The following is an 88,865-nucleotide window of genomic DNA, read 5'->3' on the forward strand; positions in this document are numbered from 1 at the left end:
CCGTTACGAGAAGCGCGCCTACATCTACGGTGGCACTGTCACCCTCGCAGCCCTCATGATCTGGCTCCGAACATGATCCGAGAAACAGCGCCTAGGTCGGGTGGTCAGTTGATCGGACATGTCTGTCCGATTGGTACTCCAGCCGGAGTTTCGTGACCTGTCATAGGGTCAGGCGGTGAGCGCGGGCGGGTTGACGGGGGGCGTTTACGGCTGGAAGTACTCCGACATCAGGCGGCTGACCCATTCCGGCTGCTTGATGTTCACCGCGCGGAACTCCGCCATCGTCGGCTTCAGGTCAATGACCGGGGTGCCCGAGACCGCGTCGAGGCCCACCACCGTCAGTTCGCGGCCGTGGACGGATTCGATGGCGCAGCACGTTACCCCGATGCGGTTCGGTCTGCGGGGGCCGCGGCCGGCAAAGACACCAACGGGCGGGAGGTCGGAGCGGCCACGGTAGGGGCGGGGTTCGCGGTAGTCGTCGTGTTCCGGAAACTGGTCGAAGATGAAGAGGACCTCCACGTGGGAGAAGCCCTCCAGACCCTGGAGGCACGCCTCGCCGAAGCGCTCGTCGATGGTGATCGTGCTGCGGACGGCACCCCAGTTGTCCGTGTGCTGGACGTCCGTCCGGTTGTTCCGGACTGTACCTATCGGTGTGACCTCGTAGCTTGGCATGGCAAGGTTCTATCTCTTTGGTCAGCGTCGTGCCCAGATGAGGATGGCCGCGAGGTGGAGTGCGGCCTGGTAGGCGATGGCGAGTTTGTCGCACCGTGTGGCCAGGCCGCGCCACTGCTTGAGGCGGTTGATGCAGCGCTCGACGGTGTTGCGCTGCTTGTACCGACCACCTGCCGTTCCTTGCAGACGCGCGCCGAGCTGTTCGGCGAGGGCGAGAACCGCCTGGCGGTGGCGAGCGGGGTCGAGTCGGTCACGGAGGCCGACGCTCCTGGCCCCCTTCACGGCACGGTCGCCCTCGCCGCAATCCGGCTGTGGATCCATGAGCGATCCGCCGGACAGTCCTCAGTCGCGCCCCTGGAGGGCGTGGCGGAGACGTTCGTCGAGGGCGCGCGAGGCGGACGCCCACTTCTGCTGCTCCCTCAGCGCGTCGGCGACACCCAGGCCCTCCGGTTCGCTGGGCAAAGCCGTCGTAGTCCACGAACTCTCGTACGGGCCGATGTCGACGCCGCTCGCCTCCAGCGTGTCACGTCTCTCACGCTCCCAGCGCAGACGGCTCTGCTCCGCGGCGCGGTCCATCCAGATCAGCCCCTCGAAGTACCGGCGGGCGAGCGCGAGCTCCTCGTCGTCGAGCACCGCCCGGTGCGTGATGAGAAAAGCGTTCAGCTCAGGCTCCCGAGCCCTCGTGTCGAGCCCGCCCCCGTTCCAACGCGACTCCAGCTCCATCTCCTTGAGTAACTGCGTCAGCCCCCGCAGCGCCGAGATGCGCTCATCCCGGTAGGCAGCCCCCGAAACGCGTAACCGCTCGTACTCGGCCAGCCTGAGACTCGCCGACTCGTGCCCCGCCTGCCGCCTCTCGGTCCGCCTCCACTGGGCGTAGCCGAGTACGGCCACGCAGAGCGCCACGAACCCCGAACACATCACAGCCACCAACTCCATGCATGCAGTGTGCTGCCGCGGGCCCGCGCGGAGTAGATGACGGTCAGCGGATCACGAGCCCGGGCCGCATGCGCTGCCGCACCGAGAATGTGTTTCAGTCGCGGCCGCCCTGGAGGTAGTTGCCGGGTCAGTGCAGGCCGGACCAGTCGGTCCTCCTCCCCAGACGAATGGGGGGGCGCCGACTCCACATCGCATCCCTACCGGACACCACGCCCGCCGTCTTTGCGGGTCGGGGCCGAAGCTGCGGCTGCTGGAGACGGTGCTGGACTCGTCCGAGGCTACAGAGACTCCCGGAAGGGCGTTGGGTGGTGCGGGACCGCGTGGCAGCTGCCGCATTGCGTGAAGGCCGTCACCGGAGCCCAGGCTCTGCAGGGCAGCTGATGAGTCTCCGACGCGACTGGGACATCACTATCCGACCGGGGGGAAATGACAATTTATAGTGGCCCAATGCAACATGTTCCCAGATGGGCCTTGCTCTCGTCGGGATGTGCGCCTGTCTTGCTCATCGGAGGCTGGACGATCGCGGCGCTATTTGAGGGGCCCACCTACGACCCTGCCACTCAGACGATCAGCGTCCTGGCCGCCTACGGAGCTGCGGGATTCTGGGTGATGACCGCAGCTCTGATCGCCCTGGGTGTCTGCCACCTGCTGACCGCCTGGGGCCTGCGCACAGCCGCGCTCGCCGGACGTGTGGCGCTGGGCGGCGGTGGAGTGTCGGCGTTGGTCGTGGCTCTGCTCCCGCCGCCGAGCAGCGGGGGTTCCCTGCACCACGGTTCGGTTGCCGCGGTCGGCTTCACTCTCCTGGCGCTGTGGCCGGTCCTGGCCGCCAATCGCAAACGAGCCGCACCCTGGGGACTGCGGCCCGTACCCTCCATCGCCGCGACCGCTCTGATAAGCGTCGGGGCGGCCTGGTTCCTGATCGAAATCCAACATCACGGTGCCGCTGGTATCGCTGAACGCCTCGTGACATCCATTCAGGCCTTCTGGCCCCTCGTGGTCGTCGCCTCCTGCCTCCTCCGCCCCGACAACGATGGACCCTCGAACTGACCAGGGGCCGGCAGTTGGATACGGCCGGGAACGGATGCGAATTCCCGGTGCTGTATGACCTTCGCGCCAAGGTCGCGGAACTAGCGGCTTGATCCGGCGCCGCGACAAAGGAAGTGTCACTAAAGGGCCCGGGCCGAGCGGGCGCGCCGGATGTACGCCGAGACCCAGTGAGGACGGCCGCCGCCGGAACACCGTGCAGCAGGCCGCCGGCGAACTCGGCGTCAAACGTGTCACCGCCAACGGTGCCCGGGGTGACGCGGCGCATTGCGGCGGCGATGGCGAGCCGGTCCAGCAGCACTTCGTCGAGCGGGCCGGGCGCGCCGGGGCGTTCCAGCCACACCGTGCCGATCTCCTCCTCATCGAGTGTGACCGGCGTCGTGATGGACGCGGGCAGCGGCGGGGCGGGCGCTTGCCTGCCATCGGGCGACATACGGATCGCCCGGCCCGTGCCGTGGAGCCGGATCCCGGCCACGCACTCGGCCAGACCCGCCGAGGCTCGGGCGAGCGCCGGGAGATCCACCCGTCGGCGCATCAGGGTGTCGTAGAACATGACGACGCGGATCGCGCCTTCGACGTGCGCATCCAGGTGCGACAACCGTAGGGCAGCCAGTGCCTCCATGACAGGAGGATAGGCGCCGATCGGTGCGTGATGCGGGCGAGATGCCCGACGGATGGCGGATGATCCCAGGCGGTGGCGACCGTGAGGATGGTCGTCATGGATCCCGAACTCGAAGCATTCCTCGCATTGTTCCCCCCGGCCGACCTGACCGACCCGATCAACGCGCGTAAGGACCTGGCCGAGTTGGCCGCCGCGGTGCCGCAACCGGACACCGCGGACATGGAGATCGAGGACCGCACGGTGCCCGCCGATCTGGACGTGGCGGTTCGGATCTATCGCCCGCACGGGGCGCAGGGCGCCATCGTCTGGCTGCACGGCGGCGGATGGGTCATGGGTGACGTGGACACCGAACACCCGTGGGCCGCCCGGCTCGCGGACGGCTCCGGCGCGGTGGTGATCTCGGTGGGCTACCGTCTTGCCCCCGAGCATCCGTTCCCGGCCGCCCTGGACGACGCCTACGCGGTGCTGACCTGGACGGCCGAGCACGCAGCCGAGCTCGGTATCGACCCGGGGCGGATCGCGGTCGGAGGTCACAGCGCCGGCGCGGGGCTCGCGGCCGGGGTGGCGTTGCGGGCGCGTGACCAGCAGGGGCCGCCGATCCGCTTTCAGCTGCTCAACCAGCCCGGGCTCGACGACAGGCAGGAGACGTGGTCGGCGCGGCAGTTCACCGACACGCCCTGGTTCAATCGCGACAAGGTCACCGCAGCATGGCGGCACTACCTGGGCACCACGCCCGCCACACCGTACGCCGCACCTGCGCGGGCCGCCGACCTGACCGGTCTGCCACCCGCCTACATCGCCACCGCGGAACTCGGCCCGAACCGCGACGAAGACATCGACTACGCGCTGCGCCTGCTCCAGGCGGGCGTGTCCGTCGAACTGCACCAGTGGCCCGGCACCTTCCACGGGTCGCAGGCGATCCTGTCCGCCGAGGTGTCACAGAGGCAGAACGCCGAACTCGGCGCAGCCCTGCGCCGCGCCCGTGGCCGAGTGAGGTGGTAGCCGCCGACCACGCCGACCGCTGGGAAGTCCACCCCGAGGCGGACGAGGTCGTGTCCTGCCGCATAGGCGGGACACGCCTCTACGTCCGTCCGGAGCAGCCCAGGAGAAGAGGAAGTCCCCGCTCTCATCACCAAGCAGCAGCGGGCCACCCGCGCCGAGCCAAGCCTCACGTTCCGCGGGTGCCGGAGGGAGAGTCCGTCACCCCGCCTGCCGGCATTGCCGCGCCGTCGTGGCGCCGCCGCTCAGCTGTGTGGGCCAAGCACTCCACTTGGCGCACTCGGAATGAGCATGGTTCTGCGCGCCGTCGGACAGCTGCGCCGCGAACTGACCCGACGGCATCTGACGGGGCGCCCGATGAGCGGAGACGCTACGAGCAGTTAGGCAGCCTGGAAGGAATCGGGCCGGGCACCGGGCCTTTGACGGGCCGGGTACGCTTCGCTCAGCTCAGCCAAAGACCCACATTCTGGTGACAATGCCCTGCAACAGAGACTGCACCGCCGCCGCGCCGATCCCCGTTGACCGATCACTGAACACCCAAACGCCCGCATTGAATGTGTAACCACGGCCTGGCTGTATCGTGAACTCGAGTTCGGGCCCGGTAATCAGGTGCCACCCCTCACCTCCGGACGCGGATTCGCCCGCACCAATCCGCGTGCGCCACAGTTTGCGGCTGGCGGCAGCCAACAGTCGCCCATCCTCGAATACGGTGAGCTCAAAACCGCCTTCGGACGTGGCGTTACTGCCGATACCGACCGTTTTCAGCACGTTACTCCACCGACCAGGGTTGAGGACTGCGTGAGGGAACCTTTGCCCCGGGGTATCGGATCTGAGGAACACTCCAAAGCCTGCGTGCGCATTGACGAACCCGGATGCACCGCCAGGCAGTGCCCCTGACCGGGCGTCCAGACCGAGGTTTCCGCTGGGTCGGTCGATGAGAATGCTGAACGGCGCGTTGCCATTCCCGTCGTGCCACGCCCAGCTGAAGTCATACGGCGGGACAAACCCCAGGGATCGCAGGTTCGCAGCCCGTTGCGGTACGGGAGGCATGGCGTCGTACGTCAGGTTGGGCAGCGCGTCCCGCCGAAGTGTCTCCATTGCGTCAGGGCGCATGAGTTCGTGGGTGCGTAGCTTGTCGAGCGCCTTGACGGCGAGGGGGTCTTCTTCGATCAGCTTCAAGAACGGCCCGTTGACTGAGTCGGTCATCTCCGCCAAGTCGGCTTCCTCAGCACGGTCCTGTGCGACTGATGCCACAGAACGGGCTACGAGCGCCGCGACCGAAAGCTCCGCGTTCTTCCGGTCAGCTTCAGTCGCATCATCTCGAAACGAGATCTCAAATTCCGTCGACGATGCGTCCGGCGCTGAATACTTTGTCGCATCGGTCATCGTGATTCTCCTTGTCTGGCATGGAGTTTCGAACGCTCTTTCCGGGTCTACGCAGCCAAGCGTGACAGTCGGCAGTCGGCAGTCGGCAGTCACGAACCGTAACGGGCTGCGAGACTCACCTGGGTGTCGGCCCCAGCACCGTTCAGCGTCCACTGAATGTAGTGGTCGCCCCCCGTGACATTCATCGACAGCCAGTGCCCCGGCAGAACGAAGCCCTCCCAGAATTCAATCCAGACGCACGTTGGACCGCCTATACAGAAAGGCGTGGTGCACGCACATTTCCAGTAGTACGACGTGAACTTCGCGTTGGCAGTTCCTTCCCTGCCCACCATGGCGATCCCGGTGCCGCTGCCCAGCTTCCACTTGGAGGTTACAATCGCCCAGTCCCAGCCTTGAACACAGTTTTGAGCGCCATTGCAGAACGTCTCCTTGAACCAGGCTTGTTCGCCGGCATCTCTGGTCACGACCTGGCGGCCTTCTCCCGTGCGATCCTCCCCCAGTTCGTACGGTTTGCCCCCGTTCTCTCGCGCTACCGGGACATCTTCGATCGCGCGGCCGGATTCGATGACCCCGGTCATGCCTGGCTCGAACTCCACGAACTGAATTCCGCGGCCCTCGCCCAACGACAGTGTGGAATGGACCTTCGTGGGCGCGATCTGAGGAAGCCTTTCGGCCGGAGAATAGTTCTCGGTCTCTTCCATGGCTGATGCCCTTCTCTTTGTCACCGAAAATGGGGGCCGCGTGATCTCGGGCATATCCGTTTCACGGCGGAGGTTCGCAGAATTGACATCGCGCGGGACGGCCGGCCGCTTTTCTGTCACGGCAGGGTCGAGCCGTCGTGTCGGTTCGCCGGGCGAGTTCCGCCGTCTCGAATACCCTCGAATCGGTTGATCTCCTATCCGGCCCCTTGGGCCTCAGCCGCGCATAACCTGCGCGCTTCGGAGCCCAACAATTCAGGACTCTAAGGAGGGTGACTCGCATGCGCTCGCTGATTACTCCGTACGAGTGACCGGGTGCGCCCCTGGCCTGCACCGCAGCGACGTCGACGAGCCGACCCCGGCCATGCGACGTAGCGTGGAAGGCGCCTGCTCGGCTCGGTCCTGCTCTCCAACGCACGCTGAGAGAGGGCAGATGTCCACCTCCGTCTATCCCCCCCAGCTGCGGCTGCTCGGCCAATTCCAACTGGAATTCGGTGCCGAACCCGTAGAACTGGGCAGGAACACGCAACGACTGCTGGCCTTCGTCGGACTACGCAAACGCGTCAGCCGTACCGTCCTCGCCGGCACCCTCTGGCCGGATGCCACGGAGGAACACGCGCGCGGCAGCCTGCGCACCACCCTGTGGAAGCTACCGCGAGGCGGTCAGTCGCTCATCCAGTGCACCCGGGAGTCGATGGCGATCACCGACACCGTGAGCGTGGACGCCCACGCACTGGCAGAGACCGCGCTCAGCGTGGTGCGTGCCTGCGGGTCTCTCGGCGACAACACGACGCCGCTGGAGCTGCTCAACGGCGGAGACCTCCTTCCCGGCTGGGACGAGGACTGGGTGCTGCTCGAACGGGAACGGCTGCGCCAGCTGCGGCTGCACGCGCTGGACGCGCTGGCGGAGGGCCTTGCACGGCAGGGCAGACCTGCCCTGGCCCTGGAGGCCGCGCTGACGAGCGTACGAATCGAGCCGCTGCGGGAGAGCGCGCACCGGGCGGTCGTATCGGCGCACTTGGCGGAGGGCAACCTGATCGAGGCCGTACGCCACTACCACGCCTTCCGGCGACTGCTGCGCGAGGAACTGGGCGTGGAACCGTCAGCGCGGTTCGCCAGGATGATTCCGCCCGCGCACCGATAACGCCCAAGCGGCTTTGACGGCGGGATGACGACTCGATGACGGGTCCTGCCTAGCATCGGACGAGGGGAAGCGTACGGAAGGGGACTATTCATGACGTCGCTCGTCGACTACCGAAGCAACAGGATCGTCGAATTGATGGACGAGCCTGACGAACGCCGCGGCGCCGACTGGCTCAAGGAGTCGTTGCAGCAGGCCATCATGCTGGAACTCGCCACGCTTCCCCCCTACTTGTGCGGCCTGTGGTCGATCGAGGATCCCAGCCAGGACGAAGCCGTATCCACCGCCATACGGGAGATCGTCTTCGACGAGATGTCGCACCTGGGCCTCGCGGGCAATCTGCTCACCACCGTCGGTGGGGTACCCCGCCTTGCAGACGAAATGACGGTGCCGAAGTATCCGGGACCGCTGCCAGGAGGTGTACGGCCCGGACTGACCGTCTCGCTGAGCGGGCTGACGAAGGAGTCCCTGGACCTGTACTCCCGGATCGAGGAACCCGACGACCCGATCGCGGAAGCCAGGACCCACACCTCGATCGGCGCCTTCTACACCGCGATCCTCGACGCGTTCAGGCGCCACACCGATCTGATCACCGGCGCCCGTCAACTGGTCAGGCCCATGGCGCACCACGGGACAGGCAACGACCTCGTGGCGATCACCTCATTCGGCAAGGTTGAGGCAGCCATCGGTGTCATCAAGGAGCAGGGCGAGGGCACTTCAGCGTCACCGGAGAACCCTCACCCAGGAGAACCCGGTGAGCTGGCCCACTACTACGTTTTCCGGGAGATCTACCAAGGCCGCAAGCTGATCAAGACCTCCGAGGACCCGCCCCGGTGGGAGTTCGCCGGAGACGAGATCCCTATGCCCCGCGCTTTCCCCATGGGCACCGTGCCGCCGGGCGGCTGGGGAACAGCCGGTCCCTCGGCGCCCGATCCGGAAACGAGGACACTTCTCGACGCTGTCAACCACTCCTACAGCGAGATGCTGCGGTTCCTGGAACAGGCCTGGCAGACGGATGTGTCGGCCACGGCAAAGGCGCTGCTCAACAAGGCCGTCGGCCAGATGTTCGCCCTCCAGAATCCAGCCCGGTCACTGATGCAGCGCGAACTGCCCGACGGCAGCGGCAAAACCTACGGACCGGAATTCAGGTACGTCGACGGATAGGTGCCCAACAGCCCGTGACACGAAGACCGTCAGACGACGGTGACGGGCGCGATCATTCCCTTGACGGACTCCGCCGGAACGGGCGTGGCCTGCGTACTGATCAGATCGCCCGCTTCCACGGTTCCTGTCCCGGAGAGGTCGACGTGGACGCGGAGTCCGTAGGAGGCCGTGGGGTCGAGATCGGGCACCTCAACAGTGAAGGGGACACGGCCGCCCGGAGCCAACTCGATGTCCGACTGGACCTGTGCGCCGACCACCGTGGAGGGTGCGTCGGCCCGGGAAACGTCGCGGACCTCCACAAGGAAGCGGGTGGCCGGGCCTGTCGGCGCGTCGGGCGGCAGGGACACGAAGCCTGTGACGGTACGCGTCATGCCGCCCTGCCCGCCGGCGACCGTACTGTCGTCGTGCGCTCCGGCTCCCGTCCGTCGAGCCGTGACAGGAGCGCTGCGACCTCCGCGGTGATCGGCAGACCCGTCCGTTCCTCAACGAACAGCCACTGTCCTGCGGGGTTGACCTCGAAGAACACATACTCCCCGTCGGGACGCCGACGCAGGTCGACGGCCCCGTACACCAGGCCGAGGCTGCGCATGAAGCGCAGGAGTTGGGCGGTGAGGGCAGGGGGAAGAGTCACCGGCCGTACGGGTGCTTCGTGGACCACCATCCGCATGTCCACCGGGTAGCTGGTCGACGAGGCGTCGATCTCGGCCGCGAAGACACGATCGCCCACGATGGTCACACGGAGATCGGCCCCCGGCACGAACTCCTGGAAGATCACAGGGGCGTAGCGTACGGCGTCCAGAGCAGCCAGGTCTTCCGTCCGGACGAGCCGGGTCTCGCGCCAGGCGTCGGCGGAGGCGATGAAGGCCTTGAAGACGGTGCCGCCGACGCCCCCTTCCTGGATGAACCGGCGGGCCTTCTCCGGCTGATTGGTGACCAGGGTGCGCGGAAGTGTGAGCCCCATGCGGCGCGCCACTTCCCATTGGTAGGGCTTGTGGTGGGCGATTCCGTCCAGCGCGGGCGGATTGACCCAGGTGCAGTCGAGCGAGTGGAACAGACCGTTCAGTGCCTGGCCGGTCTCGCTGATCGCGAAGCTCTGGTCCCGGGCGGTGCCCAACGCCCTGTCGACGGTGAAGGGACGCACGCGCCGCCACCAGCCGACGCGGCACCGCTCAAGGCGGGCATGGGCCGTCGGCGTCGTGAGCGTATGGACCGGCCCCCCGGCCGCGGCGTAATCGAGAGTGATCTCGCCGCGGGCGGGGAAGTCGGCCAGGTCGACGCGGACCACCTCCCGGCCGTCGGCCTCCAGTCGGCGTACGACCGCGAGGGCGTGGTCCTCGTCGTAGGAGACGACCAAGATCATCGCTGCTGCCCGGCGCTACCGGCGCCGGCACCGAGCTGGGCCAGAAGGCCGTTGTGGCTCGTCATGACCGCAGAAAGTCCCTGCTGCAATGCGCCGACCAGCTGGCTCAGCTGGCGCACCTGCTCGGCCAGCCCGTCGGACTGGCCGACCAGAGCCGGAGACTGATGCGGCGTTGCCAGCACGAAGGGGCTGCCGACCGGCTGGCCGATGGGCTGGCCGATGGGCTGGCCGATCGGAATGTCCAGGGCGGGAAGCTTGTTGGGCACGTCCAGGAACGGGTCCTTGGGGATCTCCTTGAGAGTCCCGTCGATGATGGGGTCTTTGGGGACCTCCTTGAACGTGGGCGGGTGAACGGCCGGGTACATCATGTGCACTCCGTCGATGTCGCCCTGCGACAGCCCCGTGCGCTGGCCCATCACCACGCCCGGAGGCAGCGGGTTCCGCGGAACGATCGTCGGCTGGTTCGGGTCGATCGCGAACGCCGTGGCCGGGTAGTGCATGATCGAGCCGAAGTCGTACGGTCCCAGGTCGTCGCCGTCGGCGATGTGCTGAAGGAAGTTGTGCTGCATGTCCGGGTCGATGTTCGCGAACACGATCATGACGTGCTGATCGCGGTCTTCGCGGCTCTGCTCGTGCCACAGGCCCACCGTGTGGCCGATCTCGTGGATGGCGTTACCGGTGTTGCAGTTGGGGCCGAGCGTGATCGTCTGCCTGCCGCCTCTTCGGCCGACGTTCGAAGAACACCCGTCGCCCGGAACGAAGCGCACAAAATCCGGGAACTGTGCAGCGTCGGCAGCTGTCCGCTGCACGAACCGGATGCGGGTCCGCGATTGCCAGTGAGCGATGGCGTCCGTGACGCGCTGCTGGTTGGGAAGGGCGGGATCGATCTCGAAGGGCACGGTCGCGTTCGGCCAGCGACGCCGCTGCCCTCCCTCGATGGCCGGAATCCCGACCGACTCGAGCACCGGCCCCTGGGCGGCCAGATCCTCCACCTCCTGCACGGTGCCGAGCACGATGTCCCCTTCGAACATCGCCATCCCGTCCACCTCGGCGTACTGGAGGCCCTTGGCGCGGAAAGTAGCGCCCTCCACCAGGGCGGTGCCTGCGACCGGTCCCGAACGGAGCTCACCGCTGCCGTTCACCTTGCGGGAGGACGTCGCCTTGCGGGCGGCGGATTGCTTGCGGGGAGGGGTCGTCTTCTTGGCCGCGGTCTTGCGAGCGGTGGTCTTCTTGGTTCGGCGGGCGGGATCCGACGGGCCGGCGTTCATGCGTCACCTTCACTGCAGGGGGACAGAAAGTGCTGAGACGAAGACTTCGTCGCCCTCATGCATTCCACCGCCTGCCAGTCGGCTCGTACGCCATACGGGTAGGTTGCCGACCGCCGCCGACCAGGTCCGGGTGGGGCGGTCACGCGCGCTCCCCCGGTTGGCGGATCAACGGCGGCTGTTGTGACTTCAAGCAACCACAGACCGGAGACGGGCCCAGGACGAGCCGGCGGGCATCAGGATGTGCCGAGGCTGCTGATGGCTCCCCCGCAGCCGCCGGACGGGAGACTGCACGCCCTGGAGCGCGGTCCGCAGCTGGCGGCCGGGTCATTCGGCTGTGGCGAGGATGTCGGCCAGCGCCATGACGGCCTGTTCTGCGTCGGGGCCCTCGGCGCGGACGATCACGGTGCTTCCGGCTGTGGCGCCCAGCCCCATCAACAGGCGTCGTGTCCGAGTGATGGCTACGTAGTAAACCCGGCAGCCCCTATCGCGCACCACGTCGTCAGTCGAGGGCGAACGGGTCCTTGGACGGCGGCCACGTGTTTCGCTCGAACAGCCCTTCCGGCACCGGATCGAGCGGCAGCGGCTCGTCGCTCTGGTGGCCGTCGGTGCAGCGGGCGAACGGCCCTGTGACAGGGTCCAACAGGGCATGCAGATGCGGGTCGAAGTGGTGGATCCACCAGCTCGACATTCCCAAACCGGCGTCCCAGCGCAACGCCTCCCAGGCACGCCACAGGGAGTCCAGCCGGGAGAGCGCCACAGGGTGACGAAACCACTGCGGGCACCAGACTCGGCCGGAGTTGACGGTGGGACTGGGGACGAAATAGGCCAATCGGTCGGAGACAAATTCGGCAACGTTCGGGTACCACAGCTCTGCTGGGCGGGCGGCGCTCTCCTCGTCCCGCCGGATGTCCTGTGCCGACTCGTTCCGCTCCTCGTCGGGGAGTGGTGATGTCATGGCGTCATGCTCCTCTTCGCAGCTGTACGTCAGTGGCCTCGGCGTGGCGGCCGAGGCGTTCCAGAACCGTCGCGAGCCTGGTGACGGCCCATCTCAAGTCGGCCTGCCTGCTCGGGTCCTGGTCCACCAAGCCCCGGTAGAGGCGGACGGCCCGCCGCGCCGGTTCTACCGCACGGACGGCCCTGCGCCCGTCGTGCCGGCCACACAGACTCAGCGTCCCGGCCAGTCGGGAGAGGAGCCACGCGTTCTGGGACAGCGGTTCATCGGTGCGACCGGCCAGCGCCTGGCAGGCCTCCTCCGCCTGAAGGGCGGTGCGCCAGGCCGCGGCCTCGTCACCCGCCATCGCCCGCCCGTCGGCCAGCCGCAGGAGAGCGAGGCAGAGGGGCCGCTCCTGACCGGCCGGGTCCGTGACGATCAGTCGGCGCCGAAGGCGCACCTCATGCTCCGAGACACCGACGGCGTCGCGGAAGCGGCTCGTCATCAGCAGCGCACTGCCCAGCTCCGCGCAGGTGTTGGCAAGGTCCACCTCATGTCTCCCGTCGCCGGCCGACAGCTCCACACGCAGTTCATACGCCTCCCCCAGGGCGGGAACCGCCCGGTCTGCTGTCGCCCAGGACGTCGCGTAGCTGGCGCCGAGGTCATGCAGGCAGAAGGCCAGCCCCTGGCGCCCCTCCTCGTCGACGTTGGACAGCCGGCGGTAGAGCGGTAGCGCCTGACGCAGCAGGATGCGCACCGCGACGTGCCGGTCGTGCTTCCAGTACAGGTCGGAGCCATCGTGGAGGGTGGTGGCGTACCCCTCCGTATAGAGACTGGGGGCGTACTCGCTGAGGCGGCGCCGGATGGCAATGGCCTGGTTCAGGGCGGCGAGCATGTCCGTCGGGCGGCCCAGGATGTCGCAGGAGCGGGCGAGTTTGAGAGCGGTTCCGGAGTGAGCTTGCAGGGCGCTTGCGCTGAGCGGCAGTTTGGCGCGCGCGTAGATCTCGAGGGCCTCCTGGAAACGCTCCACCGCCGCCTCGTGGTCGCCGGCACCCGCGTGGAAGGTGGCGAGCATGCTTACCGAATGGGCCAGGCCGGGCTCGGTGATCCCGTACGGATTGCGCGCCAGGGCCCGGCGATGCTTGATGGTCTCTCCCATGGACTCCCGCGCCGCAGCGTGGTCCCCCGCGTCGAACTGCTCACAGGCAAGGTTGTGCAGCAGCTGCGCCAGGGTGGAGCGGTGGACTTCAGGAACGTCCTCGGCCACCGGGCGCAGCAGTTCGATTGCCTCCCGTGCCGGCGCCATTGACTCGCCGGGTGGTCGTGAGGCGGAGTTGTAGTCGACCGCCAGGGCCATCAGAGCGTGCGCGAGGTCGGCGGCATAGGCGTCCGGGTTCTCTCTCGCCAGCCGGCGAGAAGTCTCGACTGCCTCCTCGCTGAGCGACAACGCCTCTGGATGCCGCTGGAGGCGCCAGAGGTTCGTGCCTCGCTCCTCCAGCGCCGTGGGGAGCAGGAGCGGGTCCAGATCGGGGTGTTGAGCCACCAGCTCGCGGGCGCGCCGGACGGCCTCGTCCGTGTGGTCGTCGGACCTGGCGATCTGGTCGAAGGGAATCGCGCTCGGGTCGAGCTGCCAGACCACCCGTGACTGGTTGATGAGTGCCCGCACCAGGCCGCTCTCGCGTTTCTCCCCCTCCTCGCCGCCCTCCGCCGCCAGCGCACGGAAAAGGCTCAGCGCCTGATCGCCGACACGGTGTGCCTCCATCAGGCGCCCGGTCATGCGCAAGGCCGGCGACAGCACCAGCAGCGAGTCGGCCCACTCCGTGCGGTGCGTCGTCGCCCCGTCGGCCGCCAGCCCCTCGCGAATCGCCGCCGCGTCGTCGGCCGCCTCCCGGGCGTCCTCCCAGTCGCCGACCGCCAGGTGCCGCTCGGCCAGGTTGTGCAGCGCCCACGCGCGGTCGCGGAGCGCCTGCGGGCCGTCGCCCGTGGCGCGGCACAGCCGGCTCAGTTCGCGGGCGACGTCGAGCGCGTACTCGCGCAGCACATGGGACTGTTCCGGCAGCGTGTCGGAGTGTGCGCGCAGCACGGTGACAGTCAGCGGCGCGTCGGTGGGTACGGAGCGCAGTACCTCGCGCAGCCGGTCGATGACGCTGTGCGCCTCGTTCGTGCGGCCCTCGTTGGCGTGGGCCACGGCGGACCGGGCCAGCACGGTGAGGGTCTGCACCCGCTGGTGGTCCGGGGCCGGGGCAAAGAGTCTCTTGAGCAGCCCCGCGTCGCGGATGATCTGGTCGGAGGCGTGGTACTCCGCCAGCCGGTCCGGCTCCAGCTGGCCCCAGTAGCGGTCCTCGGACGGCGGATACAGGTCGCGCAGCCAGTCGGCGATGTCCGGGACCGGCCATTGCGGTTCATCAGGCAGCAGCCGGGCGATGATTCTCCGAGCCTCCCCCTCCTCCTGCGCGGGACACAGCACGGCCGCCGCCACCGCTTTTGCGAGCAGGTTCTTTTCCCGCCGCCCCATGCCCCGCTCGTCGGCGGTGTCCAGCCAGTACCTCTTCTCGTGCCCCAGGAGTTCGGCCTCAAGCGGGCCGTCGTCCCGCTGGGGGGTCCGAACGCGGCGCAGCAGCATGGCCAGGGCCGCCATCTGCACGGTCAGCGCCGTCTCAGCCCCCGGGCCCGCTCCGGGGCGGGCGGCCGGGATGGTGTCCGCGAGCCCGGGCCAGTCGAGGTCCGTCTCGCCAGTCGCCTCCGCCAAGCGGCGGGAGAGGTCCCGGGCCGCCGTCCGGAACGCGAGCTCACGGTCCGAGACGCCGGGGCTGAGCGCGTGCAGCCGAATCTCGCGGAGGCCGCCAGTCACCCTGTCCTGCCAGGAGCCGAGCGAGCGGGCGAGCAGCAGCAGGCGCACCGGATGCCCGGCCATCGCCGTCTGCTCCCGCAGCTTCCTGACCAACTCGGGCCGGGTCTCGGCGTAGTCGACGACCAGCAGCAGGGGGTGCTGGACGGTGCGCAGCACGTGCAGGTCGCCCGGCTCGCGGACCACCTGACCCGCCACCCAGCCGCGGTCCCGCAGCCGCGTCATCAGCTGCCGCGCCAGGCGGGTCTTGCCCTGCCCGCCTGGGGCGGTGAGCACGCGGACGGCGGGGAGACCGTCCGAATCCGTCAGACACCACCGCTCCAGGTCGTCGAGCGTGTCCTCCCTGCCGTGGAACGACACCACTTCGGTGTCGGCCCGCAGCAGCATGATGGGGGAGGCCACCTCCCGTTTGGGTGGCGCCTGCTCCAACAGGCGGGCGAGCTCGGCCGGTTCGGGGTGCGGTTCGACGGAGGTCACCTCGCGGACCACCGCGCGGAACTCCTCACAGGCCAGCAGGTCCTCGCTGCGGGTGTACCTCAGCCTCGTGCCCTGCCTCGGCCGGCGGTCCACTCGCACCACGCCGAGCAATAGCGTCTCGCCGCTGGGAAAGACAGCCGCGCCCGACATCCCGGACCATGGGGTGGTCTTCGCGGCGGTTTCGTAGTCGAGCCCCGCGGTGTCGGTCTCCAGCAGGCCGGCGTCGTCGAGGATCTCGAAGGTCGTGCCACCGTGCGGCCTGACCTGGCCGATCAGCAACTCTCGGTGCCGGCTGATCAGCAACTCCCCGTCCCGGCCGGTCACGGTCCGCTGCTGCCGTGGGAATCCCAGGGCGGCGACCTGAATTTGGGACCCGCCCGTCACGCACCTGCCCCAGCGCTGCGGGCGGCGGCCGAGTGCGCCGCTCAGCGTGTCGGGCGGCGACCACTCCGGGTCGTCGGCCGGGACCTCCAGCAGGGCGGCGTCCACGGTGTCGTCACACCGTCGCCACCGCACCCTCGCAGGGGACCTTACGGCCGAGTCCGGGAGGGATACGGTGATCCCGCCTTGCACGTCCTGCGGCGGCAGCAGATGCGCGGCGGTCAGGACGAGCCGCGGCGCGATCAGATAGCCGCTGCCGAAGCTCGCGCTGCGGACCTGGACGACCTGCTTCTCTTGCATCAGCCCGCCCCCGGATCACTCGGCTTACTCGACATCGCCCACTGCGACGTCCCCGCCACCGCGGTGCTCCGGGTTGAGGCGCAGGGTCACGCGCTGGGTGGACCGTGCCGAGCGCTCCCGGCGGGCGTCGGCCTCCACGACGCCGAACCGAAGCGCCCCGCCGCCATTCCTCGTCCGGACCAGCTCGATCTCGAACTCCGCGGTGATCTCGCCCAGCACAAAGCGCAGTTGGGAGCCTTGACCGCGACGCTGTGCCTCCGACAGCTGGCGTCGCAGCACCTCAATGGCGTCAGCCAGGTCCAACCAGTCCTCGTCGTGCTCACCGCGCTCCATGCCACACCCTCCGTCACCACGTCATCATGCGCACACATCCTAGTGATCCTGAGTCAGAGATTCGTCGTTGGTGACCGATGCGCAGCGAAAGAAGTTCGAAGGTGCTCCGGTGCCTGATCAACCTCTGCCTACGTGAAGGGAGTTCACGTGGAGGATGCCATCGGCTAGCGTGACGCGGCGTCACCCGCCGGACGACGCCCGCCGCAGAGCAGTGATGCTCATGCGTGTCCGGCTCCCCCGCGCCCATACGAGGGCCTGTCCGGGAGGAACGTACGGCCTCATGTTGAAACGATTCGAACTCCCTGTCCGAACTGGGACGATGAGGAGACGGCGGCCGGTGGGGACTCGCCTGCTGCTCGCACTGTCCGCCGCCCTTGCGGTGGTCGCCGCAGTCCTGGGCCTGCCGCAGACGTCGCAGGCCGCCCCTGCCGCGGTGCAGGTGTATCCGGTGCCCTCGATCTACGAGGCTTCCGCCGACTACCGGCTCACCGCGAACGGGCAGAGCGTGCCCGTCACCCGCTACCCGGGCTACGACATCGCCCAGTTCGCCATCGGTAGCGGCAGCGCCGAACTCGCTCTCACAAAAGTCAACAACACCAATATCGGAGCCTATTCGATAAGCCCCGCCAAGCTGAATCTCACGGGCACGGTCAGCGGCCCCATCCTGAAGTTCACCGTGCAGAACCACGAGTACCTCATCGTGAAGCTGGACGGCCGCCCCAAACTCGTGATCGCCATCGATCCCGCCGAGACCAACCGGCCACCGTCCTCGGGCGCCGGCGTCTTCAACGTACGTAGCGCGCCCTACAACGCACAGCCAGGACCCGGCTACTCGACGACGGCCTTCCAGGCCGCGCTCAACGACGCCGCGGCGTGGGGCTCGGCAAACGGCAGGCAAGGAACCGTATACGTGCCGGCCGGGGTGTACACGCTCGGAAACCTGTACCTGCGCAGCGACCTCGCCCTCTATCTCGAACCCGGCGCCGTGCTCCGCTACACGGGAGAGCGCGAACACTACGACGTCCACTGGCACAAGGACTCGCAGCAGCGCGACATCACCTGGTTCCTGTCCACCCGTTACTCGTCCAAGAACATCTCGATCTACGGACGAGGCGTCATCGACGGAAACGGGAAGGCGTCGCTGGCGCCCGACAACCTCGGCGTGAACCTTCTGACCCCGATCTACACGACGAACTTCAGCGTGGACGGGATCACGTTCCGGGAGTCCAGCAGTTGGGCGATCATGCCGACGCGTTCCTCCGGCATGAACTTCCGCAACATCAAGATGTTCAACCGGTTCGACATGGGCGAGAACGACGGCATCGACGTCATGGAGTCCACCGGGGTCCGCGTCACACACGCCATCGGCATCGGCCTCGACGATCCGTTCAGCACCAAGACCTGGAACAGCGACGTGGACCTCTTCCGCAAGGTGCCGGGCAACCCGAGGCCCTTGGAGGACGTCGTCTTCGACGACCTCGTCTCCTGGACGTACTGCTACGGCGTCAAGGTGGGGCAGGGAGTGATCCAGCCTCAGTCCGGCGTCACGTTCAGGAACGTCGTCGTGCACGACGCTGCTGTGGGCATCGGAATCCACCACAAGTACGGCTCGGCGCGCGCCACCGGTGTCCGGTTCGAGAACATCGACATCGAGAACCTGAGCTTCACCAACGACCACAACCGCACCTGGCTCGCGCTCTGGACCGGCAACACGCTGGGCGTCGGACCGGTCAGGGACGTCACGCTTTCGAACATCAAGGTACGCAACGCCGGCGTCACAACCGCCCGGATCAACGGCCAGCCGGGTGCGCCCATCAGCGACGTCGTGCTGCGCCACGTGCTGATGCCCGGCAACTCGGCGCCGGCCACGACTCTGGAGCAGATGAAACTGACCAACCTGTCCGATCACGGGACGATCACCATCGAGCCCTAGGCAGCTGATGTGCCCTGAGGTCCATCGGCCCAGGGCCATCGGCGCATCGGCACACGCAGAGGACGTTCGCCCGCGTCCCGGTACGGAAGGGCAGGCCGAGCAGGTTCGCCGTGGCATGCAGCCGCACTGTCAGACGTCTGGTGATGCCTGTTCGGGTGTGGGCGGGCCGCCGAAACCGTGCGCGGACAGGTCGAACCAATTTCCTTCCGGGTCCATGGCGCGGTACTCGGCGAAGGGGCGGGTGGTGTGCCGTTCCGCCGGTTTGAGAGCGCCGGCCGATTCCAGCCTCTCGGAAGTTTCGGCCGTGTCCTCGACGTGGAATCCGAAGTGGTTCATGCCCACGGGCGTATCGCCGTCAAGTTGATGACTGAGCAGTGCGAGCGAGAAGTAACCGTCGCTGAGGAAGCAACTACCGTCCGGGTCCCGGTGGAACACTGTCATGTCGAAGACGTCGGAGTAGAAAGTGGCGAGCGCTTCGGGGTTGCGGACCACGATGGCCAGATGACGTAGCGCGGGCTTGCCCATGATTGTGCCCTTCTTCGTGGCTGGGGTGCGAGGACCTATGCCCCAGGTGTGTCGGTGGTGGACAGCGGCACCATGTTGTGGAATGCCGTGATGCTCCATTGGCCTGCGCCGGCATCGAGTTCCACCACCGCAAGGGCATGTGTCCTGGCCAGGACCGTCCCGTCGGCACCGGTAATTTCGGACTCGGCGTTCACTGTGGCGATGTCATCGCGAAGGTAACGGATGTCGCGGACGCGGGCCACGAGAGTCGAGCCTCGGTAAACGGTCCGGAAGAGAGCCTCATGTCCTGCCGCTATACCGACGCGACCTGATGGTTTGTCTCCTCTGACCGTGGTGAAGTCGCAGTCCTCCGCGAAGTTGGCGGCGAATCGGCCGGCATCACCTTTGGCCCAGTGCTCGGCCATGGAGGCCCACAGTGTTCTGATGCGGTCGTCGTTCGTCGGAATGGTCAAGCCGTTGCCTCCATCTCACGGGCCATGGTCCGTACACGCAGGGGAAGTTCACGGCAGCCGGACTCGAATTGGCCGAGCGGCGGCGGCGCCCAGGCACCGAGCGCGTGGTACAGCACCCCGCCCCGCCGTTCGAGATAGCAGATGATGTTGAGTGGCCAGGCAGTCGATGTGAAGACGTACTGATCCATGGCTGTGGGGTGCTCGCTCAGGGCCGTGGTGCGCTCGAGTGGAGGCCCAATGCGATGCCAGTCGGGATGCATGTGTATGGATCCCAGCAGCTCCAGGCCGGCCGCTTCCGCCTCCTGTGAGGCGCGCAGAAGGTCGCGGGAGTCGACCCACCACCCGCGGGTCTCGTTCTCATAGGCGGGCCCGTACTTGGGCACGATCGACTCGGCGAACTCCTGCCGTGCCGCCGGGTCATGGGTCCGCGCGTTGGCGGCGAACACGACGTGCTGAGCGTGTATCACGGTCTCCTCCGCAGTGCCCACGAGGAGTGCGAAGCAGGGCAGCGGCGACTGGGGGGTGATCTGGTTGTACTTGTCGACAGCGGCGATCAGAAATGCGGCGAGCGCTCGATCGTCGACCAGGACGGTGGGGGGCGCACATGCGTGCTCGTCCGTTAAGTGCATGACAAGGAGACTCCACTGGGGGGCGGCTCGGCCGAGCCGGCAGGTTGTGCTCCTGTCCGGCCTGGTCGCGAAGTCTCGGCATGCTATGCGAGAAGTTCTTGAGAGTTCAAGAGTATGGAGGTTTCCGGCCTGTGCGGGGCGGGCGGCTTAGGGCCTGTTGTTTGGATCAGGCCGGATCAGTGAGCGGGGTCTGGTGCGTGCGAGCCCGGCAAGATCCGAACGACAGGCCCTAGGGGGTACCGGAGCCGGCCCGCTCCAGGGCGGCGGAGTCTTGCCGCACACGCGAATCTCGTCAACCTACGGGATTGCAGGGGACGCCCGCACTGCCTGCCGCTTTGCGGGCGCACCCCGGCAACTCGTGAGATCCACGCCTGCTCGGACATCCGTTCTGACGGCGGGTGGCGCTCAGGTAGGGTCCGCGTGCGCGCGGCTACTGTGGCCGCGGCGTATGCAGCCCGGGCGACGGTGTCTCAACTACGGGGGAATCTGGTGGGTTTCATCTTTCATGTGCTCTTTCCGCTGATCATCATCATGTTGATCTGGGCTGCGTACGCGCTCATACGCAGGACCAAGGAGCGGCGTGCGGCCTGGGAGAGCGGGCTGACCGCCCGGGCGCGCGTCGTGCGCGCCTATGTCAGGGTCCAGATGGTCAACAACGTGGCCCGGCGCATCCAGTATCACGAGTACGACTTCGTCACGGCGGACGGGCGGCCGGTCCGCTTCGAGGAAGCCGGCGGGCCGTCGAGCCGGGGCGAGGGCGACGAGACGGTCGTGTACTACACGAGCGAGCAGCCCGAGACTGCCACCGCGTCGGAGCCTGTGCCCGGCAAGGACATGGCGGGGGCCGTACTCGGTGTTGGCATCATCGGTGTGGGTGTCGTCATCCTCCTCAACGTGATGATCAAATACGGCTGAACGCGATCGGCCCCGACACCCTCGTCCCGCGGCCGCCGAATTTGGACAGCAGGGGGTTGGCGGAGAATGCCGGTATGCCATCCACCTCTCCCGCGTCCCGCCTGGTGGCTGCGGCTCCCTGGGCTCGGCTCCGTCTCTCGGACTTCGCCAGCGCGGCCCGTCTCGTCCATGAAGTCCCTCAGCCTTTCATCGTCCTGCAGCCGGCCACGCGTCCCATGGCCGTCGAGTCGGAATGCGTGGCGGGTCGGCGGGCTGGGCGCCGCCGCAGTTTCGGACGCCGGTCGGGTGCTCTGCTCAGACGACCGGCTGGCCGATGCCCAGCATGTTTCCCTCGCTGTCACGGAACCAGGCAGCGCGTTCACCTCGTGCGCCCTTGCTCGGGTAGCTCCCCTCGATCTCGGCGATCCCGTCCCTCGTTCGAAACCCAGGTACGTCGACCTCTTCGAACACCAGTAAGCCCTGAGCCCATGAGGGTCATTGCACCCTAGGACTCCCCGGCGCGGAAGCCGGTGACCCGAGAGCCGGCAACACATTGCCCAGGTTCTGCTAAAGGTTGTCTCGTACGGCCGTGGTCGCTGCCGTTGGCGGACCGGGTGCTGCTGGACGTCCGTCAGGGCCCGACGGCGCTCGCGATCGTCGATCCGGACAGGGAACTGGAGAAATCACATGCGCGCCAACCGCATCATGGCGAACCTTCGGGTGGCCGACGTCGACGCGGCGAAGAGCTTCTACACCGACTACCTCGGGCTGAGCACCGAGGAGTTCAACATGGGGTGGGTGGCTCGCTACACCTCCCCCGAAACCGGGGCGAACATCCAGCTCGTCACGCGTGACGCCACCGCATCCGAGGACTCGGTCGTCTCCGTGCACACGGACGACGTTGACTCCGCCTACGCGGAGGCGCAGGAACTGGGCTTCGAAATCGTACGCCCGCTGACGACGGAAGCCTGGGGCGTGCGCCGGTTCCTCGTCCGGGCACCGGACGGCAACGTCGTCAACATCGTGCACCACCGGGACTGAGCCCTTGCCAGAGGCGCTGGCCGGCCACCCGCTACGACGAACTCGCCTGACCGTCCGTGGCGGCGTCGTACTGAAGGAGTGGTGCGGGACCCGGAGCCTGCCCGGTCCCGCACCGTGCGGGCCGCTACAGCGCTCGGGCGAGCGCGATCGCGCCCTGGAGGCGTTCCCCCGCCTCGTAGACCATGTACTGCACCCCGTCCTGTGTGCCGAACGAGGGTGCCGCGACGCGTCCGTTGTCCGGCGCGCCATTCATGGAATTGTGGAAGACGCCCAAGTGGCTGCGTCGGGAGAAGTCGTTGCCGACCTCGGTGATCATGAGGTCGCCGCCGCTGCCCTTGTCCTTGTTGTAGACGACGTACGCGCTGCCGTTTCTGGTCAGCAGATGCGGGCCGCCGATGTTGACCGCGCCGACGTCGGAGTGGCGGACCAGCGGTTGCCGGTCGAATGTGAAGGTGCGGCCGTCGGGCGACCAACCCCAGCAGATGTCACGGTGGTTGGTCGTGTTGTTGAGCATGAACAGCATCACGTAGCGGGCGCCCTTGGACGGCAGGTCGTGCCGGAAGACGCGGGCGTAGGAGGTCTCGGTGGTGCCCGAGGGCATCATCGATGTGCTGAGCACGACCTTGTCGTACGTGAAGTGGATGCCGTCCTTGGAGCGGGCGAGACGCGTCGTGGTGTTCTCGCCGTGGAAGTACAGCCACATCTCCTTGGCGTCCTCGTTCCACAGGACGTGCGGGGACGACACATGGCTGACCCGGTAGTGGGGCTGCCAGTCGTTGGAGACGATCGGGTTGGCCGGGTACTCCGTGTACGGGCCCTCCAGCGCGTTGCTGTAGGCGAGGCAGATGCCGCCGGGGGCGTCGTGGGGCGCGTAGTAGAGGTAGTAGCGGCCCAGCGAAGCCGGGACGCGGCCCGAAGTTCCCCTGATACAGGGGAAGATGATCTCGCCGGTGGGGTTGTACCGCAGCTGAGAGGGCGTCAGCAGCGTCTTGAGATAGCGGTAGTCGGGGAATCCGCCGGGGGCGGCGGCCGCGGTTCCCCCGGTCGTGCCGCCGATGGCGAGGACCGTGACGGTGGCGGCCGCACCGCGCAGAATGTGGCGGCGGCTGGGCTGTTGGGGCTCGTGCATGTCGTGACTCCGTCCCGGGAGCTGATGCCGGCAATGGGGGTGTGTCAGAGATAGGTGGCGGCGGTGACGCAGAACCCGCCGAGCGCGACGGCCCACACGTACGGAAGGGTGCGCAGCATGACCTGTTGCGGTGTCACCCCCGAGTACTGGGCGCTCCACACCGTCTGCGTACTGGTGGGGTCGGCGACGCCGAAGACCTGGTTGTAGGAGGTGGCGAGACCGAGCACGGCGGTGGCCGGGTAGATGCCGGCGGCGATGAGGACGCCGGCGATGCCCGCGCCGAGGCCGAAGACGTTGAGTGGGCCGCGGTAGAGGCAGAGCGGCACCAGCACGGTGAAGACGAGGACGAACAGCACCGCGTTCTGCGGGCTGACGGCCTTGACCAGCGGCTCGAGCGCCTCGACCGCGCCCGGCAGCTTCACCGCGGCGAGCAGGATGCCAATCGCGATGAACAGGGCGATCGGCGGGGCCGCGATCTCGAAACCGCCGTACAGCGTTCGCAGGAGCCGCTTGTTCATCTCGCGTGGCCGGGTCGTGGTCACCAGGGCGTAGAGCACACCCGCCAGCAGGGACGGGATGATGGCCACCTCGAGGCCGAGGGCGAGAACCAGCGGCACGACCGGTGTCAGCAGCGCGTACCAGGGCGCGTCCCCGAGGTGTTCCCGGCGCGAACGCGGCTTGGCGGCCGGGGACTTGATCGACCAGGCATGCTCGACGCCCCGGCGGCGCGACTCGACGAGGACGAAGGCGACGGCAGCGACCAGGGCGAACGGGAACAGCTTCACCATGAAGCCGCGAACGGTCGGGACCGGCAGTTCGAGCGCTGTGGAGAAGAACTGCCAGATCGGCAGCTCGAAGGGAATGCCCACGGCGATGCCCATCAGGATGGTGCCGGCCGCGGTGACCTTGGGGATGCCCACGGCGATCATGGCGGGAATGCCGATGATGCCGGCCAGCATCGCCGCCGGCGCGGAACCGGTCACGGTGCCGACCAGGGCGGAGACCGCGAGGACGCCGAGCGCGACCACGGTCGGCCGGTCACCGCCGAATTCGACGATCTTCCGTACGAGTGTGCCGGCGATACCGGTCTCGTCGAGCAGCTTGCCGAGCCAGGACCCCAGCAGCACCGCGATCATCGTCGCGGCGAGGGCCGGGGCGCCCTCCTGAAGGACCGTGTCGAGGATGCTTTCCCTGCCGGTGAGCGGGGCGCCGGAGACGAAGGCGATGACGACGGCCAGCAGAACGAGGGCGAAGGCCGTGGGGAGCTTGCGGGCGAGCATCGCGGCGACACCGGCCGCCATGACGATCAGGATGACGATGCCCATGGCGGTCAGTTCTCTCTTCCGTTCGAGGCGAGGGCGGCGGTCAGCAGGAGCGGGCTGCGGCCGAGTCCGCAGACGGTGCGGGCGTGCGCGTGGGCGGCGATCTCCTCGGCACCGGCGACATGGCCGAGGAGACGGTGGCGGCCGATCCGCAGCACGACATGCCCCAGGGACCTCTTCAGCGCGGCCTTGGCCGGTCCGTGGTGGAGCTGTTCGTGCACGGCTTCGTGGGCGAGGGCGGCTGCGCGCACCGAGCCTTGCGGGTACCAGTGGCGCCAGCCCCGCTGTTCGATCAGCGCTTCGGCGAGGGCGAGGGTGTCGGTGTAGAGCTCGACGGTCGGGACGGGCCGTGAGGTGTAGCGGGCCAGCAGGCCGAGTTTCAGGCCGCCGTCACAGTCCACGACTCGGGCGCGGGCCGGAGTGGCGGGTATCGCGGCCCCGAATTTTTCGGCGGCGCATGCCCAGGCGCGCAGCAGCGCCCGGTCGCGCCCCTCGTGCGTAGGCGTCGCGGCGAGGAAGTCGGCGGCGAGGTCGATGTCGTCGGCTGCTTCCAGCCGGGAGATCGCATCCGGTGCGGCCAGGCCCGCCGCGCTCGCGCCGGGCGTGGTCGTCTCCGTCGCTGTCCTGTGGCGCGCGGTCATGTCCGCACCTCCAGGACGGCGACGACGGGCTCGTCCGCGGGCCGGTCACGCAGCTCGCTGCGGGCGAGGGCGAGCAGCGGTTCGGGGTCGAGTACGCCGGAGAGATCGGCGATCCTCGAGCCGAGCAGCAGCCGGACCGCCGGAGCGCGTACTCCGCCGTCTCCGTACGAGGTGGTCTCCCGCACCAGTGCGGCCAGCACGTCACCCGCCCGGCCCACGGTGGTGGACTCCACCTGTGCGTCCGCCACATGGAGCCTGACGACACCGTCGGCGTCGACGACCCGTACGGGACGGCGCGTGGCGCGGAACCGGCGGCGCGACTCGGCGCCGTACACCGTATGAGCGGGGGTCCCGGCCAGTTTCCGGACCGCGGACGGGTCGGTCCTGAGACTGGCCGCCGCCGTGCGCAACCGCTCTGCCTCGTCGGCCCGGTGCGCCCGGTCCTGCGTGCGCAACTCGGTCGCGCCGGTGGCGACGGCCCGCACGGTACTGGTCTGCGGATCGACGGTGACCTCGACCTCGACCCCGTCCGCGGCGGCGCCCTGGGCGATGACGGCTGCCTCCGCCTCGGCCCGTACGGCGAGTATCTGCTCCTGGCCGGCGCCCGGGATGATCCGCTCGACCTGCTCGCGGACGAGCGCGAGGGCGACGCCGATGGGGCTGATGACCTCGTTGTGGCGTGCGATTCTGCCCTCCATTGCGCCGGCGGCGGCCAGATGCGGGGTCACGCTGGCCGCGCCCCCTCCCCCGCCCACGAGAACCGCGGTGTCCTTGTCGAGCCGGTACTCGCGGATCATCGCGTCGACAACGGCGCGGACCTGTGCCGTACCCGCGTCGAGGATGCGGGCGGCAGCCGTCGCGACGTCGAGGCCGAGCCGGGCGGCGAGCGGAACGAGCGCCGCCTTGGCGACCTCCTGGTCGCAGCGGGCGAAGTCGCCTTCGGGGACCCGGCCGAGCGCATTGGCGGCGCAGGTCATGGTGACCGCGTAGCGCCCGCCGGCCGCGTCGAGCACGGCGTAGTCCGCGGGGTCGCCGTCCATCGGCCGGACTGTGGTGACGCTTGCGTCGCGCAGGTCGTCGAGCGTGGCGTAACAGGCATACGACAGACCGGCGATGTGCGCGCTGCGTGGCCCGACCCCGGTGATGCTCCCCTCGCTGATACGCACCATCGATCCGCCGCCGACGCCGACGGTCCGTACGTCCAGGGCGTTCAGGTACGACTTCTTGCCGAGGACGGTGGCGTGCCGGACGGCGACCTTTCCGCGCCGTACGACGCTGATGTCGGTGGAAGTGCCCCCGGTCTCCAGGAACACGCCCTCGCTGATCCGTTCCTGCATCAGTGCACCCGCGACGCCCGCCGCAGGTCCCGACAGCACGGTCAGCAGGGGTCTGCGCCGCATCTCGTCGAGCGACATCACTCCGCCGTCGCAGCGCATCACCATCAGCGGGGCACCGACACCGGCCTTGGTGACGGAGGCGTCTACGAGGTCGGCGGTGGCCAGCATCCGCGGCAGGATCGCCGCGTTGACGACGGCGGTCCGGGTGCGCTTGTGCAGCCCGTACAGCGAGGTGATCTCGTGCGCGGCGGTCATCGGCAGGCCGTGGGCGCGTGCGCTCTCCAGCACGGCCGTCTCCCCCTCGGGCCGGTCGACGCTGAACGGCTCGCTGGCGACGAGGACATGGGCCCCCTCCTGCACGACCGCGTCGACGGCGGCCCGGACCGCGCCGGTGTCTTCGGGGTCGGCGACGTGGGCATAGGCGAGCGGAAGTCTTTTGCCGGGGGTGAGTTCGAGCTTGCGCAGTGCGGAGAGCCGGCGGGTCAGGAGAGCGCCGGGGCCGGTCCCGATGCCGATCAGGCCGACGGTGGCGACATCACCCTCCAGCAGGGCGTTGGTAGCCTGGGTCGTGCCGTGGGCCAGGAAGGCGATGTCCTGCGGGGCGTGTCCGGTCTGCTGGAGCAGCCGGTCGAGCGCTTCGACGATGCCGTGCGCGACGCCGTCCTCGTGATGGTGGCTGGTGGGGACCTTCACCTGTCCCAGAAGTTCCAGGGTCGCGGCGTCGACGGCCACGGCGTCGGTGAAGGTTCCGCCCACGTCGATGCCGACGCGGATGCGGTGGGTGGTCATGGTTGTGCACCTCCTTGTGCCGGTCGGCGCGATGCGCGGGCGGGCCGGGTGGGACAGGTGGAGCTGTCCCGCCAGGCGGTCCGCCGCGCACGCCCCGTCGGATGTTCAGTAGCCGCGTACGTCGGGCCAGTGACGCTGGACCCCGTCGCGGTCGAGCAGCCTTGCGAACTCCTCGAACCTCTTCTCCTCGGACTGGACCTGGTGCGGTTCGACTCCCTCGGCCAGACAGTGGGCGGCGAGGGCGCCCGCGACCTCGCCGGCGTTCCACTCCACCGGGTGAAGCCGGTAGCAGCCGTTGGTGATGTGGGTGGTGCCGATGTTCTTGCCGGCGGGCAGGAGATTGCGGACACGGCGCGGGAGCAGCGCGCCGAGCGGGATCTCGAAGGGCACGGAACCGATGTCGATGTAGTTGTCGCCCCCGGTGGAGGGGTGCAGATCGATGCGGTAGCTCCCGACGCCCACCGAGTCGCGGTGCCGCGTGCCGCCGTACGGCCCAACGAGGTCGGTGGCGACGTCGTGTTCGGTGACGGTGGTGACGGCCTTGATGCGGCGGGACTCGCGCAGATACGGGGACTTCGCGAGGCCGTCGGCGGTGCCGGTGACGTCCGGACGGATCCGCAGCCCCGGGAAGCCGGTTCCGCCGTCCTGGCGCGGGGCCTCGGTCTGCAGCCAGTACACGAGGGACAGCGACAACTGCCGTGCCTCGTGCAGCGCTTCGGCCTCCTGGCCGATGAAGGGCTTGAGCCAGTAGTCGTTCAGCGGCCAGTTGACGAGGGTGATGTCCGAGTCGAAGGCACCGGGGCGGTGCAGTTTGCGGGCGAGGATCCGGCGGAAGCCCCACAGCTCTTTGTCGCCCGCGTCCGCACTCTGGTCGGCGGTGACGTCGAGCGGATCGAGGGCCGGGTTCGGCACGAACGTGCGCGGAACCGGCTCCAGGGCGCGCGGATCGGGGGCCTCGAAACCGAGCAGGGGTCCCGGCCAGAAGCCGGGCCGGTAGGAGCGCCAGAAGTCGTAGTCGGCGGGGCGGTCGATCGTGTGGTCCTGGCCCTCGTGGTGCGAAAGCGCGAAGCAGACCGTGATGCCCTGCTGATTGAGGGGATCGGCGTCGTCGGGAGCGTGCGGTTCGTCGAACTCGGCACGAGACTCGGCGCCCACCGCGTGTTCCACTCCGGCGAGTTCGAGCAGTTCGCCCGTTTCGGTGGCGTCGATGACATACCGGGCAGAGACCGTACGACGGCCGCCCTCACGCAGGTCGTCGAGTGTCACGGAGCGTACGACATCGTTGTCAGCCACGGCGGCGACGGGCACGTGCTCGGTGAGAAGAGTGAGCCGGCCCGACGCCCGGTGGGGCGCGAGCATCGACTCCAGCACGGCCAGGGCCGCTCGCGGCTCATGGCAGAGCTTGCTCACCCGCCCGGCGCCCGGGTTGAGCCTCGTCAGCGCGAGCGCCTCGGACCGCAGGGGATACCACCGGCGGTAGTACTCGCGGATCCCCTCGCGCAGGGCGCGATAGCTCGCCGTGGTGCCGAACTGCTCGACCCAGGGGTGCTCGTCCGGCGGCACGGCCTGGGAGGTGAGCTGTCCGCCGATCCAGTCGGTCTCCTCCGTGAGGACGACGGTGCGGCCGGCCCGGCAGGCGGCGAGTGCCGCTGCCACACCTCCGAGTCCGCCGCCCACGACGAGGATGTCCGGTTCGGGTATCACGTATCTCCTTGTACGGGTTCGGCGCTGCGTGCGGTTCAGTTCCGTTGTCGGTGCGGTTCGTTGTCGGTTCGGTTCGTTGTCGGTTGAGTCCGGTTGCTGGTTCAGGTGGTGACGGGTGGCGGGCCCGCGGTGGCGCCCGGCCGGAAGAGGCAGGTCACCAAGGGTTCCTCGGCGTCCTCCCCCGCCACGAGGGCGGCGAGCGTACGGACGGCCGCCGCGCCCAACTCCGGGCGCGGTATGTCGAATCCCGTGGGCTGCGGCCCATCTGCCAGATCGGCCGGCGGGCTGCCCAACAGCGCAAGGGAGACGTCACGCGGGCTGTCGAGCCCGGCCTCACGGACGGCGTTGCACAGCGCTCGCCAGGCCGCTCCCGTGTCGGTCTCCTCGGCGACGAAAGCGGTGACGCCGTCCCTGAGCCACTCGCGCAGCCGCCCGGCGGTCAGCTCACGCTCCGGGTCCGCCGAGCGGAAAACGGCCGCGGGGCCCGCGGGCAGCCCGGCGGCTTCCATGCCCTTGAGGAAGCCGTGCTCGCGGTCGGTCGAGGCCGGCGCGTCATCGTCCTCGCGCACAAGGACAATCCGCCGGTGTCCCGCCCGTGCGAGGTGGTCCACGACCTCACGGCTGGCGCTGACGTAGTCGGCGCCGACCCAGGCGAGGCCCTCCAGTTCGTCCCTGCGGCCCAGGTGGACCACGGGATATCCGTCGGCCACCAGCCGCCGCAGTTCGTCGGCGGGTGCGTGGCGGCCGAGGAAGAGACATCCGTCGGCGAGCCTGACGCGGCTCAGCGCGTCCGGTCCTCCCGCCCCCGCGCCGCCGCTGCTGGACCCGGTGAAGAGCACCAGGTCGTAGCCACACGCCGCGGCCTCCTGCTCGACACCGACCAGGAAGGGGTAGTACGAGTGCTGCACATCGGTGGGAAAGGTGGCGGTGAAGCTGAAAACGCCGAGCAGGTTGTTGCGCGCCGCCGCGAGCCTGCGGGCCGCAGGGTCGGGTACGTACCCCAACTCGCGGGCGGCGTCGAGCACCTTCTGCCGGGTCTCCTCCGAAATCGTCGCGCCCTGCTTCTTGTCCGCCAGTACCAGCGACACCGTGGCCTGCGAGACACCGGCCAGCCGTGCGACCTCGGCCTGCCGCGGCCGTGACGTACGGCCCGTGGGTGCGGGCGCACGGCCGGGCCTGGAACGCTTCCGGGGTTCCTCCACCCTTGCTCCTCCTCGTCGTTAATGCGTATTACTAATGCGCATTAACGAGTACTGTGAGGGCCCTCCAGTCCTCGGTCAAGGGGTAGGACACGACTTCCCCGGGCCCTTCCCCTTCGCCCATCCGATCGCGTTCCCGGACCAAAGGCGGTGCTGCATGGCCCAGTTCGACGTTCCCCTCGACGAACTCCGCACCTGGCGCAGCCGATCCGTCGAGCCCTCGGACTTCGACCGGTTCTGGGCACAAACACTGACGCAGGCGCGAACACACGAACTCGACGCCCGCTTCCACCCCGTGGACACGGGCCTGATGACCGTCGATGTGTACGACACGACCTTCGCCGGCTTCGGCGGCCACCCCGTCAAAGGCTGGCTGGTCCTCCCCGCCGGGACGAGTGAAACGCTGCCCGTGGTCGTCGAGTTCGTCGGCTACGGGGGAGGCCGCGGCCTCCCCCACACGCATCTGCTGTGGGCATCAGCGGGCTTCGCCCACTTCGTGATGGACACACGCGGCCAGGGCAGCGGCTGGGCCGCCGGGTCGACAGCGGACCCGGTGGGCAGCGCACCGGCCTATCCCGGTTTTATGACCAGGGGCATCGAGGATCCCTACGCCTACTACTACCGGCGGGTGTTCACCGACGCGGTACGGGCCGTGGAGGCAGCCCGGTCCCACCCGCGCACGGACGCGACACGCACGGCGGCGGTGGGGGTGAGCCAGGGCGGCGGGATCACACTGGCGGTGGGCGCGCTCGTGCCGGACCTGGTGGCGATCGCGCCGGACGTCCCGTTCCTGTGCGACTTCCCACGGGCCACCACGATCACGGACCGCGCACCGTACCGGGAGGTGGGCCACTATCTCAACACGCACCGGGGCAGTGTGGAACGGGTCCGGAGCACGCTGGCCTACTTCGACGGTGTGCACTTCGCGGCCCGGGGGCGAGCGCCGGCGCTGTTCTCGGCGGCCCTCGAGGATCTGACGTGCCCGCCGTCGACGGTGTTCGCGGCCTTCAACGCCTATGCAGGCCCGCACAAGGCGATCGAGGTCTACGACTTCAACGGCCACGAAGGCGGCGGTCCGCATCAGCAGGCGGTTCAACTGCGGTGGCTGGCAGGGCGCGTGGCGGCGGACTCCAGAGGGTCTCCTGGATACGACAGACCCACTTGAAAGCCGACCGCTTCCTCGCCTGCACCAGCATCGCCTGCACCTTCATCTGCTACGGCGTGGCACCGCACACCACCAGGACGGGACCCATACCGGCCCGCCAACCCGCGGCCCGGCCTCCTCAACACCGCAGACCAGACCTGCTGGAACACCGTGCGCCCGCTCCTGCTGCCCTGACCCGTCCGATCCCTCTGGGGCAGCCCGGCCGACAGCGGCTCCCGAAACTCATCAACATCGACCTTCCGCCGAGCATGCAGCACGGTCGGTGCTCGGGGTGCCCGGTGGAACCACCCGCAAGCGCCTTCCACCAGTCTCGTGGGAAGCACGGAGCTGCGGCACATCGTCGTGGTACCTGTCCACGAGCGAAAGGCACTGCACTACCTGAGGCCCGTCGACCGGCCGGACATACCCACCGGCGAACCAAGAACCTCGTCCACCCCGGTCGCTTGGGCCCTTCGGCCCAAGGGCGTCAAACTGTCAGTAGGCCCGCCGGCACCGAGCGAAGGACGACATTATGAGCGAGAAGGCCCGGAAACTGTTCGATGCACTCGATCTCAACCAGGACGGCACGCTGACACTCTTCGAGGTCGTCGCGGCCATGCGCACGAAGGGCCCTACCCTCGCCGCCAGAGGAGATCTGCCGTTCTGGGGCGTAGGGGACGCGGACGCTTCCGCGGCCCTCTTCGACGCCGCCGACCAGAACGGAGACAAGGTGCTCACGTACGAGGAGTTCGCCACGGTGGTCGACCGCCGCTTCGGCTGGTAGCCACGACGCGTCGCGCCCGTGTGAAGGCTCGATACATCACGTAGGCGGCCCGCAACGGTGGCCGAGCAGCTGGCTTCGACGCGGAATCAGGCGTCGCGGAGGCCATCGGTGCCAACCCGGAGGCCCTCAAGACTGCTGCTGGCTTCGGCCGGCGGGAACCGCGTGCCCGTGATCGCCAAGCTGGTGGCGGCCGGCGAGGACACCGTGCGCGACATTCATTCACCCCTTCAACGAGATCGTTCAGGCCTTGTCTGGACCCTCAGTGGACGGGAGGCCGTCCCCACCTGCTCAGTCCTGACGACGAGGGTGCCCATCTCGTCTCTTGCCCTGGCTGGTTCGGGCTCGCGCCGCACTCCACGGCCTGGCTCCGTCCTCAGCCGGCGATGAGGTCGAACTCATTGCCTTCAGGGTCGGCGAACGTCGTCTAGCGGGCGGAGCCCCTCCGACGAGCCACGAACGGTGCCAGGTGCGTAACAACTGTCGCCCCTGGTGGCCCTTGGGGCGTAAGTGGCTGGTGGGGCGGGTCATCATGTTGGCGGTTGACTCGCGCGGACCTCCGCGGGATGGACGCCGACCAGTCGATTCTCACGGGGGAGACTTCTCGATGCCCACACGCCCTGCTGCTCTTGCCGCCGCCGTCGGCTGCCTCATCATGGCCACTGCCTGCGGAGGCGGCGGGACGTCCTCGGCGACGCAAACGACCTCGCCGTCCCAGTCGAGCGCATCGCCGACCGCCGTCGTATCGCCGCCCGTCGCCCCTCCGTCCCATGTCGACAACGGCACGACGCTGCGATCGCCGGCCGCGGGGAAGAGCGCGGTGGTCGAGATACCGCACCCCACGGGGAGCGGTTACCTCAAAGCCACGCTCGTCGGTGTCACCAAGGGCTCGTGGAAGGACATCCCCGGCCACGATCCGGACAACCCGGACAACGACAAGCTGACTCCCTACTACGTGACGTTCGAGTTCACGAATGTCGGTGGCACAGGCATTCGCCGGGGGCGAGTCAACGCTGCGACGCAGCTCCAAGTCGTCAGTCGTCATGAGGGCTTGATGCTGGCCACCTCCGACAAGTTGATGTCGGACAAGCAGATGGAGCATTTCGGCCCGTGCACCCGACCGGCAGGGGACTCCGAGATCAAGATCGAGCCGGGTCAGACCCTCCGCGAATGCCGCGCGTTCGCGACGGAGAACTACGAACCTCCCCTCGCCGCCGTGATACTCCCGACCTTGGACATCAACGCCGCCAACATCAACGTCACATGGATGCTGCGGAAGCAATGACCTGACTGGTGCGCCGCGTTCGGGATCAACCGTCACTCAGTACAGCCGTGCGTACGCGCCCCAGCCCGTACCGATCGTCACCGTCGCCCCGAACCCGCCCGCGGCGTTGCCCTCGTTCCGCAGCAGCCTGCCGTCCGCGTGCCGCGACACCAGGTCCGGGTAGCCGTCCCGGGTCACATCACCGACCACCATCATCTCCCGGCGCCCGGCACCCCAGTCCCGGAGGAGCAGCTTGCGGGGAAGGAACTTCCCGCCCCCGAGGCCGTCGTAGCGCCAGACCTCGCCGCCGCTGTCCCTGGCCACCAGATCGCCGATACCGTCACCGGTCAGATCGGCCGCGCCCATGATGGTGTAGCCGTTCCAGCCGGATCCGATCAGCACCGGCCTGCCGTAGCCGGTCACCCCCGCATTGCCGGGGTACAGATAGAGACGACCGGTCGACGCCTGCCGCGCGATCAGATCGGGCGTCCGGAACACATCGTTGTCGGCCGCCGGGACGATCGCATCGAAACCACCCCAGCCCGCGCCCACCAAGGTGCGCGGAGTGGTCGGGGTGACACGGTTGCCGCAGCCCGGGGCGTACCGCCAGAGGTTGCCGTCCGGGGTACGGGCCACCACGTCGCCGCAGCCGTCACCGGTCAGGTCCCCCGCGGAGACGAAGCGGGTGAGCGGGTCCCAGCCGGTGGAGGTCCACGAACCGCTGTCCCTGGAGAGATGGTGGATGGCGAGCTTGCCGCCGGTCGTCATGGAGAACATCTCGCCGTAGCCGTCGGCATCGGTGTCCCGGAACGCGCTGCGTCCGCCACCGTCCCTGGTCAGCGACAGCGAACCGCTCGTCAGGTCCCGTTCCCCGGTGCCGTCGCCCGCGTCGACGCTGAGCGTCCAGGTGTACGCGCCGCCGGGCACCGGGGAGCCGTTGGAGTCCGATCCGTTCCAACCGGCCCGCACCGAGGCGCCCTCCCGGTCCCGGCCACGGATCTCCTTCACCACGTTGCCGTACGGATCCTTGATGGTGACGGTCCAGGACGCCGCGGGACGGCTGAGCCGCCAGTCGCCCTGCCAGGGGCCGAACCCGGCCTCGGGCGCCAGGTCGGTCACCACGACCGGCTGGCGCGGCACGGTCACCGGCCTGATGTGGATCCTTCCTTCGGTGTCGGTGAACGCCACATGACCGCCGAACCGGTCGACGTCCCAGGCTCCCGCCGACACATCGGAGGCGAAGGTCTGCTCCACATACGGGAACCCGCCGCCCTTGTGGAAGTCAACCAGCTCCATTCGGCGCGCCAACGGCTCGTGCCAGACCAGGAAGCCGTCACCCAGCCGGACGCCGTCCTGCGAAGGCACCGCGATGTTCTTCCGGGTCCTGAAGTCCCACACCCCTGCCTTGGTGACCCCCGCGCAGCGCCAGTACAGCCACCGCCCCACCACTTGCAGCTCGTCCGCCGTACATCCCATCCCGAGGTCGATGTCCGCGGACTCCGTGCGGGTCTTCAGCTCGAACGACCTGACCGTGCCGGGCCGTTCCCCCCGGGCCCACACGGTGGTACCCCACACGGACGCCGGACGGCCATCGGCTATGTACTGCGCGCCGGGGTCCCCGTCGAAGTCGCCCACACGGGTGTCGAAGCCGTCGTAGACGGCGATGTACCGCCCGGCCGCCGAGGTCACCCGGTCCTGCCGCCGCTCGGGCTGCAGCGTGACCTGCTTCGGTTTCCGCGTGCCGCCCACCGACTGGTCGACGCCCCACGGATCCTGATAGCCGATCCGGCCGTCGCCGAGCCCCCACAGCCGGGAGTCGAAGTCCGAGCAGAACTGCCCGGGCTCCTCGGGACACGGATAGTTGTTCCAGAAGTTGTCCACGACCAGGCGGCGCGGCCCGGCGGTCGGCGAACCGGTGACGGCGAGGTCGTACTCGTACAGGCTGCGCATGGGCTCGGATTCGGCCCAGCCGGTGACATGCAGCCGCCCACCGGCCAGCGCCAGGCCCTCGGGAGGGACGACACGGCCGCCCCTGATGCCCAGGGTGATGACCACGTCCTCGGCCGTCCCGGTGTCGGCCGTCCCGGCAACCGCCGTCCTGGCAACCGCCGGGATGGCCGACACCAGGGAGGCGCCCATGGCCAGCGCGGAGGCGATCACAAGAGTGGTGCGGGTTCTGCGTCCGGAGCTCTTCATCCCGATCCCCCATCGAGCGGTTCCGTCGTTTCGGTACGTACGACAGAGCGAACCGCCGATTGGTTGTACAGCGCCTGGAACTGAATCGGCACGTACGGCATGGGACGGCGACGGGACGCCCAGCGTGGCCCGCAAGCCATGGCAGGTTGGCGGCGCTGCCTGCGACCACGTCCCCGAACCCGACCGACAGCGGCCCGATGCGCAAGCTCTGAACCGCTGTCTACTCGGCGAGCAACGCCGCAAGACGGGCGGCCGTCCGCTCGCCCGCCCGCTGCTTGATCAAGCCTTCCTTGGCAGCCGCACGAAGCCTGACCTCCGAGCGGTTCTCCCCGCCCTTCGTCACCAGCGCAGTGACCACGACAGGGTTCATGCCGCCAAACCCACCGTCGGCAACCACACGGATCGTCTGTTGCTCCCCGCCAGGTTCAACAGGCACAGGATCGACTGTCCGTCCCGCCTGTTCGAGCAGTCTGGCGACGCGCTCGACGGCACCTTCGAATGGCAAGGGGACGACGAGGTCGATCTCGTGCACGTTCTTCTTCATCCTCTTGGCCACGAACCGGGTCAAGCGACCGCCGCCCCCAGCAAGAGCAGCCAGCCCATCGGCCAGAAGCTCGTCCTCACTCTGGTGCACTCGCCCTCCATCCCCCGCCTCAATCACTCCGATCCCCATGCAATCAGAAAGTTGAGCGTGAGGACGCCTTGTGCGGGGCGGTGGAGGCACCTTGGACCGGATCGCCCGGGCGGCGGCGAATACCTGGCAGGGCGCGCCTGGCGGGCGTACGGTCCGCTGCCGAGGAGCGAGCCCGATAGGGGCGCGCACCCTCGGCCGTGCGAGACAGCGCGATCGTGCTTGGGTCACTGAACTCGCCGGGGCTGAATCCTTGTTGCCGCTGCTCTTGGCTCCCTCATATCCTGGGTTTCAACGCGTCGAAGGAGACGAGTAGCGGCGGGATCACGCGAGCCGAGAGAGCTGCCGGTAGGTGTGAAGGCAGTCTCGCGCCCCTGGCGAAGACACTCCTGAGCGCGGGGAGGAACGGCCCTGCGGCCTAATGCCCCGCCGGCCGGCCCCCGTCATCGGGCACGAATGAGGCCGCCGCTGTCTGGCGGCGGCGAAGGCGTGGTGGCACCGCGAGTACCCTTCTCGCCCACGCTCCCAAGGGATCATGACGACGCCCCTGGGAGGGCTGCGATGATCCACACCACTAGCCGCGTATTGGTCTCTGACCTGCGAGAACACGTCGGCGAAACCGTTTCGATCTCCGGCTGGGTGAACACTCTCCGCCTCCAGCGCAAGATGCAGTTCGTCCTTGTACGGGACCACACCGGCATCGCCCAGGTGACCCACAAGCGCGACGACGGCGAGCTGGAAGAGCAGTTGGAGCACCTGACCACCGAGTCCGCTGTCCGGCTCGTCGGCCGCGTGGTCGACAACCCGATCGTGAAGCTCGGCGGCCTCGAGATCATCCCTGAATCGGTCGAGGTCCTGAACCGGGCCGAGACACCGCTGCCGATCGACGAGCACACAGGGATGGAGCAGCGCCTGGACTGGCGCTTCCTCGACATCCGCCGTCGCCCGGCGGCGCAGCTGATGTTCGCCGTGCAGACGACGTTCGAGCAGGGTATGCGCGAGTACGCGTACGCGCAGGGCTGCACGGAGATGCACACCCCGAAGCTGATGGGCACTGCCTCGGAGTCGGGTGCGGAGGTCTTCAAGCTCGGCTATTTCGACAGCTCGGCCTATCTGGCGCAGTCGCCGCAGTTCTTCAAGCAGATGGCGATCTCTGCGGGCATCGACCGGGTCTTCGAGATCGGTCCTGTCTTCCGTGCCGAGCCTTCGTTCACGTCCCGGCATGCCACCGAGTTCACCGGTGTGGATGCAGAGCTGGCGTGGATCTCGGACGTCGAGGACGTGATGGTGTTCGAGGAGGAGATGCTCGCTCACGCCCTCACCAAGGTCGCCGACGTGCATGGCGAGGCGGTCCGGGAACTGTTCGGCGTCGAGGTCGTGGTGCCGCAGACGCCGTTCCCGCGAATCACCATGGCCGAGGCCCAGCAGATCCTGCGGACCAAGGGCTGGGACACCGACGGTGTGAAGGAAGACCTCGACCCGGAGGGCGAGCGCGGTATTGCCGCGCACATCCGGGAGCGGACGGGGCATGAGTTCGTGTTCGTCACCCACTACCCGACGAGCATCCGGCCCTTCTATCACATGCGTCCCGCGGACCGGCCGGACCTCACCCTCAGCTTCGACCTGCTGTGGAAGGGCCTGGAGGTCACCACCGGCGCGCAGCGCGAGCACCGCTACGACGTGCTCCTCAAGCAGGCCGCGGAGAAGGGCATGAACACCGAGCCGCTGCAGGACTACTTGAACGCGTTCCGGTTCGGGTGCCCACCGCACGGCGGTCTCGGCATGGGGCTGGGCCGGGTGCTGATGGTGATGCTCGGCCTCAATTCGATCCGCGAAGCGACGTTCTTGTTCCGTGGCCCGAACCGGCTCACTCCATAGGGAGGTTCGTGGACTGCTGACGTTGCAAGGAGCAGCACATGACCAAGAAGTCCACCCTGGCGGCGCTCACAGCCGCCGCCTGCCTCGGCCTCACTCTCGCCGCACCGGCAGCCCAGGCGGCACCCCGGAACGCCTGGCAGATGCAGTGCACGGACAGCGCCAACAGCGTCCTGGTCACCGCCCAGACAGTCGGCAGCGGTGCGTCCACTGCGAAGTACGACGTCAGCCTGTCCACCTTCGACAAGAAGAACGACGGCCACGCCCCGTACGTGCGGCTCAAGTCCCTGAACAACCGGAGCCCCATCCCGCGATGCCGGGCGGCCAATTGCGCAAGCCCGCTCCTAGGAACGCGAACACGTTCGGTCCGGATCGGTTAACACCGCCGCCAAAGCGCACGGCCCCCGTTCTCCCGGCACCACCCGACAGACACAGGCGGCGCGGACCACACGCCGCTGTGCGCGGCCGACGCGGTTGAAGGACCCCCGGGACCGAATCCGGAGGCGGATTCCGCCAGATCGGCTCCGAGCCTGCTCTCTGGCCACGCGCACGGCGAGACCGCGGGGCCTCCGCACGTCGAGGCGCATGAAGCCGGAGAAGCCCTGCGGTGATCCCGCCGACCGTCCGCAGGCCGTCTCGCCGGCCGGATGCGACGGCCGGTCTCGTCACTGGCCCGGTGACGGTTGGGTTGCAGGGCCTCAGGTCGCCGTACCGCGTGGCCGAGTTGCCTCGTTGGGTGGGTATGGACACCGTCGGCGAGGATCTGATTCCGGTTCCCGATGACCGGCCAGCCGGTGACTGCTGGGTTGCTCCCCGGGTGCGTGACGAGGACAGCGGCTTGCCAAGCGGGCAACTACGGGAGGCTGATGCCCGGGCTCGGTGCGCAGCTGCGTTGAGTGAACGTTCCTCTGCGGTTTGGGTGGTCCCTCCGGGACTCCCTCCCCGTCCGGCAGGGCCCGCCGGGTAACCACATGGTCGGCCCCGCAACCTCGGCCGTAGGCCCCGTATACAACGTCAGTGGCTGGTCAGCACCATCCGGAAGCGGGCGGCGCCGGACATCATCTTTTGGTACGCCTCATCGGCCTGGTCCAGCGGCACGATCTCGGTCATCGGACGGATCCCGTGCAGGGCGCTGAACGCCATGGTGTCCTGCACGTCCTGCGCGGTGCCGGACGGGTGGCCGCGGATGATCCTGCCGCTCATGAGCAGCTGGTTCGGGCTGATTCCCAGCGGCTCGGCGTCCGCGCCGATGACCACCAGCTCGCCGCGGGGGCGGAGGCCTTCCAGAGTCGCCGTGGTGGCGTCGGAGTTGGCGGCGGTGGCCAGGACTACCCTGGCGCCGCCGAGGGACTGCAGCGCGTCTGCGACGGTGGTGTCCGCCGTGCTGTCGATGTAGTGGTGCGCGCCGAGTTGCTTGGCGAAGTCGGCCTTGTGGGATCCGCGGGCGATGGCCACGGTCTCGAAGCCCATGGCGGCCGCATACTTCACCCCCAGGTGGCCGAGGCCGCCGATGCCCAGTACGGCGACCAGATCGCCCGGCCGTGCGGAGCTGCGCCGCAGCCCGTTGTACGTGGTCACCCCGGCGCAGCCCAACGGCGCTGCATCGGTCGGCGCCAGCGCGTCGGGTATACGGGCCAGGGCATCGGCCGGTGCGATCACCGCCTCGGCGTAACCCCCGTCGTAAGCCCAGCCGGGGACCTTCAGGCTCTCGCACACGACGAAGTCGCCCTGTCTGCAGGGCGTGCAGTGGCCGCAGCTGCCGCCGAACCAGCCCACCGCCACCCGGTCGCCCACCTGCCAGCCGCCGTACGTTCCCTCGCCGAGCTCCTCGATGCGCCCGGCAATCTCGTGCCCGGGGACCAGCGGAAACCGGACGCCCGGCACCATGGCGTTCACGAAGACGGCGTCGCTGTGGCAGATGCCGCAGGCGTCCACGGCGATCCGTACGTGGCCGGGGCCCGGTTGCGGTACCTCACGCTCGACGACCTCGAACGGAGTGCCGACGGCGGCCACCTGCGCGACTCGATAGGTGCTCATCTGGATCTCTCCCGCTCAGCACGACGGGCCTCCCACAGCCAGCACACCAGCTCGGGCCCGATCACGCGGGCCGAGTCACATGAGCACCCGGCTGTCTCTCGCGAACCTTCGCCGACCACCCGAGTGGGTCAAGGACATCTAGTAGGCCTTCGCCACCGAGCCGGGCTGCCGGATGTCCCCCACACCCGGCAGCCCCCCTCTCCTAGGAGCCCTTGTAGGAACCGATCGGGGTCGCGGTTCCGCAGGACGAAGAGCCCAGTTTCTGCACGGCCGAGATCTTGTCGTGGAGGCCGAACCAGTCACCGAGCTTCGACACCGAATACCCCGGCCGTACGCAGTACCTGGCTCCCCGGTTGTAAGCGTCGACGTACACGTACCAGGAGACGCTGTTGCGGTTCCACAGCGAGTCGAACCGGTCGTTGTCGCCGCCGAGGGCCGGTGCGGAGGCCGTGTAGGCGGTGAAAATGCCGGCGTAGTTGTCGTCGGACCATGCGCACAGGCGGTTGTCGGCACACTGGCCGGCACTCGCCGACGCGGGCGCCTGAGCCGTGGCGAAGGCGATCCCTGCGGCGCCCAGGAGGACCGCCGCACGTTCCAGTGCGCGGCGCGGGCGGGACTTCCCACTCGGTGACGTCGTCGAAGCAGTCATGCACGTACTCCTCTTCTTCGGCCCAGTGCCGGAAACGTCACGAATGCTGCGGGCGACCGGGCGTCGTTGGCCACGCCCTTAAGTCACGGCTTAAGGGGCGGCCGGCCACCGGCGCGCTCTCAGGCCCCGCCCAGAAGTTCCCGGCCCAGTGCGGACGTCACATGCAGCACGGATCCACCGCGCCGGATGGTCGTGATGAGACCCGCGCCGCGCAGCGCCTTCGCGTGCTGGCTGGCCGCTGCCGGCGTGACGCCGAGCCGCCCGGCGAGCTCGGTGGTGCCGCAGCCCTCTGCGACGATGCGCAGCGCGGCGGCCCGGGTGCGCCCCAGCAGGGCGCCCAGAGCCTCGTCGGCGGCGGGTCCCTGGCCGCGCCACAGCGCGGAGCCGGACGCCGGATCGGTCACCGCCGGTACGGTCAGCCGGGGCACCGCCTCGTCGTCGTACGGGTCGTACAGCAGGCTGAGCTCGCGCCATGAGAACACGGTCGGCACGAGGACCAGGCCTCGCCCGCCCAGGTGGACTTCGACGGGGCGGGGGTGTCGCACCTCCAGCACAGGCGGGCGCCAGCGCACCAGCGGTGGGCACAGGGAGGCCAGCATGCCTTCGACGCCTTCTTCCAGGAACGTACGGGCGTAGTGCGCGCGTACCGCGTCGAGTCGCGACCGGGAGGCGGACCAGTACGGCCCGACGGTCACCCGATGACAGGCCACGAGGGCCGCCGCCAGCTGCCGTCGGGCCTCGGCATCCCCATCGGCGACGCTCCGCGCCCAGGAGGAGTGGACGGAGGCGAAGGCGACTGCCTCCAGCTCGCGGCGTACGCGAGTGCGCGGTGCCCTCAGCAGCCCGTCGACGGCGTGGTCGATGTCGGGCGAGTCCCCGGCCAGCGCCAGCAGGTCGAGCCCGGGGCCGTAAGCCGGCAACAACGTGGTGAGCGGCTTGGCGTCCGCCGCCAATTGCCCGGCCACCGTCGCGCGCCATCTTTGGAAGGGAACCGCGCAGGAGCGCCTGCTCAGCATCTCCAGGCTGTAATAGGTCTCCGCCGCGGCCCCGATCGTGGTGGCCACTCGGGTGCGGGCGAGATCGTCGGCGGTGAAATGAATACGCAACACCACTGACCCCCGTCACGGTGCGGCGACACAGGCGGATTCGGCGTCACTCGCGGCGGCCGCTTCTACGGCGACGAGAGAATTGTCAGGTGTTCCCAGCGGTCCTTCAACGGCGTTTCCGGACCTTCCACGCGTCGGTGGGCGGCCAGTTCGCATGCTGTGCCGGCGGTGCGCGTCACGTGGGCGCGCCCATGAACATCCCGGGGGCCTCGTGGCCACCACCGGCAGGTCGCGACGCTGCAAGGAGTCCCGTCAGGAGCTGATGTCGTATGCCTTGGAGCAGGCTGCCTGGGCGCCGTTGCTGACGCACAGCTTCATGACGAACGTGTGGTCCTCGGGCAGGTCGCCACCCTTGCACGTGCGGGAGGGTGCGGGCTTCCCGCTGCTGCTGACGATCCGGTTGGCGCTGATCCCTGCCTTGGCGTAGTAGCCGTCGCTGCGGTCGTCGGTGACGCACAGGCGGTCGCCCGGTCCTCCGGAGGCGGGCGGGTCCTGGATCCACTCGGCGGTGGCGGCGTACTCACCGTTGATGTAGGCGGTGATCTGACGGCCGTTGCCGTAGTAGAACGAATCGAAGGTGATGCTGGCGGCGCTCGCGGGAGTGGCTCCTCCGATCAGAAGCGTTCCGACGAGCATGGATCCAGCAGTGGCCAGGGTCCCCATACGGGCAGCCAAACGCATGTGTAACGACTCCTTCCAGGCGGCTCGAACCCTTGCTCGAACCGTGTGGAGTCAATGATCTCGACAAGGGAGGCGGGAGTCGTTAGCACAGGGTCCACAGTCCACTGAGCAATGCGTCAACTTCCCTGGCGGGGGCTTCCCGTAGTCCGGGGGGTGCCCCCATGCGCTGCCGGCGTGTGGTCATCGGGGGTCGGCGGCCGCCCCGGGTCACGAACGGGACGGCCGATGTCGGATGACCAATGAGGCCGCACGCGTTCGACGAAGCCCGTGAAGTCACTCCGCAGATACCGAGAATCGGACGGCTTCAGCCTGATCTGCCGACGGCTGTCAACCCACCAGATCTCGAACTCGGCAACCGTGCCTTCCGCCGGCCAGTCTTCACTCTGTTCTGGCAACAACAGGCAGTCGACAAAGCCTCCGACGCTCAAGCCGATGTCCACGAAGATCCCGATCGCACCGGGCGAGGGAACCTTCACAACGGTGCCCTCGAAAACCTGCCCGAAGCGCAAGTCTCGACGAATCCGAGCCCACTCGGCGTCTCCCACCACGGAATGCATCATCCCACCAGGTTCCGACCGTGAGTAGCGGAACTCAGCGTGGAGCTCTGCGCGTCATGACGGGGAGGGGCCGGCGTTCCAGTGCTGGTCGCCGGCCGCGCCGGTCGGGGCGAAGCCGAGCGGGCTGCCTTCGGAGCCTGCCAGGGGTTCAAGGGCGAAGTCCGGTGCGATCTGGGGGTGTATGGCTCCTGCGCCGTCGACGGTGAAGAGCAGGTTCAGGCCGTTCTTGCCGTTGACGGAGGCGCAGGACCAGATGCCGGCGCCGCGGTCGGTGTCGCCGCGTGAGTCGAGGCAGAAGGCGGGGTCGGCGTTGCTGTGCAGGAGGCCGGTGGAGTCCAGAGTCCACTGCTGGGTTTCGGCGCCGTTGCAGGTGGCGGTGATGACGTCCGTACGGTTGGCCATCACGCCGTCTGCGATGTCCAGGCACAGCCCGGACGCCGCGTTGACGACCTGGGTGTAGCCGCCTCCGGGGGCGAACGGCGCCGGCCGGGGCGGGAGGCTCTTCGACGGGGCGGCTGCCGGGGGCTTGGGGGCGGGCGGGGTGGTGGGGTTCGGCGTGGGTGAGGGCTTCTTCGACGCCTCCGGGGTGGGGCTCGGCGACGGAGCGGCGGGGGCGGGCAGGGCGGCGGTGGGCCAGGCCTGCTCGGGCGGGGGCTTCTGGGCGCTGCCGCGGGCCGGGTCGGTGTCCTCGGAGGCGGTCGCCATCAACGTGCCGGCGGCGACGGCGACCACGGCCGCCACGGCTATGAGGACGAGGGTCCGTGAGGGCCGTCTCGCGCCCGGTGCAGCACCGATCGTGCCGCTGCGCGCCGTCACGCTGGTGTGCGGCGGCTGCGGGGGGAACGCCGGCAGGCCGGCCGTGGCCTGGAACCGGTCGGGCTGGGCCGCTACGGCATCGAGGAGGCCGCGTGCCGGACCGTGGGAGGCATAGGCCGCTCCGCCCCATCCGAGCAGACCCTCGGCAAAAACGGTCCGGGGGTCCTCGTCCATCCGCGTCAGCTGGGCCATCAGCCTGGTGCAGCTGGGGCATTGGGTGAGGTGGAGCGTCAGGTCCTCGCTGCGCCGCCGGTCCCCCGGCCGGGCCGCCGCCTCGATGATGCGGCGGAATCCGAGGCATTTGGGGTCCGCGCCGCGTTCCAAGTAGGCCCGCAGATACGCCTCGCGCATGGCGTCCTGTGCTTTGCTCCGCAGCTCGGGAACGAGTTCGGGGCGGACGCTGAGGAAGGTGGCGACCGTGGCGTCCGGCTCCTGGTCCACCACCGCGTACCAGAGCATGCCCCGTGTCAGCTCGGGCAGCCGGTAGAAGCCGGTGAGCATGGCGGAGGCGCCTTCGAAGCGCACGCTGGCAGGCTCGGGCAGGCCCGGGACGGTGACCGCGGCCGTGACGTCGGCCGTCTCGTCGGTCCATGCGGCGAATTCGGGTGCGAGCCGGTCGCGGCGGCTGCTGAGGGCCCAGCCTGTACCGACCCGCTGAACAAGCGTCAGCACATGGTGGCGCCAGTTGCCGCGGGGCTCGATGCCCCGGCAGGCCTCCTGGGCGGCGAGGCCGAAGGCCTGGACGGCCAGTTGAAGGCCGGCGGCCCGATGGCGTGCGCAGAGCCGGGCGTAGGTCAGGACGGCAGGCAGGTGGCGGCGCTTGAGTTCCTGGACGGCCGGATGGGCGGCGGGGGCACCCGAGCGGATACGTTCGGTGAGCTTCGCGTCCGACAGGGCGGCGTAGAGCGATTGTTCGTCCGCGGGATCCGGACCTGCCTGGCGGAGCTGTGACACCCTTTTGACTCCTCGTTCACGGCGCGACCGACCCGCCAGCCCAGACGGAACACGCCGGTGTTACCAGCGGGAAACAAGAGCCCCATAGTGATGCAGCCGGATCCGCAGCGAAAGGTGTTTCCGCGGGTAAGTCGTCGCGGAGGCCACCCCCGCAGTACCGGTACGCCGCTGCGAGCTTGTGCGCTTGCGTCCTCCTTCGGTTGCAGCCACCGCTGCGGACTCCCCCTCATCCGGATGTCTCCCGGCGCCGGCTGGGCACGGCCGGTCAGTGGCCGACTCTGCGCAAGGTCAGTACGGCCAGGGCCTCGGGATCGCCGGGCCGGTCACTTACTCCGGGAAGCAGAGCCCGGCCCCGGACCGGGACGGTCCGGGGCCGTCGCTTCTGGGCCGCGGGCTGCCCACTCGTGTGCGACCGTGGGTGTCAGCTCTCCAGGACGAGCAGTTGCGCCTCGTCCGCGGACCAGCCGACACTCACCTCGCCGCGCAGGTCGCGGGCCGCTCCCGATCCCGTACCGAGCTCGCGCATGACCACGTCCTGGCCGGCGACCTGCAGCCGATGGCGGACGGTGGCGCCGAGCACCGTGGAGGACACGATCCGGCCGGTGCCTCCGTTCTCGGTCCGCCCGGCGTCGACGAAGCGCAGATGCTCGGGGCGGACGGACACCGCGTAGGCGTCGCCGTCCACTCCGCGGTCGCGGACGCGGCCCACGCCCCAGGCGCCGAGATCGACGACCGCCATACCGTCCTTGCGCTCGAGCACCGTGCACGGCAACAGGTTCGTGTCGCCGAGGAAGTTGGCGACCCAGTCGGTGCGGGGGTGGGCGTAGACGTCCTCGGGGGCGCCTTCCTGCACGATCTTCCCGTCCCGCATGACGACGATCCGGTCGGACATGGACATGGCCTCGTCCTGGTCGTGGGTCACGAACACGACGGAGATGCCGAGGGACTTCTGCAGCGTCTTGACCTCGTCCTGCATCTGCTCCCGCAGCCGCTTGTCCAGCGCGGCCATCGGCTCGTCCAGCAGGAGCGCGGCAGGGTTGAAGACCAGGGCGCGGGCCAGTGCCACGCGCTGCTGCTGGCCGCCGGACATCTGGCGCGGGCGCCGGTCACCCAGCCCAGCCAGGCCGACGCGGGCCAGGGCTTCCTCGGCGCGCCTGCGCCGCTCGGCGCGCGGCACTGACCGCATCCGCAGCGGGAACTCGACGTTCTCGGCGGCGCTCATGTGCGGGAAGAGGGCGTAGCTCTGGAACACGATGCCCAGATCGCGGTCCTTGGGCGGCAGCCGGTCCACCGGTTTGCCGTCGATGAGGACGGTGCCGGAGGTGAGTTCCTCGAAACCGGCGATCATCATCATGGTGGTGGTCTTGCCCGAGCCGCTGGGCCCGAGCAGGGTGACGAACTCGCCGGGGCGGACCGTCAGATCGAGATCGTCGACGGCGGCGACGTTCCCGTACAGCTTGCGTACGCCGCGCAGTTCGATGGAGCCGCGCTGCCCGTCGCCGGTTGCCGCCGGGACGGGAGCGGGAAGTGCGGTCGTGGTGGTCATCGGTTCACCTTGTCTGGTCGGCGGCTGCGGTCAGCGGGAGCAGCCGGGCGATGGAACGGCGGCGGATGGTGAAGCACACCTGCACGAGGAGACCGAGCGTGGCGAGGGTCACGAGCATCGCCGAGGACACGGCGATCTTCGGCGTCAGGTTGTACTGGATGTCGGTGAACATCTTCACCGGCAGGGTCATCGCGGTCGGGGACTGCAGGAACAGGGCGATGACCGTCTCGTCGATGGAGACGGAGAAGGCGAACAGGGCACCTGCGATCAGCCCCGGGCGGATGACGGGGAGATACACGAAGCGCATCAGTGCGAACGCTCCGGCGCCCAGGCTGCTCGCGGAGCGCACCAGTGCCGGGTTGAGTCCGGCCAGGCTCGCCCGCACGGTCAGGAAGGCGTAGGGCACGGCGATCACGGCGTGCGCGAGGCCGATCGGAAGCACCGACCCGACCGTGCCGAGGGAGATGAAGAACTGGTAGAACGCCAGCGCCATCACCACGGCGGGCACGATCATCGGAGCGAGGAGCAGCCCGGTGACCGCCGCCTTCCCCGGGAAGGTACGCCCGTGCAGCGCCAAGGCGGCCGTGGCACCCAGCAGTACGGCGATGGCCATCGCGATACCGGCCGCCTGCAGGCTGGCCGAGAGGGCGGACATCCACGCCGGATCGGCGAAGAATCCCGTGACGCCGTCCGTGGACAACTGCTGCGGGGGGAACGTGATGTACCGGCTGCCGGTGAACGCCATCGGCACCACGATCAGCGTCGGCACCACGAGGAAGGCGAAGACCGGTACCGAGGCGACGAGCGCCCCGAGATGTCGAGGGCTAGCCCGCCTCATGGTGGCCTCCTGTACGAAGAATTCGCTGATAGATCGTCACGAGGACGCTGACGAGCACGGTCAGCAGCAGGGCGAGCGCGGATGCGCCGGCGAAGTCGGTCAACTGCCGTGCGTAGAAGTCGATCTGATTGGCGATCATCATGTCGCCGGGGCCGCCGAGCACGACCGGTGTGATGAAGAAGCCGGTGCTGATGATGAACACCAGCAGGCCCGCGGCCGACACCCCGGGCACGGTCAGGGGCAGGATGATGCGGCGGAAGACCGAAGCCTCACCCGCCCCCAGGGACCGTGCCGCCAGTTCGAGCCGGTCATCGATCGCGGCCAGTGCTGCGAAGATCGGGAACACGGCATAGGGCAGCAGGTAGTGCACCATGCCGAGCACGACGGCGAAGCGGTTGTGGAGCAGAGCGAGCGGCGCGTCGGTGAGCCCGAGCCCCTGCAGTGCGCTGTTGACGAGCCCGTTGTCCTGGAGCAGTACCGCCCAGGCGAAGTTCTTCACCAGGACGCCCGTCCAGAACGGCAGGAGGACCAGGGCGAACAGTACGACCCGCGCCAGCGGCCCGCGACGCCAGATCACCACCGCCAGCAGATAGCCGAGGACGACCGTGGCGAGCGTGGAGAGCGCGCTGATCTCGAAGGTGTTGAGCAGGGACCGTGAGACCAGGGGATCCTCCAGCACCCGCCGGTAGGCGTCGCTCTGGGTGCTGGCGGTGACGAGTTTGCCCAGAGGCGTCACAAAGAGCACGGCGTCGAACGCGAGCACGGGAGCAAGCAGCAGGAGCCAGGCGACGCGCGGGCGCCGGAACCGTCGTCGCGGCGCGCCCGCGCCGTCGGACACGGAGCCTGCGTCGGATGCGGAGGCGCTGTCGGACGCGGAGGCCTGGGAGAGGGTGGACGTCATCAACTGCCCGCCTGCCACAGCTTGAAGCGCTGCTCGGTGGCCTTGAGATTCTTGGCCCACCAGGCGTCGTCGCGCACCAGGACGGAGCCTTCCAGCTTCGGGCTCGTGGGCAGGGAGTCGGCGACCGCGGCCGGCAGCTTGGCCAGCGCCGCGGTGTTGGCGAGCGTGAGGTTGGTGGTCTGGATGAAGTCGGCACCGGCCGCCGCGTCGTTGCTCATGAAGTCCAGGAGCCGGAAGGCTGCTTCCTTGTTCCTCGCTCCCTTGGGCACCACGAAGTAGTCGCCGGCGACGACACTGTTGGAGGCGGTGAAGTTCAGCCGGGCGCCGTCCTTGCGGGCGGCGCTGATGCGGTTGTTGAAGCTCGTCGACAGCGAGACCTCGCCGGACGTCAGCTGCTGGATCGGCTCCTGGTTGGCCGCGTGGTATATCAGTTTCTTGCGCCCGGGGTGCTGTGCCAGGTAGTCGAACGCGGCGTCCACATCGAGCGGGTAGATCTTGTCGAACGGCACCCCCGCCGCCAGCCGTGCCGCCTCCAGGATCGAGCTGTCGGACAGCTGCGAATACACCGAACGCTTGGTGGGGTACGCCCCCTCGTCCAGGAACTGGGCCCAGTTCTTCGGCGCCTGCGCATCGGTGATGTGCTTCTGGTCCCAGGCCATCACGAACAGGAAACTCAGGTACTTGATGCCGTAGTCGGCCTTCGCGTAGGCCGGCAGGCCCTTGTCGCTGATGACGCCGTAGTCGAGCTTCTCCAGCAGACCTTCCTCGACGGCCTGCAGGTACTCCGGCGCGGTCAGCTCCACGAGGTCCCACTGCACGTCGCCGGACTGCACCTGGGCCTTCAGCCCGGCGAGACTGGTGTTGGCCAGCAGCGACGGTCGCACTCCGGTCTTCTTCTCGAAGGGCGTGAGCAGGGTCTTGGTCAACTGGTCGTTGTACGAGCCGCCGTAGGAGGTCACCGTCACGGTCGTGTTGGCCTTGGCCGCCGGGGCCGACTTGGTGCTGCACGCGGTCAGGAGGCTCCCCGCGAAGGGAACCGCGAGCGCGGAGGCTCCCGCTCCCCGCAGCAACGACCGGCGGCTGACGTTTCTTGCTGACTGGCCGTTCATGATGGGCCACGCCTTTCTCGGCTCACGGCTGCCCGTGTCGGAACACACCGACGACATACGCAGGGCACGCCGGAAACCAGCAGGGGATCAGGGAATCCGGGATGGAAGGAATCCGGGATGAGGGAAAGGGAGATCCGCGAAGAGAGCGCCTGGGGCACAGCACACGGATCGGAACATGCGCAACGGGGTCCATGACCGTCGCCAACAGCCATGGCATCCCGGGACTCGTTCGCGGCCGGCCTCGCGATCGGGCGATCCACGGACGGCGAACGAAGAGGGAACCGACGCGGCCGGCATCAACCGGCCACCGCGGTGGCGCAACAGTAAGGACGCGGGCCCCTCGCGTCAACAACCAGTTCTCCCCAGCGGGCACGCGCACCGCCGCAACCGCCCTCACGGCGATACGGCCGCACCCGCGGGCATGCCCAGACCGGGCAGGCACCTCCCAGAGTGTGCAGATCATCCACAGCGCATCGACACAATGGATGATTCCGACACTTCATCGGCGGTCCGGCCCTCGATAACGTCCCAGTCGACGGAAGGGCGGTCACCCCGCCCGCCTTTCCGACCCGCTGCCCCGGCAGGACCCGACGATGCGGAAGTCGCCACTTCCGCACCGCTCGGAGCCCCGCCACACCCGGGCACAACCGGACCGCGCCCGCGGCCGCCTCACCCACGGCGCCGCACCCTCACCGTGCCCCCGTTGCGCACGGCAGTTCCCCTCACCCCAGCCCAAGGAGAGACGCGTGAGTGATCTTCATTCGCTGCGCAACTACATCGACGGAACGTTCGTCGACGCACAGGACGGCCGCACCCTCCCCGTCGTCGACCCGACGACCGGCGAGCCGTACGCCACCTCCCCGCTCTCCGGCGCGGCCGACGTGGACGCGGCCATGGCTGCCGCCGCGGCCGCCTTCGCCCTCTGGCGCACCTCCACCCCCAGCACCCGCCAGCGGCTGCTCCTGAGGATCGCCGACGCCGTCGAGGCACGCGCCGACGAACTGGTCCGGGCGGAATGCCGTAACACCGGCAAACCGCGCGCCGTGACCAGGGCCGAGGAGATCGGCCCCATGGTCGACCAGATCCGCTTCTTCGCGGGCGCGGCCCGGATGCTCGAGGGCCGCTCGGCCGGCGAGTACGCCGAGGGCCTCACCTCGATCATCAGGCGCGAGCCGGTCGGCGTCTGCGCACAGGTCGCCCCCTGGAACTACCCCATGATGACGGCGGTATGGAAGTTCGCCCCGGCGATCGCCGCGGGCAACACTGTCGTCCTCAAGCCCTCCGACACCACCCCGGCGTCCACAGTGCTGCTCGCCGAGATCGTCGGAGGCGTGCTGGAGGAACTGGACCTCCCGGCAGGCATTCTCAACGTCATCTGCGGCGACCGGGAGACCGGCCGCCTCATGGTCGAACACCCGACCCCGGCCTTCGCCGCCATCACGGGCTCCGTACGCGCCGGCATCGAGGTCGCCAAAAGCGCGGCCAAGGACGTCAAGCGGGTCCACCTCGAGCTCGGCGGCAAGGCACCCGTCATCGTCTTCGACGACGCGGACATCGACCAGGCGGTCGAGACCATCACGGCGGCCGGCTTCTTCAACGCGGGTCAGGACTGCACGGCCGCGACTCGCGTCCTGGTGCACGAGCCCGTCCGCGACGAGTTCGTGACCGCGCTCGCGAAGGCCGCCGCCGCCACCAGGACCGGCGGCATCGACGACGAGGACGTGCTCTACGGCCCGCTCAACAACGCCAACCAGCTGGCGCAGGTGACCGGTTTCATCGAGCGGCTGCCGGAGCACGCGACGGTCGAGGCGGGCGGCTACCGGGTGGGCGAGAAGGGCTACTTCTACGCCCCGACCGTCGTCTCAGGCCTCGAGCAGGACGACGAGATCATCCAGAACGAGGTCTTCGGCCCGGTCATCACCGTCCAGTCCTTCACCGATGAGGCGCAGGCGCTCGCATGGGCGAACGGCGTCGAGTACGCGCTGGCGTCGTCGGTGTGGACCAAGGACCACGCGCGGGCGATGCGGATGTCGCAGGCGCTGGACTTCGGCTGTGTGTGGATCAACACGCACATGATCCTCGTCGCCGAGATGCCTCACGGCGGCTTCAAGAAGTCCGGTTACGGCAAGGACCTGTCGGCGTACGGCTTCGACGACTACACGCGGATCAAGCACGTCATGACCTCCCTGGGCTGACCTCGAGCCGCGGCGGAACGGCGCGCCGCACTGGCGAAGCCGCTGCCGGCCGCCGCGGGCGGGCGTTGTGCCGGCGCGGGCGTGGAGCAGCCCACTCAAGCTGCTCCGCGCCCCGCCCCACAGCAACCGCGGCCCCTCGGGCCCCAGCGGCAGACCCGGGCCCCTCAGCCCCGGTCGTAGGTGTGGAACCCGCGGCCTGTCTTGCGACCGTGCAGCCCCGCCTCCACCATGCGTTGGAGCAGCGGCGGCGGTCGCCTACGACAGCGACGAGCGCGTCTGGAACCCGCCGATGTCGCTGTCTGTCACTCAGCGCTGCCGCTCGGCGTTGACGTATATCAGGTCGCGAAGCGTGGAGCTGATCACTACGGCTGACGGCGATAACACTCGACTGCGCCGATCCCGAGGCGCTGGCCGCGTTCTATCGGCAGGCCACCGGGCTCGAGCTTCACCCGAAATCCGACGGTGACTTCGCCGGCCTCACCAGCGAGGACGGGCTCTTCATCGGCTTCCAACGGGTCGATGACTACCGGGCTCCGCGCTGGCCTGGCCAGATCGTGCCACAACAAGTCCACCTCGACTTCGCGGTCGATGACCTCGACGAGGCCGAGGCCCTGCTACTGGAGTTGGGCGCGACCAAGCCGGAGCACCAACCGGGCGGAGACAGGTGGCGGATCATCACTGACCCGGCCGGTCATCCCTTCTGCCTGACCAGAGGCTGACGTCGAAAACACCGAGAACACTGGTTCTCAAGCCGGCAAGCTCAAGCCATGGCGACGAGGACAGCCGCGAGAGCCAGTAGGCCGACCCCAGCCAGCATGCAGTCAACTGCAGCCCGGATAAGCCGGAACTTCCGCAGGGCGAGTACGGCCATGAACCTCACGTGGTCGACTTGATAGCCAGAGGTCAGCCAATCGCGCAATTCGTCGGAGCTCAACCCGGGCCAGCTTGTCCAGCCGCTGCCTCGGAGATTCGGACGGACGGCGAGTAAGAGGATCAACGTCGCCGCCAGCAGCGCAGCGGCGCCGAGGGACCCGGCCACGGCCGCTGGAGCGGTCGGATCGAGTCTGGAGGCTGACGCACCCAGCGCCACAAGTGCGGCTCCGGCCAGCGCCAGTAGCAGACTCGCTTTGGCATCGGAGCGGGCCAAGTCACTCTGAAGCGTCGTCACCATCGCGGCAATGCGGTCTTGCGCCCTGTCTTGCTGCAGGTCAGGTGTAGTGGTTGCCATCGGTGTGTCTTCTCCCGACTCGTCGTCCAACGTCAACGTGCCCAGGGCCGCCCTGCCGACAGCCCCCGGAAGTACTCTGCTCAGTCCATTCCTCCCACGCCCTGCAGTCGTCCTTTCATTATCAGGACTGTGTCCTTCGCGAACCAGCGTCTCGGTTGCAGGGCGCACAGCCGCCTTGATGACCCCAACTCGCAGTCCGGCGCTCCGCGTCCGCCATCAGGGCCCGTGGTGCCCTCCGACCGGAAGGCACCTGACAGATCACCGTCAGGAGCGCTATCCTCGCCGCGATGATGACTCCTTCTGTTGGCAGATTGGGGGACCCGTCCGCGCAAGGTGAGTGCTGATGCTCACTCAGACCGCGAATGGGGAGTCCCGCCTTTCCTTCTGGCTGCGCGTGCGCGAGTTCGCCGTGCCGCCGTCCATGATCGAGACTGCGACCACCCGCCGTTGTGCCGGGGACTGGGCGGGGGCGTGCGCCGCCGCAGGCATCGATGTCGATCTCAACCTGCGTTCCGTGGCACGCACTTATGGCCACGACCTCGCAGCCCAAGTCCGGGCCGATCTCCGCCACCTGGCCCCTGACCTGCTGCGCTGGCACATGCCGAGGATCGCTCCCGACGGGCTGCTGCGCCCGGGTCTGACCATCGCCCTGGCCCGGTACGACGCTGCGGGGCGCGCCCGCGAACGCCCGGTGCACCTCGTGGTCCGGACTCCGCCGGTTTGGGCCGATGCCGGTCAGCGGATGAGCCTCACGCTGTGGGACGGATCCCACGTCGAGGCCGACGCCCGCCGTCATCCACACCCCCATCCGAACCAGCGGTTCCGCCTCGACCTGCACCGGCACCTGTGGGACGCGCACAGGACCGATGAGCTGCGGGTCCGGTCCGGGGCCGATCGGCCGCCCGCCGACGGCCGTTATATGAACCCGGATTCGCTGGCGACGGTGCCGCAGGGGCGCCGCTGTGCCGTTGACCGGTGGGCCGCCGAGGCGGGGATTCTGCTCCACGCTGAGGGGCGGCAAACCGGGCCCGTCACCGTGCGGTTCGGGGCCCGGCATCGGCTGCTCCTGGACCTGGCCGCGGACGGGGATGGCCGCGGGCCGTCCGCGCTGCGGATCTCGGCGGCGCCCACGGACGGCAGCACCTCCGCGCTGCCAGTCCTGCCCGACGCGGCGACCTGGGCGCTACCCGACCTGGAACTGATCCGCACCGGCTCGATCGAGGTCGACCGGCTGCACCCGCTGGTCGCCTCGGCACTGGTACCGGGTCATTCGCCGGCCGGTTCCTCCCGGATCCCGGACCCGGCAGGACAGGCGCGCCTCGTGGAGTGCCGGGGAGCTCAGCACCGGATCGGCCTGGTCAACGGGGTACTGGCGCCGCTGGACCACGACCCGGCGGAGATCCGCCGGGAGGAACTGCTGGCCGCGCTGACCGGTACTCCGCTTCCCTGCCTGCAGGCCATCGACGAGGCGCACCGTCATCCGCACTGCCTCGCCGGCGTCCGCGAACGGCTGGACCACGGCGACACCGCCGGTGCGCTGGCCGTCGTCGAGGGTCTGCTGGGCCCCGCCGCAGTGCTGCGCAGCGGCGCGCTCCAGGACGAACTGGAGGCGGCCGCGCAGCGGCGGATCGTCTACGGACTGTTCAGGGCAGGCCTGGTCGGACCCGGACCCGGTCGCATCCGCCCGGGCCTCAGCCGCCCCAGTGACCACCGCTCGCATCCGCGCCACACGACCTTCCGCTGACCCGGGGCTCTGCGTCCCCTGCCCCCGACTCGGCCCACAACGAACCCAAAGGTGATCAAACATGCCCACATACAGCCCGTTCTCCGCAACCGCCACCACTTCCGACCCGGCCCACGCCCCCCAGCTCGACGTCGCCGGCGAGTTGCTGACCCTGCTGCGCGACATCACCACCGAACCGCGCCCCGACACACAACTGGAGGCCCTGACCCTGGCCGTGGCCGCCGACCTACCCGTCCTCCTGTGGGGTGAGCCGGGGATCGGCAAGACCGCGGCCCTGACGCAACTTGCCGCGGCCCTGGACCTTCCGCTGACCACAGTCATCGCCAGCGTGCACGAGCCGTCCGACTTCTCGGGGCTGCCCATCGTCGGAGACGACCCCGCAGAACAGGGTGTCCCGATGGCCCCGCCGGACTGGGCAGTTCGACTCGTACGGGCCGGCCGAGGGCTGCTGTTCCTGGACGAGCTGTCCACCGCGCCACCGGCCGTTCAGGCCGCGCTGCTCCGCCTCGTGCTCGAACGGCGGATCGGCGCCCTGCAACTGCCGCCCGAGGTCCGGATCGTGGCCGCCGCCAATCCGCGATCCTCGGCGGCCGACGGCTGGGAGCTCAGCCCGCCGCTGGCCAACCGGTTCGTTCATCTTCAGTGGACCCACGACCACGAGGTCGTGGTACGCGGCCTCGGCGGGACGTGGCCCCGGGCGACACTGCCACGGCTCGTCCCGGCGAAGTTGTCAGAGGCCGTGGACTTCGCCCGCCGTGCGGTGTGCGGGCTCCTCTCCGCCCGCCCTGCGCTCGTACACCGGCTGCCCAGCAATGAAACCCGCCGGGGCGGCCCCTGGCCGTCACCACGAAGCTGGGACATGACCCTGTGCCTGATTGCCTTCGCGACCGCGGCCAACTCCTCCCGAGAAGTACTTTCCTTGCTGGTCAGAGGCACCGTGGGGGACGGTCCGGGGCTGGAGCTGCTGGCAAGCCTGGACCGGATGGACCTCCCGGACCCCGAGGTGCTGCTCGCCGACCCGGAGGGTGCCGCGCTGCCCGAGCGGGGGGATCTGCGCCAAGCCGTACTCGACGGTGTGGTCGCGGCGGTCCGCAAGCGCCCGGAGAAATCCCGCTGGGACGCGGCATGGGCGCTTCTGGTCCGGGCGCTGGAGACCGGAGCCCCGGACCTGGTGGTCGTCCCCGCGACCACCCTCGCCACGCTGCGCCGCGAGGACTGGGACGTTCCGGCATCGATCGAGCGGCTCGCCGGAGCAGTGGCCCTGTCCCGGCGAGCAGACCACGCCGCGGCTCGCACCGCGGTCGCCGCGAAGGCCGGCCGATGATCCCGGGCACACCGGGGACACTGGACCTCGACAAGCTCTTCGCCGCCCGGCTGCACGCCGTCCGGGTCCGGCCCTACTTGGCGACGGCGCTGTTCGCCCTGCACACCGTGGAGTCGCGGCGGGTACCGACGATGGCCGTCGACAGGCACTGGCGGTGCTACGTCTCGCCGGTCTTCGTGGACCGGACACCGGTGGAGGAACTGGCCGGGGTATGGGTGCACGAGGTATCGCACCTCCTGCGCGACCATCACGGGCGCAGTGACCGTGTCGCGCGGGAGCGCGGGCTGACCGGCCCGGCCGAGCGGCTGCGGATGAACATCGCCGCCGACTGCGAGATCAACGACGACGCGTTCGGTGACGGGCTGGTCCGGCCCGAAGGCGCTGTCGAGCCGGTGTCCTTGGGGCTGCCCGAGGGCGAACTCATGGAGGACTACCTGCGCCAGTTCCGCCTCGGGCCGCGTACACAGAGCATGGCCTGGCTGGACTGCGGCAGCGGCGCCGACGGACTGGAGCGGGAATGGGACTTGGGACCGGATGGCGCACACGGCCTCAGCGAGCAGGAACGGGACGCCGTCCGATTCCGGGTGGCTCAGGGCATCACCGCCCGTCCGGGGAACACCCCCAAGGGGTGGCAACGGTGGGCCGAGGAGGCGTTCCACCCACCGCAGCCGTGGCGGGAGTTGCTGGGAGCGGCGCTCCGCTCGGCCGCCTCCGGCCCCGGCGTGGGCGAGGACTACACCCACGGGCGCCCGTCGCGGCGCTCGGCCGGGGTGCCCGGCGTTGTTCTGCCGAGCCTCCGGCGCAGGCCGCCCCGGGTCGCCGTCGTCATCGACACATCCGGGTCGGTCAGTGACACCGAACTGGGCAGCGCGCTCCTTGAAGTTGCCGCGATCTCCCGTGCCGTGGGCGGCCGTCGCGACCAGATCACCGTGGTGCCGTGCGACGCGGCGGCCCAGATGGTGCACCCGCTGTGCCGTGCCGAGGGAATACCGCTGCTGGGCGGTGGCGGTACGGATCTGCGAACGGGCTTCGCCACGGCGCTCCGAGCGCGGCCCCGACCAGACGTCATCGTGGTCCTGACCGACGGGCAGACGCCCTGGCCGGACACGCGACCACCGTGCCGGACGGTGGTGGGTCTGTTCCCTCGGCAGCAGGCAGCCAGGTCGTGGGACGAGGACGATCCCGACTACGTGCCGGACTCACCGCCCGAGTGGGCACGAGTGGTGGTCATCGGGTCGGCTCCCGCTGCTCGGTAAGCCCCCTCAGCATGGCGCAGACGAATCTCTTCCGATGTTTCACTGACCTCGAAACCGTGACCGGTCCCCCTCCTTTAGGAGGGGGAGGATTCAAAGCATGGACCTTTCCGGCATGGGCTGCTCCACGCCGTCCAGCTCCAGCGTGCATCTGAGGATGGACGGGACCAGGTGCGGCTGGCGTATTCGGACCCGGAACGGGCGGGCGGGCTCTTCGGGCAGTTCGCCGCTCAGCAGGCTTGTCCCGGAGCCGTGCTCCTTCTGAAACGCGACTACTTTGCCGTTGACCAGGAGTTCGATCTCTCCGTTCTTTCCGGGCCCCACGTTCACGGAGATCGAGTGGTCACCCTGATCCAGGTGGAAGTGGTGGCTGTGCCCCATGACGCACCTCCACATTGCTGCCGGTAGCTCCAGCCTAAATCCGGGCTCACGGAAACGAGGAGTGAGCGGCCCTTCCGGATGCCCCTGGCCGACTGCGGGGGATTTCGAGAGCGACAATTGAAGGAGGTCCGGTGCTGATCGGTTTACGGAGTGCAGATCGCGAGGTTCTGCTCGGTGAACCGAGTGCCGGCCGGCAGGAGACGACGATGAACGGCTCGGTCCGTGTCGGACAGATTGTCGGGGTGCCGCTGCGGATGCACTGGAGCGTGCCGCTGCTGGTAGTCCTGTTCGCATACGGTCTTGGCCGCCAGACCCTCCCCGCATGGACTCCAGGGCGCTCAGATGCCGTGTACACCTTCGCCAGTGCCGTAGGGGCCTTGCTGCTCATGGGCAGCCTCCTGCTCCACGAGACGGCACACGCTGCGACTGCCCGCAGGAAGAAGATCGCGGTACAGGATGTGACGCTGTGGGCGCTGGGCGGAATGACCCGGATGGGACGACCGCAGACCGCTGCAGTGGCTTTCGCGGTCGCCGTCAGCGGCCCCCTCGCCAGCCTGCTCATCGGAGGCGCCGCGCTCGGAGCGGGAATCGTGCTGCACCTGACGTCCGGCTGGGCGGTGCCCGCCGCCGTGCTGATGTGGCTCGGCTGGGCGAACCTGTTCCTGGGCGCCTTCAACCTGCTGCCGGCTGCGCCGCTCGACGGCGGAAGGGTGCTGCAGGCGCTGTTGTGGTGGCGCACCGGTGACCGGGAACGCGCGGATCGGGCGGCTTCCCGCAGCGGTCAGGTGATGGGCGTGCTGCTGATGGCTTTCGGCTGGGTCCTCCTCCTGCGCGGGGCGCCGGGCGGGCTGTGGCTCGCCTTCGTCGGTCTCTTCATCACAGTCGTCGCCGGGGCGGAACGGCAGCGCGCCGTGATCCACACGGCTCTGCGGGGGGTGAAGGTGGCCGATGCAATGTCCAGCCCGGTGACGACCGGTGCCGACTGGCTGACCGCCCAGCGTTTTGTCGACGAGGTGGCTGTGAAGTCCCACCATTCGGCGGTGCCCCTGCTCGATTTCGAAGGCCGTCCCAGCGGGATCGTTCAGATACGCAGGCTTGCTGGAATACCGGCAGCGCGCCGGGAGGACCTGCGCGTGCGCGAGGTGGCGATCCCGCTGTCTCAGTGCACGGTTGCCGCTCCGAATGATCTTCTGAGTGAGGCTGTCGACAGGCTCCGCCGGGCCGGCATGTGCATCCTCGTCGTGGACGGGGCCCATCTGGTGGGGATCGTCACCGCGAAGGACATTTCACGACTGATGCAGCGGCACACGCTAGGGGCCCAGGGGCACAGCCGAGCAGCGTGACAGCGGTGTCTCTGGACCCGCTGGTGGCCCACCAGTAGGTTCGCGGCCTGACAGCGACCGCCGGCGCCTCCTCGATCAAGCTGGGCGGGCTGCTCAAGCACCTGGCCGTCGTCGAGGACGACGCATTCTCCCGGACAGCGGACGTCACGAATGTCTCGCGACGCCCACCCTCCGGTGCCTCAGCTGAACCCGTACGGTTGCACGCCGTTGAAGTCCATCGTCCGCTCGAGCTCTCGCTGTGTCTGCTCGGCTGTCCGGCGTGCTTCGGCCGGGGCGTCCCCGAGCTCGTCTACGAGCTGTGCATAGATGGGGGCGTCTGATCGGTCCGCGAAGCTCACGGTGACAAGGTCCTTCCTTCGAACTACGGCCTGCTCCCCGCCGGCGGCCGGGAGCGGGAACCAAGTCTACGGATGACCTTGCGAAGGTGACCGTCAGCTCCACAGTGCGGACAGATGAACAGGCTGCGCGGCACAGAAGCCATCCGTTACATCGGGCCAACAGCACCCTTGTTGAACGACATCGCGCAGGACAGATGACGGGCCGAGCGGACCAGTTCACCGCAGTAACGGATCGTCTGGACGATCGGCCGGTCCGGCGCGCGCCGCTTCGCGCGCACCCGGACCTTGGCCGACTGAGGTGTGGAGGCAGCGCAGGAGTGGGCAGCCTGATGCGAGCAGCCCCGGGGGCGGGGCGCGGTCGCGCCGGGGCCGGACCGTGCTCGCCGCTCGCGATGGCGCTCCTCACAGCCATCGCGTCCAGCCTCTAACCCCCAACACGCCCCAGCCAGTTGGCGACCAGCCCAGCACCCCTGTCGAGCGCGGTGTACCGCTTCCACTGTCGGGCTGAGTCGCGTATGTCTCAGGACTGCGATTGAGGAGGGCTGTCGTGATCACCCGAAGTGGGTGATCTTCGTTCCACCGGCCGCCTCGCCGGTGCAGGCAGCCGGAGAAAGAGGCCCCCGCCGCCCGCTCACGTTTCCTCCGAGCACCAGCGAGCCAACCGAAAGGCCCACGGGCGGTCGCCCGGAGGGCGCAACCCAAGATGCACATACCACTACGGTGCGTATCCAATGGAGGCAAGTGGCAGTTCCGCCGCAGTCGTCCCAGGGAGTGCCATGAATGCGCCGCCGGAGTCGCCCAAGCCTTCTGACGGTGCACCTCATGTCCCGTCGCCGTCGGCCCGGAAAGGTTCGCGTGCCGGGCGGATCGTGAAGAGCACCGTCTCGGCCGTGCTGATCACGCTCACCTGCATCCTCGTACCGGTCTCCCTGCTAACCGTCTGGGTGCACGACATCGTGCTGGACACCGACCGGTACGTGGACACGGTCTCCCCGCTCGCCTCGGACCCGGCGATCGAGGCTGCCGCCGTCAACCGCATCACCAAGGCCGTCGCTGTCCGGGTTGACGGCAGCCAGGTCACGTCGGACGTTGCGGCGTGGCTGGAGTCCCAGGGTCTGCCGCCACGCGTCGGTGCTGCGATCAAGGCGCTGGGCCCACAGCTGGACTCGGCTGTCGACCAGGCTGTCACCAAGGTGGCGACCCGCTTCGTCGACAGCGACAAGTTCGAGACCGTGTGGACCGAGGCCAACCGGGCCGCCCACTCGGCCGTCGTGCATGTGCTCACCGGTGAGGGCCGGGGCGCGGTCGAAGTGAGCGGCGGCACCGTCACCCTCAATGTCGGCACAGCCGTGGACAAGGTCAAGCAGGACCTCGTGAACGCCGGTATCGCCCCGGCCGCGAAGATCCCCGAGGTCAACAAGCAGATGGTGCTCTTCCAGTCCGACAAGTTGGACAAGATCAAGGGCGCGGTCCACGCGCTCGATGTCATCGGCAACTGGCTGCCCGTGATCACCGTCGTGCTCGGGGCGATCGGGGTACTGCTCGCCCGGCGGCGCCGCCGGGCCCTGGTGACCACGACCCTCTGCGCGGCTGCAGCCTGTCTGATCGTCGCCATCGGTCTGGTGATCGCCCGCCACTATTACCTCGACCACCTGCCCGCCCAGGTGCAGTCCCCACAGGCGGCGGCCGCGATCTTCGACACGCTGGTGCACTTCCTGCGGGTGAGTGTCCGTACGGCGCTCGTGCTCGGCGTGGTCGTGGCAATCGGCGCCTATCTGTCCGGCTCGGGCCGGCTGCCGCGTGCTGTGCGCGGGAAGGCCGACCGTACGGCCGACTCCGCCGCGCGCTGGGGCGGTGCTCACGGGGTGCATACGGGGAAGGTGGGCACCTGGGTGGACGCCCAGCGGCGGTGGCTCACCATTGGTGTGCTGCTCGTGATCGCGCTGATCTTCGCGCTGTGGAACCACCCGACGGTGCTGACGGTCCTGCTGATGGTGATCATCCTCCTCGCCGTGCTCGCTGTACTGGCGCTGCTGGCGGCAACCGGCCGGAACGCGGAGCCGTCTGGGCACGCCGACGGGCAGTAGTCTTCGTGGCCGTCCTGCAGAAGGTGCTCAGTGGCCTGCGGGAGTGGTACTCCTCGGCACGGCTTTCCCGGCCTCGCCGATCTGCGGCACACGCCGCACTGCCGCCTCCGCAAGGACGGCTTGGCGGGCTGTCAGTGTCCGCGGTGGCCATCCCGGCGTCGATGGGTATGGCCGAACTGGCGGGCATGCCGCCGGTTGAGGGTCTCGTCCAGCGGGTGGGGCGCCATGGCGGGGGCCCTTTGTCGGCCGCCGCCCGAGCGGTGAACACGAGCTTGTAGTGAGCGGCGCGAGGCCGCGACCGGTCCCCTGTTCCGGTCGTGGCCTCGTTGGCGTGAAGGTCGGTCAAAGTCGGTTCAGCAGCAGCCGCCTGCGGCGACCGGTTCGCCCGTGCTGCTGTCGGCTGCGGCCGGGTCGGTGCAGCACGTGCTGCTTTGCTGCTTGGCGAGGGTGTCGGCGTCGGCCTTGACGACGTACACCTCCCAGGGTTCCCTGCCGGGTCCGTGGACCCAGACCTTGTCCTGCAGGGCGTAGCAACAGGTGGTGTCGTTCTCCTCGGCGGTGGCCAGGCCGGCCTCGCCCAGACGGGTGGTGGCGGCGTGGACGGCGTCGGTGGTTTCGACTTCGACGCCGAGGTGGTCCATGCGGGTGTCCTCACCCGCTGTGCCTTCGATCAGGACGAGCTTGAGCGGGGGCTCTGCGATGGCGAAGTTGGCGTAGCCGTCGCGGAGTTTGGCGGGCTCGGTGCCGAAGAGCTTCGTGTAGAAGGCGATCGACGCGGCGAGGTCAGGGACACGGAGGGCGAGCTGTACGCGGGACATGACGAGCCTCCTGCTGGTTGGCTGGATGGGGTGTGGCGTCAGCAGCCGCCGTTTGCTGTCTGCCTTGGTGGCGTCGGGTTCGTCGAACAGGCCCGCGCCTTCGCAGGCTCCGATCTCGGTGGGCGGCGGCAGCCAGGCCGATCGGGCCCGCTCCGATCGCCACGCTGGGCAGGTCGGTGGTGGACGTCTCGGTAATCGGCACAGTCACGAGGGCTCCCGATTCTGGTTCGACAGCCGTCGATGGCCTGTGCAGCCAGCATTGCACCTGCTTCGACGAACGTCAACATAGACATACATCAAAACAGGCGGCGGAGTATCGAGCCGTCCGTACCGGCAGCGATGGGCCACATCGACGCGGGCACTGATGTCTCCGGGTCAGCAGGATGCCGCCGGCGTAAGCGGTCGAGGCCTTGGCGGGCCGCGTGCCTTCGAAGCCGCCTGCGGTGCCTGCCGCGAACCAGCACCCTGGACGGCGCCATGGCAGTCACGCGGACGCCCGCCTCCGGCCGGGCAAAACACGCACGCCTCGCAACAAGCGGCAGAACGACGGCTGGTGTTCACCAACACGTCACCACAGGCACCCACGCATAGCCGACCATCCAAGTTTCCGGCTTCTGGAAGGAAACACGGATGCAGCATCGACTGACGAGCCGCAAGCGTCTGCTCGCCGCAGGTGTGACAGTGGCGGGCGCCGTGCTCCTCTCCGCCTGTGGGCACGGCGCCGCGGACGACGAGGGATCGCCCACCAAGGCACCGAACAGCCGCATCGCGTGCGCGAAGAGCGGGCAGTTGGCCGCGTCCGGTTCCACCGCACAGCAGAACGCCATGACGCACTGGATGCAGGAGTACCAAAACGCCTGCCCCGGGGTGCAGATCCGCTACGTGCCTGTCGGCTCCGGCGCCGGTGTCGCCCAGTTCCTGCGCGGGGCGACTGCGCTCGGCGGGACCGACAGCACGCTGAAGCCGGACGAGATCGAGGATTCCCGTGGAGTGTGTCCCGGGGGCAGAGCCATCGATCTGCCCATGGTCGGCGGCCCCATCGCCGTTGGCTACAACATCGCAGGCGTGGACAACCTCGTACTCGACGCCCCCACCCTCGCGAAGATCTTCAACTCGGAGCTCACGGCATGGAACGCTCCGGCCATCCAGCGCCTCAACCCTGGCCTGCGACTGCCTCCGACCCCCATCAGCGCGGTGCACCGCTCCGACGGGTCGGGCACGACCCAGAACTTCAACGCCTATCTCGCAGGGGCGGCGCAGGACGAGTGGCCCTATCCCAAGGAGAAAACCTGGCAGGCCAAGGGAGGCAACTCCGCGGCCGGTTCCGACGGCGTGGCATCTCAGGTAGCCGGCACTGACGGCGCCATCGGCTACTTCGAGCTCTCCTTCGCCAAGGGCAACAAAATCCCGACCGTCAGACTCGACACGGGTGCGCCCAAGCCTGTCACCGTCTCCGCCGAGTCTGCCTCAGCCGGTATCGCCGCAGGCCACGTGTCCGGCACCGGCAAGGACATGACGTTGAAGTTCGACTACAAGACCAAAGCCGCCGACGCGTACCCCATCGTCCTGGTCACGTACGAGATCGTCTGCGACAGAGGCACCCCCGCCGAAGTCCTGCCAGCCCTCAAGTCCTTCCTGACCTACACCGCGAGCGAAGACGGCCAGAAGGACCTCTCCCGGATTCACTACGCCCCACTGCCGAAAGACGTGGCCGACCAGGTCCGCCGGATCGTCGGCAGCCTGTCCTGACAGCGCAGGCGTCACGGGTCGGCGGCGAGCAGGTCATGGCAGCGTGTGCCGCGAAATGCTTGCCGCGCCGGCAGTGCAGGAACACTCTGGACGGAGAGGCTCGCTTCGCCACCCCGGACGGAGATCGCCGTGTTCAAGAAGTCCCCGGATCGGCAGGACTGCGGCCGTGGCAGATGCACGGCCTGCACGCAGTGCGGGCGGCGCCCGTGCACCGCGTGGCAGGGGGCGATGACGGTGACCCACCTGGGGCGCACGGTGGTGACGTACCGTGGTTGTTTTCGCCGGTTCCTCTGGGGTGTTGCCGCCGTTGCGGGTCTGCTGATCGGTGGCGGGGTGGCCGGAGTTCTGGCGGCGACCGGTGCGGCTGCCGGAGTGATCGTGCTGGTATGGCTGGCGGCCACCGTGCGGGTGCTGCGGCTCGCACCGTCCTGCGGCGGACCTGGCGGCCCGGGGCCGGGCGGCGCGGGCGTCCGCGAGCCACGTCGGCCGAAGCCGTGCCCGCCGGGTGGGGCGATTGCACTGCCGCTGCCCGAGGACCCACCGGATGGCGCGGCCGCCATCGCTTGAACCTGCGGATCAGCCCTCGGAGAGCAAGAGACCGAAGGTCTGCCTCCCGAGCTCCTCGGCACGCGCCTGATCGACAACGCGACCGGTGACATCCGGATGACGAATTGCCCATGCGGCTGCCGACGCGCGACCGGTGAAGAAGTTCAGCGCATCGCAGCAGACCGCGGCCGCGGACCCTGAGCACGCGCGACGTCCGACGAATACGACGGCGTCAGCCGGCTCCCAAGTCGATTGTCCGTCGTGGACGGTGATCGTCACTCGCGCGTCGGTCATCGGGTCGGACGAGGAGACCACCACGTCTGTGTCGAGCATCGCTCCGACGCCCAGTGCGTCGATGGCGCACATCGACCACACCTCCGGGCCGCCGATGATCCGTACGCGATGCCGCGTTGGCCGGGCGGAAAACGGATACGCAGCCCGAATCCGTCCTGCCTCGTCCAAGGTCACGAAGTCCTCGCGGGCAAGTTCGGCCAGCACCTCGCCCGCCCTGCGGCCGAAGGGCGCCGAAACCGGCTCCAACAGGGCAGGCGCGGGTGCTGCACCTGCCTCGGCGAAGTGCCGCAACACTGCCTGCTGCACCGCCCGCAGACCCCCGCTGACCGGTGCGAGGCGTCCCCGGCCGCCCCTCCCGATCGGATCCAGTACATCAACCTCCGCCGCGAGGGCCTGCCTCAAGGCGGCCACGCTCGGGGCGCCGTCCACCCTGCCGTCCATGTCCCGGTAGAGCCGACACGAGACGGTGGGCACCGCTGTCCCGGCCGCGGCGAAGGGATCGACGCCATCGAGCAGGACGGTTGGCGAACCGGTCATCCCCAGCCGCGCCGCTTCCGCTTCGTCGTGTACCTCGACCAGGTCCAAGTCCGCGGGACGGCCGTCCAGCGCGGCCCTGATCCGCTCCCGTACCACGGGGGCGTTCGGGCACCCCGGGACCGCCAGCACGGTGATCTGCATCGTGGCGTCCTCCCAGCTCATCGCCTCTGAACCGACGGTAGACCTTCCAGCAGACTGGAAGGTCAAGGGCTAGGGGGTGTCGTTCGGATCTTGCCGGGCTCTGCTGCCTGCTCCGCCCCGTACCCCCGGCGGCTACCGCGACTACCCGCTGGAGACGACAAAACGGCTGGCGTTCATCCGGGCTGCCCAGAGCGCCGGTCTCGCACTCGCAGAGATCCGTTCCGTCCTGGTGCTGCGCGACAGCGGCGAAGCCCCCTGTGAGCACGTCACGACTCTCATCAACGAGCACCTCGCTGAGATCGAACGCCGCCTCACCGAACTCCGCAATACCCGCGCCGCCCTCCGCGGATTCGCCCAACGTGCCGCCGAAACCGACCCATCGACATGCACGAGTGACGACATCTGCAGGATCCTCACCCGGCCGTCCTGACGCTTCTGATCCACATAGCTCGCGGGGCTTGTCGTATGCGTGGCGCATCCGGTCGACGACCTCTGCGTCGGCGCCGAGGTCGGCGGCGACCACTGGCATCGCGGCACTGCGGCCAGGGATGCCGCGCCGCAGAAGCAGGCTTCCAGCCGTTGCCAGGTCACCTTCAGCCGGTCACCCCTGCCGAACCTTTCGACGGACCTATTCCGCGATCCGGCCGGGAAGGTTGATTGGATGGCATCGACGAGGCATTCCTGTGCGGTCCCGCGGAAACGTACAGATCGCCGAATACGACCTCGAATCCTTGGGAATCAAAGCGGACTTCCCCCTCGCCTGCCGCCCACTCCCGGCGACAGCGCCTGCTTCCAGGTCGGTTCAGTCGCGGGGCCATGGCGCCCCCGGCCCCTCCGGCACCCCTGCCAGGAGGCTCTGTGCCGCAATCGCGCGCCCCGCCGGGCTGCCGCGCCCCCGGCACGGCGTTTTGGGGCCGGCCGATCCCGTCCCGGAAACGACCGAGGCTCGGCCTCAAAATCGGGCGGCATATGCATAGTTGGTGATTCTGAAAAGAGATACCCGAAGCGCGTTCGAATTCACCGTTCCTTCACGGGTGTTAATGCGGGGCGTTCGGTAGAGCTGTCCGTTCTCACAGGGGAGACAAGTGTTGAGAGAGGGGTAATGCACCCTCGATTAACTGACGCGTAGTGCCGGGGAATCGTCGCACCGCTCCACTCCTTCGCATCGCTACTCATGTGACGACGACAGGAGTGCCCATGCCCTTCATTCCCAGGGCGTCATGGCCGGCGGATCACCGTGACGAGGTCGTCGCGGGTGTGCTTGTCGCGGCGGTGGTCGTTGTCCTTGGATACGCCTCCGGCATCGGCGCTCCGGGGGCCGGCGCCGTGAACAGTGCCCCACCGCCCGCTACTTACCCGTCGGTGTCGCCGCCCGCCGCAGGCGCCGCAGAGCCGGATACACCCGCAACAGATGTGCCCGGCACTGGTAGCGGGTGGCAAGACGGTGGCCCAGGTGCGATGTTGCCGGTGGCGGAGGCGCCCCACGAGGGATCCGCGCACGATCACAGTTCTCAACCTGGAGGCCACTCAGGCCATTCGACCGGCCCCGGCGCGCCGTCGTCACCCACTCCCTCTCCGTCCGAGCCGCAGGCGTGCCAGGACGGCGAGGTGCACCTCGTACAGCCCCTGCTCAACGGTGTCGTCGCGCCCGTGCAGGGCTTGCTGGACAGCCTCGTCGTGCCGGGCACCCCCTCGGCTTCGGCCTCGCCCTCGTACACAGCGGCGGCCTCGGATCCGCCCTTGTGCACCGGCCTTATGCCCGGCGTCGTGTCCCCTGTCGTGCCGGGCGCCGGCGCGGAGGCGACGCCATGACCGTCCGCCGAGCGAGCGTTGTCCTGCTCGCGCTCATCGCTGTGCTGCTGTGCGCGCCCGCGGCGTCCGCCCACACCGAACTCACCTCCACGCCCAAGGACGGCGCCCGGCTCGACCACGCCCCGAGCTCCGTAGGGCTCACCTTCAATGAGCCGGTCGATCCGGCGGACGTGCGCGTGACAGCGGGCAGCAGGAAGCTGTCAGTCACCCGGCCCGATGCCCGGCACCCCCAGGCCGTCGTGGTCGCCGTCCCGAAGTCCGTGGGCGACGCGGGCAAACGGCTGACCCTGGTGTGGCAAGTGACCGACGAACACGACGGCCACACCACCGCAGGAAGGCTCTCCTTCCAGCTACGCGCCGACGCCGCCACCACGAGCGGGGGCGGCGAGGACAGCGTCCCGACGCCCTCCTCCACGCTGCGGGACTACGTCACGGCCGCACGGTGGATCGAATACCTCGCCCTCGCGCTGTTCGTCGGCGGCCTCGGATTCCTCACGTTGATATGGCCGCAGGGCAGCGAGGACCGCCGCGCCCGCACCGTCCTCACCCTCGCCTGGGCGTGCGGGCTCGCGGCAACGGTGGCCGGCACCGGGCTGCAGGGCGCCTACGCCTCCATGGGATCGCTCGGCGACGCCCTCGACCCGGTGACGTACGCCGATGCGCTGGCCGGCGAGGCTGGGGTCGCACGGGCCGCGCGGGCACTGCTCTGGCTGCTGGCCACCGTCGTACTGGGCGCCGTGCTGCAGGGCGGTGAGCGGGCCGCACGCTCGCCGGGCTGGCGGGTGGGCGCAGCCGTGGTCTGCCTCGGGTTGCTGCGCACGGTCGGCATGTCCGGCCACGGCACTGAGGGAACCCACCCCGGCTGGGGCGCGGCCGCCGATCTGGTGCACCTGCTGGGCATTTCGCTCTGGATCGGCGGTCTCGTGCCGCTGCTGACCGGCGTACTGCCGCGGCGCCGACCTGACGAGCTGGCCGCGGTCGTGCACCGCTACTCCACGCTCGCCGGGGCGTCGGTTGCGGCCGTCGCGGCGGCCGGAGTGGTGCTGTCCTGGCAGGTCCTCGGGTCCTTCGGGGCGCTGTTCGACACGTCGTACGGGCGGCTGCTGCTGGTCAAGGTCGCACTGCTTGCCATCGTGCTGCTCGTCGCGCAGCGCAGCCGGAGCTGGGTGCGCACCCGGCTCGACATCGCCGTACTGCTGCGGGGCGATCGCGCCACCGTGCGGCCCTTCGTCTACTCGGTTGCGGCGGAGACGGGCCTCGTGCTTGCCGTCCTCGTCGCGGCGAGTCTGCTCGTCACGGCCGCCCCCGGCCGCTGACCGTCCCAACTGTCCTTTCTATGCAAGGAGTTTGTGCTGTCATGCATGATGAAGACACCCGGCGCCGCAGGGCGCCATCCCGGCGGGGCAATCGCGCCCTACTGATCGGCGGACTGGCCGCCGCGGTCACCGCCGTGACCTGTCTGGCGCTGCTGCAGTCGGCGAGCGGAGCCCCGGCGGCGGTCACCGCCGTCCCCGCCGCGCAGCAGGCGGCGCAGCAGCCCGCGGCCGCGTCGGACAAGGCAGCCGATCACACCATCGTGATCAAGAACATGGCCTACGCAGAACCAAAGCTGACGGTCGCCGTCGGCGAGACCGTGACGTGGGTCAACGAGGACTCCGCGCCGCACACGGTCACGACCACCAGTGGCCCGGAGAAGTTCGACTCCGGCAACCTGGAAAAGGGCGAGAGCTGGTCGTTCACCTTCACCAAGGCCGGCACGTACTCGTACTACTGCGCCGTGCACCCGGACATGAAGGCGCAGATCACCGTCGTCGACAGCGGCTCCGGCAGCTCCGGCGGATCGGGCACGGGGGGCTCCGGCTCCGGGGGTTCGGCCTCCGGTGGCGGGTCGACCGGCGGGAGCGGTACGGGCGGTTCATCCGGTGGCCACACCGGTGGCACGTCCGGCGGCTCCGACTCCGGCGGCAGCCACTCGGGAGGTGCGACGAGCGGCGGTGGCTCGACCGGTGGCAGTGGTTCCGACGATCAGTGTCACAGCGTCCAGCAGGTTCTGCTGCCGATCCTTCAGCACCTCAAGTCCGCTCACCTGGAGGAGTCGCCCGGCGAGCAGATCCAGGACGCGCTGAAGCTCGACAGCTACATCAAGATGCACACGGTCTGGCTCGAATCGGTCCTCACACCGGCGGTTGACGGCGGCGGCGCCACCGTCGACGGGACGCTGAGCGTGCTGCTGCAGCACGTCAAGTCCGCACACCTGGAGGAATCGCCCGGCCAGCAGATCCAGGACATCCTCAACCCCGACGCGTACGTCAAGACACACACCGTATGGGCCGAGCACCTGCTTGCCCCTACCGAGAAGTACCTCACGGAGTCCTGCTGAGGGTCATCGAACCCCGCTGAGGACCACCGGGTCCTGCCGAGGACCACCTAGGCACGAGTGGCGGGCCGGCCGAGTCACAGTCGGCCGGCCCACCACCCCTCCATTGTCCCTCCGCCGCCCACAGAGGTGCCCGGATGACCACCGAAACCCTGCCCCTGCCCCCTGTTCCGTCGTCCGCCGACGGCCCGCGCAGGCTTCCCCGCCCCGGCACCTACACCGCCGGTCCCGGCCGCTGCATCGTCGAACTCACCGCCCGCTACGGCCCGTTCGTCACCCTGCGCCGCCGCCTCACCGCGTCCGACGCCGTCCTGACCGTGCCTGCCGACGCCGACTGCTGCGCCCTGCGCCTGGAGCTCACCGGCGGACCGCTGCGGCGCTCCGTACTCGTCTTCGAAAGCGATCGCGGCGAACCGTCCGACGACGGAGCCCGCCTCGTCTGCCCCGGCGAGCTGACGCTGCACGGCAAGCCCTTCCCCACCGGCCTGCCACTGCGCGTTGTCGATTGCACCGCCGAACGGCTGCTGGTCACCGGCACCACCCAGGTGCCCTACCGCCACCTGCGATCCGCCACTGGTTTCGCACCGCCTCGTACCTTTCCCGCAGACCGGCTGCGTCTGCTCGTCGCCGCGGAGTTCACGTGACCGCCACCCCCAAGACCACCATCCTTCTGCGCGCCCTTGTGGCGGCCATGCTGCTGGTGGCGACGGCCCTCATCGGCCTTCCGTCCACCGCAGCCCAGGCAGCAGGCCACCACCAAGTCAGCATGTCCGGCTACGCGTTCAGCCCGCGCACCCTCACCATCACTGCTGGGTCCACCGTCACCTGGACCAACCAGGACACCGCACCCCACGACGTAAAGACCACATCCGGCCCGCATTCCTTCCACTCCCCCATGCTCGACAAAGGAGGCAGCTGGAGCCACACGTTCACCAGCCCTGGCACATACGGCTACCTCTGCACGGTCCACCCCGGCATGACGGGACAGCTCATCGTGAAGTCGGCCGCCGCCCCGAAGCCGGCGGCCACCCATTCGCACACGCACCAGCCCACCGAGCACCAACACGCCAAGACGTCCGCCGCCGCACCGCCCGGCACACCCCGCAGAAGCACCCGCCCGCCCTCCCCGTCGGCAGGCTCGCCGACGCCCTCCGCCCCACCCTCCGCATCCGCACCGGCCCAGACGCAGGCCGCCCCCGACCCCAAGCCCGCCGCCTCCAACGCACCCCTCCGGCCACTGCTGCTCCTCACCGGAGCCGTCGCCGGAGTCGCAGTCCTTTGCCTGCTCCTGGTCGGCTCCCGCTCGGCAGCCGCGCGGCGTACAGAAGGGAGCGGAGACGTGTGAGCCCGAAGGACGACACTGAGTGCACACGTGTCACGCTGGGAAACCGTGCTGTTTGATCTTGCCCTGAGGGAGCCGTAAGCGGTCGGCCCTTGCAACGAGGAGAGCCCATGGGTCGGCTTTTCCGTACGGCGGCGCGCCGGGCACGCCGGGCCGGGCCGGGTCAGCGCGCGGGGTTACGGTCGGCGGCATGGACGGTGATCGCCAAGGGTGGCGTCAGTGTTTTCTCAGCGGGTCGGTGTTCGCCGTGTGCATGGCCGGCACCACGCTGCCGACTCCCCTCTACGGCCTCTACCAGGAGAAGTTCGGGTTCTCCGAGCTGACGGTGACCGTCGTGTACGCCGTGTACGCCTTCGGGGTCATCGGCGTGCTGCTGCTGGTGGGCAACGCCTCGGACGCCGTGGGCAGGCGGCCGGTGCTGCTGGCGGGCCTGGGATTCGCGGCGGCGAGCGCCGTCTGCTTCCTGTGCGCCACCGGGCTGGGCTGGCTGTATGCGGGGCGGCTGATGTCGGGACTGTCCGCCGGCCTGGCCACCGGGGCCGCGACTGCGTACGTGATGGAGTTGGCACCGCCCGGCGGCGCCTCCCGGGCCACGTTCGTGGCGACGGCCGCCAACATGGGCGGGCTGGGCTGCGGTCCGCTGCTCGCCGGAGTGCTCGCGCAGTACGCCCCCTGGCCGCTGTACCTGCCGTTCGCCGTGCACCTCGCGCTGGTGGCCGGTTCGGCAGCCGTCCTGCTGCAGCTCCCGGAGACCGTACGGGAGCGGCGGCCGCTGAGCACTGTACGGCCGCAGCGACCCGGGCTGCCCACGCAGGTGCGGTCGGTGTTCGGGCCTGCGGCGATCGCCTCGTTCGTGGGGTTCGCACTGTTCGGGGTGTTCACGTCGGTCAGCCCGGCGTTCCTTGCGCAGTCCCTGAACGTGAACAACCACGCCGTGAGCGGGCTGGTCGTCGCGCTGGCCTTCTTCGCCTCGACCGCCGGGCAACTGGCAGTCGGCCGGGTGGGGGTGGACCGATCGCTGCCGCTGGGCTGCGCCGGACTCTTCGCCGGGCTGGCACTGCTCGCAGGCGCGCTGCGCTGGGACCTGCTGCCGCTGGTGGTGCTGAGCGCCCTCGTCGGCGGGGGCGGTCAGGGGCTGGCATTTCGCGGGGCGCTGTCCGCAGTGGCCGAGGCGTCTCCCGCGGACCGGCGCGCGGCGGTGATTTCGACACTGTTCGTGGTTGCGTACGCGGGTATCTCGGTGCCGGTGATCGGTGTGGGGGTCCTCGCGGGTCCGATCGGCCTGGAGGGTGCGGGGCTGGTGTTCATCGCGTGCATGGCCGTCCTGGTCTCGACCGCGGCCGTCTACCTGCTCCGGCGGCCGGTACGGGCGAGAACCTAAGCGCGTACGGACGCGGCCCTGTTGGGCGCCGTGGCGGTGGGCCTCGCAGGGGTGGGGCAGCTCATCGCAACGGCGGGAGTCAGCGCGGCCCCAGGATGAACAGCGCGACCATGACCAGGACCAGCAACGCCCAGCCGAGCACCCCGATTTTCCGGCGCTGCGGGTTGCGTCCCTGGCGCCATGCGCTGACCTCGTGCGGAGCGTCTCCCATAGCCGAACAGCTTAGGACCTGACGTCCACGGCATGAGCGCGCTCGAGCAACACCCGGGCCCTGGATACGAATCAGCCGAGGGGGGCGCTGTCGCTCGTTGTCGGCGCGCGCGATGCGTCCGATCGCCCCGCCGCCGCTGCGGAGGCCGGGGCCGCCGGGGTGCACGTGACCTTGTCGCGAGGCGTGTAGTGAGTCTTGAAGCCTTCGCGCTTGACTTCCCGGCCGTCCTGCACGAAGACGCGGCCGACGGAAACGTCGAACCCTTCGAGAGGGGTCTGGACTTCGCACGTCGGGCCGCTGCCTGTGCGCGTGGCCGGCGGCTTGATGTTGGTGCGCGGCCCCTTGGTCGCACGTATCTCGTCGTACTTCTTCGTACCGAGGAAGGTGATGGTCACCGACGTGTCCGTGGATTCGGCCTTGATGTAGAGGGCGTGACCGGAATCGTTGGTCCAGCGGAGGTCGAGGGTGCCCCACGCGACCGTGGCCTCGCGGCCTTCGGGGTAGCGCTCGATGTAGAAGGAATGGGCGCCGTGCTCCACGGGCTTGACGCCTGCGAAGAACATGGCGTTGTACATGGTCGTGGCGACCGCGGAGACGCCGCCGCCGGGCGACTTCACGTACTGACCATTGTTGATCATGATGCCTTCGACGAAGCCGTTGTCCTTCGTGCGCTCGCCGACCGTGCGGTTGAAGCTCCACTCCTGTCCGGGAAGGACAACCGAGCCGTTGATGAGCTCCACCGCGCGGCCGATGTTGGTGCTGCGGTAGGGGGCGGCCGGGAAGGCGACGGTGAAGGAGGAGACCTTCTCCTTGATGCCGAGCCGCTGTGCGGATGCACTCGTGAGCTTCGGCTGGACCGCTGGGGAGGCGATCTCGCCGGTGCGGGCCGGGCCGGAGCGGGTGAGCAGAGGCATCACGGCATCGCCGAGTGCCGTCGCCGTGACGTGCCGCCCCACGCTGCTGTCCTGGGCCACCACGACGCGGTCGTCGGCGTCGAGACGGAGCACGGCATCCCGAGGGCCGTGGGAGGCGTCCCGCACCGGGCGGGAGACAGCGGGGTCGGCGAACAGACCCTTGGAGTCGAGGCTCGGCACAAGTCGGTTTCGGCTGTCGGGCTTCATCGTCAGATGCTTGCCGAGCGTGGCGGGAGCCATGGAAATGCGTTGGTCGGCAAGAGTCACCGTGACGGGGCCGGACATCGCGGGCTGGGCGAACACCTTCATGGCCCGCTCGGTCTCGTGCAGGCCGATACGCGGCTGCGTCTGCTTCACCGGCACGACGACGGGGGTGGCAGGCTTCGTGTCGAGGTAGCCGTCGCGGATGGCGTCCCGGGCCTCGTCCGCGATCACGGTGACGCCGGTCACCGGAGCGGTGGCCTGCGCTCTGCCGTTGTCGAACGCTACCGCTCCGTCCCGCACCTGCCGCTTGGTGGCGGCGGCGATACGGTCGACGCCCGCCCGGCTCTGCTGCTCGTCCACGCGTACCACCGGCTCGACATCCCGTCCGTCGGACGCGAAGAGCCTGCCGATCGCTGTCACCGGGTCGGATCCGGCGCTCGCGGCACGGTCGACGGTCGCTGCAGTGTCGAGGGACAGCCCGAGCGCGCCGGGATCGGCCTTCTCGACACGGTCACCGATCTTCAGCGCGACGGGCGCCGCGAAGGCCGGCCCGAGCTTGCGGTCCAGGACCCGCTCGGCCTCTGCTCGGCCCATTCCGCCGATGTCGACACCGCGCACCGTTGTGCCATCGGCGATGTCGTCGCCGGCCGAGAGTCCAGTGAGGTAGAGGCCACCCAAGCCGAGCGCGACGGCGCCACCTGCGACGGGCAGAACCACCCGCCAGTTGACGGTTCTGCTGCGTGCGCGTCCCATGTCTCTCCCTGTAGCGCCGACGGACCGGAAAGGTGCGTTTGGCCAGCCGGAGCCAGACCTGCACAAGCGAATTCGCACAGAATAATCCACAAAATGGACGAAATCGGAAGAATGTAATTTCCGTCACGATCGAGGAGTACTGAGATAGATCCTCGAGACACCGTGCGGTCGAGGCCGCGGGTGCTCAGTGTCCGAGCGGTGGCCAGAACCAACTCTCTCCATCGCTCGCCCAGGCCGCCGACCGGCGGCGACGGAGCAGCCTCGGCGGACGCCGCCCCGTCTTCGACCCGGAGGCATAAGCGGGGCTCTCGTGCGTGGCGAAACAGACCGATCAGGATCCGAGAAGCGCGGTCACCGAGCCGCAGCTAGCGTGACCGCCATGGACATCACCATTCACTGGGCCTTCCTCCCGCACGACGACCCGGACGCATCCCTGGCCTTCTAGGGCGACAGGCTCGGCTGCGAGGTCCGCACTTCCGGGCTTCCCGTTCGTCTTTGGCCCCGACAATCCCACCGGGTCGATGCGACCCACGGCTTCAGGAGTGACCATGACCGGCTCTTCCACTCAGGGAATCAAGACCGTGCTGCATCCCGTGTCCGACCTGGCGGCGGCCAAGGCGGTGTACGCCGCCCTGCTCGGCGTACCGCCGCAGAGCGACGAGTCTTATTACGTCGGCTTCGAGGCCGGGGGTCAGCACATCGGGCTGGTGCCGGGCGGGGGCTCGCAGGGCATGACCTCGCCGGTGGCCTACTGGCAGGTGGAGGACATCGAGGCGAAGCTGGCCGAGGTGACCGCCGCGGGGGCCACTGTGAAGGAGCCCGCGCACGACGTCGGTGGCGGCCGCCTGGTGGCCACCGTCACCGACCCCGATGGCAACGTGCTCGGGCTGCTTCAGGACCAATGAGTGCCGGCCCCGCTTCCCCGCTCAGGGGCGTCGAGACACCAAGCATCTCCTCACCCACGACAAAGACGCTGGGCAGCCAGTGCCTCGTGCGGACGGTGCACCGTAGGTGGTGCGGCTGGGGCTGGGCCACACCCGCAACATGTCCATGATCGCGGGCGAAGTCGAGGTCCTCGAGCTCGAGGCGCTGCCGCAGGAGCAGGGTGACCGGTTCGTCGCGCACACCGGCTTCGACCCGCGTGCGCCGGCCTCGCCGTACCGCTGGTTCCACATCTGCCCGCACCGCGTCCAGGCTTGGCGCGAGGTGAGGGAGATGCCAGACCGCGAGCTGATGCGCTACGGCCGCTGGTTAGTCTGACACTCGGCCGGGCGCGCCGCGTGGCCGGAGCCCAGAGGTTCCAGGGGCCGAAGTGGCGTGGTTGCCTTGGTTCTTGCGGCGAGCGCGACCCCGTCAGGCGGACAGGCGTCGCGCCACCCCGGCAGACACCGCCGGTCAGGTAGACAGCGGACCGTTGCCGCGGCCGCGACGAGGAAGTAGAACCAGACGTGCTGCTCGCAGCTGGGCAGATCGAGCCAGGCGATGCCGGCGGAGACCGCGAAGGCGGCCACCGCCCAACAGATGGAGACACGATGAGCCAGGCCGAGAAGACGGACACGCAGTCGCCTGCGCTGCACGATGCCGACAGCCACGATCTGATCCGCGTGCACGGCGCGCGAGTGAACAACCTCAAGGACCTCAGCATCGAGATCCCGAAGCGCCGGCTGACGGTGTTCACCGGCGTCTCCGGCTCGGGCAAGAGCTCGCTGGTGTTCAACACGATCGCCGCGGAGTCGCAGCGGCTGATCAACGAGACCTACAGCACCTTCGTGCAGGGCTTCATGCCGAACCTTGCACGGCCCGAGGTCGACGTACTCGACGGGCTGACGACCGTGATCACCGTCGACCAGCAGCGGATGGGTGGCGACCCCCGCTCCACCGTCGGGACCGCCACCGACGCCAACGCGATGCTGCGCATCCTCTTCAGCCGGCTCGGGAAGCCGTACATCGGCTCGCCCAGCGCGTACGCCTTCAACGTCGCCTCGGTCCGGGCGAGCGGTGGCATCACCGTCGAACGCGGTGCCGCCAAGACCAAGACCGTGAAGGCGACCTTCAACCGCACCGGCGGCATGTGCACACGCTGCGAGGGCAGGGGCAATGTCTCCGACATCGACCTCACCCAGCTCTACGACGACTCCAAGTCGCTCGCGGAAGGCGCGTTCACCATCCCCGGCTGGAAGTCGGACAGTCAGTGGACCGTGCAGGTCTATGCCCAGTCCGGCTTCGTCGACCCGGACAAGCCGATCCGCAAGTACACCAAGAAGGAGCTGCAGGACTTCCTCTACGGGGAGCCGGTCAAGGTCAAGGTCAACGGCGTCAACCTCACCTACGAGGGGCTGATCCCCAAGATCCAGAAGTCGTTCCTGTCCAAGGACAAGGAGGCGATGCAGCCGCACATCCGGGCGTTCGTGGAGCGGGCGGTCACGTTCACCACCTGCCCCGAGTGCGACGGCACCCGGCTCAGTGAGGGGGCCCGGTCGTCGAAGATCAAGCGGAAGAGCATCGCCGACGCCTGCGCGATGGAGATCAGGGACCTGGCCGAGTGGGTCCGCGGCCTCAAGGAGCCCTCGGTGGCACCGCTGCTCACTGCGCTCCAACGAACCCTCGACTCGTTCGTGGAGATCGGGCTCGGCTACCTCTCGCTCGAACGGCCGGCGGGCACGCTGTCGGGCGGCGAGGCGCAGCGCGTCAAGATGATCCGCCACCTCGGCTCCTCGCTCACCGACGTCACCTATGTCTTCGACGAGCCCACCATCGGCCTGCACCCCCATGACATCCAGCGGATGAACGACCTGCTGCTGCGGCTGCGGGACAAGGGCAACACAGTGCTCGTCGTGGAGCACAAGCCGGAGACGATCGTGATCGCCGACCATGTCGTCGATCTCGGCCCCGGCGCCGGTACGGCGGGCGGCACCGTCTGCTTCGAGGGCTCCGTCGAGGGGCTGCGGTCCGGCGGCACTATCACCGGCCGCCATTTCGATGACCGGGCGACTCTCAAGGAGACGGTGCGGAAGCCCACCGGCACGCTGGAGATCCGCGGCGCGACGGCGAACAACCTGCGGGATGTCGACGTCGACATCCCGCTCGGGGTGCTTACCGTCATCACCGGGGTCGCCGGCTCCGGCAAGAGCTCGCTCGTGCACGGGTCGCTGCCACACCAGTCGGGGGCCGCCGGCGAGAGTGTGGTGTCGATCGACCAGGCACCGATCAAGGGCTCGAGGCGCAGCAACCCGGCGACGTACACCGGACTGCTCGACCCGATCCGTAAGGCGTTCGCCAAGGTCAACGGCGTGAAGCCGGCGCTGTTCAGCGCCAACTCCGAGGGTGCCTGCCCCAACTGCAACGGCGCCGGCGTCATCTACACCGACCTGGCGATCATGGCCGGCGTCGCCACCACCTGCGAGGTGTGCGAGGGCAAGCGGTTTGAGGCATCGGTGCTCGACTACCACCTCGGCCGCCGCGACATCAGCGAGGTGCTCGCGATGTCGGTGACCGAGGCCGAGGAGTTCTTCGGCGCCGGCGAGGCGCACACGCCGGCCGCGCACCGCATCCTCGACCGGCTCGCCGACGTCGGGCTCGGCTACCTCAGCCTCGGCCAGCCGCTCACCACACTGTCCGGCGGCGAGCGGCAGCGGCTCAAGCTGGCCACTCATATGTCAGACAAGGGCGGCGTCTACGTCCTCGACGAGCCGACCACCGGCCTCCACCTCGCCGATGTGGAGCAGCTGCTCGGCCTGCTCGACCGGCTCGTCAACTCCGGTAAGTCGGTCATCGTCATCGAGCACCACCAGGCGGTCATGGCGCACGCCGACTGGATCATCGACCTCGGCCCCGGCGCCGGCCACGACGGCGGCCGGATCGTCTTCGAGGGCACACCCGCCGACCTCGTGGCCGCTCGCTCCACCCTCACCGGCGAGCACCTCGCGGCCTACGTCGGCACCTGACCGAGGCTCTCGCGGACACCGTGGGACGAGTTCTCTCATCTGTTTCGACTCGTCCCACTCAGCCGGCAGGCGCGGGAGTGGACCAGCCGGGAGCCGGCTCGGGAAATGCGGACGTACGACGCGTCTTCGGTGTCACCGAGTTCCACTGCGGGTCAGCACCTTGGTGCCCAGAGGAGTGGCCGGGACTCCCACGGGGCGTACCTCGAGCCAGGCAGCGAAGGCGTGACACCGCGCCCCGCCCTGCCTGCTGTGATTCTGCGTCGGCCCCGCGGGGACGGCCGACCACGCCATGACGGTCGGGCATCACTTCGCACCTTCCGCAGCCACCGCACTCCCGCTAACGGCGACCTGACGGGCGCTATCCCTTGTGGCCGTATCTCGTCCGGCCCCCAGGATGCGTGTGTTCCTGCAGATCGAACCGGTGGCGTTTGACGTGCTGTGCCTTTGCCGAGCCTGCGGAGGGTTCCCCCGGCGTTGTCCATGTCCCCAGAGCGATCTCGGCGGTGATGCCGGGACCGAAGCCGGCCATCAGGCCTTTGTGGCCGTCGAGTGTCGACTGCTCGTCGAACATGCGGGCCAGGGCGTCGAGGACGACCGCGCTGGCGATGTTGCCGTACTCGGTGAGCGTGGCTCGGCTGAAGCGGAACGCTTCGGGCGGCACGTCGAGGAAGTGGCTCAGGTCGTCCAGGATGCGCGGGCCACCGGCGTGGACGATGTAGAAGTCCAGTTTGCCGACGTTCCATTGGTGCTGTTCCGCCACGGCGCGCAACGCGGGGCTGAGGGGCTCCATTGTCTTCGGTACCCGTTTGTCGAGTTGGAAGTGGAAGCCCGTGGAGCGGATCGCGTAGGAGATCCAGTCCTCGGTGTTGGGAATGAGGTAGGAGCCGTTGCCTTCCAGGCGGATTCCGGTGCCGCCTTTCCCTCGGACCACAGCGGCGGCTATGCCGTCACCGAACAGGCCGTTGGAGAGCAGCGAGCCCACACCGAGGTCGGTCGGCTGGTAGCACAACGAGCAGAACTCGCAGGCCACAATCAGCACGTTGGCGTCGGGGTACGCCGTGCAGAAGTCGTGCGCTCGGTTCACGGCGGCTCCGCCTGCCGCGCAGCCGAGTTGGGCGATGGGCATCTGCCGTGTCTCCGGTTTGAAGCCCATGGTGTTGATGAGCCATGCGGTAAGCGAGGGCATCATGAAGCCGGTGCAGGACACATAGATGATCAAGTCGATCTGTGACGGATCCACTTGAGCCTGGTCGAGCGCCCGCTGAACGACGGTAGGTACGCGGGCCTTGGACTCCGCTTCGTAGATGGCGCTGCGGGCATCCAGCCCCGGATGCTTCAGTACCACCTCGATGGGTTGGATCAGATGCCGTTTCTGCACCCCGGTGTTCTCGATCAGGCGTAGCGCCAGGGCAAGTTGTGGATGGCCGTGGTGCAACCTCCGTGCCAGCTCGAGGGTTTCCTCGTTGGTGATGACGTGTTCGGGGACCGCTATTGCCGGCTTGCACAGAACTGCCATGGGATTGCTCCTTGCGGTCGGTGATCCCGGGCACGGCCGTGGCCTGTCCTGGGAGTTCAACGGTCGGCGGGCAGCCGCAACTGACCTGGGCGCTCGGAGATGGCGCCGGGGTGGATTGCTTGAGATGGAGCGCAGCCGGGCCGTCCGTCGGGGATGGCGTCCGGGCTGAGCGGCAAGGCTTGGGAGCCGCCTCGGCGGCTTGGCCAGCGCATTTCAATGTACGGCAGATGGATCACTGCCGCATGTCGGTCCGCGGACCGCCCCGAGGACCGTGCGGCGGCCTGGTGGAGCAGGGTGAAGCGACCCTCTTCGTCGGCTGCGGACTGTCGCGTCGTGCCTCGGCCCTCCGGTGCCGGAGAGTTCTCTCGCGGTTGCGGCGGAGCGGGCCGCGGGATGTCACCGGTGAGAGGTGAAACCCCGCGGCCCGCTCGGTACCGGGGTCGTGTGCTCCGCTCTCACCAGGTGACCGGCAGCGCGAGTGGAAAGCGCCAGATCGACGTCGTGTTCCACTGCAGTTCTTCGGCGGGCTTGGCCAACGCGAGGCGGGGGAAGCGCTCAATAAGCGTTCCGAGGGCGACTTCGAGTTCAGTTGCGGCAAGTGGTGCGCCGAGGCAGTGGTGGGCGCCCCAGCCGAAGGTCATGTGGGGTGGGCCGGTGCGTTCCAGGTCCAGCTCGTCGGGTCGGTCGAACTTGCGGTCGTCCCGGTTGGCGGTCAGATAGGAGACGTGCACAATGTCGCCGGCGGGGATCGTGACCCCGCTCAGGTCCACGTCTTCCATGGCCACTCGGGGGATACCGACACCCTTGCGGAAGGGGATGAAGCGCAGCAGCTCGTTGATCGCCTTGGGCAACATCTCCGGGCGCTCGCGCAATGTCGCCAGTACGTGAGGCCGGGTGAGCAACAGGTAGGCCAGGTTCCCGATCTCGTACGTTGTCGTGTCCTGGCCTGTGATGAGCAGGACCATGGCCATGACGGCCAGTTCCTGGTCGTCAAGGATTTCATCGCCGTCACGGGCCGTCGCCAGAGCGCTGATCAGGTCGTCACCGGGATTCCTTCGGCGCTGCGCGGTCAGCGTTGCGAAGTAGGCGCGCAAGTCGGCCTTGGCCCGTACGGCGGCGTCCCGGTTGCCGACTGCGGTGTCCATCATTGTCCGGGCGTGGGCGCGCAGCTGCGTTTGGTCCGCCTCGGGGATCTCCAGAACCTCGCAGATCGTGATCAGAGGCAGTGGTCCGGCAAGGTGCTCCATGAGGTCGGCGGGGGTGCCGTGGTCCGTCATCCGGTCGAGCAGCTCGTTGACGACATGCTGGGTGCGCTGCCTCATGCGTTCGATGTGGGCCGGGGCGAAGGCTTTCGACACAAGGCTGCGCAGGCGGCTGCTGGCCGGTGGGTCCATGAGATTGATCGCCTCGGACTGGACGATCGGTTCGGGTGTCATGCGCGGGAAGTCCCGGCCGGCGACGGCGTTGCGGCTGAAACGCCGGTCGGTGGTCACCGTCCGCACGTCGTCGTAGCCGGTGACGAGCCATGCCGTGCCCTCGCCGTAGGGCAGACGGATCCGGGCGACGGGTCCGTCGTTCATGAGCTCTCTGAGCACCGGGTCGAACTCGAGGGCCTCGGCGAAGCCGAATGGACAGTTCCGGGGGTTGGAGCCGAGGGTCATGCGGATCTCCAGGTGGGCACCTGCTGCTGCTCTGGACGCGACAGCCGTACCCGTTCCGCCCGCTGCCCTACCGGATCGCCCCGGAATGAACCGAGATTTCATCCGTGTTGCTCAGGCACGATGCCGCGTGGGACGTTGCCGCTTGCCCGACACCCCGCCCACCACCGTGCCGGAGAGCGGTACTTGAGCGCTGTGAGGGCGCCCGCCGCCTTGCTGCGCGCTGCCGGAGGGCCCGGCCACCTCCGCCCCCGCACCATGAGTACGTTCGCCGGCCACCCTCCCCCTCCACCGAACAGGGAATTACCCCGTCAAAGAGTGCAAACTCGTCCCTATCGGAGTGAAGGGTGCTGAGTGAACCGTGGATCTGGAGAGCATCGCCAACGAGCTGTACGGGCTTCCACCCGAAGACTTCATCGACGCCCGCAACCAGCACGCGGCCGCAGCCCGTACAACCGGAGACAGAGAACTGGCGGGCAAAATCGGTGCGCTGAGGCGGCCGACGCTGTCCGCATGGGCCGGCAACCGGCTCGTACGTGGTCGGCCCGACGCCGTCGCCGGTCTGCTCCGCCTCGGCGAGGGCCTGCGAGAAGCCCACCAGGAACTCGACCCGGAGCAGCTCCGTGAACTGTCCAGCCAGCAGCATCGCCTGATCGGCGAGCTGGTGCGCCAAGCCCGCCGGCTGGCAGCCGAAGCAGGGCATCCGCTCAGCGACGCGGCGCAGCGCGAAGTCGAAGGAACCCTGCACGCGGTCCTGGCCGATCCGCAGGCAGCCCAGGAATGGGCCTCCGGCCGCCTCGTCAAACCGCTCACTCCCCCGGTCGGCTTCCCCCCGGCCGCCGCCAGCGGCGTCCAGCGAACGACTTCCGCCTCACCCTCAACGCGCTCCGGCGGCCCCGCCGGTCAGGACGCCACGCAGGCTGGCGAGGCGTCGAGTCGAAGTGGCACACAGCAGCGCACGGCGGAACGGCAACGCAAGGTCGCCCAGGCCCGCGAGGACGCGGAGAGTGCCGAGCGGCAGGCACGCGACCGGGAGGACCAACTCCGGCAGGCCGAATCGGCACAGGGGCAGGCCGAGAAGCAGCTCCGGGAGGCCGAGGGGCGGACCGCGGCCCTCACCCAGGAGCTGAAAGCCGCCGAGGAGCACAAACGCCAGGCCCGCAGCGCACTCGACCGGGCTCGGCGCGCGGCCTCGGATGCCGCCCGTAAGGCCGGCGAAGCTCGCAGCGGCGCACAGGCCGCGCACGCCCGGGCCGCGCGTAGGGAAGCGGATGAGAAGTGATCGACACGTCAGCAAGCCGGACGGCGGTACAGCGGGCGGGGCCCGAGAGGCAGCGGCGCTGAGAGGAGCGCAGGTGTTTCAGCAGTCTCGATGCCTCTTCCTGATAATCAAGGATGTGATTAGTCACTTCCTTGAGTACGATGCAGGGGCGGACGAGAAAGAGGGAAGGGGCTGCCCCGATGGCCTTGCGACATGCGGTGCTGGCGGCGCTGCTCGACGGCGAGTACAGCGGATACCAGCTGGCGAAGGCGTTCGACATCGGCGTCGCGAACTTCTGGCACGCCCTGCCCCAGCAGCTGTACGCCGAGCTGACCAAGCTGGAGAAGGAAGGGCTGGTCGCAGGCCGGCAGGTGGTCCAGGAGGCCCGCCCCAACAAGCGCCTGTTCACGGTCACCGACGCCGGCCGCGCAGAGCTGGAAAAGTTCGCCGCAGCCGTATCGAAGCCCTCGTTCATCCGCGACGATCTGCTCGTCAAGGTCCAGGCCGCCGACCGCATCGGCACCGCGCCGGTGATCGAACAACTCGAAGAGCGAGCGTCCGCAGCCGAGGCCAAGATCGAGCTTCTCGGCAAGCTGCTACGGAAGATGCGCGGCGAAATGGACGAGGAGGAGTTCCTGCGCCGAGGCGAGCGGATCGGGCCGTACCTGACATGCCTGCGCGGCCTGGACTTTGAACAGGGCCACCGGGACTGGTGCCTGCGGATCGCAACCGTCCTGTGGGAAAGGCAGACGACTCATGCCGAGCGGTGACTACCTGCGTTACGTCGCCCTGGGCGACAGCCAGACCGAAGGGCTCGGCGACGGGGACGACAGCATCGGCCTACGGGGCTGGGCCGACCGGCTCGCCGAGCACCTCGCGGCCGCCAACCCCGGGCTTCGTTACGCCAATCTGGCCGTCCGAGGACGTGTCGCCGGCCAGGTCCGCACTGAACAGCTGGGGCCTGCCCTGGCGCTGCGCCCCGACCTGGCCACCGTCGTCGCCGGGGTCAACGACCTGCTCCGGCCCCGTTTCAACGCCGCAGAGGTGGCAGGGCACTTGGAAGAGATGTTCGCCGCGCTCACCGCCGCCGGGGCCCACGTGGCGACCCTGACCTTCCCCGACGTCGGAAAGATCACGCCCCTGGCCCGGCCGATCAGGTCCCGCGTGTTCGACCTCAACACCCGCATCCGCGCTGCGGCCGCCCGTCACGGGGTCACGGTCGCCGAAACCGCCCGGCAGCCCGTCGCCACCGACCCACGGCTGTGGAGCGCGGACCGACTCCACGCCAGCCCCCTCGGCCACGAACGGATCGCCGCAGCCGTCGCCCAAGCCATCCACCTGCCCGGAAGCGACGACGCCTGGACGCTCCCCCTGCCACCACAGGCAGTTCCCGCGGGCCGGCAAGCCGCAGGAGCCGAACTGCAATGGGCGGCTGGATTCCTCGGCCCCTGGCTCGGACGCCGTCTGCGCGGTCAGTCCTCCGGCGACGGCCGCACCGCAAAACGCCCCCAACTCCTGCCCCTGAGCGCCACGCCCGACTCCCCGGCAGAAACCGGTCAGCAGGAATCGCCGTAGAGACAGCATCGGCCCCGGGACGGATCCTCTCGAACCGCCCGGCGCTGTGCACATGGCCTCGCTGCCGGGCGACGGGCTGAGCGCCGAGATCCATCCGGCCTGCGACAAGCAAGGCATGCCCGACACCGTGGACGCCCTAGCGGGTGAGACCGGCGGAGATGGTGGTGAGGGTGCGTTCGACGACCGCGTCGCGCTGTTCGGCGGGGAGGCGGGCGAGCGGGCCGTCGAGGATGAGCAGGGAGAGGCCGTGGACGGCCGACCAGGCGGCAACCTCGGCGGCGGGCCGGTTCTCCGGCCGCATCCGGCCCGCGGCCACGAGCGTGTCGAGCACGTCCGAGAGCAGCACGAACGCAGCGAACTCCGGCCTGGCCTCGGGGGCCTCGAGGCCGTTGAAGTCGCTGCTCTGCGCCAAGGGCGTACGGCAGAAGGCGGTGCGGTAGAGCCCCGGGTGCTCGATCGCGAACCGGACGTACCCACGGCCGATCGCCTCGACCTTGGCAACGGCCTCCTCACCCGGGTCGTCGAGCCCGGGGTGTACACGCACGGCCTCGGCCATCGAATCGGCGAGCGCCTGCTGGCCGCGGATCTTCACCGCCTCGAGGAGATCTCCATGGCTGGTGAAGTGGCGGTAGGCGGCGGTGGGTGACACGCCGACGCTGCGGGCCGCCTCACGCAGTACGACACGCTCGGGGCCGCCTTCGGTCGCGAGTTCGACGGCGGCCTCGATCAGCGCGTTGCGCAGGTCGCCGTGGTGGTATCGGGCCTTGCCGCCCGTAGTCGATCCCATGACCCCGTCCTGTCTGATGTTGACGCTATTAACATTGTGTGCCACTTTCGATGTTAATGGCGTAAACATCCAGAGGTGATGACCATGTTCGGCCGAATTTCGGAGCTGGCCCTCCGGCGGGGCCGGCTCGTACTGACACTCACCGTGGTGGCCGTGGTCGCCATGGGCGCCATCGGGTTCGGGGCGTTCGGCAAGCTCCTGGGCGGCGGGTTCGAGGATCCGAGCGCGCCCTCGGCCCGCGCCCAGCAGCTCATCGACGAGAAGTTCGGCGGCGAGAGCAACCTGGTCCTGCTGGTCCGGGCCGACGACGGCGGCGTCGGCTCCCCCGCCGCCGAGCGCGCCGGCCGCACCCTCACCTCGGAGCTCAAGGGCGAGCCCACCGTGGCGAACGTGATCTCGTACTGGGACTCCGGCGCCTCCGCGCTGACCTCCCGGGACGGGAACGAGGCGCTGGTGCTCACCCACGTCAAGGGCGACGACACCGAGCAGGCCGACAACGCCTCGGCGATCATCGGCAAGTACACCGGCGACCGGAACGGGCTGACCGTTCAGGCCGGCGGAGCGGCCGCGGTCGGCGACGAAGTGCCCACCCAGGTCGCCAAGGACCTCGCGCTGGCCGAAATGATCGCCGTGCCACTGATCCTCGTCCTGCTCGTGATCGCCTTCGGCAGCGTCGTCGCGGCACTGCTGCCGCTGGTCATCGGGCTGATCGCAATCGTCGGCACCTTCGCCGAGCTCTATGTGCTCGGCAGCCTCACCAGCGTGTCGGTGTTCTCGATCAACCTCACCACCGCCCTCGGCCTGGGCCTCGGCATCGACTACGCCCTGCTCATGATCAGCCGGTTCCGCGAGCACCTCGCAGAAGGCGCCGACGTTCCCGAAGCGCTCCGGCACACGGTACGGACGGCCGGACGGACGATCGCCTTCTCCGCGGCCACCGTCGCCGCCGCACTCGCCGCGCTGCTCGTCTTCCCGCAGTACTTCCTGCGCTCCTTCGCCTACGCGGGCATCGGCGTAGTGGCCATCGCCGCCGTCAGCGCCCTGCTCGTCATCCCGGCGCTGCTCGCCGTACTGGGCCACCGGGTCAACAACGGCCGACTGCCCTGGGCGAAGACGGTACGGAGCGCCGAGGCACCCCTCTGGGCCCGGCTGTCCCGCACGGTCATGCGCAGGCCCGCCCTGACCGCACTGCCGGTCCTCGCGATACTGCTGCTCGCCGCGAGTCCGCTGCTCGGCGTCACCTTCGGCACACCGGACGAGCGGGTGCTGCCCGAGAGCGCCCAGAGCCGGCAGGTCGCCACCGCGGTGCAGCACGACTTCAATGGCAGCGACGAGTCGGCGGTGCAGATCGTCACGACCGGGCCGGTGGCCCCGGCCGACCTGCGCTCGTACGCGACCGACCTCTCGCGGCTCGACGGCGCGGTGCGGGTCGAGACCTCCGCCGGCACCTTCCAAGACGGCCGCTCCGCCCTGCCCGGGCCCGCGAACGCCGCGCTCGGCCGGCCCGACGCCCAGCGCATCACCGTCGTCACCGACCTCACCCCCAAGTCGGGCGAGGCTCAGAACCTCGTCAAGGACGTACGGGCAGTGGATCCGCCCGCCGGGACCACGGCGCTGGTCGGCGGCACCGACGCGCGCCTCGTCGACTCCAAGTCCTCGATCGCCGACCGGCTCCCGGCCGCAATCGGCCTCGTGGCGGGCACCACCTTCCTGATCCTCTTCCTGTTCACCGGCAGCGTGGTCCAGCCACTGCGGGCGCTGATCCTCAACGCCATCAGCCTCACCGCGGCCATCGGCGTCATGGTGTGGATCTTCCAGGACGGCCACCTGTCCTCCCTGCTCGGCTTCACACCGCAGCCGATGGACACCTCGATGACGGTGCTCATGTTCTGCATCGCCTTCGGCCTGTCCATGGACTACGAGGTCTTCGTGACCAGCCGGATCAAGGAGCTGCACGACGCGGGCGCCGACACGGAGACCGCCGTCACCAGCGGGCTGTCGCACACCGGACGAATCGTCACCATGGCAGCCGGGCTGCTCGCCGTGAGCTTCTTCGCCTTCGGCACGGCCCACGTCAGCTTCATCCAGATGTTCGGGCTCGGCAGCGGCCTGGCGATCCTGATCGACGCCGTGGCCGTACGCGGGGTGCTCGTGCCGGCGGCCATGCGACTGCTGGGACGCACGGCCTGGTACGCGCCGAGGCCGCTGCGCGCGGTGCACCGGCGGCTTGGCCTCACCGAGAGCGCACCCACCGAGAAGGAGCCAACACCCGCCAGGGTCTGACCCCTTACACCCGTACGAAAGCCGCCGCCGCATCGGACGAATTCCAGCGACCGTCGACCGCACGTGGCGGCCCCGGGCGCGGCCGCGCTGCCTCGGGCAGCACTCCCCCGGCGATCCCGACGCCCTTGCAGGGGCGGCTCACGCGGGTCCATGCCCGGCATCCGCGGCGCCGCCGATGCTGAAGTGCGACGGCGCGACGAGCGCTCCACCTGGCGTGGCGCCCTGGGTCCGGCGGGGGCACGCTGAGAATGAGGACGTCTTGTGATGGCGTCCATGCGATTCCGAATGGCCCGGCCTGATCTACGGCCGGACAGGACATGCGACAGAGGGACAGCGGCGATGATCGAGGCAGCCGACATCCGCGAGTGGCGCAACCAAGCCGTGGTGGACCCGGGCGGGCGCAAGATCGGTGTCCTCGAAGCCATCTACGTAGACACCACCACGGACGAGCCCGCGATGGCCACCGTGCTGACCGGCATGCCCACCCGCCACCGCCTGGTCTTCGTCCCCATCGACGACGCGATCGTCGGACCGGGCTACCTCAAGGTCTCCCACGCCAAAGCGCTGGTCAGAAAGGCCCCCGCAATTGGCACGGACGACGTACTGCCCGCTGAGCGGGAGGAGGCGATCTTCCAGCACTACGGAATGAGCTACCAGCCAGGCGCCAACGGCGAACGACAGCTCGCACGCCGCTGACCTCCGGATTTTCATTCCCAAGGATGCGTTCGCGTCATGGTTCTCTTCCTGCTCCTGATCATCGTGGCCATCGTGCTGGGAATCATCGGCACCGCGGCGAACGGGCTGGGCTACCTGCTCATCATCGGCATCCTGCTGTTCGCAGCCGATCTGGCCTTCGCTGCCCGGCGCTTGTCCCGGCGGACGCGGCGACGCCCGCCGCGATGACCATGCCTGGCAGCCTGCCCCTGCAGCCCCCAACCTGGGCGTGGGGCCGAGCCGAGGCGGCGAAGACTGCGATCGACACACTTCGCAGGGTCCGCCAGGGCACTGCGGATCGAGGAGGTGGCTTCAGATGACGGAGCCGATCAGTACAACCGCACCAACCGAGCCCCGTGCGTCCCGCCCACAGCGGGAAAGAACGCTGAAGTCCAAAAAGACCGGGCCGGACGCGGCGCCGGGGATCCGGGGCGCAACCAGCATCGCGGACGGGGTGGTGGAAAAGATCGCCGGGATGGCGGCCCGGGAAGTGCCGGGCGTCCACGCCCTGGGCGGCGGGTTCGCCCGCACCATGGGCGCGGTACGCGGCATGGTCCCCGGTGGGCGAACAAGCGTCGGCCACGGAGTCAAGGTGGAAGTGGGCGAGCGCCAGAGCGCCATCGATCTCGCGGTCGTCGTGGAGTACGGGTTCGCGATCGCCGACGTCGCCGCAGAGGTCCGTGAGAACGTCATCGCCGGGGTCGAGCGGATGACGGGTCTGGAAGTGGTCGAGGTGAACATCGCCGTCAACGACGTCCATCTCCCGTACGAAGAGGAGGAAGGGACACCCGAGGGTCGGGTGCAGTGACCACTCCCGCCCTAGGGCCTGTCGTTCGGATCTTGCCGGGCTCGCGTGCCCTGGCACGCACTCCCCCGTAGCCCTTCGGGCACGGGAGGTGCCCCCACGCCGCGTTG

Annotated in this window: 79 protein-coding genes and 5 pseudogenes; 40 read left to right on the forward strand and 44 right to left on the reverse strand. The window is 69.0% G+C overall.

Going from position 1 to position 88,865, the window contains the following annotated elements; translation table 11 throughout:
- Window positions 1-204 precede the first annotated feature (204 nt).
- The 3 genes and pseudogenes from ABZS64_RS25945 to ABZS64_RS25955 form a co-directional block, all read right to left on the reverse strand.
- A complete protein-coding gene (locus ABZS64_RS25945; RefSeq protein WP_355834245.1) occupies window positions 205-672 on the reverse strand; it encodes an SAM-dependent methyltransferase in 468 nt (155 codons plus the stop codon).
- A gap of 21 nt (window positions 673-693) precedes the next feature.
- Window positions 694-834, reverse strand: a pseudogene (locus ABZS64_RS25950) (IS5/IS1182 family transposase); the annotation flags it as partial.
- A gap of 180 nt (window positions 835-1,014) precedes the next feature.
- Window positions 1,015-1,608, reverse strand: coding sequence for a hypothetical protein (locus tag ABZS64_RS25955; RefSeq protein ID WP_355834248.1), 594 nt, complete (start codon window positions 1,606-1,608; stop codon window positions 1,015-1,017).
- A gap of 447 nt (window positions 1,609-2,055) precedes the next feature.
- On the opposite strand from ABZS64_RS25955, the gene ABZS64_RS25960 reads away from it, so the two are divergent.
- The 3 genes from ABZS64_RS25960 to ABZS64_RS25970 all read left to right on the forward strand — a co-directional run bounded on the left by ABZS64_RS25960 (window position 2,056) and on the right by ABZS64_RS25970 (window position 4,276).
- A complete protein-coding gene (locus ABZS64_RS25960; protein WP_355834251.1) occupies window positions 2,056-2,655 on the forward strand; it encodes a DUF998 domain-containing protein in 600 nt (199 codons plus the stop codon).
- A 193-nt stretch (window positions 2,656-2,848) separates the two neighbouring features.
- Window positions 2,849-3,256: a hypothetical protein gene (locus ABZS64_RS25965; RefSeq protein ID WP_355834253.1), complete on the forward strand. Its 408-nt coding sequence runs from the start codon at window positions 2,849-2,851 to the stop codon at window positions 3,254-3,256.
- Between the two features lie 114 nt (window positions 3,257-3,370).
- On the forward strand, window positions 3,371-4,276 hold the full coding sequence (locus ABZS64_RS25970; RefSeq protein ID WP_355834256.1) for an alpha/beta hydrolase: 906 nt from the start codon (window positions 3,371-3,373) through the stop codon (window positions 4,274-4,276).
- Window positions 4,277-4,720: 444 nt separating this feature from the next.
- Here ABZS64_RS25970 and ABZS64_RS25975 read toward each other — a convergent pair whose 3' ends face one another.
- Both ABZS64_RS25975 and ABZS64_RS25980 read right to left on the reverse strand, forming a co-directional pair.
- A complete protein-coding gene (locus ABZS64_RS25975) occupies window positions 4,721-5,659 on the reverse strand; it encodes a hypothetical protein (RefSeq protein ID WP_355834259.1) in 939 nt (312 codons plus the stop codon).
- An 89-nt stretch (window positions 5,660-5,748) separates the two neighbouring features.
- Window positions 5,749-6,360 carry a hypothetical protein gene (locus ABZS64_RS25980; protein WP_355834262.1) on the reverse strand — a complete coding sequence of 204 codons (612 nt, stop codon included), beginning with the start codon at window positions 6,358-6,360 and terminating at the stop codon, window positions 5,749-5,751.
- Window positions 6,361-6,790: 430 nt separating this feature from the next.
- Between ABZS64_RS25980 and ABZS64_RS25985 the strand changes: the two genes are divergently transcribed.
- Window positions 6,791-7,501: a BTAD domain-containing putative transcriptional regulator gene (locus ABZS64_RS25985; protein WP_355834264.1), complete on the forward strand. Its 711-nt coding sequence runs from the start codon at window positions 6,791-6,793 to the stop codon at window positions 7,499-7,501.
- A gap of 90 nt (window positions 7,502-7,591) precedes the next feature.
- Complete coding sequence (locus tag ABZS64_RS25990) at window positions 7,592-8,662, forward strand: ferritin-like protein (protein ID WP_355834267.1); 1,071 nt, start codon at window positions 7,592-7,594, stop codon at window positions 8,660-8,662.
- A 29-nt stretch (window positions 8,663-8,691) separates the two neighbouring features.
- Here the strand turns inward: ABZS64_RS25990 and ABZS64_RS25995 are convergent, their stop codons facing one another.
- From ABZS64_RS25995 to ABZS64_RS26025, 7 genes are all read right to left on the reverse strand, one after another.
- Complete coding sequence (locus ABZS64_RS25995) at window positions 8,692-9,033, reverse strand: YbaY family lipoprotein (RefSeq protein WP_355834270.1); 342 nt, start codon at window positions 9,031-9,033, stop codon at window positions 8,692-8,694.
- Complete coding sequence (locus tag ABZS64_RS26000; protein ID WP_355834274.1) at window positions 9,030-10,022, reverse strand: MvdC/MvdD family ATP grasp protein; 993 nt, start codon at window positions 10,020-10,022, stop codon at window positions 9,030-9,032. The genes ABZS64_RS25995 and ABZS64_RS26000 overlap by 4 nt, the downstream gene beginning before the upstream one ends.
- Entirely contained in the window at window positions 10,019-11,290 is a 1,272-nt protein-coding gene (gene legP, locus ABZS64_RS26005; RefSeq protein WP_355834276.1) for a Dot/Icm T4SS effector Zinc-dependent metalloprotease LegP, read from the reverse strand. The genes ABZS64_RS26000 and legP overlap by 4 nt, the downstream gene beginning before the upstream one ends.
- Before the next feature lie 324 nt (window positions 11,291-11,614).
- Window positions 11,615-11,722 carry an HPr family phosphocarrier protein gene (locus ABZS64_RS26010; RefSeq protein ID WP_355834279.1) on the reverse strand — a complete coding sequence of 36 codons (108 nt, stop codon included), beginning with the start codon at window positions 11,720-11,722 and terminating at the stop codon, window positions 11,615-11,617.
- A 67-nt stretch (window positions 11,723-11,789) separates the two neighbouring features.
- Window positions 11,790-12,245 (reverse strand): DUF4913 domain-containing protein, encoded by a 456-nt coding sequence (locus tag ABZS64_RS26015; protein ID WP_355834282.1) that lies wholly within the window; start codon window positions 12,243-12,245, stop codon window positions 11,790-11,792.
- Window positions 12,246-12,249: 4 nt separating this feature from the next.
- The gene (locus ABZS64_RS26020; protein ID WP_355834285.1) at window positions 12,250-16,227 is read right to left on the reverse strand and encodes a tetratricopeptide repeat protein; all 3,978 of its coding nucleotides are present in this window, start codon (window positions 16,225-16,227) and stop codon (window positions 12,250-12,252) included.
- 24 nt (window positions 16,228-16,251) lie between these two features.
- Window positions 16,252-16,560, reverse strand: a complete 309-nt coding sequence (locus tag ABZS64_RS26025) for a trypco2 family protein (protein ID WP_355834288.1) — start codon at window positions 16,558-16,560, stop codon at window positions 16,252-16,254.
- 337 nt (window positions 16,561-16,897) lie between these two features.
- Between ABZS64_RS26025 and ABZS64_RS26030 the strand changes: the two genes are divergently transcribed.
- A complete protein-coding gene (locus ABZS64_RS26030; protein ID WP_355834291.1) occupies window positions 16,898-18,493 on the forward strand; it encodes a glycosyl hydrolase family 28 protein in 1,596 nt (531 codons plus the stop codon).
- A gap of 129 nt (window positions 18,494-18,622) precedes the next feature.
- Here ABZS64_RS26030 and ABZS64_RS26035 read toward each other — a convergent pair whose 3' ends face one another.
- From ABZS64_RS26035 to ABZS64_RS26045, 3 genes are read right to left on the reverse strand one after another with little or no spacing between them, the layout of a single operon-like run.
- Window positions 18,623-19,018 (reverse strand): VOC family protein, encoded by a 396-nt coding sequence (locus tag ABZS64_RS26035; RefSeq protein WP_355834294.1) that lies wholly within the window; start codon window positions 19,016-19,018, stop codon window positions 18,623-18,625.
- A gap of 35 nt (window positions 19,019-19,053) precedes the next feature.
- Window positions 19,054-19,470, reverse strand: coding sequence for an SgcJ/EcaC family oxidoreductase (locus tag ABZS64_RS26040; protein ID WP_355834296.1), 417 nt, complete (start codon window positions 19,468-19,470; stop codon window positions 19,054-19,056).
- Entirely contained in the window at window positions 19,467-20,099 is a 633-nt protein-coding gene (locus ABZS64_RS26045) for a hypothetical protein (protein ID WP_355834299.1), read from the reverse strand. Before ABZS64_RS26045 ends, ABZS64_RS26040 begins: the two co-directional genes overlap by 4 nt.
- Window positions 20,100-20,630: 531 nt before the next feature.
- Here ABZS64_RS26045 and ABZS64_RS26050 point away from each other — a divergent pair.
- Window positions 20,631-21,014 carry a DUF3592 domain-containing protein gene (locus tag ABZS64_RS26050; RefSeq protein ID WP_355834302.1) on the forward strand — a complete coding sequence of 128 codons (384 nt, stop codon included), beginning with the start codon at window positions 20,631-20,633 and terminating at the stop codon, window positions 21,012-21,014.
- A 294-nt stretch (window positions 21,015-21,308) separates the two neighbouring features.
- Here ABZS64_RS26050 and ABZS64_RS26055 read toward each other — a convergent pair.
- A pseudogene (locus tag ABZS64_RS26055) lies at window positions 21,309-21,467 on the reverse strand (VOC family protein); the annotation flags it as partial.
- A 213-nt stretch (window positions 21,468-21,680) separates the two neighbouring features.
- Here ABZS64_RS26055 and ABZS64_RS26060 point away from each other — a divergent pair.
- Window positions 21,681-22,034, forward strand: a complete 354-nt coding sequence (locus tag ABZS64_RS26060; RefSeq protein WP_355834304.1) for a VOC family protein — start codon at window positions 21,681-21,683, stop codon at window positions 22,032-22,034.
- A 124-nt stretch (window positions 22,035-22,158) separates the two neighbouring features.
- Here the strand turns inward: ABZS64_RS26060 and ABZS64_RS26065 are convergent, their stop codons facing one another.
- From ABZS64_RS26065 to ABZS64_RS26090, 6 genes are all read right to left on the reverse strand, one after another.
- Window positions 22,159-23,163 carry a hypothetical protein gene (locus ABZS64_RS26065; RefSeq protein ID WP_355834307.1) on the reverse strand — a complete coding sequence of 335 codons (1,005 nt, stop codon included), beginning with the start codon at window positions 23,161-23,163 and terminating at the stop codon, window positions 22,159-22,161.
- Window positions 23,164-23,207: 44 nt separating this feature from the next.
- Window positions 23,208-24,488 (reverse strand): TRAP transporter large permease subunit, encoded by a 1,281-nt coding sequence (locus tag ABZS64_RS26070; protein ID WP_355834310.1) that lies wholly within the window; start codon window positions 24,486-24,488, stop codon window positions 23,208-23,210.
- A 5-nt stretch (window positions 24,489-24,493) separates the two neighbouring features.
- On the reverse strand, window positions 24,494-25,126 hold the full coding sequence (locus ABZS64_RS26075; protein WP_355834313.1) for a hypothetical protein: 633 nt from the start codon (window positions 25,124-25,126) through the stop codon (window positions 24,494-24,496).
- Window positions 25,123-27,252 carry a hydantoinase/oxoprolinase family protein gene (locus ABZS64_RS26080; RefSeq protein WP_355834316.1) on the reverse strand — a complete coding sequence of 710 codons (2,130 nt, stop codon included), beginning with the start codon at window positions 27,250-27,252 and terminating at the stop codon, window positions 25,123-25,125. The genes ABZS64_RS26075 and ABZS64_RS26080 overlap by 4 nt, the downstream gene beginning before the upstream one ends.
- 105 nt (window positions 27,253-27,357) lie before the next feature.
- Window positions 27,358-28,956: an FAD-dependent oxidoreductase gene (locus tag ABZS64_RS26085; protein WP_355834319.1), complete on the reverse strand. Its 1,599-nt coding sequence runs from the start codon at window positions 28,954-28,956 to the stop codon at window positions 27,358-27,360.
- A gap of 101 nt (window positions 28,957-29,057) precedes the next feature.
- Window positions 29,058-30,158: a LacI family DNA-binding transcriptional regulator gene (locus ABZS64_RS26090; protein ID WP_355834322.1), complete on the reverse strand. Its 1,101-nt coding sequence runs from the start codon at window positions 30,156-30,158 to the stop codon at window positions 29,058-29,060.
- 154 nt (window positions 30,159-30,312) lie between these two features.
- On the opposite strand from ABZS64_RS26090, the gene ABZS64_RS26095 reads away from it, so the two are divergent.
- The 4 genes and pseudogenes from ABZS64_RS26095 to ABZS64_RS26110 all read left to right on the forward strand — a co-directional run bounded on the left by ABZS64_RS26095 (window position 30,313) and on the right by ABZS64_RS26110 (window position 33,365).
- A complete protein-coding gene (locus ABZS64_RS26095; RefSeq protein WP_355834325.1) occupies window positions 30,313-31,320 on the forward strand; it encodes an acetylxylan esterase in 1,008 nt (335 codons plus the stop codon).
- Between the two features lie 511 nt (window positions 31,321-31,831).
- Window positions 31,832-32,083, forward strand: a complete 252-nt coding sequence (locus tag ABZS64_RS26100; protein WP_355834328.1) for an EF-hand domain-containing protein — start codon at window positions 31,832-31,834, stop codon at window positions 32,081-32,083.
- 108 nt (window positions 32,084-32,191) lie between these two features.
- Window positions 32,192-32,388: pseudogene (locus tag ABZS64_RS26105) on the forward strand (helix-turn-helix domain-containing protein); the annotation flags it as partial.
- 299 nt (window positions 32,389-32,687) lie between these two features.
- Window positions 32,688-33,365 (forward strand): hypothetical protein, encoded by a 678-nt coding sequence (locus tag ABZS64_RS26110; protein ID WP_355834331.1) that lies wholly within the window; start codon window positions 32,688-32,690, stop codon window positions 33,363-33,365.
- Window positions 33,366-33,401: 36 nt separating this feature from the next.
- Here ABZS64_RS26110 and ABZS64_RS26115 read toward each other — a convergent pair whose 3' ends face one another.
- Together ABZS64_RS26115 and ABZS64_RS26120 are read right to left on the reverse strand one after the other, a co-directional pair.
- Window positions 33,402-35,540, reverse strand: a complete 2,139-nt coding sequence (locus tag ABZS64_RS26115; protein ID WP_355834333.1) for a FlgD immunoglobulin-like domain containing protein — start codon at window positions 35,538-35,540, stop codon at window positions 33,402-33,404.
- A gap of 220 nt (window positions 35,541-35,760) precedes the next feature.
- Complete coding sequence (locus ABZS64_RS26120; RefSeq protein ID WP_355834336.1) at window positions 35,761-36,174, reverse strand: hypothetical protein; 414 nt, start codon at window positions 36,172-36,174, stop codon at window positions 35,761-35,763.
- A 558-nt stretch (window positions 36,175-36,732) separates the two neighbouring features.
- Here ABZS64_RS26120 and aspS point away from each other — a divergent pair.
- Both aspS and ABZS64_RS26130 read left to right on the forward strand, forming a co-directional pair.
- The gene (gene aspS / locus ABZS64_RS26125; RefSeq protein WP_355834338.1) at window positions 36,733-38,049 is read left to right on the forward strand and encodes an aspartate--tRNA(Asn) ligase; all 1,317 of its coding nucleotides are present in this window, start codon (window positions 36,733-36,735) and stop codon (window positions 38,047-38,049) included.
- 38 nt (window positions 38,050-38,087) lie between these two features.
- Window positions 38,088-38,426 carry a hypothetical protein gene (locus ABZS64_RS26130; protein WP_355834341.1) on the forward strand — a complete coding sequence of 113 codons (339 nt, stop codon included), beginning with the start codon at window positions 38,088-38,090 and terminating at the stop codon, window positions 38,424-38,426.
- Between the two features lie 634 nt (window positions 38,427-39,060).
- Here ABZS64_RS26130 and ABZS64_RS26135 read toward each other — a convergent pair.
- The 10 genes from ABZS64_RS26135 to ABZS64_RS26180 form a co-directional block, all read right to left on the reverse strand.
- Window positions 39,061-40,083: an alcohol dehydrogenase gene (locus ABZS64_RS26135; protein WP_355834344.1), complete on the reverse strand. Its 1,023-nt coding sequence runs from the start codon at window positions 40,081-40,083 to the stop codon at window positions 39,061-39,063.
- Between the two features lie 202 nt (window positions 40,084-40,285).
- Window positions 40,286-40,732 carry a peptidase inhibitor family I36 protein gene (locus tag ABZS64_RS26140; RefSeq protein ID WP_355834347.1) on the reverse strand — a complete coding sequence of 149 codons (447 nt, stop codon included), beginning with the start codon at window positions 40,730-40,732 and terminating at the stop codon, window positions 40,286-40,288.
- Between the two features lie 119 nt (window positions 40,733-40,851).
- The gene (locus ABZS64_RS26145) at window positions 40,852-41,841 is read right to left on the reverse strand and encodes a transcriptional regulator (protein ID WP_355834349.1); all 990 of its coding nucleotides are present in this window, start codon (window positions 41,839-41,841) and stop codon (window positions 40,852-40,854) included.
- Window positions 41,842-42,090: 249 nt separating this feature from the next.
- A complete protein-coding gene (locus ABZS64_RS26150; RefSeq protein ID WP_355834352.1) occupies window positions 42,091-42,519 on the reverse strand; it encodes a hypothetical protein in 429 nt (142 codons plus the stop codon).
- 116 nt (window positions 42,520-42,635) lie between these two features.
- A complete protein-coding gene (locus ABZS64_RS26155) occupies window positions 42,636-43,079 on the reverse strand; it encodes a hypothetical protein (protein WP_355834356.1) in 444 nt (147 codons plus the stop codon).
- A gap of 51 nt (window positions 43,080-43,130) precedes the next feature.
- On the reverse strand, window positions 43,131-44,846 hold the full coding sequence (locus tag ABZS64_RS26160; protein ID WP_355834359.1) for an RICIN domain-containing protein: 1,716 nt from the start codon (window positions 44,844-44,846) through the stop codon (window positions 43,131-43,133).
- A 421-nt stretch (window positions 44,847-45,267) separates the two neighbouring features.
- Window positions 45,268-46,392: an ABC transporter ATP-binding protein gene (locus ABZS64_RS26165; RefSeq protein WP_355834362.1), complete on the reverse strand. Its 1,125-nt coding sequence runs from the start codon at window positions 46,390-46,392 to the stop codon at window positions 45,268-45,270.
- 4 nt (window positions 46,393-46,396) lie between these two features.
- A complete protein-coding gene (locus ABZS64_RS26170; protein WP_355834365.1) occupies window positions 46,397-47,230 on the reverse strand; it encodes an ABC transporter permease in 834 nt (277 codons plus the stop codon).
- On the reverse strand, window positions 47,217-48,131 hold the full coding sequence (locus tag ABZS64_RS26175) for an ABC transporter permease (RefSeq protein WP_355834368.1): 915 nt from the start codon (window positions 48,129-48,131) through the stop codon (window positions 47,217-47,219). Before ABZS64_RS26175 ends, ABZS64_RS26170 begins: the two co-directional genes overlap by 14 nt.
- Window positions 48,131-49,240, reverse strand: a complete 1,110-nt coding sequence (locus tag ABZS64_RS26180) for an extracellular solute-binding protein (protein ID WP_355834371.1) — start codon at window positions 49,238-49,240, stop codon at window positions 48,131-48,133. The genes ABZS64_RS26175 and ABZS64_RS26180 overlap by 1 nt, the downstream gene beginning before the upstream one ends.
- A gap of 746 nt (window positions 49,241-49,986) precedes the next feature.
- Between ABZS64_RS26180 and ABZS64_RS26185 the strand changes: the two genes are divergently transcribed.
- Entirely contained in the window at window positions 49,987-51,435 is a 1,449-nt protein-coding gene (locus ABZS64_RS26185) for a gamma-aminobutyraldehyde dehydrogenase (protein ID WP_355834374.1), read from the forward strand.
- 164 nt (window positions 51,436-51,599) lie between these two features.
- On the opposite strand, the pseudogene ABZS64_RS26190 reads toward ABZS64_RS26185, so the two are convergent.
- A pseudogene (locus ABZS64_RS26190) lies at window positions 51,600-51,689 on the reverse strand (3-hydroxyacyl-CoA dehydrogenase family protein); the annotation flags it as partial.
- Window positions 51,690-51,803: 114 nt separating this feature from the next.
- On the opposite strand from ABZS64_RS26190, the gene ABZS64_RS26195 reads away from it, so the two are divergent.
- Complete coding sequence (locus ABZS64_RS26195; RefSeq protein WP_355834463.1) at window positions 51,804-52,154, forward strand: VOC family protein; 351 nt, start codon at window positions 51,804-51,806, stop codon at window positions 52,152-52,154.
- A gap of 41 nt (window positions 52,155-52,195) precedes the next feature.
- Here the strand turns inward: ABZS64_RS26195 and ABZS64_RS26200 are convergent, their stop codons facing one another.
- Entirely contained in the window at window positions 52,196-52,663 is a 468-nt protein-coding gene (locus tag ABZS64_RS26200; RefSeq protein ID WP_355834376.1) for a Pycsar system effector family protein, read from the reverse strand.
- Between the two features lie 343 nt (window positions 52,664-53,006).
- Between ABZS64_RS26200 and ABZS64_RS26205 the strand changes: the two genes are divergently transcribed.
- From ABZS64_RS26205 to ABZS64_RS26215, 3 genes are all read left to right on the forward strand, one after another.
- Window positions 53,007-54,407 carry a hypothetical protein gene (locus ABZS64_RS26205; protein WP_355834379.1) on the forward strand — a complete coding sequence of 467 codons (1,401 nt, stop codon included), beginning with the start codon at window positions 53,007-53,009 and terminating at the stop codon, window positions 54,405-54,407.
- Window positions 54,408-54,468: 61 nt separating this feature from the next.
- Window positions 54,469-55,731, forward strand: coding sequence for an AAA family ATPase (locus ABZS64_RS26210; RefSeq protein WP_355834382.1), 1,263 nt, complete (start codon window positions 54,469-54,471; stop codon window positions 55,729-55,731).
- Entirely contained in the window at window positions 55,728-56,987 is a 1,260-nt protein-coding gene (locus tag ABZS64_RS26215) for a VWA-like domain-containing protein (protein ID WP_355834385.1), read from the forward strand. The genes ABZS64_RS26210 and ABZS64_RS26215 overlap by 4 nt, the downstream gene beginning before the upstream one ends.
- A 90-nt stretch (window positions 56,988-57,077) precedes the next feature.
- Here the strand turns inward: ABZS64_RS26215 and ABZS64_RS26220 are convergent, their stop codons facing one another.
- Window positions 57,078-57,365, reverse strand: a complete 288-nt coding sequence (locus ABZS64_RS26220; RefSeq protein WP_355834388.1) for a hypothetical protein — start codon at window positions 57,363-57,365, stop codon at window positions 57,078-57,080.
- A gap of 206 nt (window positions 57,366-57,571) precedes the next feature.
- Here ABZS64_RS26220 and ABZS64_RS26225 point away from each other — a divergent pair, with 206 nt between their 5' ends.
- Window positions 57,572-58,708, forward strand: a complete 1,137-nt coding sequence (locus tag ABZS64_RS26225; RefSeq protein WP_355834465.1) for a site-2 protease family protein — start codon at window positions 57,572-57,574, stop codon at window positions 58,706-58,708.
- A gap of 1,207 nt (window positions 58,709-59,915) precedes the next feature.
- Window positions 59,916-61,133 carry a hypothetical protein gene (locus ABZS64_RS26230; RefSeq protein WP_355834391.1) on the forward strand — a complete coding sequence of 406 codons (1,218 nt, stop codon included), beginning with the start codon at window positions 59,916-59,918 and terminating at the stop codon, window positions 61,131-61,133.
- A 353-nt stretch (window positions 61,134-61,486) separates the two neighbouring features.
- Here ABZS64_RS26230 and ABZS64_RS26235 read toward each other — a convergent pair whose 3' ends face one another.
- Window positions 61,487-61,951 (reverse strand): ArsI/CadI family heavy metal resistance metalloenzyme, encoded by a 465-nt coding sequence (locus ABZS64_RS26235; protein ID WP_355834394.1) that lies wholly within the window; start codon window positions 61,949-61,951, stop codon window positions 61,487-61,489.
- Window positions 61,952-62,581: 630 nt separating this feature from the next.
- Here ABZS64_RS26235 and pstS point away from each other — a divergent pair.
- A complete protein-coding gene (pstS, locus tag ABZS64_RS26240; RefSeq protein ID WP_355834396.1) occupies window positions 62,582-63,700 on the forward strand; it encodes a phosphate ABC transporter substrate-binding protein PstS in 1,119 nt (372 codons plus the stop codon).
- 228 nt (window positions 63,701-63,928) lie between these two features.
- Window positions 63,929-64,267 carry a hypothetical protein gene (locus tag ABZS64_RS26245; RefSeq protein WP_355834399.1) on the forward strand — a complete coding sequence of 113 codons (339 nt, stop codon included), beginning with the start codon at window positions 63,929-63,931 and terminating at the stop codon, window positions 64,265-64,267.
- Window positions 64,268-64,276: 9 nt separating this feature from the next.
- Here ABZS64_RS26245 and merB read toward each other — a convergent pair whose 3' ends face one another.
- Window positions 64,277-65,239 carry an organomercurial lyase gene (gene merB / locus ABZS64_RS26250; RefSeq protein WP_355834402.1) on the reverse strand — a complete coding sequence of 321 codons (963 nt, stop codon included), beginning with the start codon at window positions 65,237-65,239 and terminating at the stop codon, window positions 64,277-64,279.
- Between the two features lie 55 nt (window positions 65,240-65,294).
- Here merB and ABZS64_RS26255 point away from each other — a divergent pair, with 55 nt between their 5' ends.
- From ABZS64_RS26255 to ABZS64_RS26280, 6 genes are all read left to right on the forward strand, one after another.
- Window positions 65,295-65,648 (forward strand): MerR family DNA-binding protein, encoded by a 354-nt coding sequence (locus ABZS64_RS26255; RefSeq protein ID WP_355834405.1) that lies wholly within the window; start codon window positions 65,295-65,297, stop codon window positions 65,646-65,648.
- Window positions 65,649-67,026: 1,378 nt separating this feature from the next.
- Window positions 67,027-68,346: a CopD family protein gene (locus ABZS64_RS26260; protein WP_355834408.1), complete on the forward strand. Its 1,320-nt coding sequence runs from the start codon at window positions 67,027-67,029 to the stop codon at window positions 68,344-68,346.
- Between the two features lie 41 nt (window positions 68,347-68,387).
- Window positions 68,388-69,410 (forward strand): cupredoxin family copper-binding protein, encoded by a 1,023-nt coding sequence (locus tag ABZS64_RS26265; protein ID WP_355834411.1) that lies wholly within the window; start codon window positions 68,388-68,390, stop codon window positions 69,408-69,410.
- A gap of 134 nt (window positions 69,411-69,544) precedes the next feature.
- On the forward strand, window positions 69,545-70,051 hold the full coding sequence (locus ABZS64_RS26270) for a hypothetical protein (RefSeq protein ID WP_355834414.1): 507 nt from the start codon (window positions 69,545-69,547) through the stop codon (window positions 70,049-70,051).
- The gene (locus ABZS64_RS26275; RefSeq protein WP_355834417.1) at window positions 70,048-70,752 is read left to right on the forward strand and encodes a cupredoxin family copper-binding protein; all 705 of its coding nucleotides are present in this window, start codon (window positions 70,048-70,050) and stop codon (window positions 70,750-70,752) included. The genes ABZS64_RS26270 and ABZS64_RS26275 overlap by 4 nt, the downstream gene beginning before the upstream one ends.
- A gap of 187 nt (window positions 70,753-70,939) precedes the next feature.
- On the forward strand, window positions 70,940-72,130 hold the full coding sequence (locus tag ABZS64_RS26280; RefSeq protein WP_355834420.1) for an MFS transporter: 1,191 nt from the start codon (window positions 70,940-70,942) through the stop codon (window positions 72,128-72,130).
- A gap of 79 nt (window positions 72,131-72,209) precedes the next feature.
- Here ABZS64_RS26280 and ABZS64_RS26285 read toward each other — a convergent pair whose 3' ends face one another.
- Complete coding sequence (locus ABZS64_RS26285) at window positions 72,210-72,341, reverse strand: hypothetical protein (protein ID WP_355834423.1); 132 nt, start codon at window positions 72,339-72,341, stop codon at window positions 72,210-72,212.
- Window positions 72,342-72,412: 71 nt separating this feature from the next.
- Window positions 72,413-74,212, reverse strand: a complete 1,800-nt coding sequence (locus ABZS64_RS26290; RefSeq protein WP_355834426.1) for a VanW family protein — start codon at window positions 74,210-74,212, stop codon at window positions 72,413-72,415.
- A 379-nt stretch (window positions 74,213-74,591) separates the two neighbouring features.
- Between ABZS64_RS26290 and ABZS64_RS26295 the strand changes: the two are divergent.
- From ABZS64_RS26295 to ABZS64_RS26310, 4 genes and pseudogenes are all read left to right on the forward strand, one after another.
- Window positions 74,592-74,654 (forward strand): annotated as a pseudogene (locus tag ABZS64_RS26295) (VOC family protein); the annotation flags it as partial.
- A 106-nt stretch (window positions 74,655-74,760) separates the two neighbouring features.
- Window positions 74,761-75,117, forward strand: coding sequence for a VOC family protein (locus ABZS64_RS26300; RefSeq protein ID WP_355834428.1), 357 nt, complete (start codon window positions 74,761-74,763; stop codon window positions 75,115-75,117).
- Window positions 75,118-75,256: 139 nt separating this feature from the next.
- Complete coding sequence (locus ABZS64_RS26305) at window positions 75,257-75,472, forward strand: hypothetical protein (protein WP_355834431.1); 216 nt, start codon at window positions 75,257-75,259, stop codon at window positions 75,470-75,472.
- A 272-nt stretch (window positions 75,473-75,744) separates the two neighbouring features.
- Window positions 75,745-78,156 (forward strand): excinuclease ABC subunit UvrA, encoded by a 2,412-nt coding sequence (locus ABZS64_RS26310; RefSeq protein ID WP_355834433.1) that lies wholly within the window; start codon window positions 75,745-75,747, stop codon window positions 78,154-78,156.
- A gap of 358 nt (window positions 78,157-78,514) precedes the next feature.
- Here the strand turns inward: ABZS64_RS26310 and ABZS64_RS26315 are convergent, their stop codons facing one another.
- Together ABZS64_RS26315 and ABZS64_RS26320 are read right to left on the reverse strand one after the other, a co-directional pair.
- Window positions 78,515-79,672: a type III polyketide synthase gene (locus tag ABZS64_RS26315; RefSeq protein ID WP_355834435.1), complete on the reverse strand. Its 1,158-nt coding sequence runs from the start codon at window positions 79,670-79,672 to the stop codon at window positions 78,515-78,517.
- A gap of 455 nt (window positions 79,673-80,127) precedes the next feature.
- The gene (locus ABZS64_RS26320; RefSeq protein WP_355834438.1) at window positions 80,128-81,333 is read right to left on the reverse strand and encodes a cytochrome P450; all 1,206 of its coding nucleotides are present in this window, start codon (window positions 81,331-81,333) and stop codon (window positions 80,128-80,130) included.
- Between the two features lie 358 nt (window positions 81,334-81,691).
- On the opposite strand from ABZS64_RS26320, the gene ABZS64_RS26325 reads away from it, so the two are divergent.
- The 3 genes from ABZS64_RS26325 (at window position 81,692) to ABZS64_RS26335 (ending at window position 84,166) form a co-directional block, all read left to right on the forward strand.
- Window positions 81,692-82,612, forward strand: a complete 921-nt coding sequence (locus ABZS64_RS26325) for a hypothetical protein (protein WP_355834440.1) — start codon at window positions 81,692-81,694, stop codon at window positions 82,610-82,612.
- A 179-nt stretch (window positions 82,613-82,791) separates the two neighbouring features.
- Window positions 82,792-83,361: a PadR family transcriptional regulator gene (locus ABZS64_RS26330; RefSeq protein WP_355834443.1), complete on the forward strand. Its 570-nt coding sequence runs from the start codon at window positions 82,792-82,794 to the stop codon at window positions 83,359-83,361.
- Window positions 83,348-84,166, forward strand: a complete 819-nt coding sequence (locus ABZS64_RS26335; RefSeq protein ID WP_355834446.1) for an SGNH/GDSL hydrolase family protein — start codon at window positions 83,348-83,350, stop codon at window positions 84,164-84,166. The genes ABZS64_RS26330 and ABZS64_RS26335 overlap by 14 nt, the downstream gene beginning before the upstream one ends.
- A 136-nt stretch (window positions 84,167-84,302) precedes the next feature.
- Here ABZS64_RS26335 and ABZS64_RS26340 read toward each other — a convergent pair whose 3' ends face one another.
- On the reverse strand, window positions 84,303-84,953 hold the full coding sequence (locus ABZS64_RS26340) for a TetR/AcrR family transcriptional regulator (protein WP_355834449.1): 651 nt from the start codon (window positions 84,951-84,953) through the stop codon (window positions 84,303-84,305).
- Window positions 84,954-85,037: 84 nt separating this feature from the next.
- Between ABZS64_RS26340 and ABZS64_RS26345 the strand changes: the two genes are divergently transcribed.
- The 4 genes from ABZS64_RS26345 (at window position 85,038) to ABZS64_RS26360 (ending at window position 88,758) form a co-directional block, all read left to right on the forward strand.
- The gene (locus ABZS64_RS26345; RefSeq protein ID WP_355834452.1) at window positions 85,038-87,236 is read left to right on the forward strand and encodes an MMPL family transporter; all 2,199 of its coding nucleotides are present in this window, start codon (window positions 85,038-85,040) and stop codon (window positions 87,234-87,236) included.
- 339 nt (window positions 87,237-87,575) lie between these two features.
- Complete coding sequence (locus tag ABZS64_RS26350; protein WP_355834455.1) at window positions 87,576-87,932, forward strand: PRC-barrel domain-containing protein; 357 nt, start codon at window positions 87,576-87,578, stop codon at window positions 87,930-87,932.
- A 36-nt stretch (window positions 87,933-87,968) separates the two neighbouring features.
- Window positions 87,969-88,139, forward strand: coding sequence for a hypothetical protein (locus ABZS64_RS26355; protein WP_355834458.1), 171 nt, complete (start codon window positions 87,969-87,971; stop codon window positions 88,137-88,139).
- 127 nt (window positions 88,140-88,266) lie between these two features.
- Entirely contained in the window at window positions 88,267-88,758 is a 492-nt protein-coding gene (locus ABZS64_RS26360) for an Asp23/Gls24 family envelope stress response protein (RefSeq protein ID WP_355834461.1), read from the forward strand.
- Window positions 88,759-88,865 lie beyond the last annotated feature (107 nt).

It is taken from the genome of Streptomyces sp. NPDC005408 (assembly GCF_040606445.1).
In the GTDB taxonomy this organism is placed as follows: Bacteria; Actinomycetota; Actinomycetes; order Streptomycetales; family Streptomycetaceae; genus Streptomyces.

What these genes read in the sequence shown, in the direction of transcription:
- ABZS64_RS25990 (WP_355834267.1), top strand. Translation starts at nt 7,592, where the DNA reads ATGACGTCGCTCGTCGACTACCGAAGCAACAGGATCGTCGAATTGATG.
- ABZS64_RS26165 (WP_355834362.1), bottom strand. Translation starts at nt 46,392, where the DNA reads ATGACCACCACGACCGCACTTCCCGCTCCCGTCCCGGCGGCAACCGGC.
- ABZS64_RS26075 (WP_355834313.1), bottom strand. Translation starts at nt 25,126, where the DNA reads ATGACCGCGCGCCACAGGACAGCGACGGAGACGACCACGCCCGGCGCG.
- ABZS64_RS26270 (WP_355834414.1), top strand. Translation starts at nt 69,545, where the DNA reads ATGACCACCGAAACCCTGCCCCTGCCCCCTGTTCCGTCGTCCGCCGAC.
- ABZS64_RS26360 (WP_355834461.1), top strand. Translation starts at nt 88,267, where the DNA reads ATGACGGAGCCGATCAGTACAACCGCACCAACCGAGCCCCGTGCGTCC.
- ABZS64_RS25945 (WP_355834245.1), bottom strand. Translation starts at nt 672, where the DNA reads ATGCCAAGCTACGAGGTCACACCGATAGGTACAGTCCGGAACAACCGG.
- ABZS64_RS26100 (WP_355834328.1), top strand. Translation starts at nt 31,832, where the DNA reads ATGAGCGAGAAGGCCCGGAAACTGTTCGATGCACTCGATCTCAACCAG.
- ABZS64_RS25975 (WP_355834259.1), bottom strand. Translation starts at nt 5,659, where the DNA reads ATGACCGATGCGACAAAGTATTCAGCGCCGGACGCATCGTCGACGGAA.
- ABZS64_RS25985 (WP_355834264.1), top strand. Translation starts at nt 6,791, where the DNA reads ATGTCCACCTCCGTCTATCCCCCCCAGCTGCGGCTGCTCGGCCAATTC.
- aspS (WP_355834338.1), top strand. Translation starts at nt 36,733, where the DNA reads ATGATCCACACCACTAGCCGCGTATTGGTCTCTGACCTGCGAGAACAC.
- ABZS64_RS26220 (WP_355834388.1), bottom strand. Translation starts at nt 57,365, where the DNA reads ATGGGGCACAGCCACCACTTCCACCTGGATCAGGGTGACCACTCGATC.
- ABZS64_RS25960 (WP_355834251.1), top strand. Translation starts at nt 2,056, where the DNA reads ATGCAACATGTTCCCAGATGGGCCTTGCTCTCGTCGGGATGTGCGCCT.
- ABZS64_RS26265 (WP_355834411.1), top strand. Translation starts at nt 68,388, where the DNA reads ATGCATGATGAAGACACCCGGCGCCGCAGGGCGCCATCCCGGCGGGGC.
- ABZS64_RS25955 (WP_355834248.1), bottom strand. Translation starts at nt 1,608, where the DNA reads ATGGAGTTGGTGGCTGTGATGTGTTCGGGGTTCGTGGCGCTCTGCGTG.
- ABZS64_RS26320 (WP_355834438.1), bottom strand. Translation starts at nt 81,333, where the DNA reads ATGACCCTCGGCTCCAACCCCCGGAACTGTCCATTCGGCTTCGCCGAG.
- ABZS64_RS26155 (WP_355834356.1), bottom strand. Translation starts at nt 43,079, where the DNA reads ATGATGCATTCCGTGGTGGGAGACGCCGAGTGGGCTCGGATTCGTCGA.
- ABZS64_RS26300 (WP_355834428.1), top strand. Translation starts at nt 74,761, where the DNA reads ATGACCGGCTCTTCCACTCAGGGAATCAAGACCGTGCTGCATCCCGTG.
- ABZS64_RS26020 (WP_355834285.1), bottom strand. Translation starts at nt 16,227, where the DNA reads ATGCAAGAGAAGCAGGTCGTCCAGGTCCGCAGCGCGAGCTTCGGCAGC.
- ABZS64_RS25970 (WP_355834256.1), top strand. Translation starts at nt 3,371, where the DNA reads ATGGATCCCGAACTCGAAGCATTCCTCGCATTGTTCCCCCCGGCCGAC.
- ABZS64_RS26260 (WP_355834408.1), top strand. Translation starts at nt 67,027, where the DNA reads ATGACCGTCCGCCGAGCGAGCGTTGTCCTGCTCGCGCTCATCGCTGTG.
- ABZS64_RS26135 (WP_355834344.1), bottom strand. Translation starts at nt 40,083, where the DNA reads ATGAGCACCTATCGAGTCGCGCAGGTGGCCGCCGTCGGCACTCCGTTC.
- ABZS64_RS26115 (WP_355834333.1), bottom strand. Translation starts at nt 35,540, where the DNA reads ATGAAGAGCTCCGGACGCAGAACCCGCACCACTCTTGTGATCGCCTCC.
- merB (WP_355834402.1), bottom strand. Translation starts at nt 65,239, where the DNA reads ATGAGCTGGGAGGACGCCACGATGCAGATCACCGTGCTGGCGGTCCCG.
- ABZS64_RS26215 (WP_355834385.1), top strand. Translation starts at nt 55,728, where the DNA reads ATGATCCCGGGCACACCGGGGACACTGGACCTCGACAAGCTCTTCGCC.
- ABZS64_RS26200 (WP_355834376.1), bottom strand. Translation starts at nt 52,663, where the DNA reads ATGGCAACCACTACACCTGACCTGCAGCAAGACAGGGCGCAAGACCGC.
- ABZS64_RS26050 (WP_355834302.1), top strand. Translation starts at nt 20,631, where the DNA reads ATGTTGATCTGGGCTGCGTACGCGCTCATACGCAGGACCAAGGAGCGG.
- legP (WP_355834276.1), bottom strand. Translation starts at nt 11,290, where the DNA reads ATGAACGCCGGCCCGTCGGATCCCGCCCGCCGAACCAAGAAGACCACC.
- ABZS64_RS26080 (WP_355834316.1), bottom strand. Translation starts at nt 27,252, where the DNA reads ATGACCACCCACCGCATCCGCGTCGGCATCGACGTGGGCGGAACCTTC.
- ABZS64_RS26035 (WP_355834294.1), bottom strand. Translation starts at nt 19,018, where the DNA reads ATGGGCAAGCCCGCGCTACGTCATCTGGCCATCGTGGTCCGCAACCCC.
- ABZS64_RS26210 (WP_355834382.1), top strand. Translation starts at nt 54,469, where the DNA reads ATGCCCACATACAGCCCGTTCTCCGCAACCGCCACCACTTCCGACCCG.
- pstS (WP_355834396.1), top strand. Translation starts at nt 62,582, where the DNA reads ATGCAGCATCGACTGACGAGCCGCAAGCGTCTGCTCGCCGCAGGTGTG.
- ABZS64_RS26280 (WP_355834420.1), top strand. Translation starts at nt 70,940, where the DNA reads ATGGACGGTGATCGCCAAGGGTGGCGTCAGTGTTTTCTCAGCGGGTCG.
- ABZS64_RS26070 (WP_355834310.1), bottom strand. Translation starts at nt 24,488, where the DNA reads ATGGGCATCGTCATCCTGATCGTCATGGCGGCCGGTGTCGCCGCGATG.
- ABZS64_RS26025 (WP_355834288.1), bottom strand. Translation starts at nt 16,560, where the DNA reads ATGGAGCGCGGTGAGCACGACGAGGACTGGTTGGACCTGGCTGACGCC.
- ABZS64_RS26290 (WP_355834426.1), bottom strand. Translation starts at nt 74,212, where the DNA reads ATGGGACGCGCACGCAGCAGAACCGTCAACTGGCGGGTGGTTCTGCCC.
- ABZS64_RS26345 (WP_355834452.1), top strand. Translation starts at nt 85,038, where the DNA reads ATGTTCGGCCGAATTTCGGAGCTGGCCCTCCGGCGGGGCCGGCTCGTA.
- ABZS64_RS26175 (WP_355834368.1), bottom strand. Translation starts at nt 48,131, where the DNA reads ATGACGTCCACCCTCTCCCAGGCCTCCGCGTCCGACAGCGCCTCCGCA.
- ABZS64_RS26335 (WP_355834446.1), top strand. Translation starts at nt 83,348, where the DNA reads ATGCCGAGCGGTGACTACCTGCGTTACGTCGCCCTGGGCGACAGCCAG.
- ABZS64_RS25995 (WP_355834270.1), bottom strand. Translation starts at nt 9,033, where the DNA reads ATGACGCGTACCGTCACAGGCTTCGTGTCCCTGCCGCCCGACGCGCCG.
- ABZS64_RS26350 (WP_355834455.1), top strand. Translation starts at nt 87,576, where the DNA reads ATGATCGAGGCAGCCGACATCCGCGAGTGGCGCAACCAAGCCGTGGTG.
- ABZS64_RS26000 (WP_355834274.1), bottom strand. Translation starts at nt 10,022, where the DNA reads ATGATCTTGGTCGTCTCCTACGACGAGGACCACGCCCTCGCGGTCGTA.
- ABZS64_RS26130 (WP_355834341.1), top strand. Translation starts at nt 38,088, where the DNA reads ATGACCAAGAAGTCCACCCTGGCGGCGCTCACAGCCGCCGCCTGCCTC.
- ABZS64_RS26045 (WP_355834299.1), bottom strand. Translation starts at nt 20,099, where the DNA reads ATGCACTTAACGGACGAGCACGCATGTGCGCCCCCCACCGTCCTGGTC.
- ABZS64_RS26315 (WP_355834435.1), bottom strand. Translation starts at nt 79,672, where the DNA reads ATGGCAGTTCTGTGCAAGCCGGCAATAGCGGTCCCCGAACACGTCATC.
- ABZS64_RS26065 (WP_355834307.1), bottom strand. Translation starts at nt 23,163, where the DNA reads ATGCACGAGCCCCAACAGCCCAGCCGCCGCCACATTCTGCGCGGTGCG.
- ABZS64_RS26285 (WP_355834423.1), bottom strand. Translation starts at nt 72,341, where the DNA reads ATGGGAGACGCTCCGCACGAGGTCAGCGCATGGCGCCAGGGACGCAAC.
- ABZS64_RS26205 (WP_355834379.1), top strand. Translation starts at nt 53,007, where the DNA reads ATGCTCACTCAGACCGCGAATGGGGAGTCCCGCCTTTCCTTCTGGCTG.
- ABZS64_RS26060 (WP_355834304.1), top strand. Translation starts at nt 21,681, where the DNA reads ATGCGCGCCAACCGCATCATGGCGAACCTTCGGGTGGCCGACGTCGAC.
- ABZS64_RS26180 (WP_355834371.1), bottom strand. Translation starts at nt 49,240, where the DNA reads ATGAACGGCCAGTCAGCAAGAAACGTCAGCCGCCGGTCGTTGCTGCGG.
- ABZS64_RS26225 (WP_355834465.1), top strand. Translation starts at nt 57,572, where the DNA reads ATGAACGGCTCGGTCCGTGTCGGACAGATTGTCGGGGTGCCGCTGCGG.
- ABZS64_RS25980 (WP_355834262.1), bottom strand. Translation starts at nt 6,360, where the DNA reads ATGGAAGAGACCGAGAACTATTCTCCGGCCGAAAGGCTTCCTCAGATC.
- ABZS64_RS26310 (WP_355834433.1), top strand. Translation starts at nt 75,745, where the DNA reads ATGAGCCAGGCCGAGAAGACGGACACGCAGTCGCCTGCGCTGCACGAT.
- ABZS64_RS26095 (WP_355834325.1), top strand. Translation starts at nt 30,313, where the DNA reads ATGGCCCAGTTCGACGTTCCCCTCGACGAACTCCGCACCTGGCGCAGC.
- ABZS64_RS26235 (WP_355834394.1), bottom strand. Translation starts at nt 61,951, where the DNA reads ATGTCCCGCGTACAGCTCGCCCTCCGTGTCCCTGACCTCGCCGCGTCG.
- ABZS64_RS26355 (WP_355834458.1), top strand. Translation starts at nt 87,969, where the DNA reads ATGGTTCTCTTCCTGCTCCTGATCATCGTGGCCATCGTGCTGGGAATC.
- ABZS64_RS26015 (WP_355834282.1), bottom strand. Translation starts at nt 12,245, where the DNA reads ATGACATCACCACTCCCCGACGAGGAGCGGAACGAGTCGGCACAGGAC.
- ABZS64_RS26150 (WP_355834352.1), bottom strand. Translation starts at nt 42,519, where the DNA reads ATGCGTTTGGCTGCCCGTATGGGGACCCTGGCCACTGCTGGATCCATG.
- ABZS64_RS26340 (WP_355834449.1), bottom strand. Translation starts at nt 84,953, where the DNA reads ATGGGATCGACTACGGGCGGCAAGGCCCGATACCACCACGGCGACCTG.
- ABZS64_RS26305 (WP_355834431.1), top strand. Translation starts at nt 75,257, where the DNA reads ATGTCCATGATCGCGGGCGAAGTCGAGGTCCTCGAGCTCGAGGCGCTG.
- ABZS64_RS26110 (WP_355834331.1), top strand. Translation starts at nt 32,688, where the DNA reads ATGCCCACACGCCCTGCTGCTCTTGCCGCCGCCGTCGGCTGCCTCATC.
- ABZS64_RS26010 (WP_355834279.1), bottom strand. Translation starts at nt 11,722, where the DNA reads ATGGGGCTGGGCGCCACAGCCGGAAGCACCGTGATCGTCCGCGCCGAG.
- ABZS64_RS26330 (WP_355834443.1), top strand. Translation starts at nt 82,792, where the DNA reads ATGGCCTTGCGACATGCGGTGCTGGCGGCGCTGCTCGACGGCGAGTAC.
- ABZS64_RS26245 (WP_355834399.1), top strand. Translation starts at nt 63,929, where the DNA reads ATGACGGTGACCCACCTGGGGCGCACGGTGGTGACGTACCGTGGTTGT.
- ABZS64_RS26170 (WP_355834365.1), bottom strand. Translation starts at nt 47,230, where the DNA reads ATGAGGCGGGCTAGCCCTCGACATCTCGGGGCGCTCGTCGCCTCGGTA.
- ABZS64_RS26140 (WP_355834347.1), bottom strand. Translation starts at nt 40,732, where the DNA reads ATGACTGCTTCGACGACGTCACCGAGTGGGAAGTCCCGCCCGCGCCGC.